General features: G+C 62.9%; 93 protein-coding genes, 3 tRNA genes, 1 pseudogene and 1 riboswitch (1 of these 98 only partly in view). Of the genes and pseudogenes, 57 read left to right on the top strand and 40 right to left on the bottom strand.

The features are described 5' to 3' along the window. From EGJ86_RS00770 to thiC, 3 genes are all read right to left on the bottom strand, one after another. Positions 1-859 carry the 5' portion of a glycosyltransferase family 2 protein gene (locus EGJ86_RS00770; protein WP_256672239.1) on the bottom strand. It extends 110 nt beyond the left edge of the window, so 859 of the gene's 969 nt are visible here — the first part of the coding sequence; the start codon lies at positions 857-859; its stop codon lies beyond the left edge, outside the window. A 312-nt stretch (positions 860-1,171) separates the two neighbouring features. Then, a tRNA-Thr gene (locus EGJ86_RS00765) sits at positions 1,172-1,246 on the bottom strand. 231 nt (positions 1,247-1,477) lie between these two features. Next, complete coding sequence (gene thiC, locus EGJ86_RS00760; RefSeq protein ID WP_125833571.1) at positions 1,478-3,361, bottom strand: phosphomethylpyrimidine synthase ThiC; 1,884 nt, start codon at positions 3,359-3,361, stop codon at positions 1,478-1,480. A gap of 95 nt (positions 3,362-3,456) precedes the next feature. After that, positions 3,457-3,563: riboswitch (TPP riboswitch) on the bottom strand. Positions 3,564-3,786: 223 nt separating this feature from the next. Between thiC and EGJ86_RS00755 the strand changes: the two genes are divergently transcribed. Then, complete coding sequence (locus EGJ86_RS00755; protein ID WP_125833570.1) at positions 3,787-5,229, top strand: TolC family outer membrane protein; 1,443 nt, start codon at positions 3,787-3,789, stop codon at positions 5,227-5,229. A gap of 194 nt (positions 5,230-5,423) precedes the next feature. Here the strand turns inward: EGJ86_RS00755 and waaA are convergent, their stop codons facing one another. Both waaA and EGJ86_RS00745 read right to left on the bottom strand, forming a co-directional pair. Then, a complete protein-coding gene (waaA, locus tag EGJ86_RS00750; RefSeq protein WP_125833569.1) occupies positions 5,424-6,689 on the bottom strand; it encodes a lipid IV(A) 3-deoxy-D-manno-octulosonic acid transferase in 1,266 nt (421 codons plus the stop codon). Between the two features lie 204 nt (positions 6,690-6,893). After that, positions 6,894-7,781, bottom strand: coding sequence for a LysR family transcriptional regulator (locus tag EGJ86_RS00745; RefSeq protein WP_055984262.1), 888 nt, complete (start codon positions 7,779-7,781; stop codon positions 6,894-6,896). Between the two features lie 89 nt (positions 7,782-7,870). Between EGJ86_RS00745 and EGJ86_RS00740 the strand changes: the two genes are divergently transcribed. From EGJ86_RS00740 to EGJ86_RS00725, 4 genes are all read left to right on the top strand, one after another. Beyond that, on the top strand, positions 7,871-8,203 hold the full coding sequence (locus tag EGJ86_RS00740) for a multidrug efflux SMR transporter (RefSeq protein ID WP_013713833.1): 333 nt from the start codon (positions 7,871-7,873) through the stop codon (positions 8,201-8,203). Positions 8,204-8,266: 63 nt separating this feature from the next. After that, positions 8,267-9,442, top strand: a complete 1,176-nt coding sequence (locus EGJ86_RS00735; protein WP_125833568.1) for an FAD-binding oxidoreductase — start codon at positions 8,267-8,269, stop codon at positions 9,440-9,442. After that, positions 9,439-10,248, top strand: a complete 810-nt coding sequence (locus EGJ86_RS00730) for an aldo/keto reductase (RefSeq protein ID WP_125833567.1) — start codon at positions 9,439-9,441, stop codon at positions 10,246-10,248. The genes EGJ86_RS00735 and EGJ86_RS00730 overlap by 4 nt, the downstream gene beginning before the upstream one ends. A gap of 333 nt (positions 10,249-10,581) precedes the next feature. After that, positions 10,582-11,490 (top strand): hypothetical protein, encoded by a 909-nt coding sequence (locus EGJ86_RS00725; RefSeq protein WP_055984254.1) that lies wholly within the window; start codon positions 10,582-10,584, stop codon positions 11,488-11,490. Between the two features lie 65 nt (positions 11,491-11,555). Here the strand turns inward: EGJ86_RS00725 and EGJ86_RS00720 are convergent, their stop codons facing one another. Beyond that, positions 11,556-13,085, bottom strand: coding sequence for an AhpA/YtjB family protein (locus EGJ86_RS00720; RefSeq protein ID WP_055984251.1), 1,530 nt, complete (start codon positions 13,083-13,085; stop codon positions 11,556-11,558). A 174-nt stretch (positions 13,086-13,259) separates the two neighbouring features. Between EGJ86_RS00720 and serB the strand changes: the two genes are divergently transcribed. Next, entirely contained in the window at positions 13,260-14,474 is a 1,215-nt protein-coding gene (serB, locus tag EGJ86_RS00715; RefSeq protein ID WP_013713838.1) for a phosphoserine phosphatase SerB, read from the top strand. A 236-nt stretch (positions 14,475-14,710) separates the two neighbouring features. On the opposite strand, the gene EGJ86_RS00710 is transcribed toward serB, so the two are convergent. The 5 genes from EGJ86_RS00710 to EGJ86_RS00690 form a co-directional block, all read right to left on the bottom strand. Next, complete coding sequence (locus tag EGJ86_RS00710; protein ID WP_125833566.1) at positions 14,711-16,780, bottom strand: EAL domain-containing protein; 2,070 nt, start codon at positions 16,778-16,780, stop codon at positions 14,711-14,713. A gap of 62 nt (positions 16,781-16,842) precedes the next feature. Further along, complete coding sequence (locus EGJ86_RS00705) at positions 16,843-18,645, bottom strand: molecular chaperone (protein WP_125833565.1); 1,803 nt, start codon at positions 18,643-18,645, stop codon at positions 16,843-16,845. Positions 18,646-18,812: 167 nt separating this feature from the next. After that, on the bottom strand, positions 18,813-19,673 hold the full coding sequence (gene asd / locus EGJ86_RS00700; protein WP_125833564.1) for an archaetidylserine decarboxylase: 861 nt from the start codon (positions 19,671-19,673) through the stop codon (positions 18,813-18,815). A 70-nt stretch (positions 19,674-19,743) separates the two neighbouring features. Then, positions 19,744-20,559 carry a rhodanese-like domain-containing protein gene (locus EGJ86_RS00695; RefSeq protein ID WP_125833563.1) on the bottom strand — a complete coding sequence of 272 codons (816 nt, stop codon included), beginning with the start codon at positions 20,557-20,559 and terminating at the stop codon, positions 19,744-19,746. 50 nt (positions 20,560-20,609) lie between these two features. Next, complete coding sequence (locus EGJ86_RS00690; RefSeq protein WP_125833562.1) at positions 20,610-22,133, bottom strand: HDOD domain-containing protein; 1,524 nt, start codon at positions 22,131-22,133, stop codon at positions 20,610-20,612. Positions 22,134-22,253: 120 nt separating this feature from the next. On the opposite strand from EGJ86_RS00690, the gene motA reads away from it, so the two are divergent. Both motA and motB read left to right on the top strand, forming a co-directional pair. Beyond that, positions 22,254-23,105 carry a flagellar motor stator protein MotA gene (motA, locus tag EGJ86_RS00685; RefSeq protein ID WP_099522721.1) on the top strand — a complete coding sequence of 284 codons (852 nt, stop codon included), beginning with the start codon at positions 22,254-22,256 and terminating at the stop codon, positions 23,103-23,105. A gap of 3 nt (positions 23,106-23,108) precedes the next feature. Next, positions 23,109-24,104: a flagellar motor protein MotB gene (gene motB / locus EGJ86_RS00680; protein ID WP_125833561.1), complete on the top strand. Its 996-nt coding sequence runs from the start codon at positions 23,109-23,111 to the stop codon at positions 24,102-24,104. On the opposite strand, the gene rsgA is transcribed toward motB, so the two are convergent. Further along, on the bottom strand, positions 24,098-25,129 hold the full coding sequence (gene rsgA, locus EGJ86_RS00675; RefSeq protein WP_106732507.1) for a small ribosomal subunit biogenesis GTPase RsgA: 1,032 nt from the start codon (positions 25,127-25,129) through the stop codon (positions 24,098-24,100). The two genes, motB and rsgA, sit on opposite strands and share 7 nt — an antisense overlap. Positions 25,130-25,216: 87 nt before the next feature. Here rsgA and EGJ86_RS00670 point away from each other — a divergent pair, with 87 nt between their 5' ends. Continuing rightward, a complete protein-coding gene (locus tag EGJ86_RS00670; RefSeq protein WP_125833560.1) occupies positions 25,217-26,011 on the top strand; it encodes a class I SAM-dependent methyltransferase in 795 nt (264 codons plus the stop codon). Positions 26,012-26,040: 29 nt separating this feature from the next. Next, entirely contained in the window at positions 26,041-26,583 is a 543-nt protein-coding gene (gene orn, locus EGJ86_RS00665) for an oligoribonuclease (protein ID WP_099522717.1), read from the top strand. Between the two features lie 100 nt (positions 26,584-26,683). Here the strand turns inward: orn and queG are convergent, their stop codons facing one another. Beyond that, a complete protein-coding gene (queG, locus tag EGJ86_RS00660) occupies positions 26,684-27,748 on the bottom strand; it encodes a tRNA epoxyqueuosine(34) reductase QueG (protein ID WP_125833559.1) in 1,065 nt (354 codons plus the stop codon). Positions 27,749-27,808: 60 nt separating this feature from the next. Between queG and EGJ86_RS00655 the strand changes: the two genes are divergently transcribed. The 14 genes and pseudogenes from EGJ86_RS00655 (at position 27,809) to EGJ86_RS25515 (ending at position 42,880) form a co-directional block, all read left to right on the top strand. Beyond that, positions 27,809-29,308: an NAD(P)H-hydrate dehydratase gene (locus EGJ86_RS00655; protein ID WP_125833679.1), complete on the top strand. Its 1,500-nt coding sequence runs from the start codon at positions 27,809-27,811 to the stop codon at positions 29,306-29,308. Beyond that, entirely contained in the window at positions 29,296-29,763 is a 468-nt protein-coding gene (gene tsaE, locus EGJ86_RS00650) for a tRNA (adenosine(37)-N6)-threonylcarbamoyltransferase complex ATPase subunit type 1 TsaE (protein WP_125833558.1), read from the top strand. Before EGJ86_RS00655 ends, tsaE begins: the two co-directional genes overlap by 13 nt. Before the next feature lie 10 nt (positions 29,764-29,773). After that, complete coding sequence (locus EGJ86_RS00645; protein WP_021487869.1) at positions 29,774-31,201, top strand: N-acetylmuramoyl-L-alanine amidase; 1,428 nt, start codon at positions 29,774-29,776, stop codon at positions 31,199-31,201. Next, positions 31,201-33,081, top strand: a complete 1,881-nt coding sequence (gene mutL / locus EGJ86_RS00640; RefSeq protein WP_177432723.1) for a DNA mismatch repair endonuclease MutL — start codon at positions 31,201-31,203, stop codon at positions 33,079-33,081. Before EGJ86_RS00645 ends, mutL begins: the two co-directional genes overlap by 1 nt. A 53-nt stretch (positions 33,082-33,134) precedes the next feature. Further along, the gene (miaA, locus tag EGJ86_RS00635) at positions 33,135-34,106 is read left to right on the top strand and encodes a tRNA (adenosine(37)-N6)-dimethylallyltransferase MiaA (protein ID WP_125833556.1); all 972 of its coding nucleotides are present in this window, start codon (positions 33,135-33,137) and stop codon (positions 34,104-34,106) included. A gap of 100 nt (positions 34,107-34,206) precedes the next feature. Then, positions 34,207-34,467 (top strand): RNA chaperone Hfq, encoded by a 261-nt coding sequence (hfq, locus tag EGJ86_RS00630; protein WP_024306757.1) that lies wholly within the window; start codon positions 34,207-34,209, stop codon positions 34,465-34,467. A 12-nt stretch (positions 34,468-34,479) separates the two neighbouring features. Next, positions 34,480-35,781 carry a ribosome rescue GTPase HflX gene (gene hflX, locus EGJ86_RS00625; protein WP_125833555.1) on the top strand — a complete coding sequence of 434 codons (1,302 nt, stop codon included), beginning with the start codon at positions 34,480-34,482 and terminating at the stop codon, positions 35,779-35,781. Between the two features lie 97 nt (positions 35,782-35,878). Beyond that, positions 35,879-37,048 carry an FtsH protease activity modulator HflK gene (gene hflK, locus EGJ86_RS00620; protein WP_106732514.1) on the top strand — a complete coding sequence of 390 codons (1,170 nt, stop codon included), beginning with the start codon at positions 35,879-35,881 and terminating at the stop codon, positions 37,046-37,048. After that, positions 37,048-37,917: a protease modulator HflC gene (gene hflC / locus EGJ86_RS00615; protein ID WP_125833554.1), complete on the top strand. Its 870-nt coding sequence runs from the start codon at positions 37,048-37,050 to the stop codon at positions 37,915-37,917. The genes hflK and hflC overlap by 1 nt, the downstream gene beginning before the upstream one ends. A 105-nt stretch (positions 37,918-38,022) precedes the next feature. After that, entirely contained in the window at positions 38,023-38,208 is a 186-nt protein-coding gene (locus EGJ86_RS00610; RefSeq protein ID WP_075745217.1) for a DUF2065 family protein, read from the top strand. A 37-nt stretch (positions 38,209-38,245) separates the two neighbouring features. Continuing rightward, positions 38,246-39,433: an ATP phosphoribosyltransferase regulatory subunit gene (locus EGJ86_RS00605; RefSeq protein WP_099522708.1), complete on the top strand. Its 1,188-nt coding sequence runs from the start codon at positions 38,246-38,248 to the stop codon at positions 39,431-39,433. A 56-nt stretch (positions 39,434-39,489) separates the two neighbouring features. After that, positions 39,490-40,785, top strand: coding sequence for an adenylosuccinate synthase (locus EGJ86_RS00600; RefSeq protein ID WP_099522707.1), 1,296 nt, complete (start codon positions 39,490-39,492; stop codon positions 40,783-40,785). A 178-nt stretch (positions 40,786-40,963) separates the two neighbouring features. Continuing rightward, positions 40,964-42,022: pseudogene (locus EGJ86_RS25520) on the top strand (HAMP domain-containing protein); the annotation flags it as partial. Further along, entirely contained in the window at positions 41,996-42,880 is an 885-nt protein-coding gene (locus EGJ86_RS25515; protein ID WP_372237951.1) for a methyl-accepting chemotaxis protein, read from the top strand. The pseudogene EGJ86_RS25520 and the gene EGJ86_RS25515, both read left to right, overlap by 27 nt. A gap of 128 nt (positions 42,881-43,008) precedes the next feature. Here the strand turns inward: EGJ86_RS25515 and EGJ86_RS00590 are convergent. Together EGJ86_RS00590 and EGJ86_RS00585 are read right to left on the bottom strand one after the other, a co-directional pair. Beyond that, a tRNA-Leu gene (locus EGJ86_RS00590) sits at positions 43,009-43,095 on the bottom strand. Positions 43,096-43,178: 83 nt separating this feature from the next. Continuing rightward, positions 43,179-43,265: transfer RNA gene (locus EGJ86_RS00585), tRNA-Leu, on the bottom strand. Positions 43,266-43,472: 207 nt separating this feature from the next. On the opposite strand from EGJ86_RS00585, the gene rnr reads away from it, so the two are divergent. The 8 genes from rnr (at position 43,473) to alr (ending at position 51,731) form a co-directional block, all read left to right on the top strand. Further along, entirely contained in the window at positions 43,473-45,980 is a 2,508-nt protein-coding gene (gene rnr, locus EGJ86_RS00580; RefSeq protein ID WP_125833552.1) for a ribonuclease R, read from the top strand. Next, positions 45,977-46,729 carry a 23S rRNA (guanosine(2251)-2'-O)-methyltransferase RlmB gene (rlmB, locus tag EGJ86_RS00575; protein ID WP_125833551.1) on the top strand — a complete coding sequence of 251 codons (753 nt, stop codon included), beginning with the start codon at positions 45,977-45,979 and terminating at the stop codon, positions 46,727-46,729. The genes rnr and rlmB overlap by 4 nt, the downstream gene beginning before the upstream one ends. Positions 46,730-46,903: 174 nt before the next feature. Continuing rightward, the gene (gene rpsF / locus EGJ86_RS00570) at positions 46,904-47,326 is read left to right on the top strand and encodes a 30S ribosomal protein S6 (protein ID WP_003246846.1); all 423 of its coding nucleotides are present in this window, start codon (positions 46,904-46,906) and stop codon (positions 47,324-47,326) included. A gap of 28 nt (positions 47,327-47,354) precedes the next feature. Continuing rightward, on the top strand, positions 47,355-47,585 hold the full coding sequence (gene rpsR, locus EGJ86_RS00565) for a 30S ribosomal protein S18 (RefSeq protein ID WP_003246847.1): 231 nt from the start codon (positions 47,355-47,357) through the stop codon (positions 47,583-47,585). A gap of 36 nt (positions 47,586-47,621) precedes the next feature. Then, a complete protein-coding gene (locus EGJ86_RS00560) occupies positions 47,622-48,515 on the top strand; it encodes a hypothetical protein (protein ID WP_125833550.1) in 894 nt (297 codons plus the stop codon). Between the two features lie 21 nt (positions 48,516-48,536). Continuing rightward, entirely contained in the window at positions 48,537-48,983 is a 447-nt protein-coding gene (gene rplI, locus EGJ86_RS00555; protein ID WP_125833549.1) for a 50S ribosomal protein L9, read from the top strand. A 117-nt stretch (positions 48,984-49,100) separates the two neighbouring features. Beyond that, positions 49,101-50,495 carry a replicative DNA helicase gene (dnaB, locus tag EGJ86_RS00550; protein WP_125833548.1) on the top strand — a complete coding sequence of 465 codons (1,395 nt, stop codon included), beginning with the start codon at positions 49,101-49,103 and terminating at the stop codon, positions 50,493-50,495. Between the two features lie 159 nt (positions 50,496-50,654). Further along, positions 50,655-51,731 (top strand): alanine racemase, encoded by a 1,077-nt coding sequence (gene alr, locus EGJ86_RS00545; protein WP_125833547.1) that lies wholly within the window; start codon positions 50,655-50,657, stop codon positions 51,729-51,731. A 145-nt stretch (positions 51,732-51,876) separates the two neighbouring features. On the opposite strand, the gene EGJ86_RS00540 is transcribed toward alr, so the two are convergent. Beyond that, on the bottom strand, positions 51,877-53,784 hold the full coding sequence (locus tag EGJ86_RS00540) for a diguanylate cyclase (RefSeq protein ID WP_125833546.1): 1,908 nt from the start codon (positions 53,782-53,784) through the stop codon (positions 51,877-51,879). 288 nt (positions 53,785-54,072) lie between these two features. On the opposite strand from EGJ86_RS00540, the gene EGJ86_RS00535 reads away from it, so the two are divergent. Then, complete coding sequence (locus EGJ86_RS00535; protein ID WP_125833545.1) at positions 54,073-56,373, top strand: YgiQ family radical SAM protein; 2,301 nt, start codon at positions 54,073-54,075, stop codon at positions 56,371-56,373. A 119-nt stretch (positions 56,374-56,492) separates the two neighbouring features. On the opposite strand, the gene EGJ86_RS00530 is transcribed toward EGJ86_RS00535, so the two are convergent. Beyond that, on the bottom strand, positions 56,493-57,221 hold the full coding sequence (locus EGJ86_RS00530; protein WP_125833544.1) for a bifunctional 2-polyprenyl-6-hydroxyphenol methylase/3-demethylubiquinol 3-O-methyltransferase UbiG: 729 nt from the start codon (positions 57,219-57,221) through the stop codon (positions 56,493-56,495). Positions 57,222-57,399: 178 nt separating this feature from the next. Here EGJ86_RS00530 and EGJ86_RS00525 point away from each other — a divergent pair, with 178 nt between their 5' ends. Together EGJ86_RS00525 and EGJ86_RS00520 are read left to right on the top strand one after the other, a co-directional pair. Continuing rightward, on the top strand, positions 57,400-58,641 hold the full coding sequence (locus EGJ86_RS00525; protein WP_125833543.1) for a parallel beta-helix domain-containing protein: 1,242 nt from the start codon (positions 57,400-57,402) through the stop codon (positions 58,639-58,641). Positions 58,642-58,643: 2 nt separating this feature from the next. After that, the gene (locus EGJ86_RS00520; protein WP_125833542.1) at positions 58,644-59,750 is read left to right on the top strand and encodes an SO2930 family diheme c-type cytochrome; all 1,107 of its coding nucleotides are present in this window, start codon (positions 58,644-58,646) and stop codon (positions 59,748-59,750) included. A gap of 4 nt (positions 59,751-59,754) precedes the next feature. On the opposite strand, the gene EGJ86_RS00515 is transcribed toward EGJ86_RS00520, so the two are convergent. The 5 genes from EGJ86_RS00515 to EGJ86_RS00495 form a co-directional block, all read right to left on the bottom strand. Next, positions 59,755-61,239, bottom strand: coding sequence for a TolC family protein (locus tag EGJ86_RS00515; RefSeq protein WP_125833541.1), 1,485 nt, complete (start codon positions 61,237-61,239; stop codon positions 59,755-59,757). A 58-nt stretch (positions 61,240-61,297) separates the two neighbouring features. Beyond that, the gene (locus tag EGJ86_RS00510; protein ID WP_256672237.1) at positions 61,298-68,734 is read right to left on the bottom strand and encodes an Ig-like domain-containing protein; all 7,437 of its coding nucleotides are present in this window, start codon (positions 68,732-68,734) and stop codon (positions 61,298-61,300) included. Between the two features lie 203 nt (positions 68,735-68,937). Further along, complete coding sequence (locus tag EGJ86_RS00505) at positions 68,938-71,034, bottom strand: efflux RND transporter periplasmic adaptor subunit (protein ID WP_177432731.1); 2,097 nt, start codon at positions 71,032-71,034, stop codon at positions 68,938-68,940. After that, positions 71,031-72,350, bottom strand: coding sequence for an efflux RND transporter periplasmic adaptor subunit (locus tag EGJ86_RS00500; RefSeq protein ID WP_125833538.1), 1,320 nt, complete (start codon positions 72,348-72,350; stop codon positions 71,031-71,033). The genes EGJ86_RS00505 and EGJ86_RS00500 overlap by 4 nt, the downstream gene beginning before the upstream one ends. Next, positions 72,347-73,129: an efflux RND transporter periplasmic adaptor subunit gene (locus EGJ86_RS00495; protein WP_125833537.1), complete on the bottom strand. Its 783-nt coding sequence runs from the start codon at positions 73,127-73,129 to the stop codon at positions 72,347-72,349. Before EGJ86_RS00495 ends, EGJ86_RS00500 begins: the two co-directional genes overlap by 4 nt. Positions 73,130-73,351: 222 nt before the next feature. Between EGJ86_RS00495 and EGJ86_RS00490 the strand changes: the two genes are divergently transcribed. The 3 genes from EGJ86_RS00490 (at position 73,352) to EGJ86_RS00480 (ending at position 80,132) form a co-directional block, all read left to right on the top strand. Continuing rightward, positions 73,352-76,645: a DUF2126 domain-containing protein gene (locus tag EGJ86_RS00490; protein ID WP_125833536.1), complete on the top strand. Its 3,294-nt coding sequence runs from the start codon at positions 73,352-73,354 to the stop codon at positions 76,643-76,645. 107 nt (positions 76,646-76,752) lie between these two features. Beyond that, on the top strand, positions 76,753-79,239 hold the full coding sequence (locus tag EGJ86_RS00485; RefSeq protein ID WP_125833535.1) for a circularly permuted type 2 ATP-grasp protein: 2,487 nt from the start codon (positions 76,753-76,755) through the stop codon (positions 79,237-79,239). After that, the gene (locus EGJ86_RS00480) at positions 79,236-80,132 is read left to right on the top strand and encodes a transglutaminase family protein (protein WP_125833534.1); all 897 of its coding nucleotides are present in this window, start codon (positions 79,236-79,238) and stop codon (positions 80,130-80,132) included. Before EGJ86_RS00485 ends, EGJ86_RS00480 begins: the two co-directional genes overlap by 4 nt. Before the next feature lie 318 nt (positions 80,133-80,450). Here EGJ86_RS00480 and EGJ86_RS00475 read toward each other — a convergent pair whose 3' ends face one another. The 9 genes from EGJ86_RS00475 to EGJ86_RS00435 all read right to left on the bottom strand — a co-directional run bounded on the left by EGJ86_RS00475 (position 80,451) and on the right by EGJ86_RS00435 (position 87,740). Beyond that, positions 80,451-81,386, bottom strand: a complete 936-nt coding sequence (locus tag EGJ86_RS00475) for a DUF808 domain-containing protein (RefSeq protein WP_125833533.1) — start codon at positions 81,384-81,386, stop codon at positions 80,451-80,453. A 65-nt stretch (positions 81,387-81,451) separates the two neighbouring features. Then, on the bottom strand, positions 81,452-82,039 hold the full coding sequence (locus tag EGJ86_RS00470; protein WP_041976613.1) for a TIGR00730 family Rossman fold protein: 588 nt from the start codon (positions 82,037-82,039) through the stop codon (positions 81,452-81,454). Between the two features lie 236 nt (positions 82,040-82,275). After that, entirely contained in the window at positions 82,276-82,890 is a 615-nt protein-coding gene (locus EGJ86_RS00465; RefSeq protein WP_125833532.1) for a LysE family transporter, read from the bottom strand. Between the two features lie 514 nt (positions 82,891-83,404). Continuing rightward, entirely contained in the window at positions 83,405-84,319 is a 915-nt protein-coding gene (locus tag EGJ86_RS00460) for a glycerophosphodiester phosphodiesterase (RefSeq protein ID WP_106732532.1), read from the bottom strand. 188 nt (positions 84,320-84,507) lie between these two features. Further along, positions 84,508-85,080 (bottom strand): HupE/UreJ family protein, encoded by a 573-nt coding sequence (locus EGJ86_RS00455; protein ID WP_125833531.1) that lies wholly within the window; start codon positions 85,078-85,080, stop codon positions 84,508-84,510. Between the two features lie 20 nt (positions 85,081-85,100). Continuing rightward, positions 85,101-85,715, bottom strand: coding sequence for an urease accessory protein UreG (gene ureG, locus EGJ86_RS00450; RefSeq protein WP_013713893.1), 615 nt, complete (start codon positions 85,713-85,715; stop codon positions 85,101-85,103). 16 nt (positions 85,716-85,731) lie between these two features. Next, positions 85,732-86,406 carry an urease accessory protein UreF gene (locus tag EGJ86_RS00445; RefSeq protein WP_106732534.1) on the bottom strand — a complete coding sequence of 225 codons (675 nt, stop codon included), beginning with the start codon at positions 86,404-86,406 and terminating at the stop codon, positions 85,732-85,734. 34 nt (positions 86,407-86,440) lie between these two features. Next, positions 86,441-86,941 (bottom strand): urease accessory protein UreE, encoded by a 501-nt coding sequence (gene ureE / locus EGJ86_RS00440; RefSeq protein WP_099522681.1) that lies wholly within the window; start codon positions 86,939-86,941, stop codon positions 86,441-86,443. Positions 86,942-87,104: 163 nt separating this feature from the next. After that, entirely contained in the window at positions 87,105-87,740 is a 636-nt protein-coding gene (locus EGJ86_RS00435) for a TetR family transcriptional regulator (RefSeq protein ID WP_106732536.1), read from the bottom strand. Positions 87,741-87,888: 148 nt separating this feature from the next. Here EGJ86_RS00435 and EGJ86_RS00430 point away from each other — a divergent pair, with 148 nt between their 5' ends. Together EGJ86_RS00430 and EGJ86_RS00425 are read left to right on the top strand one after the other, a co-directional pair. After that, the gene (locus tag EGJ86_RS00430; protein WP_125833530.1) at positions 87,889-88,971 is read left to right on the top strand and encodes a ferredoxin reductase; all 1,083 of its coding nucleotides are present in this window, start codon (positions 87,889-87,891) and stop codon (positions 88,969-88,971) included. Then, on the top strand, positions 88,929-90,050 hold the full coding sequence (locus EGJ86_RS00425; RefSeq protein ID WP_177432721.1) for a fatty acid desaturase: 1,122 nt from the start codon (positions 88,929-88,931) through the stop codon (positions 90,048-90,050). Before EGJ86_RS00430 ends, EGJ86_RS00425 begins: the two co-directional genes overlap by 43 nt. Before the next feature lie 87 nt (positions 90,051-90,137). Here EGJ86_RS00425 and EGJ86_RS00420 read toward each other — a convergent pair whose 3' ends face one another. After that, entirely contained in the window at positions 90,138-90,521 is a 384-nt protein-coding gene (locus EGJ86_RS00420; protein WP_125833528.1) for a hypothetical protein, read from the bottom strand. A 273-nt stretch (positions 90,522-90,794) separates the two neighbouring features. Here EGJ86_RS00420 and EGJ86_RS00415 point away from each other — a divergent pair, with 273 nt between their 5' ends. The 5 genes from EGJ86_RS00415 to dctP all read left to right on the top strand — a co-directional run bounded on the left by EGJ86_RS00415 (position 90,795) and on the right by dctP (position 95,902). Then, positions 90,795-91,694 carry an AEC family transporter gene (locus EGJ86_RS00415; protein ID WP_125833527.1) on the top strand — a complete coding sequence of 300 codons (900 nt, stop codon included), beginning with the start codon at positions 90,795-90,797 and terminating at the stop codon, positions 91,692-91,694. Positions 91,695-91,786: 92 nt separating this feature from the next. After that, positions 91,787-92,734: an alpha/beta fold hydrolase gene (locus EGJ86_RS00410; protein ID WP_125833526.1), complete on the top strand. Its 948-nt coding sequence runs from the start codon at positions 91,787-91,789 to the stop codon at positions 92,732-92,734. Between the two features lie 158 nt (positions 92,735-92,892). Continuing rightward, positions 92,893-93,399 (top strand): TRAP transporter small permease subunit, encoded by a 507-nt coding sequence (locus EGJ86_RS00405; RefSeq protein WP_125833525.1) that lies wholly within the window; start codon positions 92,893-92,895, stop codon positions 93,397-93,399. Then, complete coding sequence (locus EGJ86_RS00400; RefSeq protein ID WP_125833524.1) at positions 93,399-94,724, top strand: TRAP transporter large permease subunit; 1,326 nt, start codon at positions 93,399-93,401, stop codon at positions 94,722-94,724. The genes EGJ86_RS00405 and EGJ86_RS00400 overlap by 1 nt, the downstream gene beginning before the upstream one ends. Positions 94,725-94,849: 125 nt before the next feature. After that, positions 94,850-95,902, top strand: a complete 1,053-nt coding sequence (dctP, locus tag EGJ86_RS00395; RefSeq protein WP_106732543.1) for a TRAP transporter substrate-binding protein DctP — start codon at positions 94,850-94,852, stop codon at positions 95,900-95,902. A 29-nt stretch (positions 95,903-95,931) separates the two neighbouring features. Here the strand turns inward: dctP and EGJ86_RS00390 are convergent, their stop codons facing one another. Beyond that, positions 95,932-96,849: a LysR substrate-binding domain-containing protein gene (locus tag EGJ86_RS00390; protein WP_125833523.1), complete on the bottom strand. Its 918-nt coding sequence runs from the start codon at positions 96,847-96,849 to the stop codon at positions 95,932-95,934. Between the two features lie 116 nt (positions 96,850-96,965). Here EGJ86_RS00390 and EGJ86_RS00385 point away from each other — a divergent pair, with 116 nt between their 5' ends. From EGJ86_RS00385 to EGJ86_RS00365, 5 genes are all read left to right on the top strand, one after another. Further along, positions 96,966-97,295, top strand: a complete 330-nt coding sequence (locus EGJ86_RS00385; protein WP_125833522.1) for a nuclear transport factor 2 family protein — start codon at positions 96,966-96,968, stop codon at positions 97,293-97,295. Then, a complete protein-coding gene (locus tag EGJ86_RS00380; RefSeq protein ID WP_125833521.1) occupies positions 97,292-98,068 on the top strand; it encodes an SDR family oxidoreductase in 777 nt (258 codons plus the stop codon). Before EGJ86_RS00385 ends, EGJ86_RS00380 begins: the two co-directional genes overlap by 4 nt. Before the next feature lie 231 nt (positions 98,069-98,299). Next, positions 98,300-99,673: a glutamine synthetase family protein gene (locus EGJ86_RS00375; protein WP_125833520.1), complete on the top strand. Its 1,374-nt coding sequence runs from the start codon at positions 98,300-98,302 to the stop codon at positions 99,671-99,673. A gap of 95 nt (positions 99,674-99,768) precedes the next feature. Further along, entirely contained in the window at positions 99,769-101,157 is a 1,389-nt protein-coding gene (locus EGJ86_RS00370) for an aldehyde dehydrogenase family protein (RefSeq protein WP_125833519.1), read from the top strand. 10 nt (positions 101,158-101,167) lie between these two features. Beyond that, positions 101,168-102,337, top strand: a complete 1,170-nt coding sequence (locus EGJ86_RS00365) for an iron-containing alcohol dehydrogenase (RefSeq protein WP_125833518.1) — start codon at positions 101,168-101,170, stop codon at positions 102,335-102,337. Between the two features lie 72 nt (positions 102,338-102,409). Here EGJ86_RS00365 and EGJ86_RS00360 read toward each other — a convergent pair whose 3' ends face one another. The 6 genes from EGJ86_RS00360 to EGJ86_RS00335 form a co-directional block, all read right to left on the bottom strand. Beyond that, a complete protein-coding gene (locus EGJ86_RS00360; RefSeq protein ID WP_218565863.1) occupies positions 102,410-102,838 on the bottom strand; it encodes a VOC family protein in 429 nt (142 codons plus the stop codon). Beyond that, positions 102,835-103,368 carry a hypothetical protein gene (locus EGJ86_RS00355; RefSeq protein ID WP_125833517.1) on the bottom strand — a complete coding sequence of 178 codons (534 nt, stop codon included), beginning with the start codon at positions 103,366-103,368 and terminating at the stop codon, positions 102,835-102,837. The genes EGJ86_RS00360 and EGJ86_RS00355 overlap by 4 nt, the downstream gene beginning before the upstream one ends. Positions 103,369-103,536: 168 nt before the next feature. Further along, positions 103,537-104,802: an Hsp70 family protein gene (locus tag EGJ86_RS00350; protein WP_125833516.1), complete on the bottom strand. Its 1,266-nt coding sequence runs from the start codon at positions 104,800-104,802 to the stop codon at positions 103,537-103,539. Between the two features lie 62 nt (positions 104,803-104,864). Then, positions 104,865-105,842: a lysylphosphatidylglycerol synthase domain-containing protein gene (locus EGJ86_RS00345; protein WP_106732550.1), complete on the bottom strand. Its 978-nt coding sequence runs from the start codon at positions 105,840-105,842 to the stop codon at positions 104,865-104,867. Between the two features lie 212 nt (positions 105,843-106,054). Further along, the gene (locus EGJ86_RS00340; RefSeq protein ID WP_106732551.1) at positions 106,055-106,492 is read right to left on the bottom strand and encodes a YqaA family protein; all 438 of its coding nucleotides are present in this window, start codon (positions 106,490-106,492) and stop codon (positions 106,055-106,057) included. A gap of 33 nt (positions 106,493-106,525) precedes the next feature. After that, positions 106,526-107,254: a VC0807 family protein gene (locus EGJ86_RS00335; protein ID WP_106732552.1), complete on the bottom strand. Its 729-nt coding sequence runs from the start codon at positions 107,252-107,254 to the stop codon at positions 106,526-106,528. A gap of 166 nt (positions 107,255-107,420) precedes the next feature. On the opposite strand from EGJ86_RS00335, the gene EGJ86_RS00330 reads away from it, so the two are divergent. The 7 genes from EGJ86_RS00330 (at position 107,421) to EGJ86_RS00300 (ending at position 113,111) form a co-directional block, all read left to right on the top strand. After that, the gene (locus tag EGJ86_RS00330) at positions 107,421-108,335 is read left to right on the top strand and encodes a substrate-binding domain-containing protein (RefSeq protein ID WP_125833515.1); all 915 of its coding nucleotides are present in this window, start codon (positions 107,421-107,423) and stop codon (positions 108,333-108,335) included. Positions 108,336-108,423: 88 nt separating this feature from the next. Further along, complete coding sequence (locus EGJ86_RS00325; protein ID WP_125833514.1) at positions 108,424-109,197, top strand: ABC transporter substrate-binding protein; 774 nt, start codon at positions 108,424-108,426, stop codon at positions 109,195-109,197. Positions 109,198-109,434: 237 nt separating this feature from the next. Beyond that, positions 109,435-110,193 carry an ABC transporter substrate-binding protein gene (locus EGJ86_RS00320; RefSeq protein WP_125833513.1) on the top strand — a complete coding sequence of 253 codons (759 nt, stop codon included), beginning with the start codon at positions 109,435-109,437 and terminating at the stop codon, positions 110,191-110,193. A gap of 53 nt (positions 110,194-110,246) precedes the next feature. Then, entirely contained in the window at positions 110,247-111,248 is a 1,002-nt protein-coding gene (locus EGJ86_RS00315; RefSeq protein WP_125833512.1) for a type II secretion system F family protein, read from the top strand. Positions 111,249-111,385: 137 nt separating this feature from the next. After that, positions 111,386-112,249, top strand: a complete 864-nt coding sequence (locus tag EGJ86_RS00310; RefSeq protein WP_125833677.1) for an oxaloacetate decarboxylase — start codon at positions 111,386-111,388, stop codon at positions 112,247-112,249. Between the two features lie 76 nt (positions 112,250-112,325). Next, a complete protein-coding gene (locus tag EGJ86_RS00305) occupies positions 112,326-112,592 on the top strand; it encodes a DksA/TraR family C4-type zinc finger protein (RefSeq protein ID WP_099522658.1) in 267 nt (88 codons plus the stop codon). A 75-nt stretch (positions 112,593-112,667) separates the two neighbouring features. After that, complete coding sequence (locus tag EGJ86_RS00300) at positions 112,668-113,111, top strand: hemerythrin domain-containing protein (RefSeq protein ID WP_125833511.1); 444 nt, start codon at positions 112,668-112,670, stop codon at positions 113,109-113,111. Between the two features lie 39 nt (positions 113,112-113,150). On the opposite strand, the gene ureC is transcribed toward EGJ86_RS00300, so the two are convergent. Continuing rightward, positions 113,151-114,851 carry an urease subunit alpha gene (gene ureC, locus EGJ86_RS00295; protein WP_125833510.1) on the bottom strand — a complete coding sequence of 567 codons (1,701 nt, stop codon included), beginning with the start codon at positions 114,849-114,851 and terminating at the stop codon, positions 113,151-113,153. Positions 114,852-115,037 lie beyond the last annotated feature (186 nt).

Raw genomic sequence — 115,037 nt, 5'->3', positions numbered from 1 at the left:
GGCGCGCTTGTTCATACATTAGGGCGGTCTGACGGTTACGCTCGTTCAGCGCATCCACTCCTTGAAGCAAGACGACGAGATTATCTTGATTCCACTTGCGGAAAGTGCCGCTAAACATGCGCAGACAGCGCTCGATGCGACTGTTGAGCGTGATATTGGAGCCCATCAGGTTGCTACTGTGCTGGCGATAGTCCACGCTGGGGGTCGCATCGTAAATGACCTCTCCGCCATTGCCGCTAACCAGTAGGTAGCAGAGCCAATCATGTGAGACAACTGGCGCGTTCGTCGGGACCCTTGCCAGAAGAGCCCGCGCCGGTTTGTTGAGTACGATGGTGTTGGCTCCGGCTATGCTCTGCACCAGAGCGTTGCGGAAGCTGGGGGAGCGTTTGAAGTGGCGTGAGTAGCCAATGACCCGGCCACGCTCATCGATCAGCCGGGTTCTGGAGCAGTAAAACGCTGGAAGCTGCCCGGTTTTTCGATGATGTAGGCTTGCGATGGCTCTGTCGAGCTTGTGCTCGAACCAGATGTCGTCCTGATCACAAAAGGCGAAATAGTCGGCGCAGATATTGCGGTTGCGTACCAATGAGAGGAAGTTTTGCGCAAAACCGCGGCGTGGCCCCTGTAGCAGATGGACGCGTCCTGCTCCCTGCGTTTGCTGGAAGGCCTGCAGAATACTGAACGTTGAATCTGTCGAGCCGTCGTCGGATGCATACAGCACCCAGTTGCGATGGCTTTGCCGGGCAATCGATTCAAGTTGTGCCTGCAGGTATTTGGAGCCGTTGTAGGTCGCCATCAGTATGGCGACTAACGGTTCTTGCTGGTCAGGCGCGTTATCCTCGATCTCAGGCGTGTGATGCATTAACTGGCGCCTCGCGAATCTTTTCATGTTCATCAATGAATCAGCGCGTCGTACCGGTATTCTGAAATGTCAGCAAAACAGGGTCGGCTGGAGCGCATAAATGATCTAGTGTGTCCTCTCAGCCTTGTTGACCGGCGGGAGCAGTTGCTTTTGGGGTGCGGCATTTTACAGAAGTTCAGTCATTCAGTCCCGTCGAGCACTGCCGCTTGCTGTCCATGGCGTGTTTGAGCAGTTCGGCGGTGCGGGTGAATGCTAATGGCAGTTGCCGAATATTGCGCGCAGAGCTGCCCGCGGGAAGCCTTTGGCGAAGAATGGAGCCCATGGGCGGACTTGAACCGCCGACCTCTCCCTTACCAAGGGAGTGCTCTACCGCTGAGCTACATGGGCTTTAGGGGCGCGAATTCTATTGCGCCGCGATAAAAAAATCGAGCTTGATTCTTTTTTTTGCCGCCTGCCTACAAAATCGTCTCATTTTGCTGCGAAAGCTTGTCTAGGTTTGCGTACAGGCCGCCTGGCGGCGGCTCAGTACTCAATGCTCGGCACATCTGGCAGAGCGGTTCTAACCCGACTCGGATATGCTGCTCTCGACTGGCTTGGTATCCAGGTAAGATTTGCCGTTCACACCTGCCGGTAAATCACCGAACCTTCTTCCTTGAAACGCTCCGCCTGTTCGCTGAAGCCCGCCTCGATGGCCTTCTGCTCGTCGGTCAAGCCGTTTTCCTTGGCGTAGTCACGCACCTCCTGGGTGATCTTCATCGAGCAGAACTTCGGCCCGCACATGGAGCAGAAGTGCGCCACCTTGGCCGAGTCCTTGGGCAAGGTTTCGTCGTGGAAGGCACGCGCGGTGTCCGGGTCCAGACCCAGGTTGAACTGATCTTCCCAGCGGAATTCGAAGCGCGCCTTGGAGAGGGCGTTATCGCGAATCTGCGCGCCCGGATGACCTTTCGCGAGGTCGGCGGCATGGGCGGCGATCTTGTAGGTGATGATGCCGGTCTTCACGTCATCCTTGTTCGGCAGGCCCAGGTGCTCCTTGGGCGTGACGTAGCAGAGCATGGCGCAGCCGAACCAGCCGATCATCGCTGCGCCGATGCCGCTGGTGATGTGGTCGTAGCCGGGAGCGATATCGGTGGTCAGCGGGCCGAGGGTGTAGAACGGCGCCTCGTCGCAGCATTCCAGCTGCTTGTCCATGTTCTCCTTGATCAGCTGCATCGGCACGTGACCGGGGCCTTCGATCATGCACTGCACGTCGTGCTTCCAGGCGATCTTGGTCAGCTCGCCGAGGGTTTCCAGCTCGCCGAACTGCGCGGCGTCGTTGGCGTCGGCGATGGAGCCCGGACGCAGGCCATCACCCAGCGAGAAGGACACGTCGTAGGCCTTCATGATTTCGCAGATGTCGTCGAAATGGGTGTAGAGGAAGTTTTCCTTGTGATGCGCCAGGCACCACTTGGCCATGATCGAGCCGCCGCGGCTGACGATGCCGGTCACACGCTTGGCAGTCAGCGGCACATAACGCAGCAGCACGCCGGCGTGGATGGTGAAGTAATCCACGCCCTGCTCGGCCTGCTCGATCAGGGTGTCGCGGAACAGCTCCCAGGTCAGGTCCTCGGCGATGCCGCCGACCTTCTCCAGCGCCTGGTAGATCGGCACGGTGCCGATTGGTACCGGCGAGTTGCGGATGATCCACTCGCGGGTTTCGTGGATGTGCTTGCCGGTGGACAGGTCCATCACGGTGTCCGAGCCCCAGCGGATGCCCCAGGTCAGCTTGGCCACTTCTTCTTCAATCGAAGAGCCGAGCGCCGAGTTGCCGATATTGCCGTTGATCTTCACCAGGAAGTTGCGGCCGATGATCATCGGCTCCAGCTCCACGTGGTTGATGTTGGCCGGGATGATGGCGCGGCCACGGGCGACTTCGCTGCGCACGAACTCGGGAGTGATTTCTTTCGGAATGCTGGCGCCGAAGCTGTGGCCGGCGTGCTGTTCATTGAGCAGGCCGGCTTCACGCGCTTCGGCCAGCTTCATGTTTTCGCGGATGGCGACGTATTCCATCTCGGGGGTGATGATGCCCTTCTTGGCGTAGTGCATCTGGCTGACGTTATGCCCGGCCTTGGCCCGGCGTGGGTTGCGCACGTGGGCGAAGCGCATCTTGGTCAGCTCGGCATCGTTGAGGCGGCGCTGGCCGAATTCGGAGGACAGGCCCGGCAGTTTCTCGGTGTCACCGCGGTCTTCGATCCAGGCGCTGCGCACGTCGGCCAGGCCTTTGCGCACGTCGATGGTCACGTTCGGGTCGGTGTAGGGGCCGGAGGTGTCGTAGACGGTGACCGGCGCGTTGATCTCACCACCGAAGTCGGTGGGCGTCACGTCCAGGCTGATTTCACGCATCGGCACGCGAATATCCGGGCGCGAGCCCTGGACATAGACTTTCTGCGAACGAGGAAAGGGCTTTACCGACTGTTGATCGACCTGTGCAGACTCGCTCAGGTTCTTTTGTTGTTGTGCGCTCATCAAGGCTCTCCGGGATAGATGTCGGAGTTGGAACCTGAGCGGACGAAGGGCGTGAGATGCACCATGGGCGGTGCCGAGAGGACTCGCCGATCTACTGGCGAGGACATCTTGTTCCCTACGCAGGCCTTAACCTGATCAGGTTCAACGGGATCCGGCAGCTGCCAATCTCAGCCCCGCATTTGGGGCACCCCGACAAGAACTCGGGCAGTCTAAACAAGCTGGTGGAAGAAAACCAACTCGGCGGTCAATAAATATCGACCCGCGCGTCGGAAAACGACTGTTGGCGTGGCGAATGATGGATTGTTCCCGACGAGCAACATAGCTTGCCGCCAGCTAGACTGATGCTGCCCATGGCGCGCTTGACCCCCGCCTGCGGCGCCCCGTAGCCTTGCTGATTACCGCCTATTCAAGGATCGACAACCATCATGTTGCGCAGACTTTCCCTGGCAATCACCGTGGCCGCCGCTTCGGTGGGCCTGGTTCAGGCCGCAGAGGCCCCGCTGTCGAGCAAGACCGACCTGGTCACCGTGTATCAGGAAGCGGCGCAGAACAATGCCGATATCGCCGCCGCGCGCGCCGATTATCAGGCTCGCCGTGAAGTCGTGCCGCAGGCACGCGCTGGCTTGCTGCCCAACCTGTCGGCTGGTGCCAATTACGGCGACACGCGCACTGAAATCGATTCGCCGAGTGCGACGATCTCGCGCAGTGGCCTGGTGTACCAGGCCAACCTCAGTCAGCCGCTTTTTCGCGCTGACCGCTGGTTCCAGCTGCAGGCGGCCGAGGCCACCAGCGAGCAGGCCGCGCTGGAGCTGTCCGCCACCGAGCAGAACCTGATCCTGCAAAGTGCTGAAACCTACTTCGCCGTGCTGCGCGCCCAGGACAACCTGGCCTCGACCAGGGCCGAAGAGGCGGCCTTCAAGCGTCAGCTGGATCAGGCCAACGAGCGCTTCGATGTCGGCCTGTCCGACAAGACCGACGTGCTCGAAGCGCAGGCCGGTTTCGATACCGCCCGTGCCAATCGCCTGCTCGCCGAGCGCGCGGTGGATGATGCCTTCGAAGCCCTGGTGACCCTGACCAACCGTGATTACGTGGCGGTCGAAGGCATCGTCCACTCCCTGCCGGTGCTGGCGCCGACGCCCAATGACGCCAAGTCCTGGGTCGATACCGCCGCCGCACAGAACCTCAACCTGCAAGCCAGCCTGTACGCAGTAAACGCTGCCGAAGAAAACCTGCGTCAGCGCAAGGCCGGCCACGCGCCGACCCTGGATGCGGTGGCCAGCTATCAGCAGGGCGATAACGACAGCTTGGGTTTCACCAACTCCGGTTCTCCTCTGTCTCCGCGTTATAGCGGCGACGTTTCGCAGCGTTCCATTGGTCTGCAATTGAACATCCCGCTGTACAGCGGCGGCCTGACCAGTTCGCAGGTGCGCGAGGCGTATCAGCGTCTCGGCCAGACCGAGCAGCTGCGCGAGAGCCTGCGCCGCCAGGTGGTGCAGAACACCCGTAACCTGTTCCGTGCAGTGAACACCGACGTGGAAACCGTGCAGGCACGTCGCCAGTCGATCATCTCCAACCAGAGCGCGCTGGAGGCCACCGAGATCGGCTACCAGGTCGGTACTCGCAACATCGTCGACGTGCTCGACGCCCAGCGTCAGCTCTACAGCGCCGTGCGCAACTACAACGATGCCCGTTATGACTACATCCTCAACAATCTGCGCCTGAAGCAGGCAGCCGGTACCCTGAGCCCGGCCGACCTGGAGGCACTGGGTAGCTTCCTCAAGCCGGACTACAACCCGGACAAGGATTTCCTGCCGCCGGATCTGGCCTCTGCCGCCGAGGAGCGCCTGAAGAACAATCAGGATTTCTGAGGTGTTCGCAGCAAAGCAAAAGCCCGACGCGAGTCGGGCTTTTTCATTTTGGCGATGTGCCACGTAGGGTGCGCCCGCGCACCGATCTGCCTGGTGGTGCGCTACCCGTGTTTGAACCGAACTAAATCAGTCGTAGCCCGGATGTAATCCGGGGAATGTTGTCGGCGTGATGCTTGCCCCGGATTGCATCTGGGCTAGAGAAGACGCTGCAAACTCTTCAGCAAGCGCTCCAGCGCACCCTGGTTGGCCTTGAGCACACTCAGACCGGCCTGACTCATGCTTTTCATCTCGCTCGGCTCATTGAGCAATGTTGCAACCCTGTCCGCCAACTGCATGGCGTTTTCCACTTCGCTCAGGGCGCCAGCTTCACGCAACTGCGCGGCAATTTCCAGGAAGTTGAACAGGTGCGGGCCGCTCAGTACCGGTTTGCCCAGAGCTGCCGGTTCCAGCAGGTTATGCCCGCCATTGGCTACCAGGCTGCCGCCGACGAAGGCGATATCGGCCAGCGCATAGAGAAACAGCAACTCACCCATGGTGTCGCCCAGCAGCACCTGGTCGCTGGCTTGCACGGCTTCACCCATGGAGCGGCGGCGTGTCTTCAGTCCTTCACTGATGCACAGCTCATGGACCGAGTTGAAGCGTTCGGGGTGGCGTGGCACCAGGATCAGCAGCGCATCCGGCCGCGTCGCCAGTAACTGGCGATGGGCGGCGAGGACGATCTCGTCTTCGCCCGCGTGGGTGCTGGCGGCGATCCATACCGGGCGCTGCTCGGCCTGCCACTGGCGGCGCAGCTCGACGGCGCGTTGCAGCAGCTCGGCGTCGATCTTCAGGTCGAACTTGATCGAACCGGTCACTTCCACGCACTCGGGGCGTGCGCCCAAGGTCAGAAAACGCTGCGCCTCGGCCTGGGTCTGCACGGCGATCAGCGACAGCTCGGCGAGCATCGGCGCGGTGAGCTTGGCGAAACGTGCATAGCCGCGTGCCGAGCGCTCTGACAAACGTGCGTTGGCCAGCGCCACCGGGATCCCGCGCTTGGCGCATTGGTGGATGTGGTTTGGCCACAGCTCGGTTTCCATCACCACGGCCAGAGACGGCTGTACGCGGTCGAGAAAACGCGCGGCAGCCCAGGGCAGATCGTAGGGCAGGTAGCAGTGCTGCACGCTGTTGCCGAACATGGCCTGGATGCGCTCGGAGCCAGTCGGCGTCATGCAGGTGACGGTGATCGGCAACTCGGGATACTGCGCCTGCAGCGCGCGGATCATCGGCGCGGCGGCGATGCTCTCACCAACCGATACCGCGTGCACCCAGATGCCGCCGGGCTGCATCGTTGGCAGGCCAAGGGAGAAACGTTCATTGATACGCCGCGCGTAAGCCGGCGCCTTGCGCGCGCGCAGGGCCAGGCGCAGGGCAATCAGGGGCAGGGCCAGGTGCAGCAGGAGGGTATAGAGGAATCTGTTCATGGGGGCGCAGCTTAGCGTCGCCCGCCATGCGCTGGAAGGGCACCTCTAAAAACTACCTGCTTTGTCATCACTGCGTTAAAAACAATCTGGAACGCCAGCCCGGTCAAATGCTCATTTACAACTCGTAAACTGCGCTTTTTCGCTTGTTTTTGCCTTGTGCTGACTGCCTCGCCTACGTTTTTAGAGAGGTGCCCTGGCGGGCGGTCATGCCTGCGGGCGCAGCAGTTCGCGCGCCAGGCAGTCGGCCAGCCAGTTGGCCGCCGGGCCGAGCGCGCCGTCGCGCCGGGTGACCAGCTCCACCACCAGCGGCAGCGGCGCCCAGTCGCTGCGTAGTTCCTGCAGGTGGCCTTGGTAGGTCGGGTACTGCGCCACATGGCGCGGCAGCCAGGCCCAGCCAACGCCGCGTATCACCAGCTCGGCCATCACATAGAAGCTGTCGGCGCGCCATACCAGCGGACTGATCTGCTCGCCGCCGGGATAGTGGCTGTCCTGCGGGGTCATCAGCAACTGGCGATGTTCGGTCAGGTCACGCCGCTCCACGCTGTCGAGTGCAGCCAGCGGATGGTTCGGGCTGCATACCGTGACCATCTCGATGGTGCCCAAGCGCTGGCTCTCCAGCTCTCGCGGCATTTGTTCATGATGAAACAGCAGGCCCAGGTCGGCCTGGCGCTGCAGCAGCTTGCGCGCCACGTCGCCCTGTGCGCCGCTGGAAAGCTGCACTTCAAGCAGGGGAAAGGCAGCCGCCAGGGCTTCCAGGCTGGCCAGCACCGGTTGGTAGGGCATGGCTTCGTCCTGTGCCAGACGCAGGCGCGCCTCCTCGCCGCGGGCCAGGCCGAGCGCGCGGCCGTCCAGTCGTTCACATTGCTGCAACACGCTGCGGGCCTGCTCCAGCAGCGCGACGCCTGCTTCGGTCAGGCGCGGCTGGCGCCCACTGCTGCGTTCGAAGAGGGTCACGCCGAGGTCGCTCTCGAGCAGGGCGATGGCGGTGCTGACCGCCGATTGCGCGCGGCCGGTGTGCCGAGCTGCGGCGGAGAAGGATCGACTCTCTGCGGTCAGGACGAACAGTTGCAGCTGATCGAGATTCCAGTTCATGGTCAACCTATCTTGATCATAGATAGGTAATGACTTTATCCCATCATGGAAGAACTTAGAATCGTGGCCATCTTTCAGGAGTCGCCACCATGCCCGGATACCTCTATCTCGCTATCGCCATCGCGGCTGAGGTGATCGCCACCACCTCTATGAAGGCCATCGACGGCTTCAACAAACCCTTGCCGCTGTTGCTGGTGATCGGCGGTTACGCAATCGCCTTCTGGATGCTGATTCTGGTGGTGCGAACCATCCCGGTGGGCATCGCCTACGCCATCTGGGCGGGGTTGGGCATCGTCCTGGTCAGCATCGCGGCGATGTTCATCTACCAGCAAAAGCTCGATCTGCCGGCCGTGCTCGGTATGGGGCTGATCGTCAGTGGCGTGGTGGTGATCCAGCTGTTCTCGCAATCGACCGGGCACTGATCGGCCGCGGGCGAGGAAGTTGACGGGTTATACTGCGCGCCTGTTTTTCGCCGAGGCCCGTTCATGTCCCAGTCTTTCAGCACCGATGTCCTGATCGTCGGCGGCGGTATCGCCGGCCTCTGGCTCAATGCGCGCCTGCGTCAGCAGGGCTTCGCCACCGTTCTGGTGGAGCGCGGCAGCCTGGGCGGCGGGCAGAGCCTGAAGTCGCAGGGCATCATTCATGGCGGTGCCAAATATGCCCTGCATGGCGCGCTGACCGGTGCTTCCGAAGCTATCGCCGATATGCCGCGCCGCTGGCGCGAAGCGCTGGCCGGCAGTGGCGAGCTGGACCTCTCCGGTGTGCGCATCCTGTCCGACGCCCATTATCTCTGGTCGCCCGGTACCCTGGCCGGCAACCTCACCAGCTTCTTTGCCAGCAAGGCGGTGCGCGGTCGGGTCGATCAGGTCAAGGGTGAGCAATTACCGCCGGCGCTGCAGCACCCGAAGTTCAAGGGCAAGGTCTATCGACTCGCCGAGCTGGTGCTCGATGTGCCGAGTCTGATCGCACGTCTGGCCGAACTGGCCGGTGATGGCCTGCTTGCCGCCGAGCGTATCGAACCGCTGCAGGAAAACGGTGAGCTGTGCGGGTTGATCGTCGACGGTCGCGAGATTCGCGCGCAGCGCGTGGTGCTCAGCGCCGGGGCCGGTAATGCCGAGCTGCTCGCCGCGCTGGGCATCGAACAGCCCGCGCAGCAGTTGCGCCCGCTGCATATGGTGTTGGCCAAGGGGCCGGCACTGAAGCCGCTGTACGCGCACTGCCTCGGCGGTGGGCCGAAGCCGCGGGTCACCGTCACCACCCATCCGGCCGCCGATGGCCAGTGGGTCTGGTACCTCGGCGGCGATCTGGCCGAGGCTGACGGCGTTGCGCGCGACGAAGGCGCTCAGATTCAGGCGGCGCAAAAGGAAGTGGCCTCGCTGCTGCCCTGGGTCGACCAGAGCCAGACGCGCTGGGCGACATTGCGCGTTGATCGCGCCGAGCCCGCGCAGTCTGGCCTGGTGCGTCCGGACAACGCCTTCCTCGCCGAACAGCAGCGCCTGTTGGTGGGCTGGCCGACCAAGCTGGCGCTGGCGCCGGATTTCGCCGACCGCGTACTGGCCGCCCTGCAACGGGACAAGGTACAGCCGGCTGGCCATGCTCCGTTGCCTGAGCTGCCGCGCCCCGCGCTGGGGCAGCCGGTATGGGAGGCACTGTTGCCATGAGCACCCTGCACGATCTGCATCGCCCGCTGGGTTCCACCGGCTTGCGCGTTTCGCCGCTGGGCCTGGGCACGGTCAAACTCGGTCGAGATCAGGGCGTGAAGTACCCCAACGGTTTCACCATCCCTGACGATACGCAGGCCTTGGCCTTGCTGCGGCAAGCCCGCGAGCTGGGGATCAACCTGATCGATACCGCGCCGGCTTACGGCGTCAGCGAGCAACGCCTTGGCCCGCTGCTGCGTGGCCAGCGCGATGAGTGGGTGATCGTCAGCAAGACCGGTGAGGAGTTCGAGCAGGGCCTGTCGCACTTCGATTTTTCCGCCGCGCACACCCGCCTGTCGGTCGAGCGCAGCCTCAAGCGCCTGGAGACCGACCGTATCGACCTGCTGTTGGTGCACTCCGATGGCAACGATCTGGCGGTACTGCGTGAAACGGGCGTTTACGAGACGCTGGCAGCGCTCAAGCGCGAGGGCAAGATCCTCGGCTACGGGATTTCCGGCAAGACCGTCGAGGGCGGGCTGCTGGCGCTGGAACAAGGCGACTGCGCCATGGTCACTTATAACCTGAGTGAGCAGGGCGAGAAGCCGGTGTTGGACTACGCTGCCAGTCACGCCAAGGGCATTCTGATCAAGAAGGCGTTGGCCAGCGGGCATGTCTGCCTGGCCGAGGGTGTCGATCCTGTACGTGCCAGCTTCGAACTGATATTCGCGCATCCGGGCGTCAGCAGCGCCATCGTTGGCACCATCACGCCCGCGCACCTGGCGGCCAATGTCGCGACGGTCGCGGCGGTTTTGCAGGGTATCCGCTGAGAACCTATTCACGATCTCGCGAGCTAGAGCGATACAACACCGGTGGCGGCCCCGCAAAAACAAGCGAGGAACGGCCGGGGTCGCGGGCGACTGTACTGTTGTACATGAGCATTTCGACCGGGCTGGCGCTCCAGCTTATTTTTAACGCAGTAGCGCCGAAGCGCAGCAGATCGTGAACAGGTTCTGAGGTCCCCGGTCACGTCCTCTTACAGCCTTGGGTTGTGCTGAGTGGTCGGCTTGGGGCAGCCTTGAGCGGTTTTCGCTTCAACCTGATCCTCGCGTGAAGGCCGCTCGTCGAGCTGGATTCACGCCCAGCCGGAACAAGGAGTCGAGATGCCGCGTACGCTGATCCGCAAGGACCCGAGTAACTTCAAGACCCTGCCACTGCTCGTCGAAGCTAGCCCCGATGGTCTGAGATACCAGAGCCTGGGGCAGCCGCTGAATTTCCAGCAGATGCTCGAACGCCGCCGTCCGGTCGAGGTGGCGGACAGTTCGCGCTTTTCCATCGAGCTGGCCAACCTTGGCGTATCGGTACGCATGACCCTGCGCTTGCACGGTCGTGACTACTGGTTGCTGGTGCGCCAGCGCCGCCCGGATCGCGGTGACACAGTCCTCAAGCTGATTTCCGGCTACGTGCCGGCGCATGAGCTGAATCTGCCGTTGCTTACCGCGGTTCAGGAAGTAGCCGAGGAATGCCTGCTGGAGAGTGCCGATGGCTGGCTGGGCGGGCGTTTTGCCGATACCTGGTTGCCCACGCCCTATCAGGGTGCGCTGCGCTATCGCGAGTCGAGTCACTTTCGTCTCAGCCCGCTGTCCGGCGCTGCGCGGCCAGTGCAGTGCGGCAACCTGACCTTGCTCGAGCGCCCGCGCGCCTATGTGCATCTGCCTACGGCATCCTTGCAGCTGGTCTATGACCTTAGCCTGGAGCTGCCACGCGATGCCCGTCAGTTGAGTCTGTTTCACGTCGACGAATGCCTGGAAGACGGTCGCCTGGTGGCGCGTCTGGAGCGTCGGCGGCCGGACATCTATCTACTGGCGTTGCAGCGTGGTGTGCCCAGCGGTGGGCTGTTCACCCTGCGCAAGGGCGAATTGCTGCCCGCCAGCACCCGAGGGGTATGGCTGTCGGAGAGTTTTGCCGAACAGGATGGCTGGCTGGTGCGCGACGAGCGGATTCGCTGGAAGGACTGGCTGCAGCGCTACGGTGTAAAGACGCCGCAGCGGCGCGCATTGGCCAGTGCGTAGGGCGGGTGCAACCCGCCGTTGGCCGTCTGGCGGGTTGTGACTGCCCTACATGGGCTGCGCCGCTTTCACGCCCGGCTGTCGCGCATGCGCGTCAACTGCCGCTCCAGTAGTGCCGGATAAGGATCGAGCAGGCGCTCCACGCAGCTGGCCCCTTCCGGGCTGGCAATCGGGCGGATGCGGGCGCGCTGGCGGGCCAGGGCATCCTGCGCGACGCGTTGCTCGACCAACAGCAGGTTGCGGCTGTGCTGCGACAAGGCCAGGGCGTCCAGGGCGCTGTCGCTGAGCAGCAGGTCAGCCTGGCCCAGCTCTTCCAGATCACGGCCCAGGGTCAGCCCTAGCTGCAGTTGCAAGGTGATGCCGCTGTCGGCGACCTCGATCTGCAGGGCATGGCCCAGGGCGCGCATCAGCTCGCCACAGCAGATCGCGTGGGTCAGGTAGTCTTCGCCGCATTCGCGCTCATGGAACAGCATCAGGCTGCTGCCGTCCTTGAGGGTATGCAGTTGCCCCTGGTAGAGCGCGGCAGCTTGTTCCAGGCAACCCCGATAGCGATCCAGCAGGTCCAGTAGTCGCGTGCGTGGTAGGCGACGAAGCTGCTCCTGAGCACCGAGTTGAATGGCCAGCACGGCGCTGGCTTGCGAGGGGCGCGGAGCCTTGGCGACCGGCGCAGGCGCTTCGGAGTCGTCACGCAAGTCGGCAAAGGGATCATCCGGCTCTATGGCGTCGGGCCAGGGCTTGAGCTGCTCGTCATCGCCATCTTCATCGCTGATGTGCGTTTCATCGAAGGCATGCTCGGCCTCGATCTCCTCCTGCTCGTCGAAGCGCTCGTCGTCTTCTTCTGGCAGATAGTCCTCGCTGTCATCGAGCAGCTGTTCGTCATCCAGTTCCTGTTCGGGCTCCGGTTTTTCCGGTACCAGGCGCGCCTGCAGTTGACGCGCCAGATCACCGATCTCGTCGTTGCGCCCCGCCCCCGGTGCAGGGTCGTCCGGGTCACGCAGCCACAGGCGCATTTGCAGCAAGGGCGTGGAAATGTAACGGCCCAGGCGCATGCTCAGCGACAGGGTCAGTGCCAGCAGGATCAGGCTGAGAATGCCCATGCTCTGCAGGCTGATGGTCATCGGCTGCTGGAACTGGCTCATATCGAGGCTGATGCGCAACTGTCCGGCCATCACCTCCTGGAACGTGATGGGGGTGGTGTACAGACCCTCGGTTTCACCCAGAACGCTGCGCGTCGGGCGCGAGCCAGCTTCGGCGAGGATGCGGTTATCCACGCTGTAGATGGCCGCATGGGCAACCAGCGGGTTCTTCGCCAGGTTGTTCAATAGCACGTTGAGACTGAGGATGTCGTTGGACACCAGCAGCTCGGTGGACGACGCCGCCGTCTGGGTTATCAGCGCCTGACCCAGTGCATCGGCCTGCTGCTGCATGGCCTGCTTGAACTGCATGCCCATGACCCAGGCATAGATGACCATTGCCAGGGCCACCAGCAGCACGCTGTGGCTGGCAATACGCAGAACCAGAGGCACCCGCCGCTGACGCAGCGCGTGGAAGATCAGGATGAAGAAGTTATCGGGTTTGACGGGCGCAGGCCGGTTCACAGAGCACGGCTCTTGTCGACTGAAGTTGCCGCGCAGTATAGCGAGCGGTCTGGGGCGGGCAAAGCGCATGGCTGCCCGGAACGACGGGAAACTGGGTAGAATGTGCGCCTTTTCGTCGGTCGGTGGCCAATTCGCCGCTTGCCTGCCTCAATCGTTTGCCTTGGAGGGTGCGTCTTGCGCGAAATCGTCCTGATCAATATCACCGGCGAAGATCGCCCCGGACTCACCGCTGCCATCACCGGGGTGCTGGCTCAAGGCGGGGTGAACATCCTCGATATCGGTCAGGCGGTGATCCACGACACCCTGTCGTTCGGCATCCTTATCGAAATTCCTGACAACGGCCGCTCCCAGTCGGTGCTCAAGGACTTGCTGTTCACTGCCTACGAACTCGACCAACAGGTGCGTTTCACTCCGGTTTCCGAAGACGACTACCGTCAGTGGGTTGGTGGCCAGGGCAAGGCGCGCCATATCGTGACTCTGCTGACGCGCAAGGTCAGCGCCGAGCAGTTGCAGCGCGTCAGTGCGATCACTGCCAAGTACGGCCTGAACATCGATCATATCGACCGTCTTTCCGGGCGCATGCCGCTGGACATGCCGGCCGAGCAGGGCAAAGGTTGCATCGAGTTTTCCGTGCGTGGCGAGCCGGCTGATCCGGTCGCCCTGCGCGCCGAATTCCTCAGCGTGGCGCAGGAACTCAACGTCGACATCGCCTTCCAGCGCGACTCGGTGTTCCGGCGCAATCGCCGTCTGGCCGTGTTCGACATGGATTCGACGCTGATCGAGGCCGAGGTCATCGACGAGTTGGCCAAGGCTGCCGGCGTGGGTGAGCAGGTGGCCGAAATCACCGAGCGCGCCATGCGCGGCGAGCTGGATTTCCGCGCCAGCTTCAAGGAGCGCCTGGGCTTGCTGCAGGGGCTGTCGGAGGACGTGCTGGAGGAGATCGGCGCGTCCCTGCGCCTGACCGAGGGTGCCGAGGTGTTGTTCGCCGAACTCAAACGCCTGGGCTACAAGACTGCGATTCTCTCCGGCGGCTTCACTTACTTCGCCAAGCAACTGCAGGCCAAGCTGGGCATCGACTACGTGTTCGCCAACGAACTGCAGATCGAGAACGGCAAGGTCACCGGTGTGGCCGTCGAGCCCATTGTCGACGCACAGCGCAAAGCGGATCTGTTGCGTGAGCTGGCGCAGAAGGAAGGTTTGCAGCTGGAGCAGACCATCGCTGTCGGCGATGGTGCCAATGACCTGCCGATGCTCGGTCTGGCCGGTCTCGGCGTGGCTTTCCGCGCCAAGCCGCTGGTCAAACAATCGGCCAAGCAGGCGATCTCCACCCTTGGGCTGGACGGCATTCTTTATCTGCTGGGCTTCCGTGATCGTGAGGGGCAGGAATAAGCGCCGCGTTCTTTCGGAAACGAAAAAGCCGCCTGAATAGGCAAGGCGTTGGCTTAATCCGTTGATGCAGATCGTTAACGTCATGATCTGAAAGCCAAAAAGCAGAAGTCCCCAGCAGAAAATATCTCGGCTGGGGATTTTTGCTTATAGGGCCCGTAACCGCAGGCCATCGGGGAATCTTTCAACAGATTTCCCCAACGGCTAGCTGAATAGGCGGCTTTTTACTGGGGGAGGGTTTATTCGTCGCCAGCCGAGAAGTCGTAGTCCATCGACTGGCTCGGGCCCTGCAGGTAGTAGCCCTGAATGAAGTTGACCCCGGCCTGCCACAGCGTCGCCAGTACGCTGGCACTTTCGACGAAGGGCACGATGGTCAGCTTGGCCTGGGCATGCAAGCTGCTGAGTAGGGTTTTCAGCGCTTCCTGGTTCTCTGCATTGCTCAGGTCCTGGGAGAAGGAACCGTCGACTTTGACGAAGTCCACTTGCAGGTGCTTGAGCGTGTTGAACGGGTTCAGGGCGCAGCCGAACTGGCTCAGAGCGACCTTGCAGTGCAGCTCAGCCAGGCCCTGGGTCAGCACCTTGGCCTGTTTCAGGTAGGTAATGGCATCGGGCTCGCTGAACTGGAATACCAGTGAATCCGATGGCAGGCGAGCGGCCTTGAGGGCCACGCTTAGCCAGGGCAACAAGGTCTGATCCTGCAGGCTGGCGCTGGACAGGTGCACGAACAGGCGGGTGTTGTGGCCTTTGGAGCGGTGGTCGGCCAGCAGCTTGATCGAGTTGAGGATCACCCAGCGGTCGATTTTCTCGCCCAGGCCCGCGTCCTTGGCCGCGGCGAGGAACTGCGCCGGCGGAACCTCTTCGCCCTGTGGGCTGAGCAGGCGCAGCAGCACTTCGTAATGTTCGTGGGCGTCGCCACGCAGGCTGATGATTGGCTGGAACAGTAGGCGGAAGCTGTTGTTCTCCAGTGCCTGCTGCACCATCGCCAGCAGGTTGCCGCGGTTGGCGGCTGCGGCCAGCTCATCGGCCGGGTTGAACAGCTTGATGGCGTTGCCGTCGCTGAGCTCGTCGGCGCAGCGGTGCGCGCGATCGATGACTTCCTGTGCCTTGGCGGTTTTCTCACTGAGCCCCGCCACGCCGATTGAAAGCGTGGTCTGTACGGTGCGGCCGCTGACGTCGAACAGGTGGCCTTCGACCTTCTTCAGCAGGGCCGCCAGGCTGGCCTGGCACTGCTCGGGCGTCTGGAGCGGCAGTAGGGCGGCGAACACGTCGTCACCGAAGCGGGCCAGCTGGGTCTCCATCGGGAAATGCGCGCGCAGCAGGCCGGCCAGGTCGGTCAGCAGCATGTCGATGCCGGCCAGGCCGATTTCGCCCTGCATGCCGGCGTAGCGGTCGACCCGGATATACGCCAGGGTCGAGGGCTGGCCGCTGTTGATGGCGCGTTCGGCGGCGTTGTCCATCAGCTCGAGGAAGTGGTTGCGGTTGAACAGGCCAGTGACTAGGTCCTGGCTGCTGATTTCACGCAGTTTCTCTTCCAGTTCGGCATTGGACGTTTGCGCGCGGATCACCACCTGAATGCACGGCTCGCCATCATAGGTGGCGGGGGAAAAGGTCATTTGCGCGGCGAAGCTGCTGCCATCGGCGCGCACGCCCTGGCAGTTGAGCTCGGCGTGGCCTTCAGCGCTCTGGTAGTTCTTCAGGAAGTCCTTGAACGCCCCGTGATCGGCACTGGCGATCAAGTCGATCATCGGCATGCCTTCGAGCTCATCACCATCCTCGTAGCTGAACAGCTCGAGATAGGCACGGTTGGCATAGATGTGCATGCCGTCGTGGACATAGGTGATGGCGTCGACCGAGCTTTCCAGTAGCAGCTGGCAGCGTTTCTCGGCTTCGCGTAATGCCACTTCGGCGGCACGACGGGCGCGGCGCTCTTCGAGATTGGCCAGCTCGCGCTTGGCGACCAGCACCAGGCGTTCATCCTCGCCTTGCGGCAGGGCGTCTTGTGCGCCGAACAGCAGGGCTTCGGTAATGATCTCGGAGTCATTCTCCTCGACCAGTTGGATGACCGGGATGTCCTTGGCCTGGCGGCGAATGGCGGTTATCGCCTCGCTGGGTTCTAAGTGCTCGCTACTGGGGGCGCAGATCAGCAAGTCCCAAGTCTGTTGCAGGCTTTCAGCAAGGTCGTCGCTGGAGGTCAGGCGATGCACGCGAGTGGCATGTCCTGCATTGCGGAACAGACTGACTAGGCGCTCTGCTTCGTTCTGCGAGTCTTCGAGAATCAGCAGGCGGATGGTTTTTTTTTCGATGGCCATAGAGGGGTCATTACCGCGCCGAACGGACGCGAAAAAGCGACAAATGGTGAGTCCGCCGGAGCCTACAGCGACTTCCAGAGCGAGTCAAAATCTTCCTCCCCGGCAGGCTTCTGGCTTTGCGAGGCTGTGACCGGTGTCCCGGCTGAGGCTTCTTCCACGCCTACTCGGTGATATTCGAACTGGCTGAAGCTGCCGGTGCTGACTTGCTTGCGCGTCAGTACCGCGCGGTGCTCTTCGCCGTGGTCGTTGATCAGTACCTTGCTGCCTTCCTGGAACGGCAGGCGCGGCGTGATCAGGCTGGCAGGGCGGGAAATGGCGCTGATTTCCGGCAGCAGCAGGGCGCGCAGGTACTGGCTGTTCTGCTCGCCTTTGCGCAGCAGTTGCAGGCCGCACGGGCGCGCGTGCGGTGCGATCAGCTCGATCCCCATCTGCGTGCCGCCGCCGCGGACCTGACGAATCCAGCGCACGATGGCCACGCTCCAGCCCTGGCTGGGATTGTCTTGTACGCCTAACAGTTCGCCGGCCTGCAGTTGGCTGGGGACGTCCTTTGGCCAGGAAAGGCAATAGCCACCGGGGCTGTGATTGACGATGGGCAGAGGAAAGGTCGGGTAGCTTTCGCCATTGCTCTCGGGTTGAGCCTGCTCGCCGGGGGTTACCTTGGTGTACTGAATCTCTTCGAAGTGGATTTCGTCAGCCGCATTGCGTTGGGCATCGAAGGCGCTCGACCAGACGTCAGGCTCGCCGGTAACCGGCTTGAACACCGCTGCGCCGATCTCCACGGGACGCTTGAGCACTTCGGCGAACGAGCTGCGTCCGGCGAGGAAGAAGTGCAGCGCGGTCATGCCGATGCACAGGGTCAGGCTGCCGTGGCCCGCAGTGCGCTGGAAGGTGCGTTCGGCGATGTCGCCCCAGGCCGCCGCGACGTGTTGCAGCAGGTCGAGGCTGATGCCCTCCGGAATCATCAGGCGCGATTTGCTGCGCTCTTCTTCCGGCAGATCGAGGTACTCCTTGATGGCGTCGACCAGCGGCTGGGTATCGATACCCAGCAGGTTGTGCAGCTCGCTGCTCTGATAAAGCGACTTGTAGCGCGGCGGGCCGTCGATCTGCGGCGCCAGCACGAACAGGCTGTCTGGATCATCGCCGGCCTGCAGCTTGACCAGCGTGCTCCAGGGCTCCAGAGCTTCTGCCAGGCGTGCGATGCCGTTCTGGCGCATCTGGTTGGTACGCGCGCAGCCCAGCAGCAGTGCGGTCACGTAGGTCTGCTCGGTGCTCATGCCCTGAGTATGGCGTGCCAACGGGTCACGAATGACCTGACGCTGCAGGCGCTGCTCGCAGGCAATTTGATAGAGCTGGTGCAGCTCCAGCCAGAGCCCTTCGGGCACCGGGCAGTAAAGCTGACTGGCACGAATCAGCGGGCTGCACAGGCTGTGGCTGGCACGCTGCAGGGAGACGGCGAGCAGTTGGTCGCGATCCTTGCCGCTACGGGTGATCACGCGGGAAATGATCAGCTTGTAGCCAACGGCCAGGTGGTTCTGTAACGCCTGGCACAGGTTGGCCACCTTGCGCGGGCGTTCGTCGAGCACGATGGCCTGGTTGAGAAAGTGGCGTTCCAGGTGTTGGCAGACGAAGCTGACTTCCGGGCGCAGCAACTCCAGCAACTGCAGGCGGTTTTCCGAGGGAGTGAGGAATTGATTGAGTTCCACCAGGCTCTGATACAGCTGGCGTGCAGTTTCACCGATATTCGCCTTGGGCAGGCCAGCGATCCAACGTTTGAGATCGCGGGGGCTGCCGTCGCAGAAGCTGAGGCTCTGCTTGCTCGGCGTGGGAACGCGCAATAGCTGAAGGTGGGTACTCTGTTTATCCATCAAACTCGGAGGCTCCGGCCACGCACTAGCAAGCGGCTCTAGTAATAGTCTTTCGAACTCTAGCAGTATCTGCCTGGGCTGGCAGCCCGTCTGTGTGGACGGTCTACCTCGCCAGAGTACGGATCTATGACCGAACGGTCGAGATGCGGGTGCTTTTTCTCAGCGGCTCAGTTCTGAGTTGTGCCCATCAGTTGGCCCATGCGCACCGCGCTGCCAGCGTCCAGCTCTTGTGCCCATTGCACCTGATTCGGGCCGAACAGGACAATGGCGGTGGAGCCCAGCTTGAAACGGCCCATTTCGGTGCCTTTGGCGAGCTCGATTGGCCCGCGTGCTTGTGCGTCATAGCGTGTGCTCTTGAGCTCGCGCTTGGGTGGGGTGACCAGGCCGGCCCATACGGTTTCCACGCTGGCCACGATCATCGCGCCTACCAGCACCACCGCCATCGGTCCACGCTCGGTGTCGAACAGGCAGACCACGCGCTCGTTGCGGGCGAACAGTTCCGGCACGTTTTCTGCGGTGGTCTGGTTGACCGAGAACAGGCGGCCCGGCACGTAGACCATCTCTTTCAGCGTGCCGCCCAGCGGCATATGGACGCGGTGGTAATCCTTCGGTGAGAGGTACACGGTGGCGAACTGGCCACCCATGAACGGCGCTGCGCGTTCGGCGTCGCCACCGAGGAGTTCGACAGCGCTGAAACTGTGGCCCTTGGCCTGGAAGATGCGGCCGTGCTCGATGGCGCCGAGTTGGCTGATCGCCCCGTCGGCCGGGCTGAGAATGGCGCCGAGGGTTTCGTCCAGCGGGCGCGCGCCGTCTTTCAGGGCGCGGGTGAAGAACGCGTTGAAATGTTCGTAAGCACGCAGGTCCTCGACTTGCGCTTCGCTCATGTTGACCTGGTACTGCTTGGCGAACCACGAGATCAGCGGATTCTTCAGCCAGCCAATACGGCATTCGGCAATGCAGCCGATCAGGCGCGACAGCAGGTGATGAGGCAGCAGGTACTGGCTGAGGATAAAAAGACGTTGTTTCATCGTGTTTCCTTGAAGGTTCTGAACCGACACTGGCGTGGCCAGGCCGGGTGCAACTGAATGGTCGACGGACTCAGCGTTCGATGGGCGTGTCGGGCAGGTTGCCCCACTCGGACCAGGAGCCGGCGTAGGCCTTCACGCGTGGGTAGCCGAGCGCCTTGGCCACCACATAGCTGAAGCCGGAGCGGCGGTGCGTCTGGCAGTGAGTGATCACTTCCTTGTCGGGCGTGATGCCCAGACCTTGCAGGACTTCGGCGATATCCGTGCGAATGCGCATACCGCGTTGCGGATCCATGCCGGCGGTCCACTCAAAATGGGTGGCGCCGGGGATATGCCCGCCACGCGCTGAACTCAGTTTTTCGCCGCGGTATTCGTCTGCGCCGCGCACGTCCCAGATGGCCAGGTCGGCGGCATCCAGGCGCGACTGCAGGTACTCGCGGGTGGCGGTGGGGGCATCGCTCAGCGTCAGTGATACCTCGGTGCGGGTTACTGCGGGCTCCTCCTGGCTCAGCTCGAGGCCATCGCTGATCCAGGCCTGCAAGCCGCCGTTGAGGAAGTGGTAGCGCGAATGGCCGATCACGTCGAGCAGCCAGATGAAGCGACCGGCCCAGGGGCCGCCCTCATCGTCGTAGACCACATAAACGGCATTCGCGTGATGACCGATATCGGCGAACAGCGCTTCGAGCTGCGCTCGCTCGGGTAGTAGGCCGGGAGCGGGCGGGGCACCCAGTTGCGTGCGCTTGGCATCGACCCAGCGTGCGCCGGGGATGTGGCCGGCGGCGTAGCGCGCTGCGCTGCTCAGATCGAGCAGGATCAGGTCGGCTGCATCCAGGCGTTCGGCCAGTTGGACTGGCTCGATCACCAGTGGAAAGTTGTCGAAGGCGGACATGACGGCCTCCTTGAATGAAAAGAGGTCGATTGTAGCGGAAACAGAGCGCTTCAGCGCCCGCGCCTGGAAAAGCTGCCCAGTGCGCGCTCGATGCACTGCACGGTCTTGCCGAACGCCTGTAGGCAGACGTCATTGAGTGGTTGGCCGCCCTGGTCCGCTATAACCAGCATCACCACGCGACCATTGTTGGCGACAGAGCGCAGCAGCAGATGTTCGCTGGGGAAAAGTGCCTTGAGGTTGCCGGGCAGCAAGGCAGAAAACTGCGCGATGTTGCTCGGTGTCAGGCGCAGTTGTCCGGGTGCGCTGAGAAGGCGCTTCAACATCTGGCTCTGTGCCGGATCGAGGCTGAGGCTCGCTGCGCTTGCGTCGAGGCCGGCATATTGCTGGCTCTGCAGGCGAGTGTGATTACGATCGGCAAGTAGCAGCAGCACGCGTTTCAGGCCGCAGGCCTGCAAGGCGTCACGGGCGCAGGCAGTCAGCTGTGGCACGTTGGCAAAGGTGCTGGGGTCGGAGAGCAGGCGTGCGCAGTGCTGGCGCCAGGCGGCGAGGTCATCGCGCTTGGGGGGCGCAGCTACGCTCACGGCTGGTTTGAGGCGATGAGCGTCCCAAGGCCAGATCAGTGCCTGGGCCGGGTGCCACAGTGCGGGGTCGTGGATCAAGCGCGCGCTGCTCACGGCGTGCTGGTGCACTTCCTGCTGCAGTTCGTTCAGGGGTATCTGCAGGTACAGCCCGGTCAGTCTTTGCCAGCGCAGGCAGTGCGCGGTATCCCAGGCCTGGTGCGCTGATACCGCCAGGCCGTTAGCCAGCAGCACGCAATTGCTCGGGTGAGTGAGCCAGTGGCGCAGGGGGATGTCAGCGTCGAGCATCTGCTGTTGATGCAGGGGATGCTCGTTGTCGCGTGCGATGTGCAGCGCCTTGACCAATTGACGCCGATCTCGCTCCAGCAAGCGGTAGCCGCGAACGATCCACTCGGGCAGGCGCCAGCGCTCGGCCAGTTTGACGCACAGCTGGATCAAGGTGACCCCGAGCAATTCCTTCTCGACGACGGCAGGGCGCTCGCCTTTGAGCAGTACGCGCTGTTCCCAGGCTTCGAAGAGTTGAGGATGGGCGCACAGCAGCGGCCAGATGGGGGAGAGAAACAGCAGGCTGCAGCCGTGCAGTTCATTCCACAGGCGTGCCAGGCGTGCGCCGAACAGGCCGCGCGCCTGTTGGCTGGCGTGCTGACTAATCAGCAATATCTGCTTGAATGGCAGAGGGATGTCGCTTTCTGGCAGGGCAGGTGCCTGGTTGAGAAGGGCTTCGCAGCGGCTCAGTCCCAGGCGTGAAAGTGCCGTTTCGACACTCTCGGCGGGATCGCTGAGGCTGTTGCCCGACTGGTTGGCTTCGCGCAGTACTTGCAGGGCAAAGGATGGGCTGGCTTCTATCGCCTCGGCAATTTCGCGCCAGGTGCGGCGGCTGTCGGCGAGGATGCGACGCAGGCGCAAATGCTGCTGCTGCTCGATTGGCAGTGGCAATTTGCCCAGTTGTTGTAACCAGGCATCCAGCGTGCGTGGCAGGGACTTTGACGTCGACATATTGGCTCGAGTCGAAACTGGCTTTTGACCATAACTGGCTATAGTCTGGCGTATAAGTTCCGATAATTAGAAGGGTTGTTTTCAATAACCCATCCACTAGGCTCTTCAAGCGTTTATTTCATGGTAAGAATCATAGGCATCATTGTTGTCTTTGGCTGTGTGCTCGGTGGGTTCATACTCTCGGGCGGCAAGTTTATGGCCTTGGTCCATCCCTTCGAGGTTCTGATTATTGGCGGCGCGGCGCTGGGGGCATTCCTACAGGCCAACCCCGGCAGCATGTTCATGACGGTGTTCAAGAAGTCGTTGAGCATGTTTGGCAGTCGCTTCACTCACGCCTATTACCTCGAAGTGCTCAAACTGCTGTACGAGATACTCAACAAGAGTCGCCGCGAGGGCATGATGGCCATCGAGGCCGACGTCGAAGACCCCAACGCCAGTCCGATTTTCAGCAAGTATCCCGGTGTGCTCAAGGATGCGCGGATGACGGCATTCATCTGCGATTACCTGCGCATCATGTCTTCCGGCAACATGGCTCCGCACGAACTGGAAGGCCTGTTCGACATGGAGCTGGCCAGCCTCAAAGAGGAAGTGGAGCACCCGGCGCACGCCGTGGCCAAGGTCGCCGATGGCATGCCGGCCATGGGTATCGTGGCGGCGGTGCTGGGCATCGTGATCACCATGTCGATCCTGGCCGAGGCGGACAACGCGCAGATCGGTGAGAAGGTGGGCACGGCGCTGGTCGGTACCTTCCTCGGCATTCTCGCTTCGTACGGTTTCTTCGGCCCGTTGTCGAACGCGCTGGAACATGACGCCAAGGAAGAGCTGAACCTTTACGAAGCGATCAAGGCGACCCTGGTCGCTTCCGCCTCGGGCATGCCGCCGACCCTGGCCGTAGAGTTCGGGCGCAAGGTGTTGTACCCGGCGCATCGCCCGAGCTTCAGCGAGCTCGAACAGGCCATGCGCGGCAGCTAAGCCATGGAAAATAACCAACCCATCATCGTCAAGCGGGTCAAGAAGACCGCTGGCGGACACCATGGCGGTGCCTGGAAGATCGCGTTTGCCGACTTCGCAACCGCCATGATGGCGTTCTTCCTGGTCATGTGGCTGATGACATCGGCCACTCCAGAACAGAAGAAAGCCATTTCCGGCTATTTCCAGGACCCGATCGGTTTCACCGAGAGTGCCAGTCCATACGCCATCGATCTGGGTGGTACGCCCACGCCAGCGCCCGAGCGCACCCTCAATCCGGACATCTCCGAGACGCCGGAGAGTCAGCCGGATGAGACCGGAGTCAGCACCGATCAGATCGAAACCCTGGCCGAAAAGATGGAGCAGGAGCGTCTGGAGCTGCTACTGCAGGAGCTGCAGAACAAGGTCGAGGAGAATCCCGAGCTGCAGCGCTTCAAGGATCAGATACTGTTCGAAATCACTCAGGATGGTCTGCGCATCCAGATCATGGACGCCGAGAACCGACCGATGTTCGCCCTCGGCAGTGCCAACCTTCAGCCCTATTTCGAAGACATCCTGCTGGCCATGGCCGACACCATTCGCGCGGTGCCGAACAAGATCAGCGTCAGCGGGCATACCGATGCCAAGCCGTTCATCGGCCGTGGTGATTTCGGTAACTGGGAGTTGTCATCCAACCGTGCCAATGCTGCGAGGCGCACGCTCGTGGCAGGCGGGTACCCGGACGAGCAGGTGGCGCGTGTCGTCGGGTACGCTTCGTCGGCGTTGTTTGATCGTGAGGATCCGTTCAATCCGGTCAATCGGCGCATCGATATCGTCGTGCTGACCAAGAAGGCGCAGCGCGCCATCGAGGGCGAACAAGGCGTCGAGGAAGGCACTGCGCCCGCGCCAGGCGAGGCTCCGGCGGACGCGGCGAGTGAACCGCTAGCGCCAGAGCAACTGCAGCAGCGCCTGAATATCTTCGAAGAAGGCGCCTTGCAGTTCGATCAACTGAATAATCAGTAATCGTCTTCCGGCAGGCTGGCGATGATGTGTCGGTAGCTGGCCATGCGCTGCGGCTGCACGCGGCCGTCTTCCAGGGCCTGCAAAAGCGCACACCCGGGTTCGCGATCATGCTTGCAGTCACGGAAGCGGCAGCGCCCGAGCAGGTCGTGGAATTCGATGAAGCCCGCTTCCACGTCATCACGGCTGACATGGCCGAGGCCGAATTCGCGAATGCCCGGGGAGTCGATCAATTGGCCGCCACCGGGAAAGTGGAAAAGACGAGCGGTGGTGGTGGTGTGCGTGCCCTTGCCAGTCAGCTCAGACAGCGCGCCGACACGCGTATCGACGCCGGGCAACAGGCTGTTGACCAGCGATGATTTGCCCACGCCAGATTGGCCCACGAATACGCTGACGTTACCGTTCAAGCGCTGTTTCAGCTGCTCCATGCCGTCGCCTTGATGGGCCGAGACCTCCAGCAACGGATACTCAAGCTCACGATAGACCTTGAGCAGAGCGTCCAGCGCGACCTGGTTCTGCTCGTCGATCAGGTCGGCCTTGTTCAGCAGCAGCAATGGGCGAATGCCCGCGTGCTCGGCGGCCACCAGATAACGGTCGATCAGGTTGGCGTGCGGCTCGGGCAGCGGCGCGAAAACGATGACGATCTGGTCGACGTTGGCCGCCACCGGCTTGAGTTGGCCGCGCATGTCGGGGCGGCATAGCTCACTGTTTCGCGGCAATTGCGCGACGATGACGCCATCACCCTGATTGCCCGGGCGCCAGACCACCTGGTCGCCAGTGACCAGAGCCGGCAGATTGGCGCGCAGATGGCAGCGAAACACCTGGCCGGCCATTTCACCCTGCAAGCCCTCGATTTCCACCTGCACGCCGAAGTGGGCGATTACCAGGCCGGTCTGTTCCGGGCCGAGGTCACCGCCTTCCAGTGCTTCCACTGCCTTCGATTCGCGCTTGGCTGCGCGGGCCGCGCGCTCACCTTGAATCTTTTCGATACGCCAGTTCTGGCGGCGGTTGAGTTGGCGTTTGGCCATGGAACTTCCGGGTAGTGGAGTGTTGATCGCGGCGAGTTTAGCATGAGCGCTCGGCGGCCATTCGGCTGTCAGGAATAGAGGTCGGGAATGACGATAGGCGAGGAAAGAACGGTGCTGCGGCTACCGTTGTTGCGCGCTCTTTTAGCGCAGGGCCTGTCCCTGGCGCTGGTGGTGGTGCTGGTCTATCTGCTGGCGTTACTGCCTTGGCGGATGTCGTTGTTTTCAGTGGCGCTGCTACAAGGTGTCGTGGCCGCTGGGATCGGCTGGCGCTTGGGGCTGTCACGCTGGTGGTTGTGGATCAATCTGGCGTTTCTACCTGCACTGCTGGTGATGCAGCGCGCTGCATTACCGGCCTGGCTTTTCCTGCTGGGATTCGTGCTGTTGCTGCTGGTCAACTGGAACAGTTTGCGTGAACAGGTGCCGCTCTACCTGAGTGGGCGCAAGGCGCAGCAACGTCTGCAGCAGTATTTGAGCGAACGTGAGCCGCCGCTGCGCTTCGTCGACCTGGGGTGTGGTACGGCAGGTACGGTACTGCAGCTGGCCAGGCAGTTTCCGCGCGGACAGTTCGTGGGTGTCGAGACGGCGCCGCTGCTCTTCCTTCTCGCCTGGCTGCGCTGCTTGCTGCAGGAAAACTGCAGCATTCGTTATCGGAGCTTGTGGCAGGTCGAGCTTGGCGAGTTCGATGTCGTCTACTGCTTTCTCTCGCCTGTGCCGATGCTGCGCCTGTGGGCCAAGGCGCAAGCCGAGATGCGTACTGGCAGCTGGCTGATCAGCAATACCTTCGAGATTCCGGGTGTGCCAGCTGATCGCGAGCTCGACGTCAGCGAAGGGCGGCAAACCTCTCTGTTTCTCTGGCAGATGAAGGGCGCTGAGATCCGCTAGACTTGGCGCCTGAGCCAAGGAGCCTAACCATGCAAAACCCCAACAACCTGATCTGGATCGACCTGGAAATGACCGGGCTGGAGCCAGAGCGTGATGTGATCATCGAGATGGCCACTATCGTCACCGACAGCGAGCTGAACGTACTGGCTGAGGGACCGGTGATCGCCGTTCACCAGAGCGACGAGGCTCTGGCAGGCATGGACGAATGGAACACCCGCACCCATGGCCAGAGTGGCCTGACCCAGCGCGTGCGAGAGAGCAAGATCGACAGCGCCGCTGCCGAGGCGCAGACCATCGCTTTTCTCGAGCAGTGGGTGCCGAAGGGTAAGTCGCCAATCTGCGGCAACAGCATTGGCCAGGATCGCCGCTTTCTCTACAAGTACATGCCGGCGCTGGAAGCCTACTTCCACTACCGCTACCTGGACGTATCGACGCTGAAGATCCTCGCTGGCATGTGGGCGCCAGAGGTCAAGGACAGCTTCCAGAAAACCGCCACTCACCAGGCGCTGGACGATATTCGTGAGTCCATCGCCGAGCTGCGTCACTACCGCAAGCATTTCCTCAAGGTGTAAATGAGCCCGCTCGTAGGGTGCGCCGCGCGCACCGAGCGGTTGTCGCGGGGCCGGCGTTCACTCGTGTAGCCCGGATGAAATCCGGGAAAATTCATCCGGGCTACAGCGCGTTGTGCCGATCCAGCGCCCATTTCACATGCTCGCGCACAAGTTCCGACGGGTGTTCGCGGCGGGCATTGAGCGCCTGCAGCACCGGGATGGTCGAAGGCGCATTGCCCAGACCGACTGCCAGGTTACGCAGCCAGCGCTCGTAGCCGGCGCGGCGTAGCGGCGAGCCTTCGGTGCGGCTGAGAAACTCCTCTTCCGTCCACATGAACAGCTCGGCCAGGCCGCTGTTGTCCAGGCCATGGCGCGGCTGGAAGTCGCCCTGCTCGGTGGGGCGGGCGAAGCGATTCCAGGGGCAGACGATCTGGCAGTCGTCGCAGCCGAACACCCGGTTGCCGATGGGCGCACGCAGCTCTTCGGGGATCGAGCCTTTCAGCTCGATGGTCAGGTAGGAAATGCAGCGCCGGGCATCCAGCACGTAGGGCCCGGCGAAGGCCGCAGTGGGGCAGATATCCATGCACGCGCTGCAGCGCCCGCAATGCTCGCTGGCGTGTGGGGCATCCACCGGCAGTGGCAGGTCGACGAACAGTTCGCCGAGAAAGAAATAGCTGCCGGCCTTGCGGTTGAGCACCAGGGTGTTCTTGCCGATCCAGCCGAGACCGGCTTTTTCGGCGATGGCTTTTTCCAGCACCGGGGCGCTGTCGACGAAGGCGCGGTAGCCGAACGGACCGATTTGCTGCTGGATGCGTTCGGCCAGCTGTTGCAGGCGCTTGCGGATCAGTTTGTGGTAGTCGCGGCCCAGGGCGTAGCGCGACACGTAGGCCTGTTCCGGCTCTTTGAGGCGCTGGGCCATCTGCGTGTCGCCGGGCAGATAGTCCATGCGCAGCGACACCACGCGCAGGGTGCCAGGTACCAGTTCGTCCGGGTGTGAGCGCTTGCTGCCGTGGGCGGCCATGTACTCCATCTCGCCCTGATAGCCGGCTGCCAGCCAGCGTTGCAGGTGTGCCTCGTGTTCGCCCAGCTCGACATCGGTGATGCCGACCTGCTGAAAGCCCAGCTCACGTCCCCAGTCCTTAATGGACAGGGCCAGAGCATTGAGGTCGAGGGTTTGATCGGACATGGGCGGGCGCAGGTGATGGACGTAGGTATAATTCTGCCAGACATCCGTGGTGAGCGAGCCATGCATCTACTACCAGCCTCTTTGCCGTTGAGCCTGCACAGTGCCGAACAGGTGCGTGCGCTGGATGCGCAGTTGATCGCCGCCGGCACGCCCGGTTTCGAGTTGATGCAACGCGCCGCCCACGCGGCCTGGCGCGCCTTGCGCAGGCGCTGGCCGGATGCCGGCGAAATCACCGTGTTGTCCGGGCGTGGTAATAATGCCGGTGACGGCTACCTGATTGCGGCTCTGGCTCAGCGTGCCGGTTGGCGCGTGCGCGTGCTGGCGGTGGGTGATCCCGCTGCTCTGAGTGGCGATGCTGAGCAGGCCTGCGCCGAGGCGCGAAGGGCGGGCGTGAAGGTGCTGCCCTGGAGCGAATGCGCGCCACTGGCTGGCATCGTGGTCGATGCGATGCTCGGCACGGGTCTGGCTGGTGCGGTGCGTGAGCCTTATGCCCAGGCGATGCGCATGCTCAACCAGAGTGGCTTGCCGGTGCTGGCGGTGGATATTCCTTCTGGTTTGCACGCCGATAGCGGCGCGTGTCTTGGTGTGGCCGTGCGCGCCGATCTGACCGTGACCTTCATCGCCCTCAAGCTCGGCCTGCTGACGGGCATTGGCCCGGAGCTGTGCGGCGAGCTGCAGTTCGACGATCTGCAGGGCGATGCCCGGCTATTGGCCCAGGCGCCCAGCGTGGCGCAGTGTCTCGATCCGGCCAATCTGCAGCGCCTTGCGGCACGGTCGCCGGTGGCGCACAAGGGCCAGTTCGGTCACCTGCTGGTGATCGGTGGCGATCTGGGCATGGGCGGCGCCGCGCTGCTCTGTGCCGACAGTGCCCTGCGTGCCGGCGCTGGCCTGGTGTCACTGGCGACACGAGGCGAGCATGTCGCGGCCGCTTTGGTGCGACGGCCTGAAATCATGTGTGCGGCGGTGGCTTCGGCCAATCAGCTGTTGGCACTCACCGAGCGCGCCGATGTCTGCGTGGTAGGGCCTGGCCTGGGTCAGGGGGCCTGGTCGCGCAGTTTGCTGTCTGGCGTCTGTGGTCTCGATATGCCTCAGGTCTGGGATGCCGATGCGCTCAATCTGCTGGCTGCCGGCCAGGCCGCCGCGCCTGATCAGGGCGTGCTCACGCCGCATCCGGGCGAAGCGGCGCGTTTGCTGGGTATCGATACCGCAAGCGTGCAGGCTGATCGGCCGGCTGCCGTGCGGGCCCTGGCGCAACGCTTTGGCCTGGTGGTGGTGCTCAAGGGCGCAGGCAGCCTGGTCGCAGCACCGGATGGGCGTCTGGCGCTGTGTGATCGCGGCCATCCGGCGATGGCGGGAGCCGGCTTGGGTGATGTTCTGGCAGGATTGATCGGTGCGCTGCTGGCGCAGGGCATGGCAGCGTATGATGCGGCCTGCCTGGCGGTATGGCTGCATGCGCGGGCCGGCGAGGTGCTGGCTGCGCAGGGGCGCGGGCTGGCTGCCGGTGATCTGCCCTGCACCATTCGTCAGTTATTGGAGGAGTTGTGTCCTTGTGTGAAGTGAAACTCGAAGCGGCCGACGAAGCCGCAATGCTGACTCTGGGGGCGCGGATCGCCGAGATCAGTGGGGGGCAGGGCATCATCTATCTGCATGGTGATCTGGGCGCCGGCAAAACCACCCTTTCACGCGGCATTCTGCGCGGCCTGGGCCATGCTGGTGCGGTCAAGAGTCCGACCTTTACCCTGGTCGAACCCTACGAAATTGGCGACCTGCGCGCCTTTCATTTCGATCTTTATCGTCTGGTCGATCCTGAGGAGTTGGAGTTTCTTGGCATCCGCGATTACTTCGAGGGGGATGCCTTGTGCCTGATCGAATGGCCGCAGCGTGGCGCGGGCATTTTGCCAAAGCCCGACCTGGACATTACCATTAGCCCTCAAGCGAACGGCCGTTCGCTGTTGCTGCAGGGGCATGGGGCTCGAGGGGAGGCCTGGTGCAAGGCCCTGAGCAGCAAGGAATGAATAAGAAGCGATGGGGTTGGTTATGCGCATAGGCGCGCTGGTTACAGCTGTGGGGGTGTTGTTGGCGGCCCTGGCTGCCGAGGCCCTGGCTGCCTCCGATATACGGAGCGTGCGTCTGTGGCGTGCCCCGGACAATACCCGTCTGGTCTTCGATCTGTCTGGCCCGGTACAGCACAGCGTGTTCACCCTTGCTGCACCTGATCGCATCGTTATCGACGTCAGTGGCGCCAAGTTGGCTACCAGTCTCGAGCAACTTTCGCTGGCCAACACCCCGATCACCGGTGTGCGCTCGGCCCAGCGCAGCGCTGATGACCTGCGCGTGGTCATCGATTTGTCGGCGCCGGTGTCGCCAAAGAGCTTTACCCTGGCGCCTAATCAGCAATATGGCCATCGCCTGGTGGTCGATTTGTTCGATCAGGGCAGTGCGCCCCCCGCCACGCAGGCGCCCAGCATTGCCGCCAGCGCACCTCCTGTGCCGGTCACGCCGACCCAGCCACCACCGAAGTTGACGCCTGTGCCCAATGGCAAGCGCGATATTGTCGTCGCCATTGATGCCGGCCATGGTGGTGAGGACCCGGGTGCGCTGTCGCCGGTCAAGGGGCAGTACGAAAAGAACGTGACCCTGGCCATCTCCAGAGAGTTGCAGCGGCAGATCAATGCCGAAAAGGGCTTCCGTGCCGAACTGGTGCGCACCGGTGACTATTTCATTCCGCTGCGTAAACGCACCGAGATCGCGCGCAAGAAAGGCGCAGACCTGTTCGTGTCCATTCATGCCGACGCGGCGCCGCGGGCTTCTGCGTTCGGCGCTTCGGTCTATGCCCTGTCCGAGCGGGGTGCTACGTCCGAGACGGCGCGCTGGCTGGCCGATGCCGAGAACCAGTCCGACCTGATCGGTGGCGCCGGCAATGTCAGTCTCGACGACAAGGACAAGATGCTCGCCGGCGTGTTGCTGGATCTGTCGATGACCGCTTCGCTGTCCTCCAGTCTCAATGTCGGGCAGAAGGTGCTGTCGAACATGGGCGGCATCACCCCGCTGCACAAACGGCGCGTCGAGCAGGCAGGCTTCATGGTGCTGAAATCGCCGGATATTCCTTCGATTCTGGTTGAGACCGGTTTCATCTCCAACCCCAACGAAGCCAAGAAACTGCATACCGCCAGCCATCAGCAGGCGCTGGCGCGTTCGATCACCACCGGGGTCAAGCAGTTCTTCCATGAGAACCCGCCGCCTGGCACCTACGTTGCCTGGCTGCGTGATGAAGGCAAGATCGCTGCGGGTCCGCGTGAGCATGTGGTGGCACGCGGCGAGAGCCTGGCGCTGATCGCCCAGCGCTACCAGATCAGCTTGGCGTCCCTGCGTAGTGCCAACAAGCTCAATGGTGACGTGATCAAGGTCGGCCAGACATTGCAGATACCCGCCACAGCGCTGGCAGCCCAGTAGTGAGTGTCATGTCCCGTATTCATTTGCTCAGCCCGCGCCTGGCCAACCAGATCGCTGCGGGCGAGGTGGTCGAGCGCCCGGCGTCGGTCGCCAAGGAATTGCTGGAAAACAGCCTGGATTCCGGTGCGCGGCGTATCGATGTCGAAGTCGAACAAGGTGGCGTAAAGCTGCTCAAGGTGCGCGACGACGGTGGTGGCATCGCCCCGGACGACCTGCCGCTGGCCTTGGCGCGCCACGCCACCAGCAAGATCCGTGAGTTGGAAGACCTCGAAGCCGTGCTCAGCATGGGCTTTCGTGGCGAGGCGCTGGCGTCGATCAGTTCGGTGTCGCGCCTGACCCTGACTTCGCGTACCGCTGATGCCGAGCAGGCCTGGCAGGTGGAAACCGAAGGCCGTGACATGGAGCCGCGGGTGCAGCCTGCCGCGCATCCAGTCGGCACCTCGGTGGAAGTGCGTGACCTGTTCTTCAATACCCCGGCGCGGCGCAAGTTCCTGCGTGCCGAGAAGACCGAATTCGATCATCTGCAGGAAGTGATCAAGCGTCTGGCGCTGGCCCGCTTCGATGTCGGCTTCCACCTGCGTCACAACGGCAAGACCGTGTTTGCTCTGCACGAGGCAAGCGACGAGATCAGTCGTGCGCGCCGCGTCGCTTCAGTCTGTGGGCCGGCTTTTCTCGAACAGGCGTTGCCAATCGAGATCGAGCGCAGCGGTCTGCGTTTGTGGGGGTGGGTCGGATTGCCGACCTTCTCCCGTAGTCAGGCGGATCTGCAGTATTTCTACGTCAACGGCCGCATGGTGCGCGACAAGCTGGTTGCGCATGCGGTGCGCCAGGCGTATCGCGACGTACTGTTCAATGGCAGGCACCCGACTTTCGTGCTGTTTCTGGAAATCGATCCGTCGACGGTGGACGTCAACGTTCACCCGACCAAGCATGAAGTGCGTTTCCGCGATAGTCGCATGGTTCATGACTTCCTTTACGGCACATTGCATCGTGCCCTGGCCGATGTGCGCCCGGAGGATCAGGTGGCGGCCCCGGCGGCCATATCGCCCGTGGTGCGCCCGACCGGCCTGGCCGCCGGGGAGTTCGGCCCGCAAGGCGAGATGGGCCTGGCCGCCAGCATTCTTGAAACCTCGCCGGCCACTGTGCAGCCGGCCTGGCGCGGCAGTGGTGCTGGTTACCAGCAGCCTGCCGGTAACCCCGGCGTATCCGCTGGTGAAGCCCAGGCTGCATATCGCGAGTATTTTTCGCCACTGCCGAGTGCCCAGGTTCAGCCCATGCCGCAGGAGCAGGGCGACATTCCACCACTCGGCTACGCTGTGGCACAGCTCAAAGGTGTCTACATTCTTGCCGAAAACGCGCAGGGCCTGGTGGTGGTGGACATGCATGCGGCGCACGAGCGCATCACCTACGAGCGCCTGAAGCAGGCCATGGCTAGCGAAGGTCTGCGTGGCCAGCCGTTGCTGGTGCCTGAATCAATCGCCCTCAGTCAGCGCGAAGCCGATTGCGCCGAGGAGCATGGCGAATGGTTCCAGCGTCTGGGCTTCGAGCTGCAGCGTCTCGGTGAAGAAACCGTGGCGATTCGCCAGATTCCGGCCCTGCTCAAGCAGGCCGAAGCCACCCAGTTGGTGCGTGATGTGCTGGCCGATCTGCTGGAATACGGCACCAGCGACCGCATCCAGGCGCATCTCAACGAACTGCTGGCGACCATGGCCTGTCATGGCGCGGTGCGTGCCAACCGGCGCCTGACCCTTCCCGAGATGAATGGCTTGCTGCGTGATATGGAGCAGACCGAGCGCAGCGGCCAGTGCAACCACGGGCGCCCGACCTGGACGCAACTCAGCATGGATCAGCTCGACAAGCTGTTCATGCGCGGTCAGTAATTGAATGAAGCCCTGAGTCAGGGGCGCCCGTCTTCGTGTTTCGAGTCATATCGATGTCTTCGCTTCCTCCTGCAATCTTCCTGATGGGGCCGACCGCTGCCGGCAAGACCGACCTGGCCCTGGAGCTCGCTCGCGTGTTGCCGTGCGACCTGATCAGCGTCGATTCGGCGCTGGTCTATCGCGGCATGGACATCGGCACGGCCAAGCCGGAGCGCGACGTTCTGGACGCATTTCCCCATGCATTGATTGATATTCGTGACCCGGCCGAGAGCTATTCGGCGGCGGAATTTCGCACCGATGCGCTGGCCGCGATGGCTGAGAGTGCGGCGCGCGGGCGTATCCCGCTGTTGGTCGGCGGCACCATGCTCTACTACAAGGCCTTGCTGGAAGGGCTGGCTGATATGCCCAGTGCTGACCCGGCGATCCGTGCCGAGCTGGAAGCGCGTGCGGCGGTCGAAGGCTGGGAGGTGCTGCATCGGGAGCTGGCAGAGGTCGATCCGGAGTCCGCTGCGCGTATCCATCCCAATGATCCGCAGCGTCTGACTCGGGCGCTCGAGGTCTATCGCCTGAGCGGCATGAGCATGACCGAACATCGCCTGCGCCAGGCTGCAGGAAATTCCGATGCGGGCACATCAGGCGCCGGGCAATTACCCTATACTGTTGCTCAGCTTGCTATCGCACCAGCGCAGCGTCAGGTTTTGCATGACCGCATCGCTCAACGATTTCGGGCGATGGTGGAACAGGGCTTTGTGCAAGAGGTCGAAGCCCTGCGTAGCCGAAGTGACTTGCACGCGGGATTGCCGTCTATACGGGCGGTGGGTTATCGCCAGGTATGGGAATACCTCGATGGCGATCTGTCCCAGGACGATATGGTCGAGCGGGGCATCATCGCCACTCGGCAATTGGCCAAGCGTCAGTTCACCTGGTTACGCGGTTGGGAGAACCTGCATTGGCTCGATAGCCTGGCCTGCGACAATCTGTCTCGCGTCTTGAAATACCTGGGAAGCGTCTCCATATTGAAATGAGACCTTGCCGCTGGTCGTCTATCCTTGGGGGTGGGACGGCCTGAAGCCATTGTTTACCTACTAAAATTATTGAAATTGATCCTCGAAAGGAGTGCGGCACATGTCAAAAGGGCATTCGCTACAAGACCCTTACCTGAATACCCTGCGTAAGGAACGCGTCCCTGTTTCCATCTATCTGGTCAACGGCATCAAGCTGCAGGGCCAGATCGAGTCCTTCGACCAGTTCGTCATCCTGCTGAAGAACACTGTCAGCCAGATGGTCTACAAGCATGCCATCTCCACCGTCGTGCCAAGCCGTCCGGTACGCCTGCCAAGCGCTGGCGACTCCGAGCAGGGCGATAGCGAGCCGGGTAACGCCTGATAGGGGGCTGCATTGTTCTTCGAGCGTCATGAGGGCGGTGAGCGGGCCATCCTGGTTCATCTGGAAGGCCAAGACTCCGAGGCGAGCGAAGATCCCCAGGAGTTCCAAGAATTGGCCATGTCGGCGGGTGCTGACATGGTCGCTTTCTTTAGCGTGCCCAGCAGTCGCCTGACTGCCAAGTTTCTCATCGGCAGCGGCAAGGTCGAGGAGTTGCGCGACCAGGTCAAGGCTGTTGAGGCCGATCTGGTCATCTTCAATCACACCCTGACACCGAGCCAGGAGCGCAACCTCGAGCGCGCTTTCGAATGTCGTGTGCTTGATCGTACGGGGTTGATCCTCGATATCTTCGCGCAGCGTGCGCGCACCCACGAAGGCAAGCTGCAGGTCGAACTGGCTCAGCTCGACCACATGAGCACGCGCCTGGTGCGCGGCTGGACTCACCTCGAGCGGCAGAAGGGTGGTATCGGTCTACGTGGCCCGGGTGAAACCCAGCTGGAAACCGACCGCCGATTGCTGCGCGTGCGCATTCGCCAGATCAAGCAGAAGCTCGAGAAGGTGCGCAGTCAGCGCGAGCAGGCGCGCCGTGGGCGCAGGCGCGCGGACATTCCTTCGGTTTCCCTGGTGGGTTACACCAACGCTGGCAAGTCCACGCTGTTCAATGCCCTGACGACCTCCGAGGTTTATGCGGCTGATCAGTTGTTCGCCACGCTCGACCCGACCTTGCGGCGTCTCGAACTCGACGACCTGGGGCCGATCGTGCTGGCCGATACCGTGGGTTTCATTCGTCACCTGCCGCACAAACTGGTCGAAGCCTTCCGTGCTACGTTGGAAGAGTCGAGCAACTCCGATCTGCTGCTGCACGTTATCGATGCCCATGAGCCCGAGCGTATGGCGCAGATCGAGCAGGTGCAGAACGTGCTCAAGGAGATCGGCGCACACGAATTGCCGATGCTCGAGGTATACAACAAGCTGGATTTGTTGGATGGTGTCGAGCCGCAGATCCAGCGCGATGCTGATGGCAAGCCGCTGCGTGTCTGGTTGTCGGCCCGTGAGGGGCGCGGCCTTGAACTGTTGCGTCAAGCAGTGGCGGAGCTGCTGGGTGAAGATTTGTTCGTCGCTACGCTGCAATTGCCGCAACGCTTGGGGCGACTGCGTGCGCAGTTCTTCGCGCTGGGGGCAGTGCAGAGCGAGAAGCATGACGAGTTGGGGCATAGCTTGCTGGCGGTACGTTTGCCGCGAGTCGAGCTCAATCGCCTGGTGAGTCGCGAAGGTTTGGAGCCTCAGGCCTTCATCGAGCAACATACTTTGCAATAAAGCCTGGGACAGTGGCTTTGCTGTCACCATAGGGCTTTGGGTAGCATTGGCCGGCGCGCCGTGGGCGCGCCTTCGCTTTATCAGTACGGAGAACGCTATGGCTTGGAATGAGCCGGGTGGCAACTCGAACAATCAAGACCCTTGGGGCGGCCGCAAAGGCGGTGGTCGGCAGGGGCCGCCGGATCTCGACGAAGCGTTCCGCAAACTGCAAGAAAGCCTCAATGGGCTGTTTGGCGGTGGCAAGAAACGTGGTGACGACGAATCTGGTCGCAGTGGCGGCGGCGGTGGCTTCGGGCTGCTGTTCGTCGGCCTTGGCCTGTTGGCGGTGGTATGGCTGTACAGCGCGATCTATGTGGTGGATGAGCAGGAGCAGGCTGTGGTGCTGCGCTTCGGCAAGTACCACGAGACCGTTGGTCCGGGCCTGAATATCTATTTCCCGCCAATCGACCGCAAGTTCCAGGAAAACGTCACGCGTGAGCGCGCCTACAGTAAGCAGGGCGCCATGCTGACCGAAGACGAGAACATCATCGAAGTACCGCTGACCGTGCAGTACCGGGTGAGCAACCTGCAGGACTTCGTGCTCAACGTCGACCAGCCGGAAGTCAGTCTGCAGCACGCCACCGACAGTGCCGTGCGCCATGTGGTGGGTTCCACCGAGATGGACCAGGTACTGACCGAAGGCCGTGAACTGATGGCCAGCGAGGTGCGTGAGCGCCTGCAGCGTTTCCTCGACAACTACCGGACCGGTATCACCATCACTCAGGTGAACATCCAGAGCGCTGCGGCGCCGCGTGAAGTTCAGGAAGCCTTCGATGACGTGATCCGTGCCCGTGAAGACGAGCAGCGCGAGAAGAACCAGGCCGAGTCGTACGCCAACGGCGTCATTCCGGAAGCGCGTGGTCAGGCCCAGCGTCTGCTGGAAGAGGCCAACGGTTACCGTGATGAAATCATCGCCCGCGCTCAAGGTGAGGCGGATCGTTTCACCAAATTGGTCACCGAGTACCGCAAGGCGCCTGAGATCACTCGTGAGCGTCTGTACATCGACACCATGCAGGAGGTGATGAGCAACACCAGCAAGGTTCTGGTCACCGGTGACAAGGGGCAGAACAACCTGCTCTATCTGCCGCTGGACAAGATGATCGATAGCCGTGGTGGCGCTTCTTCCTCCAGCTCCAGCAACAGCAGCAATACGACAACGCGTGATCCGGCTGTGCCGCTGAGCGGCGATCTGTCGCAGCGTAATCTGCGTACCCGGGAGGGCCGTTGATGAACAACAAGTCCCTGATCGGCCTGATCGTGGCCGTGGTTGTGGCCCTGGTGGCATGGAACAGCTTCTATATCGTGGCTCAGACCGAGCGTGCGGTATTGCTGCAGTTCGGTCGCGTGGTTCAGCCTGATGTGCAGCCTGGTCTGCATGTGAAGATTCCTTACGTCAACCAGGTGCGCATCTTCGATGGTCGTCTGCTGACGCTGGATTCAACTTCCTCGCGCTTCCTGACTCTGGAGAAGAAAGCGCTGATGGTCGATGCCTACGCCAAATGGCGGGTGAAGGATGCCGAGCGTTTCTATCAGGCGACGTCTGGTATGAAGCAAGTGGCAGACGAACGTCTGGCGCGTCGTCTGGAGGCATCGCTGCGTGACCAGTTTGGTAAGCGCACTCTGCACGAATCGGTATCTGGTGAGCGTGATGCGCTGATGGCCGATGTGACCGCGACCCTCAACCGCGCTGCCGAGCGTGAGCTGGGTATCGAAGTGGTCGACGTGCGAGTCAAGGCTATCGACCTGCCGCGCGAAGTGAACCGCAGCGTGTTCGAGCGGATGAGCACCGAACGTGAGCGTGAGGCTCGCGAGCATCGCGCCAAGGGTCGCGAGCTGGCCGAAGGTATTCGCGCCGACGCCGATCGTCAGCGCCGTGTACTGCTGGCTGAAGCCTATCGTGAAGCTGAAGAGCTGCGCGGTGACGGTGATGCTCAGGCTGCTTCCATTTACGCCCGCGCCTACGGTCAGGATCAGGAGTTCTACTCCTTCTACCGTAGTCTGCAGGCTTACCGCGAAAGCTTCGCTGACAAGCGTGATGTGCTGGTGCTTGACCCGAGTAGCGATTTCTTCCGCTACCTGGAAAAGTCCAAGCGTTGATCGGCAACCCTGGCGGCGCGATGCGTCGCCAGGGTGACCTCGAAGTAAAACGTGGTATCATGCGGCAGCCGGGAAAATCCCGGCTTTTTTGCGTCTGTGGGAATCATGTGGCAGGAACTCGGCATCGCGTTGTGTCTGGTATTGGTGCTGGAAGGCATCCTGCCCTTCCTCTATCCGCGCCATTGGCGCGGAGCGGTCATGCAGGCAGCTCGTCTGCCCGACCGTCGACTGCGCCTTATGGGGCTGACCAGCATGCTGCTGGGTACTGCCCTTCTATATCTGCTTCACTGAAGGCTTGTGCCGCCCGGATCGAGAGGGGAATGGCGAAATGGCAACGGTAGACCGCTGGCTGCTGCCAGATGGCATCGAAGAAGTACTGCCGCCGGAAGCGGCACGCATCGAGGCGGCACGCCGTCAGGTGCTGGACCTGTTCCAACGTTGGGGTTACGAGTTCGTCGTCACCCCCCATATCGAGTACCTGGAATCTCTGTTGACTGGCGCCGGTCAGGATCTCGACCTGCGCACCTTCAAGGTCACCGATCCGCTGTCCGGTCGGCAGATGGGCTTTCGTGCTGACATCACGCCGCAGGTGGCGCGTATCGACGCGCACACCTTGCGCCGCGAAGGGCCTAGCCGCCTGTGCTATGCCGGCAGCGTGCTGCATGCGCAGCCGCGTGCGCTGACTACATCGCGCAGCCCGATCCAGTTGGGTGCCGAGCTCTATGGCGACGCCAGTCCGGCCAGTGATATCGAGGTGATCAGCCTGCTGGTCGAGACCCTCGAACTGGCCGCAGTGCCGGACGTGCACATGGACCTCGGTCATGTCGGCATCTACCGTGGCCTGGCGCACGCCGCTGGTCTGTCTGGTGAGGCCGAGCAGCAGTTGTTCGATGCGCTGCAGCGCAAGGCGATGGATGAAATCGAAAGCCTGACCGCGGCATTACCGGCTGGGCTGGGCAGCATGCTGCGCTCGCTTGCCGAACTATGCGGTGGCCGCGAGGTGCTGGATCTGGCCCAGGCCGTGTTGGTCGAGGCGCCGGATGCGGTGCATGCTGCGCTCGATGAGCTGGTGGCCATTGCTGATGCGCTGGAGCTGCGTTATCCAGAATTGCCGCTGTACTTCGACCTCGGCGAGCTGCGCGGCTACAACTACCACACCGGTGTGGTGTTCGCGGCGTTCGTACCGGGCGAGGGCGGAGCCATCGCTCAGGGTGGTCGTTACGACGATACCGGCGCGGTATTCGGTCGTGCACGCCCGGCTACTGGCTTCTCTACCGACCTCAAGACCCTGGTCACCCTGGGTGACATGCGTGTGGATGAGACGGTCAGCGGCGTCTGGGCGCCGGATAATCATGATCTCTATCTGTGGCAGGCTGTTCGTCGTCTGCGTGGTGAGGGTGAGCGCGTGGTACAGGCGCTGCCTGGGCAGAGCGAGGCCGATGCGCGCGAGGCGGGCTGTGATCGCCTGCTGGCGCTGCGTGATGGACGTTGGCAGGTGGCGCCCCTGGCGTCCTGAATTCATTTTCGCCGGCCCGCGGCCGGCATCGAAGCTTGCGCGAAGAGGACAAGTTTATGGGTAAGAATGTCGTCGTCCTGGGCACCCAATGGGGTGATGAGGGCAAGGGCAAGATCGTCGACCTGCTCACCGAGCAGGCCGCTGCAGTCGTGCGTTATCAGGGTGGTCACAACGCGGGTCACACCCTGGTGATCAACGGTGAGAAGACCGTCCTGCACCTGATTCCGTCCGGCATCCTGCGTGAAGGCGTTGAGTGCCTGATCGGCAACGGTGTGGTCGTCGCGCCCGACGCCCTGATGCGCGAAATCACCAAGCTGGAAGAGAAGGGTGTGCCGGTGCGTGAGCGCCTGCGTATCAGCCCGGCCTGTCCGCTGATCCTGTCTTACCACGTAGCGCTGGATCAGGCGCGCGAAAAGGCCCGTGGTGACGCCAAGATCGGTACTACCGGTCGTGGTATCGGTCCGGCCTACGAAGACAAGGTCGCGCGTCGCGGTCTGCGTGTCGGTGACCTGTTCCACCGCGAGCGTTTCGCCGCCAAACTGGGCGAGCTGCTGGACTACCACAACTTCCAGCTGGTCAATTTCTACAAAGAGCCGGCCATCGACTTCCAGAAGACCCTGGATGAGTGCATGGAATACGCCGAGCTGCTCAAGCCGATGATGGCTGATGTCACTGCGGTGCTGCATGACCTGCGTCGTGGCGGCAAGGACATCATGTTCGAGGGCGCCCAGGGCTCCCTGCTGGATATCGACCACGGTACCTACCCCTACGTCACCAGCTCCAACACCACTGCTGGTGGCATTGCAACTGGCTCCGGTTTCGGCCCGCTGTACCTGGATTACATCCTCGGCATCACCAAGGCCTACACCACCCGTGTCGGCTCCGGTCCGTTCCCGACCGAGCTGTTCGATGACGTCGGCGCCTTCCTGGCCAAGCGTGGTCATGAGTTCGGTGCCACCACTGGCCGCGCCCGCCGTTGCGGCTGGTTCGATGCGGTGATCCTGCGTCGCGCCATCGAGATCAACAGCATCTCCGGCCTGTGCCTGACCAAGCTGGACGTGCTCGACGGCCTGGAAACCATCCGCATCTGCACCGGTTACAAGGATGCCAATGGCCAGGTGCTGGTCGATGCGCCGACCGACGCCGACAGCTACATCGGCCTGCAGCCGGTGTACGAGGAAATGCCGGGCTGGAGCGAATCCACCCTGGGCGCAAAGACCCTGGAAGACTTGCCGGCAGCTGCGCGTGCCTACATCAAGCGCGTTGAAGAGCTGGTCGGTGCGCCGATCGATATCATCTCCACCGGCCCGGACCGCAACGAGACCATCGTGCTGCGTCATCCGTTCGCCTGATCGAGAGATTCTCGAGTCGCACAGGAGCCGCCTTCGGGCGGCTTTTTTGTGCTCGCCCGTACGGGGCCCTGGCTGGTGCGCTGGGCATGCGCTTTGCTTGTATTCAATAAATCCCGGAAGTCGCCGTTATAGCTATTACGGTTGTTGAGGAGTGTTCCCAGTGTTCGCCATCGTTTCCATGTTGCGTAGCCGTTTGTTGCGCCCGGTGTTCGTCGCGCTTGGCCTGGCCATGTTGGTGCAGGTCGGTTTGGCTGTTTGGCTGATGCGCGCCTCGGTCGACGGCATGGTCGAGGATCTGGCGCAGCGCCTTGGTGGTGAGAGCCGCCGTCTTGGCGAAGAGCTGAAACTGGCTGAGCGCGAGATGAGTCAGGGCCTTGCGGCGTTGGCGAGCAGTACCCGCACTCGCCTGGGCGAAGGGCTTTCTGGCCAGTTGAAGAGTGAGCAGGCGCAACTGCGTGTGGTGCTCGAGGGCAATCTCAAGCAGTCCGGCCAGGCGCTGGCGCAATTGCTGGCCGGGGTGGCGCCAAAGTCGATCTGGGATCTGGATATTCCTGCGCTCACTGCACTTACCCGAATCGCCCAGCAGGATCCGGCGGTGCTGTTCGCCATCATCTATGACGCCGAAGGCAAGCGCCTGACGCGCAACTTCAATCGCAGTAATGCACAGGTGCGTGAGCTGGTCGCTGCCGGGCAGGGTGACTCGCCGCTGGATAAGTTGGTGGAGGCGGCCTCGCGTGATCCGCGTGTATACGTGGTCGAGGCGCAAATCAGTCCGATGGGGGCGTCGATCGGCAAGGTGCAGATGGGCCTGTCGCTGGATCTGGTGGAAAAGGAGCTGACGGCGCTGGACGGTCGTTTCGCGTCGTTGGTCAGTGGTGCCGGTGAGTTGGTCGACAGCAGCTTGGCAGGTGCTTCCGAGGAGGCGACCGGTGCGCTGCGCGAGCGTCTGCAGTCGGCTGAGCGCTACACCCAGGAAATGGCGCGCAACGGTGGTGAGTCGGTGCGCGTGGCGGCGGATTCGCTGCGCTGGAACATCGCCCTCGGCCTATTGATCGTCGGGGCGCTGGCAATGCTAGTGGTCGCCCTTGTGTTGGGCTGGCGAGTGCTGAGTCGCTTGCGCCTGCTTAGTGCGGCGCTCAATGACCTGGCGGCGGGCGAGGGCGATCTGACGCGGCGCGTGAGCATCGACAGTCAGGACGAGGTCGGCGAGATGGCCGATGCAGTCAATCGCTTCATCGCCAAGCTGCAGCCCATCGTGCGTGAGTCCGGCGAGGTGGCGCTGCGCACCGGTGAGCAGATCCGCAGCCTGACGCAGCGTGGCGTTGCGGCCGAGGCCGCTGCCGGTCGTCAGCGCGATGAAGTGGCGGGCAGTCTGCAGGCGTTGGAGCAGATGGCCGATGAGGCGCAGGCAGAAAGCCAGGCCATGCAGGAGGCGCTGCAGCGTGTCGATACCATCCGTCAGGCCGCGCACGAAAATGCGGCGATTGCTCAGCGTCTGTCCGCGCTGATCGAAGGTCTGGTGGCGCGGGTGGCAGATGGTTCGGCGGTGATCGAGCGGCTGGCCAAGCAGAGCGAGCAGATCGAAGTGGTGCTGACGGTGATTCAGTCCATCGCCGAGCAGACCAACCTGCTCGCGCTCAATGCGGCCATCGAGGCGGCGCGCGCGGGCGAGAGTGGGCGTGGTTTCGCTGTGGTGGCCGACGAGGTGCGGGCGCTGGCAAGCAAGACCCAGCAGTCCACGGGCGATATCCAGACGCATATCGCGGCATTGCAGCGTGGCGCGCAGGAGGCGGTTGCTGCCATCGCTCAGGCAGGTGCGCAGGGCAGCGAGGGGTTGGAGGTGCTGCGTGACAGTGCGCGTCTGCAGCAGTCGGTGCAGCAGTCGGTGGATGAAGTGCATGGCGCCATCAATGCAGCGACCCAGGCGGCGGCACATCAGGCGGACGGAGCTGGAGCGGTACGCGGGCGTGTCGAAACCATCCATGCCGAAGCGCAGCGTGCGGCCGAGGCGGTGGCGGCGATTGCCGGCAACGCAAGAGCGCTGGACGAGCTGGCAGCGCAGCTCAAGGCCAGTCTGGGGCAGTTCAGGGTCTAGAGAGGATTGCTGTAGGAGCGAACTCTGTTCGCGAAGCTTTTGCCTGGCAGGGTTTCGCGAGCAAAGCTCGTTCCTGCGGTTTTACCAGGCAATAAAAAACCGAGCTATTGGCTCGGTTTTTTGAAATTTGGTGCCCAGGAGAAGACTCGAACTTCCACGACCGTTAAGTCACTGATACCTGAAACCAGCGCGTCTACCAATTCCGCCACCTGGGCACTACAGCAATGTTCGTCGTTGCCGACACGGAGCGTTGCATCCGTTTATTTGCAAAGTGGGTTATCAAACCACTTCACGAATTTGGTGCCCAGGAGAAGACTCGAACTTCCACGACCGTTAAGTCACTGATACCTGAAACCAGCGCGTCTACCAATTCCGCCACCTGGGCACAGAAACCGATGAATCATCATCTGCTTCGTGTTACAACGTCTGCTCGACGCTGTGGGCGCGAACTATACGGGCGGGCATTTACCTTGTAAACCCCTGACCCCAAAAAAATTATTGTCACCGGAAAAGCTGCCCCGGATGCCTTTTTCGCGCTTCAATAGGCATATGGCATACACCTTTATACATAAGCACAGGTAATCCTCCTTACATGGCCGATTGGCAATCCCTCGATCCCGAGGCCGCCCGCGAGGCGGAAAAATACGACAACCCCATCCCCAGCCGTGAGCTGATCCTTTCGCACCTGGCCGAGCGCGGCGCGCCTGCCAGTCGTGAACAACTGGTCGAAGAGTTCGGTTTGCATACCGACGATCAGCTCGAAGCCCTGCGCCGCCGTCTGCGCGCCATGGAGCGTGATGGTCAGCTCATCTACACCCGCCGTGGCACCTATGCTCCGGTGGACAAGCTCGACCTGATCTGTGGTCGCATCAGCGGTCACCGTGACGGCTTCGGCTTCCTCGTGCCGGATGATGGCAGTGACGACCTGTTCCTCAGCCCAGCGCAGATGCGCCTGGTGTTCGATCGTGATCGGGCGTTGGTGCGGGTGGCAGGTTTCGATCGCCGTGGCCGTCGTGAAGGCGGCATCGTCGAGGTGATCGAGCGCGCGCACGAGAGCATCGTCGGCCGCTACTACGAAGAGAACGGCATCGGCTTCGTCGTCGCCGACAATCCCAAGATCCAGCAGGAAGTGCTGGTCACCCCAGGCCGTACTGCCGGTGCGCGCATCGGCCAGTTCGTCGAGATCAAGATCACCCACTGGCCTACGCAGCGCTTCCAGCCGCAGGGCGACATCGTCGAGGTGATCGGCAACTACATGGCGCCGGGCATGGAGATCGACGTGGCGCTGCGCAGCTACGACATCCCGCACGTCTGGCCCGAGGCGGTAGTCAAGGAAGCGCGCAAGCTCAAGCCTGAGGTGGAGGAGAAGGACAAGGAGAAGCGCATCGACCTGCGCCATCTGCCTTTCGTCACCATCGATGGTGAAGACGCCCGCGACTTCGACGATGCGGTCTACTGCGAGAAGAACAGCAGCCGCTGGAAGTTGTTCTCCGGTGGCTGGAAACTCTACGTGGCCATCGCCGACGTTTCGCACTACGTCAAGGTCGGCTCGGCGCTGGATGCCGAGGCGGTCGAGCGCGGCAACTCGGTGTATTTCCCCGAGCGCGTCGTACCGATGCTGCCGGAGGAACTGTCCAACGGCCTGTGCTCGCTTAACCCGCATGTCGATCGCCTGGCCATGGTCTGCGAAATGACCATGTCCAAGAGCGGCCAGATGGTCGACTACAAGTTCTACGAGGCGGTGATCCACTCCCATGCGCGCCTGACCTACAACAAGGTCAGCCTGATGCTGGAAGATCCCAAGAGCAGCGAGGGCAAGTCCCTGCGCAGCGAGTACAAGGAAGTCCTGCCGCACCTCAACCAGCTCTATGCGCTGTACCAGGTGTTGGTCGCTGCTCGTCACGAGCGCGGCGCCATCGATTTCGAGACGCAGGAGACGCGCATCGTCTTCGGTACTGATCGCAAGATCGACGAAATCCGCCCGACCCAGCGTAACGACGCGCACAAGCTGATCGAAGAGTGCATGCTGGCCGCCAACGTGGCCACTGCGCGCTTCATGCAGGATCACGAGATTCCGTCGCTGTACCGCGTGCATGATGGCCCGCCGCTGGAGCGTCTGGAAAAACTCAAGGCCTTCCTCGGCGAACTGGGGCTTTCGCTGCAGCGCGGCAAGTCCAAGGACGGCCCGTCGCCCAAGGACTACCAGCGCCTGCTGGAAAGCATTCGCGAGCGCCCGGACTATCACCTGATCCAGACCGTGATGCTGCGCTCGCTGAGCCAGGCGGTATACAGCGCGCAGAACGAAGGGCACTTTGGCCTCAATTACGAGGCTTATACCCATTTCACCTCGCCGATCCGTCGCTATCCCGACCTGCTGGTGCACCGCGCCATTCGCAGCGTGGTCCGCTCCAAGCGCGACACCAAGCACGTCGAGCGTGCCGGCGCGGCGATCATGCCCAAGGCACGCATCTATCCGTACGACGAGGCGACTCTGGAGAAACTCGGCGAGCAGTGCTCGATGACCGAGCGCCGTGCCGATGAGGCGACGCGTGACGTGGTCAACTGGCTCAAGTGCGAGTTCATGCAGGATCGCGTCGGTGAGACCTTCGCCGGTGTGATCACTGCCGTGACCGGCTTCGGCATCTTTGTCGAGCTGCGCGACATCTACGTCGAGGGTCTGGTGCACGTGACCGCGTTGCCAGCCGACTACTACCACTTCGATCCGGTTCACCATCGCCTGTCCGGCGAGCGTAGCGGCCGCAGCTTCCGCCTTGGCGACAGTGTCGAGGTGAAGGTAATGCGCGTCGATCTGGACGAGCGCAAGATCGACTTCGAGCTGAGTCAGGACAAGGCCGGCAAGGGTGATGATGCGCGTCGCGGTGGCAAGCCGAATGGCATGGGCAATACCGACGTGCAGAAAAGTCGGGACGTGAAAAAGGCGTTGTTGGCTGGCGCCAAGGCTGGCAAGGGTGCGAGTGGCAAAGGTGCTACCGGCAGGTCGGCGAGCAAGCCGGCCGGTGGTTCGCGCAAAGGCTCCGGACGTGGCGACAGTGCCCCACCGCCTGCCGGTAAGCCGCGCAAGCGTAAGGCTAAGTCATGAGTGATCTGGAAAAGATCTACGGCGTACATGCCGTAGAAGCCTTGTTGCGTCATCACCCCAAGCGGGTGAAGCAGGTCTGGCTGGCCGATGGTCGCAGTGATCCTCGAGTGCAACCCTTGCTGGAGCTGGCTGCGCAGTCTCGCGTAAAAGTCGGGCAGTGCGAGCGCCGTGAGATGGATGCCTGGGTCGAGGGCGTGCATCAGGGTGTGGTTGCCGACGTCAGCCCCAGCCAGGTCTGGGGCGAGGCGATGCTCGAGGAATTGCTCGATCGCTGCGAAGGCCCGCCTTTGCTGTTGGTGCTCGATAGCGTGACCGATCCGCACAACCTGGGGGCCTGCCTGCGTACGGCGGATGCCGCCGGCGCGTTGGCGGTGATCGTGCCCAAGGACAAATCGGCAACCCTCAACGCCACGGTGCGCAAGGTCGCTTGTGGCGCTGCCGAGGTGATTCCGCTGGTGGCGGTGACCAACCTGGCGCGCAGTCTGGAGAAATTGCAGCAGCGCGGCCTGTGGGTGGTGGGTACGGCCGGCGAGGCCGAGCAGGAGGTCTATGAGCAGGACATGACCGGGCCGACGGTGCTGATCATGGGCGCCGAGGGCAAGGGCATGCGCCGCTTGACCCGAGAGCACTGCGATTATCTGGTCAAACTGCCCATGGCCGGCAGTGTCAGCAGCCTCAACGTCTCGGTGGCCACCGGTGTCTGTCTGTTCGAAGCGGTGCGTCAGCGTCAGGCCAAGCGCAAGGGCTGACTGCTCAAATAATCGCCAATTCGTCTTGCGTGCGGCAGGGGGCTTCTCTAGAATGGCGCCCCTTGCCGTGACGGCAGGCCTTTTCGCGCCTACCGCCCGGCAAGCTCATCACGAGAAAACCCACTCCTTGCCTGACCACCTTAGATGGCAGGCTACAACCCGTAAGGAGCATTTATGCGTCATTACGAAATCATCTTTCTGGTTCACCCGGACCAGAGCGAGCAAGTCGGCGGCATGGTCGAGCGTTACACCAAGCTGATCGAAGAAGACGGTGGCAAGATTCACCGCCTGGAAGACTGGGGCCGTCGTCAGCTGGCTTACGCCATCAACAACGTCCACAAAGCCCACTACGTGATGCTCAACGTAGAGTGCACCGGCAAGGCTCTGGCCGAGCTGGAAGACAACTTCCGCTACAACGACGCCGTGATCCGTAACCTGGTCATCCGTCGCGACGAGGCCGTCACTGGCCAGTCCGAGATGCTGAAGGCCGAAGAAAACCGCAGTGAGCGCCGCGAGCGTCGTGAACGTCCTGAAAACGCCGAGTCCAACGACGGCGATGACAGCGACAGCAACGACAGCGACAACGCTGACGAGTAATCCACGGATCTATTGAGGAGCCAATCACATGGCACGTTTCTTCCGTCGTCGTAAATTCTGCCGCTTCACCGCTGAAGACGTGAAAGAGATCGATTTCAAAGATCTCAACACCCTGAAAGCCTACATCTCGGAAACCGGCAAAATCGTTCCTAGCCGTATCACCGGTACCAAGGCTCGTTATCAGCGTCAGCTGGCCACCGCTATCAAGCGCGCCCGCTTCCTGGCCCTGCTGCCCTACACCGACAGCCACGGCCGCTGAGACCGGACAGTCGACAAGAGTTAAGGAATAGATCGCATGCGCGCCCTGGCTGAATACATCATGCGCGGCCGTATGCAGGCCACCCTCGTGGTGGTGGGATCGGCAGCGATGCCGCTGTTGTTCTGGTTGAGTGCAGCCGCTGGCAGCCTGGTGCTGCTGCGGCGTGGAGCCAGTGATGCCATCGGCATCCTGGCCTGGGCCCTGCTACCGGCGATTGCCTGGTGGTATTTCGGCGAACCGCGCACCTTGCTGGTGCTGGTCGGTGCGCTGGGGTTGGCGTTGTTGTTGCGCGCCAACTGGACTTGGAACCGCATACTGCTGAGCAGTGTGGCACTGGGCCTGGTGTATGGATTTGTCCTTGGGGCAGTGTTCCGCGAACCCATCGCGGCCATGGCCGGTGAGCTGCAGAAGCTACTGCCGACCATGTTCGATGGGGCTCACCAGCAATTGTCGGTGAGTGAACGCGAGCGTCTCGAGGCTTTGATCGCACCGGTGCTGACCGGATTGCTGGCGGCCTTGCTGCAGATTCTGAGCTTGCTGAGCCTGATCCTTGGGCGTTACTGGCAGGCCGTGTTGTACAACCCTGGCGGTTTTGGTCGCGAGTTCCGCGTCCTGAGACTGCCGCTGCCGCAGGCGCTGTTGCTGCTGGCGGGCATGATCCTAGGTCCCAATCTGGGGCCGCAGTTGGCCATGCTAACGCCGCTGTGCAGTGTGCCACTGCTGTTCGCCGGGATCGCCCTGGTGCATGGCTTGGTAGAAAAGGGGGGGCTCGCTCGCTTCTGGCTGGTGGGCATGTACATCACGCTCCTGCTGTTCATGCAGCTGATCTATCCGTTACTGGTGGTCTTGGCCATCGTCGACAGTCTGTTTGATTTTCGCGGTCGCCTGGCGCGCAAGAATGGCCCGGGCTCTGCGAACGGTGAAGGTTAAAAGTTAAGAGGTAAGACCCAAATGGAAGTCATCCTGCTGGAAAAAATCGCCAATCTGGGCAACCTGGGCGACAAAGTGAACGTTAAAGCCGGTTACGGCCGTAACTTCCTGCTGCCGCAAGGCAAAGCCACCGCTGCCACCGAAGCCAACGTTGCTGCTTTCGAAGCACGTCGCGCTGAGCTGGAAAAAGCGGCTGCCGAGAAGAAAGCTTCTGCTGAAACTCGCGCTGCTCAGCTGGCAGAGCTGGAAGTCACCATCACCGCCACCGCTGGCGATGAAGGCAAGCTGTTCGGTTCCATCGGCACCCACGACATCGCTGACGCCCTGACCGCCTCCGGCGTTGAAGTGGCCAAAGCTGAAGTTCGTCTGCCGAACGGCACCATTCGCCAGGTTGGCGAATACGACGTAGCTGTGCACTTGCACACCGACGTCGAAGCCACCGTCAAGGTGATCGTGGTCGCTGCTTAATCAAGTAGCCGCCAAGCGGACTTGCGCTGTAGCGTAGGTCTGCTGACAATCGGGCACGGTATCGCTCTGCGATCCGTGCCCTTTGTTTTTCTATCGCAGCATTTTCTTCCCGAGCCTATGAACGACATCAGCATTCCCGAGCAATACGACCTGCAGACTGCCGCCCTGAAAGTGCCTCCGCACTCCATCGAGGCGGAACAGTCGGTGCTCGGCGGTCTGATGCTCGACAACAACGCCTGGGAGCGTGTGCTCGATGGTGTGTCGGATGTCGATTTCTATCGCCACGACCACCGGCTGATCTTCCGCGCCATCTTCAAACTGGCCGAGCGTAACGAGCCCTTCGACGTGGTGACCCTGTCTGAGCAGTTGGACAAGGAAGGGCAGCTGTCGCAAGTCGGTGGCCTGGCTTACCTCGCCGAACTGGCGAAGAACACGCCGTCTGTGGCCAACATCAAGGCCTATGCGCAGATCATTCGTGAGCGCGCCACCTTGCGCAAACTGATCAGCATCAGCAACGAGATTGCCGACAGTGCCTACGCCCCGGAAGGCCGCACCGGCGAGGAGATTCTCGACGAGGCGGAGCGGCTGATCTTCCAGATTGCCGAGGATCGCCCCAAGACCGGTGGGCCGGTGGGCATCAACGATATTCTGGTCAAGGCCATCGACCGCATCGACACGCTGTTCAACAACGGTGACGCGATTACCGGTCTGTCCACCGGCTTCGATGACCTGGATAACCTGACCAGCGGCCTGCAGCCGGCCGACATGATCATCGTCGCCGGCCGTCCGTCGATGGGTAAGACCACCTTCGCCATGAACCTGGTGGAAAACGCTTTGATGCGTAGCGACAAGGCGATTCTGGTCTACTCGCTGGAAATGCCGTCGGAGTCCATCGTCATTCGTATGCTCGCCTCGCTGGGGCGCATTGACCAGACCAAGGTGCGTGCCGGTCAGCTCGACGACGATGACTGGCCGCGCCTGACCAGTGCGGTCAACCTGCTCAACGACCGCAAGCTGTTCATCGACGATACCGCCGGTATTTCCCCGAGCGAGATGCGGGCGCGCACGCGGCGTCTGGCACGCGAGCACGGTGAGATCGGCCTGATCATGGTCGACTACCTGCAGCTGATGCAGATTCCCGGTTCCAGCGGCGATAGCCGGGTCAACGAGATTTCCGAGATCTCGCGCTCGCTCAAGGGTCTGGCCAAGGAGTTCAACTGCCCGGTCATTGCCCTGTCGCAGCTCAACCGTGGCCTGGAGCAGCGCCCCAACAAGCGCCCGATCAACTCCGACCTGCGCGAATCCGGTGCGATCGAGCAGGACGCCGACATCATCCTGTTCGTCTACCGCGATGAGGTGTACCACCCGGAGACCGAGTACAAGGGCGTGGCCGAGATCATCATCGGTAAGCAGCGTAACGGCCCACTGGGTACGGCGCGCCTGGCCTTCCTCGGTAAGTATTCGCGCTTCGAGAACCTGGCACCGGGTAGCTACCAGTTCGACGACGAATAACCGCGCGAGCAGTGTAGGAGCGAGCTCTGCTCGCGAATCAAGCAAGGTGAACGTTTCGCCAGCAGAGTCCGTGGCTACGGCAACAGTCTGATCTCGCTCAATGAAAACGGGCGCCCAGCGGTTAAGATGGGCGCCCGTTTTTTGTTCAGGCCTTCCGTCATGCGTCCGCTTGCCGCCATCGTCGACCTCTCTGCCATCGCTCATAACTACGCCGTGGCCAAGCGCTGCGCGCCCGGGCGCCAGGCCTTCGCCGTGGTCAAGGCCAACGCCTATGGTCATGGTGTGCGCGAGGTGGTCACGGCGTTGCACGAGATTGCCGATGGCTTCGCCGTGGCCTGTCTGGAGGAGGCGGCCGAGGTGCGCGCCATGCACGGTGAGGCGCGCATCCTGCTGCTTGAGGGCTGTTTCGAGGCCAGTGAATATGCCATCGCCGCGCAACTGGGGCTGGATCTGGTGCTGCAGAGCACGGCGCAGGCCGAGGCGCTGATTGCCAGTGAACTGGTGCGTCCGCTCAACGTCTGGCTCAAGCTGGATTCGGGCATGCACCGCCTCGGTTTCGATGCCGCCAGCCTGCGCCAGTGGCATGCACGGCTCGAAGACGCCGAGCAGGTTGCCGAGCTCAACCTGCTCAGCCATTTCGCCTGCGCCGACGAGCGCGGCCATCCGCTGACGGAGCTGCAGGTCGAGCGCTTTCTCGATCTGCTGGATCTGGATTTCAATCATCGTTCGCTGGCCAACTCGGCGGCCGTGCTGACCATTCCAGCGGCGCATATGGATTGGCTGCGCCCCGGCATCATGCTCTACGGCGCCACGCCGTTCGCCGAACTGAGTGCGCGCGAGCTGGGGCTGAAACCGGCCATGACCCTGGCTGCGCGGGTGATCGCCGTACGTGAGGTGGCAGTCGGTGAAAGCGTTGGTTATGGCGCGACCTGGGTGGCCGAGCGGCCCTCGCGTATTGCCACGGTCAGCTGCGGTTATGCCGATGGCTATCCGCGCCATGCGCCCAGTGGTACACCGGTGTTGATCGAGGGGCAGCGTGCCAAGCTGGCGGGCAGGGTGTCGATGGACATGTTGGCGGTGGATATCACGGGCCTACCGGAAGCAGATGTAGATTCGCCGGTGGAGCTGTGGGGCGGCCAGTTGCCGGTGGATGAAGTGGCCATGGCGTGCGGCACTATCGGCTATGAGTTGCTGAGCAAGGTCACTGCGCGGGTGCCACGGCGCTATATCGGTTAGCAGGCTGTTGAAAAACTACCTGCGTTGCCATTGCTGCGTTAAAAACAGGCTCAAAATGCTCATTTACAGCTCGTAAACTCCGCTTTTTCGCCTGTTTTTGCCTTGCACTGGCTGCCTCGCCTACGTTTTTCAACGGCCTGCTAGCCTAGGCCAGCCCGCTCGGGACTTTCAGTACATCCAGCTCCAGGCAGGCCTGTTCGCTGAGCTCGCCATCGTCGCCATGCACGCGCGAACCGGAGCGGCCCCGCTCCTTCACCCGGTAAAGGGCCATGTCTGCCGCCTTGTACAGCCCGGTGAAGTTCTTCGCATGGCGCGGATAGAGCGCTACGCCGATGCTGATGGTTACGCGCAGGCGCTCCGCGCCGTAGTGCACGGGTTCGGATAGCTCGGCCAGCAAGCGCTCGGCGATTTCCCGGGCCTGGCTTTCGGCATCGTTGCCGCAGATCAGCGCGGCGAACTCATCGCCGCCCAGGCGTGCAACCGCATCACCGGCGCGAACGTGCTCGCGCAGGCGCATGGCGATTACCTGCAGCATCAGGTCGCCGGCCGCGTGACCGAAGCGGTCATTGATCGGCTTGAAATGGTCCAGATCGATCAACAGCAATGCCACGCTTTCATTGTGCCGTTCTGCATGAGCCAGGGCCGACTCGCAGCGCTCGACCAGGTAGCGCCGGTTGGGCAGTTCGGTCAGCGAGTCATGGAAGGCGGCGTGCTGCAGTTCACGCTCGCGTTCACGTAGTTGCTCGTTGGTAGCGGCCAGCTCGGCGGTGCGTGCGGTCACTGCAGCTTGCAGTTCATCGGCACTGGCCTGCAGTTGCGCCAAACGTGCGGTTTTCTCGCGATCTGCCTGTTGCAAGGCAACGGCGCGCTCCTGTTTGAGGATCTGGATGCGATAGGCCAGGGCGAAGGAGAACAGGATGGATTCGGCAGCTACTGCCAGAGGGAACACGTAGGCATTCCACTCGGCCGGCTGCAGCACGCCGGTGGTACGCAGCAGCAGAATGGCGACACTGCCCAGGACCAACCCGTAGCCGTACAGATACAGCTGCGCTGGGAAGAAACCCTGGCGCCAGCGGATCACGGCGCTGCCCAGAGCTGCTGGGATGCTGGTCAGCGACAGCAGGGCGATGGCCCAGGCGGCGAGATAGCGCTGATCGAACACGGTCAGAACGATGGCGATCAGGTAGATCACGCAGGCCATGTTCAGCAGGTGATGCGCCCAGCGCACGTAGATACGCGTCTGCAACAGTGTCTGGGTGAAGCGGCTGGCGAACAGGCCCCATAGCGAGGGTAGGGTGATGCGATCAAGCCACGCCGGCACCGCATGGTTTGGCCACAGGTACTGTGCGCCATGGCCGGTCATGCTCATGATGAACAGCAGGGCGAAGGCAGTGGTCAGCACATACCAGAAATAGGCTTTGTCGCGCAGCGAGATGAGGATGAACAGGTTGTACAACAGCAGCGCGAAAACCACGCCATAGATAGCTCCGAGCGCCAGGTTCTCGCGGGTGGCCAGTTGCGTGAGGTCTTCGAGTTGCCAGACTCGCAGCGGGAAGGAGTTGCACGCCGGGTCGAAGGCACGCAAGTAGAAGGTTTTTGGCTGCTCACCCAGGGTTGGCAGGTCGAACACCATGCGCCGGTACGGATGGTCGCGGTTTTCGCTGAAGGGGACTCGCTCGCCGGACTGACGCAACTGCCAGCCACCCTGGCCGTCAGGGAGATAGAGCTGCAAGTCCAGCTGAGTCACTGAGCCCACCTCCAGTACCCAGTAGGCGGGAGCGTGCATGTCGCGTTGCAGAGTGAGTTTGATCCACCAGGGATTGAGGCTCTGGCCGACACTGGCTCGGCCGTTAGCGGGTTGAAAGCGCGACTGCTGCTCAGGGCTGGCAAGGTCGTCGATGGTCAGGGTGCCTTGGGCGTCTTCCAGTAACTCGATATGCGCATTGAGCGGCATGCCGCTGCTGGCGTCGGTGAGTACCACTGACGCCGCTGCCGGGCCCGTGATCGACAGTCCCAGCAGAAGAGCGAGCAGAAAGGCGAAGCGCTGCGGCATAGATGTCCTGGAGTCGGCTGACCGAGTACTTGAGTATATGCACGGGATTGTTATCGGACGAAAACAAATATGGCGTAAGGCTACCGCAGGAAAATAACTGATTTCTCTATCCTTTCTTTCCTGAGTCGGCGCTGGGCAAGAGTCAGTAGCCAGGTGAGTGATCTGTGCGCCCGTTTGAGCGTTTGTCGTGGTGTACGCAGGTGCTATTAAACCCAGTGTACTAGTCTGGTTTGGTCAATTTTTGTGCTATTATCCGCGCCCCTCGTGATAGCCCGCTGATCAAAAAATATGCAAGCCGCCAAGCCGTTGTTCGACTATCCCAAGTACTGGGCCGAGTGTTTCGGGCCTGCACCGTTCCTGCCGATGAGCAGGGAGGAGATGGATCAGCTCGGCTGGGATTCGTGCGACATCATCATCGTCACCGGTGATGCCTACGTCGATCATCCTTCGTTCGGCATGGCGATCATCGGCCGTCTGCTGGAAGCCCAAGGCTTTCGTGTGGGCATCATTGCCCAGCCGAACTGGCAGTCCAAAGACGACTTCATGAAGCTCGGCGAGCCGAACCTGTTCTTCGGTGTCGCAGCCGGCAACATGGACTCGATGATCAACCGCTACACCGCCGACAAGAAAATTCGCTCCGACGACGCCTACACGCCCGGCGGCCTGGCCGGCAAGCGCCCGGATCGCGCCAGCCTGGTCTATAGCCAACGCTGCAAGGAGGCCTACAGCCACGTTCCGGTGGTGCTGGGCGGCATCGAGGCATCCTTGCGCCGTATCGCCCATTACGACTACTGGCAGGACAAGGTCCGCCGTTCGATCCTGATGGACGCCACCGCTGATATCCTGCTCTACGGCAATGCCGAGCGCGCGGTGGTGGAGATCGCTCAGCGTCTGTCGCGTGGCGAGCAGGTCGAAACCATCAGCGATGTACGCGGTACTGCTTTCATTCGGCGTGACACGCCCGAAGGCTGGTATGAGGTCGACTCCACTCGCATCGACCGTCCAGGCCGCGTCGACAAGATCATCAATCCCTACGTCAATACGCAGGACACCGAGGCCTGTGCCATCGAGCAGGCAAAAGGGGAGGTCGAAGACCTCAACGAAGCCAAGGTGGTGCAGATTCTCGACAGCCCGCGCATGACCCGCGACAAGACGGTGATCCGTCTGCCGTCGTTCGAGAAGGTGCGCAACGACCCCGTGCTCTATGCCCACGCCAACCGCGTGCTGCACCTGGAAACCAACCCGGGCAACGCCCGCGCGCTGGTGCAGAAGCATGGCGAGGTGGACGTGTGGTTCAACCCGCCACCCATCCCCATGACCACCGAGGAAATGGACTACGTGTTCGGCATGCCCTACGCGCGCGTGCCGCATCCGGCGTATGGCAAGGAGAAGATCCCGGCCTACGACATGATCCGCTTCTCGGTGAACATCATGCGTGGCTGCTTCGGCGGCTGCACCTTCTGCTCGATCACCGAGCACGAAGGCCGCATCATCCAGAACCGCTCCCACGAGTCGATCATTCGCGAAATCGAGGAGATGCGTGACAAAGTGCCGGGCTTCACTGGCGTGGTCTCCGACCTCGGTGGGCCGACCGCCAACATGTATCGCATCGCCTGCAAGGACCCGGAGATCGAGAAACACTGCCGCAAGCCGTCGTGCGTGTTCCCGGGCATCTGCGAGAACCTCAATACCGATCACAGCTCCCTGATCGAGTTGTACCGCAAGGCGCGTGCGCTGCCGGGCGTTAAAAAGATCCTGATCGCCTCGGGCCTGCGTTACGACCTCGCCGTCGAGTCGCCGGAGTACGTCAAGGAACTGGTCACCCACCACGTTGGCGGCTACCTGAAAATCGCCCCGGAGCACACCGAGCGTGGCCCGCTGGACAAGATGATGAAGCCGGGTATCGGCAGCTACGACCGCTTCAAGCAGATGTTCGAGAAGTACTCGAAAGAGGCGGGCAAGGAGCAGTACCTGATCCCGTACTTCATCGCTGCGCACCCGGGCACCACCGACGAGGACATGATGAACCTCGCTCTGTGGCTCAAGCGCAACGGTTTCCGCGCCGACCAGGTGCAGGCCTTCTACCCGTCGCCGATGGCCACCGCCACGGCCATGTATCACTCGGGCAAGAACCCGCTGCGCAAGGTCACCTACAAGAGCGATGGCGTCGAGATCGTCAAGAGCGAGCAACAGCGTCGCCTGCACAAGGCGTTCCTGCGCTATCACGATCCGAAAGGCTGGCCGCTGCTGCGTGAGGCGCTGACGCGTATGGGCCGCAGTGATCTGATCGGCCCGGCCAAGCATCAACTGATTCCGGCTCACCAGCCGGCTGCTGATGATGGCTACCAGAGTGCGCGGCGCAAGAACTCCACGCCGGTTGGCAGCAAGAAAGTGGGCAACGCAGGCAAGATACTCACTCAGCACACGGGGCTACCGCCTCGTGCCAGCGACGGCAGCAAGCCCTGGGACAAGCGTGAGCAGGCCAAGGCGGCGGCTGAGGCGCGTAACCAGCAAGCCGCGCGTGAACGTGCTGGCGCTGGTAAAGGCAAGGGCAAGAAGCCCGGGAAGAAGCCAGCGGTACCGCGCTGAATCATCGTAGCGCTCACGAAAACGCCAGCATTACGCTGGCGTTTTCGTTGCAGAAGCCCTAGCCAGCGCCTCGTAGGGTGGGCTTCAGCCCGCCATTGTCGTGTGAGGTGCGGCTTGCCTCAGTCCCTGCTGAAACGGCAGGTCAGGTAGCGGTTGCTCGGGCCGTAGCGCAGGATCGACCACAAGCGCCTGAACAGATAAAACGGATGGCTGCGGTAATACGCCAGTACGGCATTGCCGACGCCTTCCGAGCGATGCTGGCGCGCCTCCTTTTTCTCCGACTTCTTGAATAGCCCGGAAAACTCCCAGCGCTGGATCTGCTCGAAATGCTCATGCGGACGCAGCCCATGGCGGCTGAACAGGCGCGTGAAGCTGGTCGGGCTGAAGTCATGCAGGTGATGCGGGTTGCCGTCGAGCGTTGGCGTGGTCGGCACCGAGGCAATGATGCGACCACCTTGGGCCAGCAGTCGTGAGAGGTTTTCTACCAGGCGCACCGGGTCCGGCAGGTGCTCGATGGTCTCCAGGCTGACAATACTGTCGAAGCCTGCGCTGTCGGCGAAGGTTTCGGCGTTGGCGCATTGGTAGCGCAGGTTGGGGCGTTGATAATTCGCCTGCGCGTAGGCAATGGCTTCGGGATCGATGTCGATACCGGTGATCTGCTTGTCCGGATGCCGTTCGGCCAGCAATGCACTGCCGTAACCACAGCCACACGCCATGTCGAGCACGCGCGAGCCTGCCAGCGAGTCGCTGGCGAATTCATAGCGCTGCATGTGCAGGTAGAGAGTGGCCTGGTCGGCGGCCAGGCGCTCATCCATCTTCAACGGATAGATGCGTTCGAGGGTGTGCATGGCGGCCTGTCCTTGGGCTGTGGGGGTAGAGATGGCCGACGTAGTCTGTTGTTTCCCGGTGAGGGCTGCAAGCGTCTCGCCAGGTTTCATGGCTCGGCTTGTGATGCATGGCGGGCTTGGTTTGTTTTTATATTGGCACTATAGTTCCAGAATATAAAAACAACATCGGAGTCCTACCATGCGCCTTGCTGCTCCCTCTGTTATCGCTCTGTCCCTGTTGTTGGCAGCATGTGGGGAGAGCGAAGCGCCGCCCGCGGCCAGTCTCGACTTTCAGAAGCAACTGCAGACGCAGCTGATCAAGGCCAAGCCGGATGAGGTGATCGAGATCCCTGCGGGCACCTGGCAGCTTGACCGTAGCCTGAGTCTCAAGGTCAGTGGTGTGACGTTGCGCGGCGCCGGCATGGATCAGACCATCCTCAACTTCAAAGGGCAGAAGTCGGGGGCCGAAGGGCTGCTGGTGGACGCCTCCGACTTCACCATCGAGGATCTGGCGCTGGAGGACACCAAGGGTGATGCGCTCAAGGTCGTGGGCGGTCAGAACATCATCATCCGCCGCGTACGCACCGAATGGACGAATGGCCCGGCTACCGAGAATGGTGCCTATGGCATCTACCCGGTGCAGACCGAGAACGTGCTGATCGACGGCGTGGTGGCCATCGCAGCCTCGGATGCTGGCATCTATGTGGGCCAGTCGCGCAACGTGGTGGTGCGTAACAGCCGTGCCGAGCGCAACGTCGCCGGTATCGAAATCGAGAACACCATCGGTGCCGACGTTTACGACAACGTCGCCACCGGCAACACCGGCGGCATTCTGGTGTTCAACATGCCCAATCTGCCGCAGCCAGGTCATACCACACGGGTCTACCGCAACAAGGTCGAGGGCAACAACCACAAGAACTTCGGCCACAAGGGCACGCCGGTCGCCAGTGTGCCGGCGGGCTCTGGCGTACTGGTCAACTCCAACGACAAAGTAGAGATCTTCGATAACGATATTGGCGACCACCGCACCGCCAACGTCATCGTCAGCAGCTACTTCAGCACCGGCTACACCGACCTCTCCACCGAGGCGGACTTCGATCCCTACCCGGAGGCCATTCATATCCATGGCAACCGCTTCGGACCTGGTGGCGACAGCCCCGATAACCTCGAGCTGAAAGCGCTGAGGCTGGCCAAGTTCGGTCTCAATGGCCGCCTGCCGGACATCCTCTGGGATGGTTACGTGAACCCCGAAAAATTGGTCGATGGCAAGCTGCCGGCTGAGTTGGCCATCTGCATCGACAATGGCGATGCCGGTATCGTCAACGTCGACGGCCCCGGCGGCTACAAGAACATCAGTACTGACATAACGCCGCACCGCTGCGAGCTGCCTCGTCTTCCTGCCGTCGAGCTGCGCGCAGCCCTGGCCGAGGCAGGTAAGTAAGCATGAAGTGCGCCTGGCTGTTGATTGCCGCCTTGCTGCTCGGCGCCTGTGAGCAAGCGCGTACACCCCTGTATCTGCCCAGCAGTGAAGACTATCCGCACAAGCTCAGCGCCTGGGGTGTGCTGCAACAGCGTGACGGCCAGTTGCAGCCAGTCGAAGGTGTACAGCCCTACGATCTGAATACGCCACTGTTCACCGATTATGCGCACAAGCTGCGTACGATCTGGCTGCCCGAAGGGAGCCATGCTCGCTATGCCGAAGCACGTTTCGATTACCCCGTTGGCACCGTGCTGAGCAAAACCTTCTACTACCCGATCGATACCCAGGGCCGGTTGCAGCGCAGCGAGCAGCACGATGCCGAGGCGGTGGAACTGAAGCGGGTACAGCTGATCGAGACGCGCATCCTGCTACGTCAGGAACAGGGCTGGGTCGCCCTTCCTTACATCTGGGACGAGGCGCAACGCGAGGCCACGCTGGACTGGGCAGGCGCCAGCTTCGATCTGCAACTGCATGATGAAACTGGCAAGGTGCTGGCGGTCGACTATCAGGTGCCCGATGCCAACCAGTGTGCGGGCTGTCACGAGGAGCAGGCGGACAAGGGCGTACAACCTCTGGGGCCGAAGGCGCGTCATCTGAACAAGGATTTCGCCTACGCCGAGGGCGTGGCCAACCAGTTGTTGCACTGGCAGAACATCGGCTTCCTGCAAGGTATGCCGGCCGACATGGCCAGCGTTCCACGTAATGCCCTGTGGAACGCGCCGCGCGAAGGGGAGAGCCTGGAGCATCAGGCACGCAGTTATCTGGATGCCAACTGCTCGCACTGCCATAACCCTGAAGGGCCGGGGCGTACCTCAGGTTTGTATCTCGATCCGGCTACGCCGCTGAGCATCGCCTATGGCCTTTGCAAGCAGCCAGTGGCTGCGGGCAAGGGCTCCGGTGATCGCCTGGTGGACATCCATCCCGGTGCGCCGGAAAAGTCAGTGCTGAGCTTCCGCCTGCACAGCACCGATCCCAGCATCATGATGCCCGAGCTGGGCCGCTCCACCTCCCACCGCGAAGGGCTGGAGGTGATCGACCGGTGGATCGCCAGTCTCGATGGCGAGTGCTGACAGACTAGAGCTGACCTGCCTGCCACTGCGCTTCGCGACTGGAGAGCGCGGCGGCGATGTCCGCAACGCTGTCGGAGGCGACGCTCTCCGGCAGCGGGTCGAGACCGACGCTGGCGAATAGCTGGCCATAGCTGTTACGCAGCTCGGCGTAGGCCAGGTCGCGGCGCAGATCCGCCTGCAGCGTGTTCAGCTCGCCCTGGATCAGTTCCAGTTCGCCAATGCCCTGTGCCTGGTAGCGATTACGCAGTTGCTCGACGATCTGCCCGTCCAGGCCGGCCAGTTGCTGGCTGGTCTGGAACTGGCGCTGAGCCTCGCGGAAGTTGGCGTTGGCGACGTGCAGTTGGGCGAGGATAGCCATCGACATGGCCTGGCGCCGCGCATCGACGACCTCCTGGCCGGCCTTGGCAACATCGATGGCAGTTGGTGCGGAGAGCACGTTGAACAGGTTCCAGGTGACTTTCACGCCGTAGTCGGCCCAGCTCTGGTTCACCAGGAACGAGTTGCTGTCGTAGTGGCCACCGGCGGAAAACTCCAGGCCTGGCAGCAGACGGAGCATGGCTTTGCGTGTTTCTGCGGCGCTGATGCGCGCCTGGTAATCCTGCTCGCGCAGTTCGGGACGGCTGGCCAAGGCTTCTTGCTCCAGCGTGTCCAGCGCCACCTTGAGTTCCGGCATCTGATAACCGGCGTCAGGCGCCAGTTCGACCTGAGTTCCCAGTGGCAGGTTGATCAGGGTAGCCAGCTCGGTCTTGGCCAGCGACAGGGCGCGGCGTTGCTCTTCCAGCTGACGAGTGGCTTCGATCAGCGCGCGCTGGTAGCTCAGGGCCTGAATGGGATCGCCGATACGCTGTTCGCTCAGGCGCTGGCTGTTGTCGCGGGCCTGGGCGACGCGCGCCATCAGGCTGTCGATCTGGGTCAGCAGACGATCCGCCGCCACGGCACGCCAGTAGGCAGAACGCACGTCCTGGATGATGGTATGCACCACCTTGCGCCGGCGCTCCTGCACGATCAGACGCTGGTCGCCCTGTTGCTTGGCGCTGACGTAGCTGACGCCGAAGTCGAGCACGTTCCACACCATGGTCAGGTCGGCCACGCCACGGTCGCGATCCTGCGAAGTGGAAGGTTCCAGCGACTGGGTGCCGGTATTGACGCTCTGGCTGCTGGAAGCGCTGACGTTGTTGCGCCCGGCATAGCCAGCGGACAGCGCCATACGCGGCAGCATGTCGAAGGTGGCCAGGTCGACCTGGCGCTGGGCCATGGCTTCTTCCATGACCTTCAGGCGCGCCTCGAGGTTGTACTTCACTGCGCGGGCCATAGCCTCGTGCAGGGTCAGCGGAGCGCTGAGCGGCTCCTGGTCCTTGAACATGACCGCCAGATCCTGCTGAGCGCGTTGCTCACTGACGCTGCGGTCGATGGGTTGACTGGTCACGGCACAACCGGTAACTGCCAGCGCCAACAAGCTGATGCTGAAAAACTTCGTTGCTCTGCTCATCCTTGGGCCGCCCCCTGGTACGGCACTTTTTCTATTTTTTGTCTGTTGTGTGTGTCGATTACGCATTTGGAGCCTGCAAGGAAATCTGTCCGAATGCCCAAGCCAGATCTCTTATCTGGCGCTGTTCGCTTTCCCCTATCTCGTGCAGTTGCTGACCCAGCGTCGGGGCCCCGAGAGTTTCTCCCCCGCCCACGGCATTGCTGGGCGAGCCTCCCCAGCGCAACTGGATCTCACCCGATTCCAGTGGGACCTCCTTGCTGAACATGCTTGAGAAACTGCTGGTGCCGAACACTCCGCCATCACCGCCGCCAAAGCCGAGGAAGCCAATGCCGTTGCCATTGCCGGAACCGCTGTCGCTGCTGGCGAAGACTTGGGCGATGTAGCTGGGGGCGAGGGCGTTGCGGTTGATGAAGATATTGCCCAGCGGCGGCAGGCCGCCACCCGGCGTCAGCGCCTCGAACAGTGGCGGCGGCAGCAGGGGCGAGGTGAAGGAGGGCGTCTGCGCGCTGGGCACTGCGAGCTGGGACAGCGGGGTGGACAGGTCCGGGAGGGAGACCGGCGGATCGACGCGGAACTCGGGATCGCCTTCGGGTTGCGGACGTGGCTCGGGTTCCGGCTTGGCCTGCTGGATCTCGTAGCCGCTGCTGACCACGCTGCCGCCGAGGTGGTTACCGACTGCGTCGACGATGCCGCTGCCGGGGGCGTTCAGGGCCAGCTGCAGCGAGCCGTTGCCGGACACGCCGGTAACCACCACTTGGTAGGTACGGGCATCGAGCTGTACCACGGACTGCAGCGTGCCCTTGACCGTGCCGCCAGTGAGCAGGCCGAAGTCGCCGATGTCCACGCCGCTGACGTTCTCGTCGAAGGTCACCCGGAACTCCAGGGTGTTGGTCGAGGTTGGCGAGGTGCCGGTCAGGGCGATGGCGGCAGTCGGGTCCTGGGCATCGACCCTCACCCCGGCGGTACCGCCGACGCCAGCGAGGGTAGTGGCTACATCGTTGCCCGAGCTGCCCCTGAGGGTGGCGCCGTTCAGCTGGATGCTGCCGCCTATGTCGATGCCGTTGCCGTCGAACTGGCCCGCGGCGATGGTGAGGCGGAAGGTCAGGGCGCTGCTGCCGGAGCCGGCGACGTAATTGGCGTAGGCGATGCCGCCGGTATCCAGGGTGACGGCGATGCGCGGCGTGCCGCCGCTGACGTCGACGATCACGCTCTCGCTGAAGTTGACGGTGAAATCGAGGTTCTGTCCGGCGATATAGGTGCCGTTGGCCGGCACCGATACCGAGCTGACGGCCGGCAGGGTGCGGTCGATGGCATAGGCCGGGCCGGTCAGACCACCGCCGAGGGTGTTGCCGGCATTGTCGGCGATGCCGGTGCCGCCATTCCGGAGGTTGAGTCCGAGGGTGCCGTTGCCGGTGATGCCGTTGACTACCACCACGTAGATCTGGCCGTTCAGGGTAGTGACCGAGGCGATGCTGCCACTTGCCGAGCCAGTGAAGAGCAGGCTGAAGTCGCTGGCATCGACGCCGCTGACGCTCTCGCTGAAGGTCACGGTGTAGCTGACCGAGCTGGCGCCGGTGGGCGAGGCGTCGATGCGGGTGATGCCGGTGGCGACAGGAGCCGTCGTGTCGATCAGCACGCCGCCTGTGTTACCGATGCCGACCAGGTTGAGGTCCATCGCGTTGCCGGCTGCATCCTGCAGCGTACTGCCGTTGCTGGTGAGGGCGCTGACGGTGATGCCGTCGCTGTCTGTATCGCCCGCCTGCACGGTGTAGCTGAACACCAGGATACTGCTGCCGCTGCCGGAGACGTAGTCGGCATGAACGCTGTGGCCACCGAGGTCGAGCAGCAGCCGTGGCGTACCGCCGGAGGTGTCCACCGTGACGCCTTCGCTGAGGTTGACGGTGAAGGTCAGCACGCTGCCCGCGGCGTAGGCGCCGGCGGGCGGGACGGTGACACTGACGACCGTAGGGGCGGCGGAATCGACCAGCACGCCTGTGGTGGCGTCGACGTTGTTGAGGGTGGCGGTGGCATTGTTGCCGGATGCGTCGCGGAGGCTGCCGCCGTTGGCCTGGAGGGTACCGATGGCAATGCCGTTGCTGTCCTCCTGGCCGCTGGTGACCGTGAGACGGAACACCAGTGCGTTGGTACCGGAACCTGAGAGGTAGTTGGCGTAGACGGTGCCGGTGTCGAGGGTGATGGCAAGGCGCGGCGTACCGCCAGTGGTATCGACGGTGACGGTGTCATCGAAGTTGACGGTGAAGTCCAGGTCCTGGCCGGCGACGTAGGTGCCGTTGGTGGGGACCGAAACCGAGGTGACCGTCGGTGCCAGGGTATCGAGTGCATAGTTGTTGGAGTCGGTGGTGCCGGTGCCGGTATTGCCGGCGGCATCGGTGTAACCGGTGTTGTCCAGAGTGATCAGGTTGGTAGCGTCGGTGACGTCGGCGTCAGGCGTTAGGGTCGCCGTCCAGGTCAGGCCGCCATCGCTGCTGCTGAGGTTGCTAAGCGTACCGTTGGCTACGCTGAAGTCTCCTGTGTCCAGCCCGGTCACCGTCTCACTGAAGGTGATGGTGACGGTGGTGCTTTGGCCGGCTTTCAGCGTCGTATCGGTAACCAGCACGGATATGGCCGTTGGGCGCTGGGTATCGATGGCGTAGTTGTTGGAGTCGGTGGGGGCGCCTCCGGGGTTGCCGGCAATGTCGGTGTAGCCGAAGTTGTCCAGGGTTATCAGGTTGGTCGCATCGGTGACGTTGGCGCCTGGTGTCAGGGTCGCCGTCCAGGTGATGTTGTCCGAAGTAGTCAGGTTGCTCAGCGTAGCGTTGGCGACGATGAAGTCCGCCGTGGTCAGCCCTACTACCGCTTCGCTGAAGGTGATGGTGACGGTGGTGCTCTGCCCAGCCCTGAGCGCGGTATCGGTGACCACGATGCTGGCTGTCGGGCGCTGGGTGTCAATGGCGTAGTTGACCGAGTCGGTGGAGCCACTGCCGATGTTACCCGCCAGATCCATGACGCCGGTGTTGTCCAGGGTGATGACGTTGGTGGCGTCGGAGAGGTTGCTATCCGGAGTAAAGGTGGCGGTCCAGGTGAGACCGCCGTCGGCACTGCTCAGGCCTGTGAGCATACCGCCAGCGACCGTGAAGTCCGCCGTATCGAGCCCAACCACTCTCTCTGCGAAGGTGATGGTGACGGTGGCGGTTTCGCCGATGCGCAGAGCCGTGTCACTCAGGGTGATGCTGGTGGCTGTCGGACGCACACCGTCGACCACCAGGGCCTTGTTGGCGCCTAGGGAGCCCGCCGCGCCGGGGGCTGCCAGGGTGAGAATGGCATCGTTGGCCGTCGCGCCACGGATAGTTGATCCATTGAGGTTCAAGGCTGCCGTGGACTGGTAATCCAGGTCCACGCTGAGATCTCCGGCCTGTACCACATAACTGAAGGTCAACGTATTGCCGCCGGAGCCGGAAATATAGGTAGCGAGGCGGTCGACACTGCCGGTCTCCAACAGCAGCGTGGGGATGCCCCCTGTCGTGTCGACTGTAACGGCCTCACTGAAGGTGGCGGTGATGGTGATGGTATCACCCACTTTGTAGATGCCGTCTGCCGTGCCGGCGCTGACATCGGTAATACGTGGGTTGAGACTGTTGACCGTGATGCTGACGGTGTCGGTGTCGGTCTGCGCGCCGCCGCTGCCACTCCAACCCTGATCGTTGGTCACAATGGTGATGCTGGCCGGGCCGTTGTATCCGCCTGTCGGTGTGAATACCAGGCCATCCAGGGCGTTGTTGATCGCGGAGAGGCTGCCGGTAAAGGTCATGCTGGCATCGCCTGTGCCGTCGCCTGTACTGAATGACAGGCCGGTGATATCGCTCAGGCTGAGCAGACCATTGGTGGCGCTCAGGGTGACTTCGACCATATTGGAGCCGGCGTCCACGTCGCTGATGCTGATCAGGTTGCCATTGCCGCTGTTGAAGACCAGGTTGGCGTCCTGATCGACGCTCTGTGCCGTGGGTACCGAGTTGACTGGCGCGTCGTTCACGGCAGTGACCGTGAGCGTCACGTTGGTGGTATCGGTCTGTGCGCCGCCGCTGCCGGTGTTGCCGCCGTCGTCGATACTGACTGTCAGGGTAACGTTGGCAGTAGCGTTGCTGGCGGTGGTGAAGCTGACCCCGGATGCCGCGATGAAGGCATTGATGTCGGCAAGGCTGCCGTTCAGGGTCAGGGCGCTGGCGGTTCCGCTAACGGTGACACTGCCAGCGCTGGTGGCACTCAGAGTGCCGCTGGGTACCGAGAAGGTCACCGTCACATTGCTGCTGCCCGCATCGACATCGGCGAACGAGATACCGGTCAACGCACCGGGAACATCCTCGGTGACGACGATGGTGCCTGGCGCCACGATCGTCGGTGCGTCGTTGACCGCAGTGACCTGCAGCGTGATGGTTTCGTTGGCGCTCTGCGCGCCGCCATCGCCGCTATTGCCGCCGTCGTTGATGTTCACCATCAGGGTTACATCGGCGGTGGCATTGGCTGCGGTGGTGAAGCGGAGGTTGCCGGCGGCGATATAGCTGTTGATGTTGGTAATGCTGCCGGTCAGGGTCAGCGCCGAGGCAGTGCCTCCAACAGTGACGCTGCCGGTGCCGATTGCGGAAAGGCTCCCGGAGCCGATCGTCAGGGTGACGGTGACGTCGGAGCTACCCGCGTCGACATCGCTGAAGCTGATCCCGGTAATGGCGCTGGGCACGTCTTCGGTGACGGCAATGCTCGCAGGGGCATCGATCTCCGGAGCATCATTGACGGCTGTCACGCTGACGATCCTGGTGGCGGTCGCGCTGATGTTCTGGCCATCGCTGGCGACGAAGCCGATCGTGCGATTGGCGGTGCTGGGCGTATCGCTGCCATTGCTGTACGTCACCGAACGCAGGGCCGCCTGCCACTGGGCCAGCGTGGCGGTAGCACCTGACGAGGTCAGCATCAGCACGCCGGTACCGCTGTCGTACTCGGCGGTAATGTTGCCCATGCTGCTGCCATCGTTGCTGAAACTCAGCACGTCACCAGGCTGGAAGTTGCCGTTGATGGACACCGTGGCCCTCAGCAGGGTGGCGTTGTCCGGGTCGCTCAGGGTCAGCCCGGGATCGATCACCGTGCCGCTGCCGCCCTCGGTGAACGTGCTGGCACCACCGCTGGAGGTAACGATTGGCGCATCGTTGACGGCAACCACGGATACCGAGGTGGAGATTGAGGTTGCAGTCGTGTCGACGCCGCCGTTGGCCGTGCCGCCGTTGTCGGTGATGCTGGTGAGGGTGATGACACGCGTTGCGGTGCTCGGGGCGTCGCTGCTATTGCGGTAGGCCATGCCATCGACCACGGTTTGCGCTGTTGTCGCGCTGATGCCTCCGGCACTGCTCAGGGTGATGGTTGCCGTACCGCTGAAGACGCTGACCGAGTAGCTGATGCCATTGCTTGCCGTCGTGCCGCTGTTGCCGTTGAGCAAGGCGATGCTGGTGCCATCGACGAGCAGGAGCTCATCACTGCCATCGGCCAGGTTGGTGACGCTCAGGGTCATGCCGGTGATGCTCTGGCCGGTTTCGATGGTGTTTATGCTGACACTGTTGAACAGATCAACCGCACTGCCATTTTCGGTGTAGGTGGGGTTGTTGCCTGTGGCGGTGATGGTCGGGGCGTCGTTGACGCCAATCACGTTCACGGTGACCTGTGCCGCCGTGCTGGTGCCGCCATCTCCATCGTTGACGGTGATGCTGACGGTGCGTGCAGCGGTGCTCGGGGCGGCGTCATTGCCGTTGGCGTAGGTCAGGTTGCGAATCAATGCCTGGACGGCAGCGGCGTTGGCACTGGCGTTGAGAGTGACGACCAGGTTGGCGCCGCCCATGCCGGCGGAAGTGATGGTGCCGATGGCGGTGCCGCCGTAGCTTACGGTACTGCCCGATACACTGATCTGGCCTGCCCCTGTACCCTCATTGCGGATCGCCAGTACATCCTCGCCAGCTGTGCCGTTTGCGGTGATGGCTACGGTCACGTTGCCGCCATCGAAGTTGGCGGAGTCGGCATCGGTGACGGTGGCGTTGCTGCCAGCGTCGAGCCATACGGCACTACCACCCTCGGTGAAGGTCGTGGAATCGCCGTTGAGGTTGCCGATGACCGGGGCGCTATTGGGCGGGGCGATATTGACCTCGCTACCACTGCTGGTGCCGACGCTGGTGACCGTGGTTCCGGTCGAGTCACCGCTCCAGTTGGCCAGGTTGGTTATCCGCGCCAGCCAGGTCGCACGATCGGCCGCAGAGGTTGGGCCAATGTACTGCACGTTGTCCTGCTGGCTGGCGCCGCCGGGTAGGCCGATGGCGTTGGCGCCGTTGGTCAGTGCATTTTGGCTGCCGGCGCCGTTAGGTAACATGGAGTCGCGCAGGGTTACGCCAACAGATGTATTCCAGTTGCTTGCATCCACCGTCCCCGAGCTGTTGTTCATCCCGAAAATGAAATATGGATTGTTATCTGCATCCTGGTAGATAAATATCCCATCCCCCGCGATCCCCCAAGGGTCTGTCGTGGTGAAGCCAGTTACGGAGATGTCGGCGCTTAGATCGACGTTGTTAGTGACATTGGTCAGGGTTTCCGCTCCATCAGATCCGCCGATGAAGAGAGTGAACAGAGCTCCTGCATCAATATTGCTGCTGGTCGTCCAAGTAATCACGCCATCGGCTGTGCTGGCCGTGGTGAAGGCATTGGTGGATTGATCCCACCCTTTGTCGGTGATTTTGATGACTGTGCCGGCGGGGATATCGACCAGTGTTGCAAAGGTGAGAGTGTCGTTGAATGAGTTCCAACCCAATACGACCATATCGCCCGCATTGAGCGTATTCAGCACGCCGTTGTAGCTGGCGTCGGCAAATAAGGTCTCGGCTTCAATCGCGCCCGTGCTGGATTCCAGCACCCAGTCTCCGCCTTTACTGCTATTGCCAGTCCAGTCATCAGAGGCGGCGATATCGGCACCCGTGAAGTTGGCGAGTTGCGTTACGAAGGCGGCACCTTGTTCGCCTTTGCTGGTATCACAACCATAAATGAGGAAGTCGCCGCTTTCCGTCAGGCTGCTGCCGATAGCTGCAAGTTTGCTCTGCGCATTGGCGATGTTGTCCAGACCAAGGCGCGTTGATCCGATCTGGAGGCTGGCCTCGCCACCGTGAGAGATGAAATGTATGGCATCGATGCCGGAGCGACCATCAAGGTATTCGGCCATTTGCGCCAAGCCGTCCCGATCCGCATCGAGGATTACGAATTCCGTACCGGCGACCAGGCTATCGAGTAATTGCTGCTTGTCTTTGACGCTGGCGTCGATGAACACGACCTCTTGACGCTGATCCGAAGTTGCCGAGGACGGGGCTGCGGCCAGATTATCGGGGGTGACATTGGCATCATGTCCAGACGGTGAATCTGCACTAGGGGCGGCCGTTGTTTCGGCTACGGTGGCAGCCACGGCTCCGTCGAACAGCATGCGTGGCTCAAGGGAAATGGCTAGCGGTGTTTTGGATGCTGCGATTGGGGAGCTACGCGATGATTCTTTCTTAGTAGTCCAAAACATGGAATAGCTCCCTTTGATTTCATCATGCCATTATTTAGTCTGGCGGATTAGGATCGCTTCGAGTCTAGCTGTCAATGGTCTCCAGATAGGCGCCTACGGAGCGCTCCGACCAATAACTAAAAACCACTTTCGCGCACACCAAGCGCCGCGATCCGCCGCCAGGCAGCGCCGAGTAGCGACTGCCGCTCTCCGTCCAGTATCACTACGCCGCGCAGGGGATGATCGGGGTGGATGTCGCTATCCAGCAGCGTCAGGCGTACACCGTACTGTGCTTGCACCGGTTCCGCGCGGCGTTGTGCGTCACGGCGTACGGCGATGGGGCCACCGTGATCCGAACTGAGCGCTTCCAGTTCCAGGTAGGCGACGCCGGTGGCGTCCACTTCGTCCAGGCGCACTTTCACTGCCGGACGCGCCGGGTCGTCAGTGATGAAGCGCCCTTCGCTGCCCGTTTCGATCCGCCAGAGGTTTTCTTCGGCCAGATAGCCGCGCAGGCGTAGCCCTGGCTCGACGATGCGGGCAAGTGATTCGGCCGGGTGCAGCCAGCGATCCGCAGTCAGGTCGCGTTGCAGGTCGCGTACCACGCCGGCCTGCGGTGCGCGCAGCTGTAGGCGCTCACGCTGGGCGGCCAGGCCGCGATACTCGGCTACGGCTTCGGCCAGGCGTTGTTCGAGGATGCCTGCATCGGCCGCCGTTTCGCTGCGTGCCGACAGGCGGCGCAGTTGTAGCTGAAGAATTTCGGTCTCGCGCCGGACGATGGCCTGGCGCGAATCCAGGTCGGGCGAATCCAGTTCCAGCAACAGGTCACCGGCCGCCACGTTCTGCCCGTCTTGCACATGTACGGCTTTCAAACGTGCGGCCACCGGGGCGTGCAGGGCGCTGGTGCGTGAGGCTTCGAGCAGCGCAGGGATTTCCACCGAGCTGCGCCAGGGCACGATCAGCACCAGCAGCAGCGCGCCAAGGCTCAGGCCGGTGATCAGCACCTTGCGTGAGTCGGCCTGTTCACGGCGTTGCCACCATTCGCCCAGCTCGCGCCAGATGGGCAGGCCAATGAACCACAGCAGTTCAACCACCATCAGGAAGATGCCGAGCACCTTGAAGAACAGGTGATAGACGGCCAGGGCAATGCCGAGGAACAGGATTGCGCGCCATATCCAGGAGCCGTAGCCCCAGATCAGCAGACGTCGGGTCATGCTTGGCGACCAGGGTTCAGGTGCCGGTTCGCCATAGCCGAACAGGGCTTCGCGCAGGCGCCAGCGACACAGGGCGAAGGCGCGGCTCTGCAGGTTATCGACACCCCAGAGATCGCTGATCAGAAAATAACCATCGAAGCGCATGAAGGGGTTGAGGTTGATCACCAGTGTGGTGATCCAGGTGGCGCTGGCCAGCATGAAGGCAGCGGTGCGCGCCGGGCCGTCCGGCAGCAGCGACCAGGCCAGCAGCGCCAGCACCGCCAACAGCAGTTCGGCGAACACACCGCCTGAACCGATCAGCAGGCGGGAGCGGGGATCTTGTACGCGCCAGGCATCGCTGACATCGGTGTAGAACATCGGCAGCAACACCATGAACGCCAATCCCATGCTCTGTACCCGGCAGCCGGCGCGCTTGGCCATGAAGGCGTGGCCGAACTCGTGACAGAGCTTGGCGAAGGTCAGCGCGATGCCGAACGCCAATGCGCCTCCGAGGCTGAACAGATGGGGGAAGGTGGCGAGGAAGCGCTGCCAATCGCGCATCACCAGGAACAAGCCCAGTACAAAGACCAGTGGCAGGCCCCAGCGCAGCAGCCAGGGGCCGTGGCGTTCGAGCACGGGCCAGGCGCGATTGAGGAAGGGGTCAGGCCGCCACAGCGGAATGCGGAAGAACAGGTATTGATGCAGTACCCGCTTCCACGGGCTTTGGCGCTGGGCGGCAGCCTTCATCGCGTAGCTGGCGCGCTGCTTGTCGTCCAGCGCCGCGATCAGGTCATGGCTGCCGAGAAAGCGCAGCATGTCCTCAAGTTCAGCCTCGCCTAGGGGCAGGCCAGGCTCGGCGTTGGCTGCGGCCAGCACACGTTGCGGCTCGCCCAGAGTCCAGTGGCGAAGCAGGCGCACGGCGGCGGCTCCGAGCTTGAAGTAGCGGCCACGTAGCGGATCGGCCAGCGTCCATTGCGGTGCGCCGTCGAGTCCAGGCGCCGCTGGCGATAGCTGTAGATCGGGGCGAAGGGCAGGCAGCATCAGAAGCCCAGGCTCTGGCGGGCTGCGGCCAGAGGCCGGCGCAGCAGGTAATAGGCCAGTGGCGCACGGTCACCAAACAGCTTGGCGGTGCCACGTAGGCCCACGCGTGGTGGCGCCTCGACGAAGCGCGCATCCAGGCGGTAGGCCAATTGTCCGGCTGCGGTGGTCTGTGCTTCGTAGGCGGAGCGCTCCAACTGGGCTTCATGACGATTGAGTGGGTCGCTGTCGAGAAACAGCGCGACTTCGGCGCCCGGCTGCAGGGCGATGGCGTCACCCACTGGCAACTCGATGCGCAGTTCGGCCTGGCTCGGGTCGGCGATCTGCATCAGCCTCTCACCGGTTTGCACAGGCTTGCCGGTCAGGCGCTCGGCGTCGGCGAAAACGGCGATGCCCGCACGTTCGGCGCGTACCTCGCTGCGCGCCAGCAGTTGCCTGGCATAGTCGCGTTCGGCGCGCTTCTGCTCGACGCGCGCGGCCAGCAGGTCGAGACGGGCGCTGGACTCTGCATCGGCGAAGGCGCGCTGGCTGTTGGCCTTGAGTTCGGCCTCGGCCACGCCCAGGGCGCGTTCGGCCACATCGGCCTGAGCCTTGAGGCTGGTGGCCTCGAAGCGCACCAGCAGGTCACCGGCGGCGACGCTTTGATTGGGCTTGACCAGAAATTCGGCGATCACGCCATCCAGTGGGGCGGCGACCACCCGGCCGCCCAACGGGACGACTTCGGCAGGTGCCAGTACCGACTGGCGTACCGGGATCAGCAGCAGGAGCGAGAGCGCCGCCGCGACGGCCAGCAGCTTCTTGCGCGGCCAGCGCATGCGCCAGGGCTTGTGCGGTTGCAGCGCCAGCCAGGCGTGAGCATAGGTGTCGGCCAGTTGCCTGAGCAGTGATTGCTCGGCCTCGTTGAAGGGCAGGTCGCGGGCCAGCCATAGACCGCCGAAGGTTTCGCCGCTGCGATTCTTCAGGGGAAGCCAGTAGGCATGTGCCGCGGACAGGTCGTTCATATCGGCGCGCGCCTGTTCGTCCAGATGCGTGGGGTCGACGTTATGACCCTCGTCCAGACGTTCTTGCTTGAGCAAGGTCGCGGTAGCGCGCTCGACGAAGGCAACGAATGGCGCATGCGCTTCCACCACGCTGATGCCGGTCAGCGCCTGCACCTTGCCGGCGATCAATAGGGCAGCGTGGCGGAAGCCGAACAGTGCCTGGCCATCATTGACCATGGCGAAGGCCAATTGCTCGGTATTGCTAGCCTTGCGGGCTTGCTGCTCAAGCCCGAGAAAAAGGGCGAAGACTCGCTCGGCTGTTCCGGGCAGTGGTGCGTTCATTCAGTCACCTGGAGTTGCGCAGTACCGCTCATGCCGGCGAGCAGCCCCTTGGTCTCGTCCGGCAGGCTGCCGATCAGCAGCAGGGTCTGGCTGCCCTCGTCGATACGCGCGCCCAGGCGTTTAACCGTGGCCTTGAGCGGTTTGCCGGTTTCATCGGGAGTGAAATCGAAGGTCTGGCCCGCCTGCAGGCGGCTAAGCCAGTTGGATGGCACCAGTAGGTAGATCTCCAGCGTGCCGTTATCCACGACATCCAGCAGCGGAGTGCCGCTGGCCACGCTTTCGTGCGGTTGGGCGCGGCGCAAAACCACACGGCCATTGAAGGGTGCGGTGACGCTGCAGCGTTTCACGTGCACCTGGTATACCTGGGTTTCCGCCTGGGCCTGGGCCTGCCGGGCCTCGGCCAAAGCTACTTCGAAGCGACCAACCGAGTTGAGGGCCGCCAGCTGTTTCTTGTGGTTCAGTTCTTCGCGGGTGGCGCGGGTAGCTGCTTGCGCTGCATTGAGTTGCGCTTGATAGGCGCTGCAGTCGAAACGTACCAGAACGTCGCCTTTGTTGAAGTCCTGGCCGTCGCTGAAGGGCATTTCGATGATGCGGCCAGGCAGTTCACTGGACAGTACGGCCTGATTGCGGGCCCGCAGTACGCCGCGTACCTGGCGCTCGCCGGTTTGCGTGGCGACTGGCGCCAGTGACTCGAGTAACGGGTCGTCGGCCCGTACGAGTGAGCTGAGTGCAAAGATCAGCAGGCCAAAGAGGGAGGGGAGAGGGCTGTGGCGCGGCATGGCATACGTCCTTGCATGGAGTCAGCGCAGTCTACGGTAGAAGTCGATCATGGCAAATTGGCCGTAACGATGCATTGCTATGGTGCATGATGTCGACTCTGGTGCGCGCAAGGCCTGCTTCTGGTGCGTGGGGGTTCATGCCCGCCTAGACGGTGCGTGGTTTGGCCCCTGGCATAAGTCTTGCGCTGCACTGAGTATCGTCCAGGCTAGCAGGAGGCCGCCGTGTCGATTCATGTCGCGCTGCATCATGTCACCCACTACCGCTACGACCGCGCGGTCAATCTCGGGCCACAGGTCGTGCGCCTGCGCCCGGCACCGCACAGCCGCACGCGCATTCTCTCCTACGCATTGAAAATCGAGCCGGCCGAATACTTCATCAACTGGCAGCAGGACCCGCAGGGTAATTACCTGGCGCGTCTGGTGTTCCCGGAGAAGACTCGCGAGTTCAAGGTCGAGGTGGACCTGGTCGCCGAGATGGCGGTGTTCAACCCGTTCGACTTCTTCCTTGAGCCCTACGCCGAGCGCATTCCTTTCGCCTACACCGAGGGCGAGCAGCGCGAGCTGGCGCCTTATCTGGTCAAGCTGCCGGCCACGCCGCTGTTCACCAAGTACCTGGCCGGTATTTCTCGCAAGCCGCGTCCCAGCATCGATTTTCTGGTCGAGCTGAACCAACGTCTGTCGGCCGACATTCGCTACCTGATTCGCATGGAGCCGGGCGTGCAGACGCCGGAGCAGTCGCTCGAGCTGGCTGCCGGTTCGTGCCGTGATTCGGCCTGGCTGCTGGTGCAACTGCTGCGTCACCTGGGGCTGGCGGCGCGCTTCGTCTCCGGTTACCTGATCCAGCTCACGGCCGACGTGAAAGCTCTCGACGGTCCCTCCGGTACCGACAAGGACTTCACCGATCTGCATGCCTGGTGCGAGGTGTATTTGCCCGGGGCCGGCTGGGTCGGTCTCGATCCCACTTCAGGCCTGTTCGCCGGTGAAGGCCATATCCCGCTGGCCTGCAGCCCGGAGCCATCCTCGGCGGCGCCGATCACCGGTGGTCTGGACGAGTGCGAGGTGGAATTCGAGCACCTGATGAGCGTCGAGCGTGTGTGGGAAGCACCACGCGTCACCAAGCCCTACAGCGAGGCGCAGTGGCAGGCGATCCAGGCGCTGGGCCAGCAGATCGACGATGACCTGCACAAGCACGACGTGCGCCTGACCATGGGCGGCGAGCCGACCTTCGTCGCTCTCGATTATCCCGATGATGACGAGTGGAACACCGCCGCGCTCGGGCCGAACAAGCGCCGCCTGGCGGCTGACCTGTTCTATCGCCTGCGCAACCATTACGCGCCCAAGGCGCTGGTGCATTTCGGTCAGGGCAAGTGGTACCCCGGCGAGCAGTTGCCGCGTTGGTCGCTGAACTGCTTCTGGCGCCGCGATGGTGAACCGCTGTGGCACGACCCCAAGCTGCTGGCTGACGAGAAACGTGGCTATGGCGCGACGGCAGAAACTGCCGAGCGTTTCCTGGGGGCGCTGGCCGCGCATCTGGGGGTGGATGCTGGCAACGTCTTTCCGGCCTATGAGGATTGGTTCTATTACCTGTGGCGCGAGCGAAAGCTGCCGGACAATGTCACTCCGGATGACCCGCGCTTGAGTGATCCGCTGGAGCGCGAGCGCCTGCGCAAGGTGTTCGATCAAGGGCTCGACTCGGTGGTTGGTCACGTGCTGCCGTTGGCGCGCCAGGTGGTGGGCGAGGGCTGGCAGAGTGGGCGCTGGTTCCTGCGTGACGAGCATTGCCGTCTGTTGCCGGGCGACTCGGCGCTGGGCTACCGCCTGCCGCTGGACTCCATGCCCTGGGTCAGTCAGGCCGACTACCCCTACGTCAATCCGGTCGACCCTAGCCAGGCGTTGCCGCCGTTGCCCAGCTCGGCGCAGATCCAGCGTCAGCTGCGCGGTGTCTGGCGCGGTGCCAGTGCCGGCCCGCAGAGCGCGCGCCCGGCCAACGGACAATCGGCTGCCGGCATCGTCCGTACCGCGCTGTGCGCCGAGCCCCGCGACGGCCGCCTGTATCTGTTCATGCCGCCGCTGAGCCATCTCGAAGACTATCTGGAGTTGGTCGCGGCCATCGAGACCGTGGCTGCCGAGCTTAAATGCCCGGTGCTGCTGGAGGGCTACGAGCCGCCGCTGGACCCGCGTCTGCAGTATTTCCGCGTCACCCCCGACCCGGGCGTGATCGAGGTCAACATCCACCCGGCCGCCAGTTGGGATGAGCTGGTCGAGCGCTGCGAATTTCTCTACGAGGCGGCGCGGCAGTCGCGTCTGTCCAGCGAGAAATTCATGATCGACGGACGCCACACCGGCACCGGCGGCGGCAACCACATCGTCCTCGGCGGGGCGACGCCGGGGGATTCGCCCTTCCTGCGCCGTCCCGATCTGCTGCGTAGCCTGATCAGCTATTGGCACAACCACCCGTCGCTGTCCTACCTGTTCAGCGGGCTGTTCATCGGCCCGACATCGCAGGCGCCGCGTGTCGACGAGGCGCGCAATGACGCGCTGTACGAGCTGGAGATTGCCTTCGCGCAGATGCCCGAACCGGGCCGCGACTGCCCGCCGTGGCTGGTCGATCGGCTGTTGCGCAACCTGCTGGTGGACGTCACCGGCAACACTCACCGCGCCGAGTTCTGCATCGACAAGTTGTACTCGCCGGACTCGGCCACTGGCCGCCTGGGCCTGCTCGAACTGCGCGCCTTCGAGATGCCGCCGCATGCGCAGATGAGTCTGGCTCAGCAACTGCTGCTGCGTGCGCTGATCGCGCGCTTCTGGCAGGAGCCCTATCGCCCGGCGAAGCTGGTGCGTTGGGGCACCGAGCTGCACGACCGTTACCTGCTACCGCATTTCATCGAGCAGGACTTCGCCGATGTGTTGCAGGAGCTGGGTGCCTTTGGCTATCGCCTGCGCAGCGAATGGTTCGCCCCGCATCTGGAGTTCCGCTTTCCCAAGGCCGGCGACTTCATGGTCAAGGGAATCGACCTGGAAGTGCGCCAGGCACTGGAGCCCTGGCATGTACTGGGTGAGGAGGGGGCGGTCGGTGGCACCGTACGCTACGTCGACTCGTCCCTGGAGCGGCTACAGGTGAAGGTGAACGGCATGGCCCCGGATCGCTATGTGTTGACCTGCAACGGCGTGCCGGTGCCGCGGCGGCCGACCGGCAAGGTTGGCGAGTTCGTCGGCGGTGGGCGTTTCCGTGCCTGGCAGCCGGCCAGCTGTCTGCAACCGACCAGCGGTGTGCACGCGCCGCTGGTGTTCGACCTGATCGACACCTGGATGCAGCGCTCGCTGGGTGGTTGCCAGTACCATGTCGCGCATCCGGGCGGTCGTAACTACGACAGCCTGCCGGTCAACGCCTACGAGGCCGAGAGCCGGCGCCTGGCGCGCTTCTTCCGTCTGGGCCACAGCCCAGGCAAGCGCCCAGTCTTGCAGCCGATAGATAATAATGAACTGCCGATGACCCTGGATCTGCGTCGCGTCTGACGCAATCCAGCAATGTGTGGGAGGCGCTTTAGCGGCGACGTTCGCGGCTAAAGCCCCTCCCACGGTGCTTCAAGGATTTGCACCGCCTTGCCACTGCCGAGCTTGCCATGCACGACCTGTTAGCCGATTACCCGCCCCCTGCCGGGGCCTACCACGAACTGCTCGACGCCAAGGGCAACGTGCGCCCGCACTGGCGCCGCCTTTACGAGCAACTGGCACGCAGCCGCCCGGAACACCTGGCGCAGCGCGAAGCGATGCTGGCGCGGCAGATTCAGGAAAACGGCGTTACCTACAACGTTTACGCCGACCCGGAAGGCGCCGACCGCCCGTGGGAACTCGACCTGCTGCCCAATCTGATCCCCGCTGACGAGTGGCAGCAGATCGCCGCTGGCGTGGCGCAGCGCGCGACCTTGCTCAACCGCGTGCTGGCCGATCTGTATGGCCCGCAGAAGCTGATCGCTGAAGGCCTGCTGCCGACCGAACTGGTGTTCGGCCACAACAATTTCCTCTGGCCCTGCCAGGGCATGCAGGCGCCGGGCGGCACCTGGCTGCACCTGTACGCAGTGGATCTGGCCCGAGCGCCGGACGGGCGCTGGTGGGTCACCGCCGACCGCACCCAGGCACCCTCTGGTGCCGGTTATGCGCTGGAGAACCGACAGATCGTCTCGCGCGCCTTCCCCGAGCTGTACCGCGACCTGCGCGTGCAGTATCTGGCCGGCTTCTTCCGTACCTTGCAGGACACCCTGGCACGTCAGGCGCCGAGTGGCGGCGAGACGCCGCTGGTGGTATTGCTGACGCCGGGGCGCTTCAACGAGAGCTACTTCGAACACCTGTACCTGGCGCGCCAGCTCGGTTATCCACTGGTCGAAGGCAGCGACCTGACCGTGCGCGACGCCCCCCTCTACCTCAAGACTCTGGCCGGCCTGCGCCGCGTACACGCGGTGCTGCGTCGTCTCGACGACGACTACTGCGACCCGCTGGAGCTGCGTACCGATTCTGCCCTTGGCGTACCTGGCCTGCTCGAGGCCGTGCGCCGTGGCCGCGTGCTGGTGGCCAATGCCCTGGGCAGCGGCGTGCTGGAGTCCCCCGGCCTGCCCGGCTTTTTGCCGGCGATCAGCGAGCACCTGTTGGGCGAGGAACTGCTGCTGCCATCCATCGCCAGCTGGTGGTGCGGCGAGCCGCCGGTGCTGGAGGAGGCCCTTGAGAAACTCGACCAGTTGCTGGTGCGCCCGGCCTTCCCCTCGCAGAGCTTCAATCCGGTGTTCGGCCGTGACCTGGACGAGGCGCAGCGCGCCAAGCTGGCCGAGCGCTTGCAGGCACGTCCCTACGCCTATGTCGCGCAAGCGCGGGCCAAGCTGTCGCAGGCACCAGTGTGGGACGGCAGCGGTTTGCAGCCGCGGGCCATCGGCATGCGCGTGTTCGCCGTGGCCAGCGCCGATGGCTATCGGGTGATGCCGGGTGGCCTGACTCGCGTGGCCGCCGAGGCCGATGCCGAGGTCGTGTCGATGCAGCGCGGCGGGGCAAGCAAGGATACCTGGGTGCTCGGCACGCGGCAGAGTGGCGGCGAGCCCTGGCAGACGCAGCGTACGCTCGGCACCGCCGACCTGGTCCGCAGCGACCCCTTCCTGCCTTCACGCGTGGTGGAGAACCTGTACTGGTTCGGTCGTTACGCCGAGCGCTGCGAGGGCAATGCACGCCTGCTGCGCATCATGCTGGCGCGCTACGTCGATGACGATGACGACCCGCAGGCGCTGCAGAGCGCGCTGGCGCTGGCGCAGGAATTGGGCCTGCTGGCAGATCCCGACGAGGGTGAACTGGCGGAGCGTCTGCTGCAAGCGCTGCTCGGCAGCGACTGGCCGGCCAGTCTGCGTTCCAATCTGCAGCGCTTGCAGTGGGCCGCTGGCAGTGTGCGCGGCAAGCTGTCCCAGGCCAATTGGCAGGCGCTGGTGGAGCTGCAGCGCGAGGCGCAGCTGCTCGAAGGCCAGCCGGCCGACTTCGGCGAGCTGCTGGATTTTCTCAACCGCTTGCTGATGTCGCTGGCGGCGCTGTCGGGCTTTGCTCTCGATGACATGACGCGCGACGACGGCTGGCGCTTCCTCATGCTCGGTCGTTACATCGAGCGCTTGCAGTTTCTTTGCGACAGCTTCGCCGGCTTCCTGCGCAGCGGCTCGGCCACCGACCAGTCGGCGCTGGAATGGCTACTGGAACTGGGCAACAGCAGCATCACCTACCGCACCCGTTACCTGGCCTCGGCGCAGTTGATTCCGGTGCTCGACCTGCTGTTGCTCGATGAGCAGAACCCGCACGCCGTGATCTTCCAGATGCGCACCTTGCTGCGCTCGCTGGAAGGGCTCAACGAGCGTTTCGAGCTGCCGGCCGAGCGCTATCTGGTCTATCTGGAGCAGCAGCTCACCGCCTTCAGCCTGGCCAGCCTGGAAAACCCATTGTTCGGCCCAGGCAGCACCCGGGCGGTGCTCGAAGGTCTGGCCGATTTGCTGGTGGCCATCAGCGAGGCCGCTGGCGCGGTCTCCGATCACCTCGGGCTGCGTTTCTTCGCCCATGTCGATGTCAGTCAGCGGACGCAATCCTCATGAGCAGCGCGTTGTATCAGGTTCTCCACGACACCCATTATCGTTACTCGGCGCCGGTTTCTCTGGCCCAGCAACTGGCGCACCTGTGGCCGCGCGAATGCCCCTGGCAGCGCTGTCATGAACAGGAATTGCGTATCGACCCACAGCCCTGCCAACGTCGTGACGGTCTGGACGTGTTCGGCAACCCCCTGACCCGCCTGGTGTTCGAGCGCCCACATGAGGCGTTGGTCGTCAGCGCTCGGCTGCGCGTCGAAGTGCTGGCGCGGCCAGCGCTGGAGCTGGATGACTCACCAAGCTGGGAGGCTACCAGCGCGGCGCTCAGCTACAGCGGCAAACGGATGGCACCAGCGTTGCTGGAGGCGGCGCGCTACCGCTTCGAATCGCCCTATGTGCGTCTCAAGCAGGTGTTCGCCGACTACGGCGACGATTGCTTCACGCCGGAGCGCCCGCTGCTACAGGCGTGCCAGGCGCTGATGCAGAAGATCTTCGACGAATTCAGCTTCGATGCCGAAGCCACCCAGGTGGCCACGCCGCTGCTGCAAGTGCTGGAAGAGAAACGCGGGGTGTGCCAGGACTTCGCTCACCTGATGCTTGCCTGTCTGCGTTCGCGTGGGCTGGCGGCGCGTTACGTCAGCGGCTACCTGCTAACTCAGCCACCGCCCGGCCAGCCTCGGCTGATCGGTGCGGATGCCTCGCATGCCTGGGTCTCGCTGTATTGCCCGCGTCAGGGCTGGGTGGACTTCGATCCGACCAACAACGTGCGCCCGGCACTGGAGCACATCACCCTGGCTTGGGGGCGGGATTTCTCCGATGTGTCGCCGCTGCGTGGGGTGATCCTGGGGGGCGGCAGCCACGACCCGGAAGTGCAAGTGACCGTGTTGCCGTTGGCGGGATAATGGTGGCAGCAGTTGTGCACGGAATCTGTGGGTAACTCTGTACACAAATTCTGGAACAACCGCTGCAATCCCGCCGTTTCGGGGCTTTCAGGGCATTGTTCAGCTTTTCGCCAACGCGCTGAAATACACCTATGAACGGTGAAAAACTTCAAGTAAACCAGTGGCTTGCCTTGCGTTGTCACGCATCAATAGTGCGCCTGGAGTGGATTCGTTGTTTATCCCCGAAAAACGTGGAGCAAGCTGTGGATAAGCTTGGGGAGAATCCCTCCAGGCAGCGCGGGCCAAGGGCCGCAGAGGTTTGCACACGCTTTGATCTTTTCACTCGGCCTTGGCGGGCCGAAGCGACTGCCAGAGGCGACCGCACAGGCTGACCAGCGGCAGTGCCAGCAAGCCAGCGAGGATGCCGAACAGCGCATTGAGCAGGGTGGGGACGAGCAGCGACACCAGGTGCCCGGCATCGCGCGCCACCCACTCGGCTGCATGGTGTACCGCTGCCTCCACCGGCGGCAGGCCGTGGCTGAGAATGCCACCACCGACCATGAACATCGCGGCTGTGCCAACCACTGACAGCGTCTTCATCAACCAGGGCGCCAGGCGCAGGATGCCGCGACCACAGGCCTGAGCGAAGGCACTGGTGCGCTGGCTTAGATAGAGCCCGGCGTCGTCCAGTTTGACGATGCCGGCGACCAGCCCATAAACCCCGGCGGTCATCACCAGCGCGATGCCGCTGAGCACCAGCACCTGATTGAGAAAACTGGCAGCGGCAACGGTGCCGAGGGTGATGGCGATGATTTCCGCCGAGAGAATGAAGTCGGTGCGCACGGCGCCACGAATCTTCTCGCGCTCGAATGCCACCAGGTCGACCTCGGGGTCGGCGATGGCATCCAGGCGTGCCTGCTTGTCGTCTTCCTCATAGCGGTGCAGCAGCTTGTGCAACAGTTTTTCGGCGCCCTCGTAGCAGAGGAACAGGCCGCCGAGCATCAGCAGCGGCACAACCAGCCAGGGCGCCACGGCGCTGATCAGCAGGGCGGCCGGCACTAGAATCGCTTTGTTCAGCAGCGAACCCTTGGCGACCGCCCAGACCACCGGCAGCTCGCGGTCTGCACGTACGCCTGTGACCTGCTGGGCATTGAGCGCGAGGTCGTCACCGAGCACGCCGGCGGTCTTGCGCGCGGCGATCTTGGTCATGGTGGCGACGTCGTCGAGTACGGTACTGATGTCGTCGATCAGGGCGAGCAGGCTGCTTCCGGCCATGTTGCGGCTTCCGTGGGGAGAGAAGCCGCAGAGCGTAGCATTGTGTTACATGTCTGCGTATAGGCTCAGACGGGCGCGCGATCCACCCACTTCGGTGCTGCGCTGGGGCGCCATTCGCTCAGGGCGTCGAGCAGGTTTTGCGGGCTATCGGCAATTTGCAGCATCTCGCGGTGCTGCGCACGGACGAAACGCTCGGCAACCAGGTGATCGAGGAAGTCGCCGAGCTTGCTGTAGAAGCCATTCACTTCCAGCAGGCCCAGCGGTTTGGCGTGATAGCCCAATTGGCCCCAGGTCCATACCTCGAACAGTTCTTCCAGGGTGCCGAGGCCGCCGGGCAGGGCGATGAAGGCGTCGGCCAGCTCAGCCATGCGCGCCTTGCGTGCGTGCATGCCATCCACCACTTCCAGGCAGGTCAGGCCGCGGTGGCCGATTTCGGCGCGCTCCAGGCTTTGCGGGATGATGCCGATCACTTCGCCACCGGCATTGAGCGCCGCGTCGGCGACCACACCCATCAGGCCGACGGCGCCGCCGCCGTAGATCAGGCGAATGCCACGCTCGGCCAGGTGCTGACCCAGCGCTTCGGCGGCTTCGCGGTAGATAGGGCTGGCGCCGGGGCTGGCTCCACAGAAGACGCAGACGCTACGCAGGGACATGGACGAACTCCTTGGCTGAATGCGCCAAGGGTAACCAGTCGCTACGCAGCCACCAAGTGTCAGTGCCGCGTATCAATGCCGCAGGTAGCGCAGGCGTAGCTGGCGAGCAGTTGCTTGAGCAGGTCGTTGAGGTACATGGCGCGGCTTCCTGACGCAGGGACATGCTGTTCAGGCTAGTCCCGATGCCGGCGCCGCGCCGTTAGATTGTTTCGATGATGGAGATAGCCGCCGTGCGATCAGACCAGTTCCAGCGCACTCATCCCGGCCAGGCCCAGCAGCACCGCGCCGCAGGCTGCATAGGTCAGGCGGTGCCAGAGTAGCGAGGCGGCGCGGCGGAACCAGTCCACCAGGCCGGCGCAGATGAAGCACCAGAGGATCGACGACACCATGAACCCGGCGAAGAACACCGCCAAATGCATGGGTGTCGGCTGGGCGACACCGATGGCAGCCATCGCACCACCCATCGCCGCCCAGTAGACGATGTTCTGCGGGTTGGTCAGCGATAACGCCGCGCCCGCGGCAAAAGCGCCACCGGCAGCGACCTGGCCATCGTCACTGGGTTGTGGTGGGCGATGGGCGTCGCGTAGCGACTGATAGCCAAGCCAGGCCAGATAGAGCGCGCTGGCCAGCGTCAGCGGGTAGCGAATCTGTGCGCTGTCGAGCAGCAGTGCCAGGCCGGTGAGGCCGAGTGCGGCCCAGGTGGCGTCGCCCACCAGCGAGCCGATCTGCACCAGCAGCGCAGGTCTGTAGCCGTCACGCAGGCCGCGGCGCAGGGTTTCGCTGAACACGGCACCCGGAGCGGCGTTGAACACGAAACCAAGCAGCATGGCGGCGAGGAAGAAACTGAACATAAAGCGTCCTTACTAGGCAGGGAAACGAAGGCTACTCGCCTAAGCAGGCAGCATGCCAGGTGGGGAAAATAAAGTTTTCCACGAAGCCTGTGGGAATAACTGTGGATAAGCTGGTGGTGCCTGTCTGTGGGGCTTAAATGGCGCCGTTTTCAGGGTGCTGATGAAGATTTGATCAGTGGCATTTTCCCTTTGTACACAGAGACTTGACATGTTTTCGGGAAGCTGTAGTCGAGCTTTGCGTTTGTCCACGAGAGCTGTGGGTGATGTTGTTGATAACTTCTGTAAGCCTTGTCGTAGCCCTTTGCTGGCGAGCGCTTCAGCGCTTTGGCGTTTTTTTGATCAGGCCGTTGTGGGCGCAGCGAAGGGGGTGGATTACGTGCGTTTGTCCAGTTTTTTTTCTGATGGTCACTCGCAGGGTGAAGAGTATCCCCTGAATCTGTTGATGAGTCTGTGGATAAGCTGGTGATGGCGCACGCTGGCACACGTCGAGTCAGTGTTTGCCCGCGCTGTGCGCTTAGTCTTCGGTCAGCGCACCGAGCTGGGTGGAGCGCCCCAACAACTGCAAGGCGCGATCCGGATAGTCGGTGATCAGGCCATTGACGCCCATCTCCAGCAGCGCGCGCATGCTGGGTTGCTCGTTGATCGTCCACAGATGTACCTGTAGGCCGCGTGCCTGTGCGTTGCGAACCAGCCGCGGTGTGGCCAGGGTCAGGCCGCTGTGCTCGGGGGGTATCTGCAGCACCGGGTAGGAAGGCGACAGCAGGTCGCTCAGTCCCAGCCAGTTGAGCGCCAGTAGCAGGCGCACCGAAACCGGCCCGGCTGCGGTGGCGACCTCCGGGCAGAGCTCCCTGAAGCGCTTGAGGCTGCGCTCATGAAAACTGCCGACAATGACCCGATCGAGTTGGTCGTAAGCCGCCAGCATTTCGCAGAGCACAGCTTCCATACCGACATCGGGAACCTTGATTTCGAGCGCCTTGGGGATCAATGGGAAGCGCTCGAACACCTCTTCCAGTGCGGCAATGCGCGTACCCTGACCACGGTAGGGATAGCTCTGACCGCCATCGGCCGTCCATTTGTAGCCGGCATCGAGCGCTTGCAGTTCGGCGAGGCTGAAGTGCACGACCGGGCCTTGGCCATTGGTGGTGCGTTCCAGGGTGTCATCGTGGATCACCACCAGTTTGGCGTCCTGGCTCAGGTGCAGATCCATCTCCAGCATATCGACGCCGAGAGCGGTGGCGCGTTCGAAGGCGAACAGGGTGTTCTCCGGCCACAGCCCCTTGCCACCGCGATGGGCGATCACCAGAGGGCGCTCGCCGAGGTCTTCGAGCACTGCAGGCGTGCTCGACGGGCGGCTGGTCAGTGTGAGCACCAGCACGACGACGCCGATCAGCAGCAGCGGTACGAGCAGAAATCGGGTGATGCGCAGCATGGGCCGGGTCTCGAAAGCGGTTCGGGACTTTGTGCCCCACTACAGAGGCATTGGCAAGCATTGCGGCTGAAGGGGGAGCGCCCAGAGCAGCATTGGCGGTGGGCGCGTCGGAGTCGGTGCGCATGGCGCACCCTACGGGGGTAGGGTGCGCTGCGCGCACTACGGCAGCCGCTATTGGCTGCGGCTCTTCAGCTAGCCAGCAACCAGACACCGGTCGCTGCCGAGGCTGCACCGGCGATACGCACCAGCGGTGCCGCCGCTTGCGGCAGGAAGCGCACCAGGGCAAAGCCGATGGCGTGCAGCGCCGCGGTGGCGACGATGAAGCCGATGGCGTAACCGAAGGGGCTTGCCAGATCAGGCAGTTCCAGGCCGTGGGCGACGCCGTGGGTCAGGGCGAAGAGCGCGGTCAGGGCAACGGATACCGCCATGGGGAGGCGTGCAGCCACAGCCACCAGCAGGCCGAAGGCCAGACCCGACCCGGCGATGCCGGTCTCCATCAGCGGGATTTCCACACCGGCGAAGCCGAGAAGGCCGCCGACCAGCATGGTGCTAACGAAGGTCACCGGCAGTGCCCAGCGCGCCGCACCACTCTGTTGCGCGGCCCACAGGCCGACGGCGAACATCGCCAGCAGGTGATCCAGGCCGAACACCGGGTGGGCCAGGCCGGCCATGAGCCCGGAATCGCCGTGCCCGGGGTGAGCAAAGGCCAGCGCCGGGGTGCAGAACAGGGCGATGGCGTAGAGGGTTTTGCGCAGATTCATGAGGTTCTCCTTGAGTGGAATCAGGCCGCGGTGAGCATGCCCTGGCGTTCGATGAAGGCGATGATCTCGTCGAGACCCTGGCCGACTTTCTGGTTGCTGAAGACAAAGGGCTTGTCGCCGCGCATCTTCAGCGTGTCGCGCTCCATGACCTCCAGCGAGGCGCCGACCATGGGCGCGAGGTCGACCTTGTTGATCACCAGCAGGTCGGATTTGCAGATACCCGGGCCGCCCTTGCGAGGCAGCTTGTCGCCGGCCGATACGTCGATCACGTACAGAGTCAGGTCGGACAGTTCCGGGCTGAAGGTGGCGGAAAGGTTGTCGCCACCGGATTCGACGATGATCAGGTCCAGGCCGGGGAAGCGGCGGTTGAGTTGTTCGACGGCCTCCAGGTTGATCGAGGCGTCTTCGCGAATGGCGGTATGCGGGCAGCCGCCGGTTTCCACGCCGATGATGCGCTCGGGCTCCAGGGCCTCGTTGCGCACCAGGAACTGGGCGTCTTCCTGGGTATAGATGTCGTTGGTGACCACGGCGATGTTGTAGCGCTCGCGCAGGGCGCGGCACAAGGCCAGGGTCAGAGCGGTCTTGCCGGAACCGACCGGGCCGCCGATGCCGACACGCAGGGGTTGGCTGTTCATGTGCTGTTGTTCCTCGTCAGGAGCGGAAGAGACGTGAGTACTGGCGCTCGTGCGCCATGCTCGCCAGGGCCAGGCCGAAGGCGGCGCTGCCCCAGTGTTCAGGGGAAAGGTTGGCGGCTTGCTGCTGGGCGGCATCGAGCTGCGGTAGCAGGCGGCTGGTCAGGCGTTGGGCGGCCTGCTGACCCAGCGGCAACACCTTCATCAGCACGGCGAGCTGGTTTTCCAGCCAGCCCCACAGCCAGGCAGCGAGGGCGTCGTCCGGGCTGATCTGCCAGGCGCGTGCGGCCAGGGCCCAGGCCAGTGCCAGGCCGGGTTCGTCCTGGGCAGCAAGTGCTTCACGCGCCGCCTCGTCCAGTTCGGGTAGACCTTCGAGCAACTGCCGCAGCGAGTAACCCATCTGCCGGCTCTCCAGAGCCAGCTCGCGTGTCTCGCGGCTGGCGCGGTGCTGCTCGGCCAGTTGCTGCAGGCGCGGCCAGTCGCCCTCGTCTGCGGCGCGGCAGTGAGCCAGTAGCAGCGGCGCTTCGAAGCGGGCGAGGTTGAGCGTCAGTTGATCGGCCAGCCAGCACTCGGCGCTTGCGGCATCGGTGATCAGGCCGCTGTCGATGGCCCATTCCAGGCCTTGCGAGTAGCTGTAGCCGCCAATGGGCAGCTGCGGGCTGGCCAGGCGCAACAATGCCCAGGCTGGTTTCATGGCGTTGCCTTTGCCAGGCTCGATGGGGGCAGCGTCACTTGCGTACCCCGAATTGGTGCAGGCGCGGACCGTAGTTGAATTCTTCATCGCCGTGATGGGAATGGTGATGGCCGCCGCCGTAGGCGCCTTGCTCTGGCTGATAGGGCGCTTCGACGGCTTCGACCGTAGCACCGAGCTGTTCGAGCATGGCCTTGAGCACGTAGTCGTCAGGCAGGCGCAGCCAGCCGTCACCCAGTTGCAGGGCGACATGCCGGTTGCCCAGGTGGTAGGCGGCGCGCATCAGCTCGAAGGGGCTGGCGCAGGTCACGTGCAGCAGCGGCTCGGCCTTGGCCCGTACCTTGACGATGCGCCCGTCCTTGGCCAGCAGGCACTCACCATCGGCCAGCGCCGGTTGGCCGCGCTCAAGGAACAGGCCTACCTCTTCACCGTCAGTGGTGAAACAGCGCAGGCGGCTCTTGCTGCGGGCTTCGAAGGTCAGTTCCAGTTCAGCGTGGCAGGCGCTCTGTGGCGCGATTCGGGAGTGGATCACCAACATGCGTATCTATTCCGGGGCAATGTGCCCGGAAATAGTGCAAGTGGCTTGCCAAGGCTGAAGAGTGGCGCAAGGCGGGGCGTTCAAGCCTGTTGTGGATAACTTGGCGAGGCGGTCAGTTTTGATTTGGTGCGTTTTTGTTAGGGGTGAGCGATTTTGGTGCGCTCTAGTCGGAGGGCTTGCCCAGCCCCAGCCAATGCTTGCCACCGACCATGATGAAGCGCAGCTGCTGAATGACCTTGGCTTCTGCGGTGAGGTGCGCCGGCAGGGTTTCAGCGGGTGGGTCGATCAGTTCGGGCAGGGTGGCGAATACGGTCTTCACCACCAAGTCTGACACCACGTCGCGCGCTGCATCGTCGAGGTGCGGCATACGGTTCATCAGCTTGAGGTCGGCGGCCAGGTCGCTGGTGATGCGTTCGCGCAGGGCCGCAACGGCCTGGCGCACCGGTTGCGAGCCGCCGTACTGCTCGCGGGCGAGGAACAGAAACTGGGCGCGATTGGCGGCCACTTCGGCGAGGAAGATGCGCACCGAGGCGTCGATCATGCCGCGCATCTCGAACTCGTGACGGCGCACCTGACGGATCGCCGCGCGGAAGGTTTCACCGACTTCCGCCACCAGTGCCAGGCCGAGTTCGTCCATGTCGGCGAAATGGCGGTAGAAGCCAGTGGGCACGATGCCGGCGACACGCGTCACCTCACGCAGGCTCAGGCTGCCAAAACCGCGGCCGCTTTCCATCAGCGTGAGGGCGGCAGCCATCAGGGCTTGGCGGGTCTGCTGCTTTTGTTCGGCGCGTGGCGTCATGCGAGATCAGGGTCGTTGAGCGATGCCGCACTCTAACAAATGCGCAGCGCCAGCGTCGAACCGAGCCGGCATCGTTCGGTGAACAACTGTTGACTGAAAATCGTGCTTTCTGTCAGTCTTGTGCACAAGTGTTCACTGGATTTATTGAATGGCTTTATTTTCCCTTTCTGGGGCGCGCTGGGTTGCGGGTTATCTGCGGCCGCTACGTAGGCTTTGTGACGGTGGTTGGCTGCGTGAGGCGGATGTCGATCTATGCCTGCGCCAGTTGCACCCGACGCTGCGCCTCAATCGTGTGTTCGCGCAGGTCGAGTCGCGCCGCTGGGTCGCCGACGACATGCTGGCACTGCAACTGCGCTGCAATGGCAATGCGCGCGACTGGCGAGCCGGGCAGCATGTCCAGCTGTATCTGGAGCAGGACGGCGTGCGTCACGGACGCAGTTACAGCCTGACGTCGGTGGCAGACGACGGGCGCATCGAGATCGCGATCAAACGCCAGCCGGGTGGGCGCCTGTCCAATCTGCTGCTCGATCTGGAGGTGGGTGAGGTGATCGAGCTGGGCCAGGCATTCGGTGAGTTCGCCTGGCCTCAGGAGCAAGGGGCTGTGCTGCTCATGGCAGCAGGCAGCGGCATCACGCCATTGTTCGGCCTGCTGCGTGACGCTCTGGCGCGTGGCTTCACTGCACCGGTGACACTGCTGCATCAGGTGCGCCGTCAGGGGCAACAGGCCTTTGCCGAAGAGCTGCAGGCATTGGCGGCACGTCATGCCAACTTCCAGGTGCACTGGCTTTTCAGTGGCGAGGGTGATCGCCTGTCCGCCGAACGGCTGGCTGCGTTGCCGGGCGATCATCTGCGGGTCTGTGGTCCGCGTGGTTTCGTCGAGCAGGCATGTGGCTGGTGGCATGACGCCGGACGCGGGAGCAGCCTGCAATCGGAAAGCTTCAGTCCGCTTCCGATGCTGGCCGAAACGGCGGCTGGCGAAGTCCGCTTGAGCTTCGCCCGGAGTCGGCAGCGGGTTTCCGGCAGCAGCAATGCAAGTCTGCTGGAGCAGGCCGAAGCTGCCGGGCTGCGTCCAGCTCATGGCTGCCGTCAGGGTATCTGTACCAGTTGTACCTGTTTGCTGCTGGCCGGCACGGTGCGTGATCTGCGCAGCGGTGAACTGTTCGCCGAGCCGGGGCAGCCCGTCCGTCTATGTGTCAGCGCCCCGCATGGGGATGTGGAGATCGACCTGTGAGCAATCGTCCTGATCGTGAGTTGACCCCCGCCGAGCTCGAAGCCTTCGGCCAGGAGCTGGACGCATTGCGCCAGCGCACCCTGGCCGACCTGGGCGAGGCCGATGCGTGCTACATCCGCCGTGTGCGTGGCGTGGTGCGCCTGTGCTGCTGGGCTGGCCGTGCGCTGCTGATGTTTGGCTGGTTTCCACCGACCTGGCTGCTCGGCACGTTCTTGCTGGGGCTGGGCAAGATCCTCGAGAACATGGAACTGGGCCACAACGTGATGCACGGCCAGTACGACTGGATGAACGACCCGGAATTCGCCGGACGTCAGTATGAGTGGGACATCGTCGGCCCCGCGGACTTCTGGCGACATACGCATAACCACGTGCATCACACCTACACCAACGTGCTGGGCATGGATGATGACGTTGGCTACGGCGTGGTGCGGCTGTTCCCGGAGCAGCGTTGGAAGCCTTTCTACCGCTGGCAGCCGCTGTGGGTGACGATCCAGGCGCTGCTGTTCCAGTACGCGGTGGCGATCCAGCACCTGCGGCTGGACAAACTGGTGAAAGGCCGCATCAGCAAGGAGGAGGTGCGTCCGCTGGCACGTCAGTTCAGTGCCAAGCTGGCGCGGCAGTGGGGCAAGGACTATCTGGCGTTTCCGCTGCTGGCCTTGCTGCTCGGTGCCAATGCCATGGCTGTGCTGACGGGCAATCTGGTGGCCAATCTGCTGCGCAATCTATGGACCTTTCTGGTGATCTTCTGCGGCCATTTCACCGAGAAGGCGGCGGTCTTTGCGCCAGAAATATTGCAAGGGGAGACGCGCGGGCACTGGTATCTGCGGCAACTGCGCGGCTCGAGCAACCTGTCCGGTGGGCCGCTGCTGCATATTTTGACCGGCAACCTCAGCCATCAGATCGAGCATCACCTATTCCCGGATCTGCCTGCGCGGCGCTATGCCGAACTGGCGCGTGAGGTGCGCCTGATCGCCGAACGTTATGGCCAGCATTACAACTGCGGCACCTTGTGGGGGCAGTTTGCGACTGTGCTGCGACGTATCTGGATCTACCGCTTGCCCTCTGCAGGGATGGCGTGACTCGCTGCGTGCCGGTGCGCGCTCGCCTATAAATCGCGGGCATGAAAAAGCCCGGCCTGTGCCGGGCTTGGGGTGTTGCGATAGCACTTAGGCAGTGCGTCCACGTTGCTCGATCAGGCGATCAGATCCGCCTTCGGCCAGCTGTACACGCTGTGCGCCAGGAGTACGTTCGTAACCACCTTCGGCCAACTGAACGCGCTGGGCACCAGGGGTACGCTCATATCCGCCTTCTACCAGCTGGATACGCTGGCTGCCGGGAGTACGGTCGTAACCATCTTCGGCCAGTTGAATGCGTTGAGCGCCCGGAGTGCGTTCGGAGCCGTTCTCGGCCAGCGGTGCGACGGGTTGTTGTTGGACCTGGCTGTCCTTGGCTTCACCCACCAGAGGGAAGGGCGCGCTGCTCGGAGCGGCGAATACGCTGGTGGTGATCAGACTAAGGGCCAGAGTGGCGAGGGTCAGTTGAGCTTTCATGTCGATGTCTCCTTAGGGAGTAATAAGTGGCTTCGGAATCAATTCTTAAGGACATGAGCGCAGATAAGAACTTGACTGGCCTGATAGTGAACATCGACCCCCTCAATACTTGATCGAGAGGCTCTATCTCGTGGCTTGTGGCCGGGTGACAAGCGTGGCAGCGAATATTTGGTGAAGCATCGCACTGGATGCCGGGCACGCGTATGCTTGGCGCCCTTTGCGGGTCGTGCTCGATCCGTACTCTTTTGCAGTTCCCTGGAGGCAGGCTCAGTAATGCTCGCGGCACAGGCAATTTTGCCGATCTTCGCTTTGATCGTTCTCGGCTACGTATTGGGTTGGCGTCAGTGGCTCACCAGCGAGTCGGCGGCTGGCCTGGCCAACATCACCTTCAAGCTGTTCATGCCGACGCTGCTATTCGCGGGTATCGCCAAGGCATCGCTGGCCGAAGGGCTGTCGCCGATGTTGCTGTTGGCCTATTACCTGCCGGTACTGCTGGTGTTCGTCGTGGTCAACGTGCTGGCGCACTGGCGGCGTGGTACGGCGACGCCGCTGGGATTGGTGGCGGCGTTCTCCAACAACGTGCTGGTCGGCATTCCGCTGATCGCCAGCCTGATGGGTAACAACGGCCTGCTCTACGTTTTCGCCATCCTGGTGTTTCACAGCCTCACGCTGTTTTCCCTGCACAGTTTCTACACCGCCTTTGGCAGCCAGGAACGCGTCGACGGTCGTGCGCTGCTGAAGAACCTGGCCAACCCGATGATCATCGGCCTGGGACTGGGGGCGCTGCTCAACGTCTCCGCGCTGCCGGTACCGGAGAGCCTGTGGCGGGCGATCACCTGGCTTGGCCAGGCTGCGCTGCCCTGCGCGCTGATCGTGCTCGGCGCCAGCCTGTCACGCTATCGCCTGCGCCCGACCGGCGAGGCCTGGGGCGTGGCATTGGCCAAGCTGGTGCTTTTCCCTGCGCTGGTGTGGTGGCTCAGCGGCCAGCTACCTGGCCTCAACGAGACTGCGCGCAGCGTGTTGGTGCTGCTTGCTGCTTGTCCCAGCGGGGTCAACGTGATGGCTTTTGCCCGCAGTGCGGAGGACAGTCGCAGTGTCAGCGCGGCAATCTCGCTGTCGACGTTGCTGGCTGCGGTTTCACTGCCGTTGTGGATGCTGGTGGTCGGGTTCTGATTGTTCTGTCTGGCGATTCCCTCTTCCGGGCGATAGGCGTGTTCGCAGTGGCCGACTAGCATCGTGCTTCCGCTGCGTTCAGGACTGCCCAGATGAAACGTCTCGCCCGTGTGTTGCTCGGCCTGTTGCTGGTATTCGGGCTGACTCTCGCCGCTTTCGTCGCCCTCAACTGGGCGCCGGACCGTCCTCTGGACGAGCTCAAGGCCCGCTGGGCGCCACCGCCGTCACAGTTCGTAGACATCGATGGGATGTCGGTGCACCTTCGTGATCAGGGGCGACGCGATGACCCCGAGCCTATCCTGCTGCTGCACGGCACGTCGGCCAGCCTGCACACCTGGGAAGGCTGGGTGAAGGAACTGGCCCCACGGCGTCGGGTGATCAGCGTGGATCTGCCCGGCTTCGGCCTCACCGGGCCATTCGTCGATGGCGATTACCACGTCGAGCACTACACGGCGTTTCTCCTCGCCCTGCTCGATCATCTACGGGTGAAGCGTGTCGTGCTGGTCGGCAACAGTTTCGGTGGCCAGTTGGCCTGGCGCTTTGCCCTGGCCCATCCCGAACGTAGTGCACGTCTGGTGCTGGTGGACGCGGCCGGCTATCCGCGCAACGCCGAGTCTGTACCGATAGGCTTTCGCCTGGCAGGCATCCCGGCCTTGGCGCCGCTGATGAGCCGCTTGTTGCCGCGGAGCATGATCGAGTCGAGCGTGCGCAACGTTTATGGCGATCCGGACAAAGTCGACGATGAACTGGTCGAACGCTACTACCAACTGACGTTGCGCGAGGGGAACCGCCAGGCCTTGCGCCAGCGCTTCGCTCAGGCCCCCAGCGGCGAGCTGCACGAGCGTATCGGCGAACTGCAATTGCCTACGCTGATCATCTGGGGCGCGCGTGACCGGCTGATTCCTCCGGACAATGCCGAGCGCTTCGCCGCCGACATCGAGGGCAGCCAGCTGGTGCTGTTCGATGACCTTGGCCATGTGCCCCAAGAAGAGGACGCACAGCGCACCGTTGCAGTGCTGGTTGCCTTTCTGCTGCGCTGAGGCTCTAGCACGGTACTTTCCAAGTGCTTGATTTTGTTCGACGAAAGGCTTGCCGCTAATGGCTGGCGCGTTTCCTGCTTTGGCTCGGCGGGGCGGTTGGCTTTGGCGAATCTTCGTCTAGGCTGACGGGATAACGAACAAAAACAGCAGGAAACTGCATGCGCAAGGGCATTAGAGCTTTCGTCCGGGTCGTGGACGCATTCAACCTGAGGGTCGGGCGCTTCGCCATGTACCTGATCTTCGCCATGCTGGCGGTGCTCCTGTACTCCTCCATCAGCAAGACTTTCTTCACGCCATCGATCTGGACCCTGGAAAGCGCCCAGTTCCTGATGGTCGCCTACTTTCTGCTCGGCGGCGCCTACTCCATGCAGCTTGACGCCCATGTGCGCATGGACCTGGCCTACAGCAACTGGTCGCCACGCACCCGAGCGGTGGTCGATGCGATCACCGTGTTCATGCTGATCTTCTACCTGGTGATGCTGCTGATCGGTGGCATTTCCTCCACCGAGTACGCCATTGAATACAAGGAGACCAGCTACTCGGCGTGGTCGCCCTACATGGCTCCCATCAAGATCGTCATGTGTTTGGGCATCGTCATGATGCTGCTGCAGGCGATCGCCACCTTCTTCAAGGATCTGTACGCGGCCCGTGGGGAGACGCTTTGATGAGCTACGAGCTGATCGCAATGCTGATGTTCTCCTCGATGATGCTGTTGCTGCTGACCGGTAAGCGAGTCTTCGGCGCCATCGGCTTCGTCGCTGCGGCTGCTGCATTGCTGTTGTGGGGTGATGGCGGCTCGGAGATGGCCTTCAGTGCAGCCATGAAACTGATGAAGTGGTACCCGCTGCTAACCCTGCCGATGTTCGTGTTCATGGGTTACATGCTCTCCGAGTCGGGCATCGCCGAAGACCTCTACAAGATGTTCCATGTGTGGATGGGCCCGCTGCCGGGCGGCCTGGCCATCGGCACCATCTTCCTTATGGTGGCGATCTCGGCGATGAACGGCCTGAGCGTGGCCGGCATGGCCATTGGCGCCAGCATCGCCTTGCCCGAGCTGCTCAGGCGTGGCTATGACAAGATCATGATCACCGGGGTGATCCAGGCGGGCAGTTCGCTGGGGATTCTGATTCCGCCCAGCGTGGTGCTGGTGCTCTACGGCATGATCGCGCGTCAGCCGGTGGGGCAGTTGTGGCTGGCCGGGGCGATTCCCGGACTGATGATGGCCGGCATGTTCATGCTCTACATCGCCATTCGCTGCCGCTTGCAGCCGCAGCTCGGCCCAGCGCTGTCACAGGCCGAGCGCGAGCAGATCAGCATGCAGGAGAAGCTGCGCCTGCTCAGTGCCGGGCTGGTACCGGTGTTCATTTTCCTGTCGATGACCGGGCTGTTCCTGATGGGCTACACCAGCCTGGTGGAAAGCTCGGCGGTCGGTGCAGCGGCAGCGACCTTGGCAGCGCTGTTCAAGGGGCGGCTGAGTGGCAAGGTGATGGAGGAAACGCTGCGCAAGACCCTGGCCATCAGTTGCATGTTCATGTGGATCATTCTCGCCGCGTTGTGCTTCGGCGCGGTGTTCGATGGCCTTGGTGCGGTCAGGGCCATCGAAGGTTTCTTCGTCGACAGCCTGCACCTGGGGCCATGGCAGATTCTCATCCTGATGCAGATCTCCTTCATCGTGATGGGCATGTTCCTCGACGACACCGCCATGCTGGTGATCGTCGCGCCGCTCTACATCCCGCTGGTCGGTGCCCTGGGCTTCGATCTGATCTGGTACGGCGTGCTCTACACCATCACCTGCCAGATCGCCTACATGACCCCGCCATTCGGCTACAACCTGTTCCTCATGCGAGCCATGGCTCCGCCTGAAGTGTCCCTGCGCGACATCTACGTCTCGGTCATACCCTTCGTCTTCATCATGGTCCTGGCGCTGACTCTGGTCATGGTCTTCCCGCAGCTGGCGCTGTGGTTGCCGCAACTGCATTACGGCGGCTGATCAACGGAAACCGGCGCGTGCGCGCCAGCAGTCGAGTCGGTTCGCCCGGCCACTGGTAAGGCCGTCAGCTCTGGCGGCATTGAGCGGTTGTATTGCATCTGCATCGACACTATGGAGAGACCAGCATGAGTACGAGACGCGATTTCCTCAAGACCGCCGCGGTCACCACCGGAGCCGTAGGCACCGCTGCCCTCGGTTCGTCGCACATCTATGCCGCCGAGCCGAAGAAAATCACCTGGCGATTGCAAACCTATGCTGGTGCGGCGCTGGCCGAGCATGTGATCAAACCTTCGATTGACGCCTTCAACAAAGCTGCCAATGGCCAGATGGAGATCCAGTTATATTTTGCCGACCAGCTTGTGCCGACCGGCGAGCTATTTCGCGCCATGCAGCGCGGCACCATCGATGCGGTGCAGAGTGATGACGACTCGATTGCCGCGCCTGTGGACGTCTCGGTGTTCGGTGGTTACTTCCCCTTCGCCACCCGCTACAGCCTCGACGTGCCGGTGTTGTTCGAGCAGTACGGGCTCAACGAGATCTGGGCCGAGGCCTATGGTGAGGTCAAGGGCGTCACCTGGCTCGGTGCCGGCGCCTGGGACCCTTGCCACTTCGCCACCGTGCAGCCGGTTCGGAAACTCGATGATCTCAAGGGCAAGCGCATCTTCACCTTCCCTACCGCCGGCAAATTCCTTTCGCGCTTCGGCGTGATTCCGGTAACCCTGCCTTGGGAGGACGTCGAGGTGGCGATGCAGACCGGCGAGCTGGACGGCATCGCCTGGTCCGGCATCACCGAGGACTACACCGTCGGCTGGGCCAATGTCACCAAGTACTTCCTGACCAACAACATCTCCGGCGCCTGGTGCGGCTCCTACTTCGCCAACTCGGACAAATGGGCCGAGGTGCCGGAGCATCTCAAGACCCTGTTCAAGCTGTGCATGGACAGCTCCAACTACTACCGCCAGCACTGGTACTGGGGTGGTGAGGCGCAACTGCGGGTCGAGGGTGGCAAGCTGGAGCTGACCTCAATACCCGCCGAAGAATGGGCCACGGTTGAAGCCGAGGCGCAGAAATTCTGGGACGAAATCGCCAAGACCAGCCCGCGCTGCGCCAAGGTGGTGGACATCTTCAAGAAGTACAACGCATTGATGGCCAAGGCTGGAGCACCTTATCGCGGTTGAGGTCTCCCTCACGACTGCCCGCCCAACGCTCAGCAATGGGGCGGGCAGCGCTGGAGATTCTCTCGGGCCAGGTCTGTGAATGCCTTGAGCGAGGCAGACGGATTGCTCCGATTGGGGTAGTACAGGCACAGGTCATCTCTGGGTGGCGTCCAGTTCTGTAGCACTCGCAGCAGGTTTCCAGCATCGATCTCCGCTTGAACCTCCTGTTCCAGAAATAGCCCGAGCGCCACGTTCGCCTGCACGATGGCCTTGGCTACGCTCGGCTCATCCACTGTGAACTGACCCTCGACATCAACCCTGAGCACTTCGCCCGCATGTTCGAAGTACCAGGGATAGATGGCGCCGTTGGGCAGCCGGATGCGTAGGCATTCATGCTGTTTCAGATCGGCAGGTGTTTGCGGCATGCCGTGTTCGGCGAAGTACTTGGCTGTGCCCACCACGGCATAACGCTGTGTCTGGCCGAGTGAGATGGCGATCATGTCACCTGGTATCAGGCTGGATGCGCGCACGCCCAGATCGAAGCCTTCCGCGACGATGTCCATCAGTCGTTCCTCCGTCACCAGATCGATCTGGACGCGCGGGTAACGGTCGGCAAACTCCAGGACCAGCGGCATGAGTGCTGTGCGTGCCGCGCTGGCAAATGCGTTGATTCTGATCACGCCAGCAGGTTCGGCGTTGTGCGAGCGAACCGTCTCCAGTGCGCCGCGTAGAGCCTGCAGCGTAGGCCCCACTTGCTCCAGATAACGTCGACCTGACTCTGTCAGCGACACGCTGCGTGTGGTGCGATTGAACAGACGCGTCTGCAGCGTCATCTCCAGCTTGGCGATAGTGCTGCTCAGCGCGGTAGTGGAAACATTCAGGTCGATAGCTGCCCGCCGAACCGAGGCACGGCGGGCCACGGCCAGGACGGCCTCCAGCTCATGAAGGGTAAGGCGTGAATCGGACATCGAATAGTCCTGCTATGCGGGATAGGCCATCAGCATTTGTCCCAATTGAGCAGATTGTCTCGCGAGAGGCAAGATCGCAGCTCTGCAAGACCGAAAACTGTGAGAGGACCTAGCGTATGAACCTGCAATTGCCGAGTGTCGTTCAAGCCTACTTCGAGATCAGCAACGGCGATGACATCTCACGTATGACGGCGTGTTTCCATGCGGACGCCAGCGTGATCGATGAAAACCGCTGCCATAAGGGGATCGAGGCCATCGAGTCCTGGCAGCAGGCTGCGCGGAAGGCATTCACTTACCGGGTGGAGCCCATCGAGTCGTTTACCAAGGAGGATCAACTCAGCGTCACGGCAATGGTGAGTGGTGACTTTCCCGGTAGTCCGATACCACTCAAGCATGTATTTCGTTTGCGTGACGGGCGGATCAGCTCACTGGAGATTGCGCCATGATGAACCTTGAGTTTGCTGGCAAGCGTGTCCTGGTGACCGGTGGGACCAAAGGTGTGGGACTCGCAGTGGTTCGTCTTTTCCAGGCGGAGGGCGCGCAGGTACTGACCGCTGCGCGACAGGCCGACAGCGCCGTACCGCCAGATCTGTTCGTTCAGGCGGATCTTTGTACCCCAGACGGTTGCGCGGCGCTGGTGGCGGCGGCCGAGCAGCGCCTGGGTGGCGTCGACATTCTGGTGCACGTCCTGGGTGGCTCGTCCGCTCCTGGCGGAGGGTTTGCCGCGCTGGATGACGAGCAGTGGCAGCGCGAGCTCGACCTGAACCTGTTCCCTGCGGTTCGCCTCGACCGTGCACTGCTTCCGGGCATGCTGCAGCGTGCAGCGGGCGTGATCATCCATGTGACGTCCATTCAAAGCCGCTTGCCGCTGCCCGAGGCGACCACTGCGTACGCTGCAGCCAAAGCGGCGCTTTCGATTTACAGCAAGAGCCTGTCGAAAGAGGTTTCGCCCAAAGGCGTGCGCGTCGTGAGGGTCGCCCCTGGCTGGATCGAAACCGAGGCATCGGTCGCCTTGGCCAAGCGATTGGCAGAGGAGGCGGGCACCGATTATGACGGAGGCAAGCGCATCATCATGGATGCGCTGGGAGGTATTCCGCTCGGTCGCCCTTCGACGCCGTCAGAAGTCGCTGAGCTGATAGCGTTTCTGGCGTCACCTCGGGCGGCCTCCATCACCGGTAGTGAATTCCTGATCGACGGCGGTACGGTGCCGACAGCTTAGTGCGTCGCAGTGGATAGCCTTCGGTTGTCCACCGCCTTGATCGTCATCGCCTATTTTTCTGCCCCGCTCCCTGCCATCCCGGCAATCCTGTACCACACTCTATGAGCCTGAAACGGACGCTGTCACAAGCGTCGCGCTGCGTTCGTGCGTCGTCGGCCTTGCCTGGCCGGTCATGAATGCCCAGCTCTTCGCTTAACCCGCCCGCGATAACAACAAGACACAGGGGGTAGCATGTTCAAACCACGGGATGTAAAGACCCTGGGCGATGCCCGGCGCATCGTCGAGGAGCGTGGCCTGAGCCACGTCAAGGTTGGCCTGTTCGATAACGATGGGGTGATGCGCGGCAAATACATGAGCCGCAGCAAGTTCTTCTCCGCTCTCGAGCACGGCTTTGCCTTCTGCGATGTGGTGCTCGGCTGGGACGTCAAGGATCAGCTCTACGACAATGCCCAGTACACCGGCTGGCACAGTGGCTACCCGGACGCGCCGGTGCGCATCCTGCCGCACACCTGCCGCGAGATTCCCTTCGAGAACGGCATGCTGCTGTTTCTCGCCGAGTTCGACCAGCAAGCCGAGGCGGTGTGCCCGCGCGGCACGCTGCGTCGGGTCATCCAGCGCTGCCAGGACATGGGCTTCGAGCCCTTCGCTGCGCTGGAATACGAGTTCTTCATGTTCGATGAAACCCCGGAGTCGGCGCGGGCCAAAGGCTTTCGCGATCTCAAACCGTTCACCCCGGACTGGTTCGGCTACTCGATGATCCGTAACTCGGTGCATGCCGAGCTCTATCACCAGATTCTCGAAATGGGTGAGGCGATGGATTTCCCCATCGAAGGACTGCACACCGAAACCGGCCCGGGCGTGCTCGAGGCAGCCATCGCCTACGACCATGCCGAAGCCGCAGCGGACAAGGGCGCGCTGTTCAAGACCTTCATGAAGGTACTGGCCCAGCGCAACGGGCTGATGGCCACCTTCATGGCCAAGTGGTCGGGCAAGTACCCAGGGCAGAGCGGCCACATCCATGTGTCGTTGCGTGACCGCAAGACGGACAAGTCGGCGTTCTACGACCCCAGCCAGGCGCACAACATGAGCAAGCTGCAGCGGCATTTTCTCGCCGGGCAGCAGCGTTTGATGCCGGAATTTCTGTGCATGGTGGCGCCGACCCTGAACAGCTATCGCCGTCTTATTCCTGGATTCTGGGCGCCCACCGACGCCACCTGGGGTGTGGAGAACCGCACCGCAGCACTGCGAGTGATCCCCGGTAGCGACAAGTCGCAGCGCCAGGAATACCGCCTTGGCGCTGCCGACGGCAATCCGTTCCTGGCGTTGTCGGTGGCCATCGGCTCGGGCCTTTACGGCGTCATGCAGGAGTGGGAACCAACCGATCCTGTCAGCGGCAATGCCTATGCGGTCAAGCACCCCGAGGAGCTGGCGCTGCCGCGCACCCTGTGGGACGCCGCGCAACGCCTGAAGGGATCGCAGGCCGCCCGTGAGATGTTCGGCGATGCCTTCGTCGAGCATTTCGCCGCCAGCCGTGAATGGGAAGAGCGCGAGTACCGTCGCCATGTCAGCGATTGGGAGCTGGATCGCTACTTCGAAATCATCTGATTCCACCGTCCGCAGCCCGGATGCAATCCGGGCCGGTTTGGTCGAGTGTCCCGGATTGCATCCGGGCTACGCGGGCAAGATTTCTGGAGCACCTTATGAGCAAGCTGCAATGCATTTCCCCCATCGACGGCTCGGTCTACGTCGAGCGTCATCTGGCGTCCAATCCTGAAGTGCTGGTGGCGTTGGCCAAGGCCGAGCTGGCGCAGCAGGCCTGGAAGCAGACGCCACTGCGCGAGCGTATCGCCATCGGTCGGCGTGCCATCGAAGCCTTCGCTGCCCGTGAGGCACAGTTGGCCAAAGAGCTGTGCTGGATGATGGGCCGGCCGATCCGTTACGCCGCTGGCGAGATCCGTGGTTTCGTCGAGCGTGCCAGCCATATGGCGGATATCGCCGAGGGCTCGCTGGCCGATATACGCCTGCCGGAAAAAGCCGGCTTCACCCGCTTCATTCGCCGTGAGCCATTGGGCCTGGCGTTGATCATCGCGCCCTGGAACTACCCCTACCTGACCGCCGTCAACGCGGTGATGCCGGCCCTGTTGGCGGGCAATGTGGTGTTGCTCAAGCACTCGGCGCAGACGCCGCTGTGCGCCGAACGCATGGTCGAGGCCTTCGCCGAAGCGGGTCTGCCCGAAGGCGTATTCCAGTACCTGCACCTGAGCCATGGCGAGACCGAAGCCTTGATTCGCTCACCAAGTATCGACCACGTTGCCTTCACCGGTTCGGTGCCCGGCGGAGCCATGGTCGAGCGCGCTGCTGCTGGGCGTTTCATTAGTGTCGGGCTGGAGCTGGGGGGTAAGGACCCGGCCTACGTCCGCGCCGACGCCGATCTGCAGCACGCGGTGGAAACTGCCATCGACGGCGCCTTTTTCAACTCCGGACAATCGTGCTGCGGTATCGAGCGCATCTACGTGCACGAGTCATTGTTCGATGAGTTCGTCGAGCGCGCGGTGGCGCTGGTGCGCCAGTACAAGCTGGGGCGTTCGGATGATCCAGAGACTACCCTGGGGCCGCTGGTGCGCAGCGACGCCGCCGACTTCGTCCGCGCTCAGATCGCCGAGGCGGTCGAGCAGGGTGCCAAGGCACATATCGACCCAGCCGAGTTTCCCCAGGATGCGCCAGGTACGCCTTATCTGGCGCCGCAGGTGCTGACCAACGTCAACCATGAAATGCGCGTGATGACCGAGGAATCCTTCGGTCCGGTGGTGGGCATTCAGAAGGTCGCCAGCGACGAGGAAGCGCTGGCGCTGATGAACGACAGCGAGTTCGGCCTGACCGCTGCCATCTTCAGTCGCGACGTCGATGCCGCCATGGCCCTGGCTGATCGGGTCGAGGCCGGCACGGTGTTTCTCAACCGCTGCGACTACCTCGACCCCGGCCTGGCCTGGACCGGGGTTAAGCACTCGGGGCGCGGCTGCAGCCTGTCGCGGGTCGGCTATGAACAACTAACCCGACCAAAATCCTTCCACTTCAAGACTCAGCTGTGAGGCGCGCGCCATGGACCTGAATCAGTACCGCATGAACTGGAACTACCCGACCTCGATGCGCGTAGGTGTTGGCCGCATTGCTGAGCTGGCCGAGGCCTGCCGCCTGCTCGGCATGCGCGCGCCGCTGCTGTGCACCGACCCAGGCTTGGCGGCGTTGCCGATGATCGACGCGGCACTGCGCCAATGTCGTGATGCCGGGCTGAAGGCCGGGCTGTTCTCGGCGATCAAGGGCAACCCCACTGGCAGCAACGTGATGGACGGTGTCGCCGCATTCAAGGCCGGCGGACACGACGGCGTGATCGCCTTCGGCGGCGGCTCGGCGCTGGATGCCGGCAAGGCCATTGCCCTGATGGTCGGTCAGGATCGGCCGCTGTGGGATTTCGAGGACGTCGGCGACAACGCCAGCCGGGTCAAGGTATCCGGCATGGCGCCGGTGGTGGCGGTGCCGACCACTGCCGGCACCGGCTCGGAAGTCGGCCGCGCGTCGGTGATCACCGACGACGCCGCGCATATCAAACGCATCATCTTCCACGCGCGGATGCTGCCTGCTCTGGTGATTCTCGACCCCGAGCTGACCGTCGGCCTGCCTGCGAAAATCACCGCCGCCACTGGCATGGATGCGCTGTCGCACAGCCTGGAGGCGTTCTGCTCGCCACTGTTCCACCCCATGGCCGAGGGCATCGCCCTGGAGGGCATGCGCCTGGTGCAGCAGTATCTGCCGCGTGCTGTGGCGCAGGGCGGTGATGTCGAGGCGCGGCTGCAGATGCTGGTGGCCTCGAGCATGGGCGCCACCGCCTTCCAGCGTGGTCTTGGCGCGATGCATGCGCTGGCCCATCCGCTGGGTGCGCTGTACGACGCTCACCATGGCCTGCTCAACGCGGTTTTGATGCCTTACGTGTTGGTTGCGAACCGCGCCGTGATCGAGCCGCAGATGGAGAAGATGGCGCGCTACCTAGCGCTGCCGGGCGGCGGTTTCGATGCGGTGCTGGAGTGGGTGCTGACGCTGCGCAGTGAAGTGGGTATCGCCCACAGCCTGAGCGATATCGGCATCGACGATGCGCGTATCGAGCAGGTCGGGCGTATGGCCGAAGTGGACCCTTCGGCAGGCACCAACCCCATCGCCTACACGGCTGCGCAATACAGCGCATTGTTCGAGAAAGCGTTGCGCGGGACTTTGTAGCCCGGATGTAATCCGGGGGTGGCCGGACTTGCCGCGGATTTCATCCGGGCTACGGGCTGAGCAGCGAGTGCGTCAGCGGTCAAGAACCTGGCTGAAACGCAGCAGGTAACCGTCCGGGTCCTGGACCATCAGCTGGCGCACTCTGATCCAGCTGTCGCCAGTGCGGTACTCCACCGTCTCCGCCGGTAGGCGAAGCGGTACGTCATTGGCGAGCAGTGCCTGATGCAGCGGCTGCAAATCGACCACGTCGATTTGCAGATTGATGCCCCGCCCCAGCGGATGATCGAGTGGCAGAACTGTCCAGGGATCGCCTGCTTGCTGATGCGGCTCCATCTGCTCCAGCATCAACGCGGCTTCACCCAGAGCGATGGCTGCAAAACCATCTTCGGGGCGCAGGTACAGCAGCCTGAAACCCAGCAGCTCTTGGTAGAACCATAGGCTGGCCCGCAGATCACTGACCTGCAGCTCTGGCGTCAGGACCGGCAGGCGCGTGTGGTTCACGCCTGGTCCTGCTCCGCCTGCAAGGCCTCCAGCGCCGGCGCGGCATAGATGCCGACTTCCACGGCCAGCTCCATCACTCGTGGCAAGTCGCTGGCGTACACCAGCACGGCCTGCAGTTCGTCATCCAGCGGCTCGCTGAAATCTACCAGCACGTAGCCGCCGGTTTCCGGCGACAGCGCCGAGAGCTGAACCTGGATACGGTTGAGTGCTTTCAGTGGCTCGGTCTTGGCCAACTGCTTGGCCTTGAGCACGAATTGCACCTGCGGGCCGAAGGATTCGGTGATGCGCTGGAACAGCTCCTCGTAGCTGTCGGCCTGGAACAGCACCGTTTCCGGCAGGCTGCCGACCACTACCCATTCGCCCAGCGGGATGGGGAATTCGTCGTCGTAGTTAACGTCCGGGTTGTCGGCGAGAAAGGCCGCCGGATCGGCATAGGCCTGCGTGGCCTCGTCAGCGATACGGGCGATCTCGTCCTCGGGCAAGCAGCCGGAGCTTATCTTGGCGATCAGTTCTTCCAGCTGGGCTTTCATCTCGCTATTCCTCGGTCATTCAGATGGGCGGCAAGCATAACCCAGAGCCTGTTGTTCGATGCACGGGAGAACAGGTTTGGCTTCTGGCGTAGGAGCGGCTTTAGCCGCGAGCGGCATGTGCGAGAGGCCAGAATCGCGGCTGAAGCCGCTCCTACAAAAGCGCTGCGCCTAGCCGTAGCGCTTTTTCGCTTCGATGGCCAGGCCGCTGCCAATGCTGCCGAAGGTATTGCCTTCGACGCTACGCGCATTGGGCAGCATCGCCGCCACGCTCTGGCGCAGCGCCGGTACGCCGCTGGAGCCGCCGGTGAAGAACAGTGTGTCGACCTGATCGGCCGCCACGCCGGCATCGGCGAGTAGTTGCGTGAGGCTGGCACGAATGCGTTCAAGCAGCGGCTCGATGGCGTTCTCGAACAGCGGGCGCGTCAGCTCGGCGACCAGGCCCGGCTCGACGCGTGACAGGTCGATGGGACGTGCGTCCTGTTCGCTCAGGGCGATCTTGCTCTCTTCCACCTGCATCGCCAGCCAGTGCCCGGCGCGCTGTTCGATCAGGCCGAACAGACGGTCGATACCGGTAGCGTCGACGATGTCGTAGCGCATGTTCTGCAGGGCCAACTGGGTCTTCTGCGCGTACAGCGCATTGATGGTGTGCCAGGTGGCCAGGTTGAGGTGGTAGCTGGTGGGCATGAAGGCGTCGCTCTTCATCCGACTGCCATAGCCGAACAACGGCATCACCCCGGCCAGGGACAACTGCTTGTCGAAGTCGGTACCGCCGATATGCACGCCGCCGGTGGCGAGGATGTCGCCTTGGCGTTCGGCCAGGTGGTGGCGTTCGGGCGCCAGGCGCACCAGGGAGAAGTCCGAGGTACCGCCGCCGATGTCGACGATCAGTACCAGCTCCTCGCGATCCAGGTTCGACTCGTAGTCGAAGGCCGCGGCGATGGGCTCGTACTGGAACGACACGTCCTTGAAACCGAGCTTGTGCGCCACGGCCACCAGGGTGTTCTGCGCTTCCTGGTCGGCGGCGGGGTCGTCATCGACGAAGAACACCGGGCGGCCCAGTACCACTTCTTCGAAGGGGCGCTCGGCTTGGGCTTCGGCGCGTTTTTTCAGCTCACCGATGAAAAAGCCGAGCAGGTCCTTGAAGGGCAGAGCGCTGCCCAGCACGGTGGTTTCGCTCTTCAGCAGCTTGGAGCCCAGCAGGCTCTTGAGCGAGCGCATCAGGCGGCCTTCGTAGCCTTCCAGGTATTCGTGCAGGGCCAGGCGACCGTAGACCGGGCGGCGTTCCTCTGTGTTGAAGAAGATCACCGAGGGTAGGGTGATCTTGCCGTCTTCCAGCGGTAGCAGGCTGTCCTGGCCAGGGCGCAGCCAGCCGACGGTGGAGTTGGAGGTGCCGAAGTCGATGCCGCAGGCGCGGGCGGGAGTGGAGAAAGACATGAAACGCAGGCCATGAAAAACGGCCGCGCATTCTATGTCAGTCGCGCGGCGACGGCGAGCCGTCAGGACGGCAGGTCAAGGCTCTCTTCGCGCTTGCGCTTCCACTGCGTCCATTCGAAGCCCAGCACCACCAGCAGTGACAGTGCGAACGGCAGCAGCAGATAGAACACGCGGAACACGATAAGCGCCGCCAGCACATCGGCAGCGGGAATCTCCGGCAGTGCGGCGAGGAAGGTCACTTCCAGTACACCCAGGCCGCCAGGTGCATGGGACAGCAGCGCCAGAGAGAAGGAAGCGAGGAACACGCCGAGCACCACCAGATAGCCGGGATGATTGTCGGCCGGCAGGGCGAAGTAGATGATCGCCGCGGCGCAGAGCAGTTCCAGTGGTCCGGCCAGCAACTGGCGGCTGACGATGGGCAGGCGTGGATATTCCACATGCAGCTTGCCCAGCGTCCAGGGTTTGAACTGGCGCCAGGAGCCCAGCACGTAAAGGCCGACCAGGCACAGCAGGACGCTGCCGATGACTACCGAGACCAGAGGCGTGACATTGGCGACGCGGTGGATCAGGTCGGGCTGAGCGATCAGCACGCAGCCGCTGGCGAGCAGGGTGCCGAGGGCGAAGGTAAAGGAGCAGAAAACGATAAGGATGCCGATTTCCTGCGGCGTCAGGCCCTTGCTGCGGTAGGCTCGGTAGCGCACCACTGCGCCTGAGAACACCGAGGCACCGATGTTGTGGGCCAGAGCATAGGTGGTGAAGGAGCACAGGGTGATGAAGCGCCAGGGAATCTTCTTGCCAAGGTGAGCGACAGCGATGCGGTCGTACCAGGCCAGTGCCCAGTAGGCACCGAGGGTGGCCGCTGCGGCAAGCAGCCAGTTCATGTGGGAGATCGCTTCGATGCTGCCCTTGATCTCATCGAGGGAGATATTGCGCAACTCGCGATACAGCAGAAAGCCAGACAGCACCACGGCACTGAGTCCGATCAGCGTCCAGATCAGGTCGCTGCGCTTCAGTTTTGGTTTGGCTTCTACGACAGACACCGCAATTCCTCGCTCGCTAGGCCCCGAGGTAGTGGGGCCGCATGCCTCTGTGGGAGGCAGCTGTTCATCGGCCATCCGGCCATTGTGCAACGGCCGGTGGCGGATCGTGCCCGCGCGGCGCGCTGCGCAGTATCAGGGAGGCGCAGCCTGTACTCAACTGCCAAGCACATTCGCACCCTCTTGTAGTTGTGTCAGCGGTTGTCCTGATACGTTCATATCCATGCCAGCGTCAGCGCCGCCAGCACCGCGTAGCGGCTCGCTTTGGCCAGGGTGACGATGGCCAGAAATACCCACAGGCGCTCGCGCATTACACCGGCAACCAGCGTCAGTGGGTCGCCAATCACGGGCATCCAGCTCAGCAGCAGCGACCAGCGTCCATAGCGCGCGTACCAGTCCTGTGCCTGCTGTAACCGAGCAGGGCTGACCGGGAACCAGCGGCGCTCGCGATAGTGTTCGATGGAGCGGCCCAGCAGCCAGTTGACCCAGGAGCCCAGCACATTGCCCAGAGTAGCCACCAGTAACAGGGCCCAAAGGGGATGTTGGCCGGCCAGCAGCAAGGCGACCAGCACCGCTTCGGACTGCAGCGGCAACAGCGTCGCCGCGCCGAAGGCGGAGAGAAACAGAGCCGGATAGGCGGAAAGCCCAAGCATGTTCAGCACGGCCGACCCGAAGGTCGGCGCTGATCAGGGCTGCGATTCCTGGCCGGTGTTGGCCATGATCTCTTCCAGGCTCAGGCCGGTCAGGCCGTGAATGGTCTTCCACAGGTAGTAGAAGATGGCCATCAGCATGATCATCGAGGGAATGGCGATCATCGGGTAGCTGAGCAGGGTCATGCGTCCCAGCTCGTCGTTGAACGCCTCGGTACCGGCCGGGCTGACCACTATCCACTTGGCCAGCACATAGTTCATGAACGAGGAGAAGAAGAAGGTGCCGCTGAGCCAGTAGGTGGCGCGCATCAGGCGCGTCTCGAAGTGCTCGACATGGCCGCCTTGCTCCAGACGGTCGTGGATCTTGTCGATATTGAGCACGGTCTTGTTGAACAGCAGAGTGCGGATCAGTGGGTAGCGGGTGCGGGTCGAAACCAGCACGGCGATGCCGATCAGGCCGGGGATCAGCGCTTCCTTGACCGCCAACCACTGAGTGTCGAGCTTAAGCAGGCCGATACCGCCGGTCAACGCGACGCTGATCAGGCCGAGCAGGGCGATGAAGTTGAATTTGCGGTATTTGATCAGCTCGAACGCGCCCCAGGCCAGCGGGAACGCCAGGGCCAGGATCAACGCGCCATCGGCGCCGAGACGGTGCTCGCCACTTAGCTTCATCAGGATGAACGAGGGAATCAGGATGCTGATGGCCAGATCGATCAGCGGGCGGGGCTTGTGCGTCGGGGTACGGCTGTCAGTAGTGGCGGTCATGGTAGCTGGAGTCTGCGTAGGAAGCCCGATGATCGCCTGCCCGGCGCGTCAGGGCTAGCCCGACCGTCGGTTTTGAATGTGAAAAAGTATGAGTCGACAGCTTGCCGACAGGCGTCGCAGTGCCGCATGGCGATGCTAAAGTGATGGCAGGGTCCGGGAGTTGAACATGCCAAGAATAATTCCTTCCATTTGCCTGTTGCTGACGGCTCTTTCCCTGACGTCCGCGCCTGCCTGGGCGCGTGACTGCATCGGTATGGTGCCGGCCGGCACGTCAGCGTTCTGGAGCGAACTGGAGGCCGGCGCGAGACGCACCGCTGGTGAGCTGCAATTGGAGCTCTATACGCGCGCCCCGGCCCAGGAGGGCAGCGTCGAGGTGCAGTTGCAGCTGATAGATCGCGTGCTTGCACAGGGCTGCAAGGCGCTGATCATCGCCCCGGCTGGCGATGCTGTCGATACTCGGGTCACGGCCTTGCGTGCCGAAGGCATCCCCACTGTCTATGTCGATCGCGACGTTGCGGGGGACGGCGCTTATGCGTTGGTGGCGACTGACAACTTCCTCGCCGGTCAGTTGGCCGGGCAACAACTGGCCGAGCGTCTCGGGCGGGGTGGCAGAGTTGGGATGTTGCGTTTGCGGTCAGGGCTGCAATCGACCAAGGAGCGTGAGCGCGGCTTTCTGCTGGCGGCGCAGGCGACTGGGTTGCAGGTGGTGTTCGATACCTACCTGGGGGATGACCGCCAGCGCATCGCCGAGGCCTTGAGCCAGCAGTTACCCAAGCTCGACGGCCTGTTCAGCCCCAATGGCACCAGCAGTCGGGCAACCCTCGCGGCGCTGCGCCAACTGGGCAAGGCCGGTACGTTGGACTTCGTCGGTTTCGACGGTGGCGACCTGCTGTTCGATGCCGTGCGTAAGGGAGAGATTCATGCCCTGTTGCTCCAGCAGCCGCAGGCCATGGGGGATCATGCGGTGCGCCTGGTGCACCGGGCCCTGAGTGGCGAGCGCGCCATTTCGCGCCTGCAACTGCTGCTTGAACCGCGTGTAGTGACCGCCAGGGATTTGGCTGAAATGACAGCCCCGCAATAGCCTTGGTGATGGGCCAGGTGCGGGTTTATGATCCTTGTTCTGGCCGTCCTGAATTCGCTGTAGGGCGCGCTCTAGACGGTGGCGTGTGATGAATCTGAAGTGCCCGGTAGCCGTTCTGTTGTTGTTTTGCGGCCTCTGCGCCCATGTGGCGGTTGCCGATTTGCGGCTGTATACCGAAGACTATCGACCCTTCAGCTATCTCGAGAATGGCAAGCCGAGTGGCATGGCTGTGGCCGTGGTCGAGGAGCTGATCCGCCGCACTGGCGAGACGGCGCATATCGAACTGGTGCCCTGGACACGCGGCTATCACCAGGTTCGCCATCAGGCCGACACGGCATTGTTCTCCACCGTACGTACGGCGCAGCGCGAAGCAGAGTTTCAGTGGGTCGGACCGATCGCGCGCGGCTATACGCGCTTCTACACGCACAAGGATGCTGGGCTTCGAGTCGCCAGCCTCGAAGACGTCCGGCGCCTCGGCACCCTGGCGATTCCCAAACAGTGGTACAGCTACGAACTGTTGCGCGAACAGAACCTAGATAACCTGTATGGCGTGTCGACGCCTCAGGACATGCTGCGCATGTTTCGCCATCGCCGGGTCAAGCTGCTGCTGGCCAACAACCTGACCCTCGACGGCATGCTTGCCGAGCAGGGCATGAATGCCGGGCAGCTGCAGGAGCAGTTCGACCTGATGCCCAACGACTCCTATATCGCCTTTTCCCTGAAGACGGATCCGGCGCTGGTGGCACGTTGGCAACAGGCGCTGCAGCAGATGCGCCACGACGGCAGCCTGGAGCGGATCTACCGCCACTGGTTCCCTGCGGCCGATGAGCGCACCCTAGACGACTTGCTGCGCAGCGAGTGAAGCGGCTGCACGGGGCGCCCCGGCTTGCTAGGGTTTGTACGAAAAGTCGTCGAGCGAAGGTCAGGCGATACCGATGGCGGCCCCACTAAAACGGGTGAGGAACGGTCGGAGTCGCGTTCGACTTTACGAGCTGTAAATGAGCATTCGACCGGGCTGGCGTTCCAGCCCGTTTTTAACGAAGCATCACCGAGCGCAGGCACTTTTCGTACAGAGCCTAGGCTGCAAGCGAGAGGGGCGATGATGGCCAAGTGTATTGATCGATGGCTATGTGTTCTGCTGCTGGCGCTGTGCGCTCCGGTTCAGGCACAGCTGCGTCTGCTCACCGAGGATGCGCCGCCGATGAGCTTCATGCGCGAGGGCGAACCGAGCGGTCTTGCCATCGAGGTGGTCAGGGCATTGCTGGCGCGCACCGGCGACACTGGACAGATCGAGCTGATGCCCTGGACGCGAGCGCTGTACCTAGCCCAGCAACAGGAAGATATCGCGCTGTTTTCCACTGTGCGTACGGCCGAGCGTGAGGACCGGTTCCAGTGGGTCGGCCCCATTGTGGTCGGCACTACCAGTTTCTACTCGCTCAAGTCCCGCAACCTCGTCATCGACACGTTGGAGCAAGCCGCTGCCAGCGGACCTCTGGCGTTGCCCAAGCAGTGGTACACCTTCGAAACCCTCAGCGCGAAGGGCTTCACCAACCTCTATGGCGTACCCAGCTCGAAGCAGATGATGACCATGCTCAAGCATGGCCGGGTCAATCTGATCGCCACTGAGGATTTGACCCTGGCTGGCGAGTTGGCCGCTGTCGACCTCAAACCACAGGACGTTACCGCGCACGTGCCGTTCATGCGCTCGGCCTACTACATTGCCTTTTCCCCGCAGACATCGGTGGTGCGCGTGGTGCGCTGGCAGCGCGCGTTACAGCAGATGCATGAGGACGGCAGCCTGGAGGCGATCCTGAAGCGCTGGTTGCCGCATGCGCCGATGCCGCCCATCGCTCCGTAGCGCCTCGCGCGGCGACTGGTTAACCTGAGCGCTGCAATCCACCGAGTCCGATCATGTCGCGTCGTCATCTCACCCTCGATCTGCGCAGTCGCGCCGGCTTGTTCGCTCACCTTGGCGCGATGGAGCGGGCGGGCGTGCCTATCGATCGAGCGCTGGTCAGTCTGGATCTCGGTGCGCGCCACGAGGCCGCCGTCAAGCGCCTGCGGCAGATGGTCGGCGGCGGACGCGACCTGGCGACTTCCGGCCAGTTGAGTGGCGTGTTCACGCCGTTGGAAAGTGGCCTGGTCCGAGCCGCGCAGGAGGCCGGGGCATTGGCGCATATCTACGAGCAATTGGCGCAGCGCTACGACGAACAGGCGCGTTATGCCGCAGAGTTGAAGTCACGTCTGCTGTTGCCGGCCGGGGTTTTGCTGCTGGCGCTGGCGGTCAAACCCTTGCCTGCTTTAGTTGGGGGAAGTCTGAGTGGCGCGGGCTACCTGGCGGCTGTGCTGATGCCGATCTTGTGGCTGTCGGCATTGCTGTTCGGCGTGCGGGCGTTGTGGCGGCGCTGGCAACAGCGGCGAACCGATCAACCGGGCCCGTTGGACGATCTGCTGCTGGCTCTGCCGGTGTTGGGCAGCCTGCAGCGCCGGGCGGATGTCCGTAATTTCTGCGACAGCCTCGGGCTGCTGCTGGAGGCCGGGATGCCCGTGCTCGACGCCCTGCCGCGCGCCTGCAGTGCAGTGAGCGGCGCGCGGCTGCGGCGGGATTTCGCCAATCTGGCACCACGGGTCGCGGCTGGGCAGTCGTTGGTGCGCGCTTTCGATGGGCTGAGCTTTCATGGCAAAGCCATGCTGATCGGCGTGCTCAATACCGGTGAAGCGACCGGTCGGCCCGGTGAGGCGCTGCTACGTTTTGCCCGCCTGCAGGCGCAACAGCTGGCTGCGAGCCAGCAGATGCTGGCGAGCTGGGCGCCACGGCTGTTCTATTTGGCGGTCGCCATGTGGATGGCATACGGCCTGCTGACCGGTGGTGGTTTCTTCCCGGCGCTGCCCGCGGAGCTGGCTGGCCGATAATTTGCTGGTTATCGACCACGGCGCTTCGTTTGAAAGCTGGCAGCAAGTGCCTTGCGCTAGCATTCGTCACGTCTACGCCATTACTAAAAAGAGAAAAAAGCGATTCAACCGACTTTGGAATACGCCCCATGCCCATCCTGCAACGTGCATCCCACCATGAGCTACGCAGCGCTTTTCGTGCCCTGCTGGCTTCCGACCGCTGCTATCACACGGCTTCGGTCTTCGATCCCATGTCCGCCCGCATCGCCGCTGATCTCGACTTCGAGGTCGGTATCCTTGGCGGCTCCGTCGCCTCCCTGCAGGTACTCGGTGCGCCGGACTTCGCCCTGATCACTTTGAGCGAGTTCGTCGAGCAGGCGGCGCGTATCGGCCGCGTCTCGCGCTTGCCGGTAATCGCCGATGCCGACCACGGCTACGGCAACGCGCTCAATGTGATGCGCACCGTGGTCGAGTTGGAACGCGCCGGTGTTGCCGCGCTGACCATCGAAGATACCCTGCTGCCGGCTCAGTTCGGCCGCAAGTCCACTGATCTGATTTCCATCGAGGAGGGCGTCGGCAAGATCCTCGCCGCGCTGGAAGCCCGCGTCGATCCGGATCTGGCGATCATCGCCCGCACCCATGCCGGCGTTCTGGAGGTGGACGAAGTGATCCGCCGCACACGCGCCTACGAGGCCGCCGGTGCCGACGGCATCTGCCTGGTTGGGGTCAAGGATTTCGCCCACCTGGAAAAGATCGCCGCAGGCCTCAAGGTGCCGCTGATGCTGGTCACCTACGGCAACCCCGAACTGCGCGACAACCAGCGTCTGGCACGCCTGGGCGTGCGTATCGTGGTCAACGGCCACGCTGCCTACTTCGCCGCGATCAAGGCCACCTACGATTGCCTGCGCGAGCAGCGCGGTGCGCAGCCGTGCGACCTCAATGCCACCGAGCTGACCCACAAGTACACCATGCCCGAGGACTACATCCTTTGGGCCAAGGAGTTCATGGAGGTCCGCGAGTAGCCTGTCGCGACCGGCTGCACTTGCACTTCGCATTCTCCGGGCGCATATCTGTTCGGAGAGTGCGAGGAGGTCGAACATGGCAGGTGGTTGGGCAAGCGACGACGCAGTGCAGGAACAGATCGACAGCAGCATCGAGGACGCCGTTGCGCGTGCTCGCAGCCAACTGCCGAAAGGCGAGAGCCTGCATCATTGCGAAGAGTGCGACGCGGTGATACCCGAGGCCCGTCGCCAGGCAATTGCTGGTGTGCGCTTGTGCGTGAACTGCCAGGCCGAGCACGACCGCGAAAGCGCCGCGTTCAGCGCCTATAACCGTCGTGGCAGCAAGGACAGTCAGTTGCGCTGAGCAAGCGGTACGGCACCTATTCGCCTCCTGCTGGTCTAGTGCTACTACGACCGTGACTCAGGAAGAGGTGCTTGCATGACGATTTTCGAAGCCTTACGCATCAGCCACGACATCCAGCGCGAACTGGCGCAGAAACTGATCGCTACCCAAGGCGACAGCGCCGAGCGCCACGCCTTGTTCTCTCAGCTCAAGCAGGAACTGGCTGTGCATTCGGTGGCCGAAGAACGCCATTTCTACATTCCCCTGATGCAGCAGGACGCAGGCGTCGACCTGTCGCGCCACGCGATTGCCGAGCATCACCAGATGGACGAAATGATCGAGGACCTGGAAGAAACCGACCCCAGCAGCCCCAACTGGCTGGCGCAAGCCAAGGCCCTTGCGGAAAAGGTCGAACATCACCTCAAGGAGGAAGAGCACACCTTCTTCCAGATGGCCGGCAAGCTGCTGCGCGACAAGGAGAAGCAGCAACTGGCTGGTGATTACCTGAACGCCTACGACGAGATGAAGCAGGCGTCCTGATAGACCCACGAAAGCCGGGCATGACGCCCGGCTTTTTCGTCAGAACAGGAAATACCGCTGTGCCATCGGTAGCACTTCGGCCGGCTCGCACCAGAGCAACTGGCCGTCAGCCTTGACCTGATAGTTCTGCGGATCGACCTCGATGTTCGGCAGGTAGCCGTTGTGGATCAGGTCGGTCTTCTGCACCTCGCGGCAGCCTTTGACCACGCCGATTTTCTTCTGCAGGCCGAGCTGTTCGGGCACGCCCGCTTCGAACGCCGCCTGACTGATGAAGGTGATGCTGGTGGCATGGCGGCTTCCGGCATAGCTGGCGAACATCGGTCGGTAGTGCACCGGTTGCGGCGTCGGGATCGAGGCGTTGGCATCGCCCATCAGGCTGGCGGCGATGGCGCCACCCTTGAGGATCAGCGTCGGTTTGACGCCGAAGAAAGCCGGGCGCCACAGCACCAGATCGGCCCACTTGCCCACTTCGATGGAGCCCACCTCGTGGCTGATACCGTGGGTGATCGCCGGGTTGATGGTGTACTTGGCGATGTAGCGCTTGGCGCGGAAGTTGTCGTTGCCGGGAGCGTCCTCGGGCAGCGGGCCGCGCTGCTGTTTCATCTTGTCGGCGGTCTGCCAGGTACGGGTGATCACCTCGCCGACGCGGCCCATGGCCTGGCTGTCGGAACTGATCATGGAGAACGCGCCGAGGTCGTGGAGGATGTCTTCGGCGGCGATGGTCTCACGGCGGATACGCGATTCTGCGAAGGCCACGTCCTCGGCGATGCTTGGGTCGAGGTGGTGGCAGACCATGAGCATGTCCAGATGCTCGTCGATGGTGTTGCGGGTGAACGGGCGCGTCGGGTTGGTCGAGGACGGCAGCACGTTGGGGAAGCCGCAGGCCTTGATGATGTCCGGCGCGTGGCCACCGCCGGCGCCTTCGGTGTGATAGGTGTGGATGGTGCGGCCCTTGAACGCGCCGAGGGTGGTTTCGACGAAGCCGGACTCGTTCAGGGTGTCGGTGTGGATCGCCACCTGCACGTCGTATTCGTCGGCCACACTCAGGCAGTTGTCGATGGCCGCCGGGGTGGTGCCCCAGTCCTCGTGCAGCTTTAGGCCGATGGCGCCGGCTTTCACCTGCTCGATCAGCGGCTCGGGCAGCGAGGCGTTGCCCTTGCCGGTAAAGCCCAGGTTCATCGGGAAGGCATCGGCGGCCTGGAGCATGCGCGCCATGTGCCAGGGACCGGAGGTACAGGTGGTGGCGTTGGTGCCGGTGGCCGGCCCGGTGCCGCCACCGATCATGGTTGTCACCCCGCTCATCAGCGCCTCTTCGATCTGCTGCGGGCAGATGAAGTGGATATGGGTGTCGATACCGCCGGCGGTGAGGATCATGCCTTCGCCGGCGATCACCTCGGTGCCGGCGCCGATGGCGATGGTCACGTCCGGCTGGATATCCGGGTTGCCGGCCTTGCCTATGGCGGCGATACGGCCGTCCTTTAGACCGACGTCGGCCTTGACGATGCCCCAGTGGTCGATGATCAGCGCGTTGGTGATCAGAGTGTCGACCACGTCGGCCGCGCACAGCTGGCCCTGGCCCATGCCGTCGCGGATCACCTTGCCGCCGCCGAATTTCACTTCTTCGCCGTAGGTGGTGAAGTCCTTCTCCACTTCGATCCACAGGTCGGTGTCGGCCAGGCGCACCCTGTCGCCGACGGTGGGGCCGAACATGTCGGCGTAGGCTTGTCTGCTGATTTTCATATTCGCTTCCCTTGTGGCGCGAAGGCTGGCGCGTGTTTGTCTGTCAGGGGATGAGGCGCTGCGGCTCTTCTGTAGGAGCGGGGGGGGGGGGGGGGGGCGGGGGGCGGGGGGGGGGGCGGGGGGCCAGGCGGCCCGCCACCGCCGGGCGCCCCGCCCCCCCCGCCGGCGGCCGCCCCCCCCGGGGCC

The sequence above is a fragment of the Pseudomonas sp. o96-267 genome (genome assembly GCF_003935465.1).
In the GTDB taxonomy this organism is placed as follows: domain Bacteria; phylum Pseudomonadota; class Gammaproteobacteria; order Pseudomonadales; family Pseudomonadaceae; genus Aquipseudomonas; species Aquipseudomonas sediminis.
The sequence above is the reverse complement of the archived record's forward strand: the minus strand, read 5'-3'. Positions and strand labels throughout refer to the sequence as shown.

Excerpts from the sequence above, each read along its gene's own strand:
- thiC (WP_125833571.1), bottom strand. The coding sequence starts at position 3,361 with ATGAGCGCACAACAACAAAAGAACCTGAGCGAGTCTGCACAGGTCGAT.
- EGJ86_RS00755 (WP_125833570.1), top strand. The coding sequence starts at position 3,787 with ATGTTGCGCAGACTTTCCCTGGCAATCACCGTGGCCGCCGCTTCGGTG.
- waaA (WP_125833569.1), bottom strand. The coding sequence starts at position 6,689 with ATGAACAGATTCCTCTATACCCTCCTGCTGCACCTGGCCCTGCCCCTG.
- EGJ86_RS00745 (WP_055984262.1), bottom strand. The coding sequence starts at position 7,781 with ATGAACTGGAATCTCGATCAGCTGCAACTGTTCGTCCTGACCGCAGAG.
- EGJ86_RS00740 (WP_013713833.1), top strand. The coding sequence starts at position 7,871 with ATGCCCGGATACCTCTATCTCGCTATCGCCATCGCGGCTGAGGTGATC.
- EGJ86_RS00735 (WP_125833568.1), top strand. The coding sequence starts at position 8,267 with ATGTCCCAGTCTTTCAGCACCGATGTCCTGATCGTCGGCGGCGGTATC.
- EGJ86_RS00730 (WP_125833567.1), top strand. The coding sequence starts at position 9,439 with ATGAGCACCCTGCACGATCTGCATCGCCCGCTGGGTTCCACCGGCTTG.
- EGJ86_RS00725 (WP_055984254.1), top strand. The coding sequence starts at position 10,582 with ATGCCGCGTACGCTGATCCGCAAGGACCCGAGTAACTTCAAGACCCTG.
- EGJ86_RS00710 (WP_125833566.1), bottom strand. The coding sequence starts at position 16,780 with ATGGCCATCGAAAAAAAAACCATCCGCCTGCTGATTCTCGAAGACTCG.
- EGJ86_RS00705 (WP_125833565.1), bottom strand. The coding sequence starts at position 18,645 with ATGGATAAACAGAGTACCCACCTTCAGCTATTGCGCGTTCCCACGCCG.
- asd (WP_125833564.1), bottom strand. The coding sequence starts at position 19,673 with ATGAAACAACGTCTTTTTATCCTCAGCCAGTACCTGCTGCCTCATCAC.
- EGJ86_RS00695 (WP_125833563.1), bottom strand. The coding sequence starts at position 20,559 with ATGTCCGCCTTCGACAACTTTCCACTGGTGATCGAGCCAGTCCAACTG.
- EGJ86_RS00690 (WP_125833562.1), bottom strand. The coding sequence starts at position 22,133 with ATGTCGACGTCAAAGTCCCTGCCACGCACGCTGGATGCCTGGTTACAA.
- motA (WP_099522721.1), top strand. The coding sequence starts at position 22,254 with ATGGTAAGAATCATAGGCATCATTGTTGTCTTTGGCTGTGTGCTCGGT.
- motB (WP_125833561.1), top strand. The coding sequence starts at position 23,109 with ATGGAAAATAACCAACCCATCATCGTCAAGCGGGTCAAGAAGACCGCT.
- rsgA (WP_106732507.1), bottom strand. The coding sequence starts at position 25,129 with ATGGCCAAACGCCAACTCAACCGCCGCCAGAACTGGCGTATCGAAAAG.
- EGJ86_RS00670 (WP_125833560.1), top strand. The coding sequence starts at position 25,217 with ATGACGATAGGCGAGGAAAGAACGGTGCTGCGGCTACCGTTGTTGCGC.
- orn (WP_099522717.1), top strand. The coding sequence starts at position 26,041 with ATGCAAAACCCCAACAACCTGATCTGGATCGACCTGGAAATGACCGGG.
- queG (WP_125833559.1), bottom strand. The coding sequence starts at position 27,748 with ATGTCCGATCAAACCCTCGACCTCAATGCTCTGGCCCTGTCCATTAAG.
- EGJ86_RS00655 (WP_125833679.1), top strand. The coding sequence starts at position 27,809 with ATGCATCTACTACCAGCCTCTTTGCCGTTGAGCCTGCACAGTGCCGAA.
- EGJ86_RS00645 (WP_021487869.1), top strand. The coding sequence starts at position 29,774 with ATGGGGTTGGTTATGCGCATAGGCGCGCTGGTTACAGCTGTGGGGGTG.
- miaA (WP_125833556.1), top strand. The coding sequence starts at position 33,135 with ATGTCTTCGCTTCCTCCTGCAATCTTCCTGATGGGGCCGACCGCTGCC.
- hfq (WP_024306757.1), top strand. The coding sequence starts at position 34,207 with ATGTCAAAAGGGCATTCGCTACAAGACCCTTACCTGAATACCCTGCGT.
- hflK (WP_106732514.1), top strand. The coding sequence starts at position 35,879 with ATGGCTTGGAATGAGCCGGGTGGCAACTCGAACAATCAAGACCCTTGG.
- hflC (WP_125833554.1), top strand. The coding sequence starts at position 37,048 with ATGAACAACAAGTCCCTGATCGGCCTGATCGTGGCCGTGGTTGTGGCC.
- EGJ86_RS00610 (WP_075745217.1), top strand. The coding sequence starts at position 38,023 with ATGTGGCAGGAACTCGGCATCGCGTTGTGTCTGGTATTGGTGCTGGAA.
- EGJ86_RS00605 (WP_099522708.1), top strand. The coding sequence starts at position 38,246 with ATGGCAACGGTAGACCGCTGGCTGCTGCCAGATGGCATCGAAGAAGTA.
- EGJ86_RS00600 (WP_099522707.1), top strand. The coding sequence starts at position 39,490 with ATGGGTAAGAATGTCGTCGTCCTGGGCACCCAATGGGGTGATGAGGGC.
- EGJ86_RS25515 (WP_372237951.1), top strand. The coding sequence starts at position 41,996 with ATGGCCGATGCAGTCAATCGCTTCATCGCCAAGCTGCAGCCCATCGTG.
- rnr (WP_125833552.1), top strand. The coding sequence starts at position 43,473 with ATGGCCGATTGGCAATCCCTCGATCCCGAGGCCGCCCGCGAGGCGGAA.
- rlmB (WP_125833551.1), top strand. The coding sequence starts at position 45,977 with ATGAGTGATCTGGAAAAGATCTACGGCGTACATGCCGTAGAAGCCTTG.
- rpsF (WP_003246846.1), top strand. The coding sequence starts at position 46,904 with ATGCGTCATTACGAAATCATCTTTCTGGTTCACCCGGACCAGAGCGAG.
- rpsR (WP_003246847.1), top strand. The coding sequence starts at position 47,355 with ATGGCACGTTTCTTCCGTCGTCGTAAATTCTGCCGCTTCACCGCTGAA.
- EGJ86_RS00560 (WP_125833550.1), top strand. The coding sequence starts at position 47,622 with ATGCGCGCCCTGGCTGAATACATCATGCGCGGCCGTATGCAGGCCACC.
- rplI (WP_125833549.1), top strand. The coding sequence starts at position 48,537 with ATGGAAGTCATCCTGCTGGAAAAAATCGCCAATCTGGGCAACCTGGGC.
- dnaB (WP_125833548.1), top strand. The coding sequence starts at position 49,101 with ATGAACGACATCAGCATTCCCGAGCAATACGACCTGCAGACTGCCGCC.
- alr (WP_125833547.1), top strand. The coding sequence starts at position 50,655 with ATGCGTCCGCTTGCCGCCATCGTCGACCTCTCTGCCATCGCTCATAAC.
- EGJ86_RS00540 (WP_125833546.1), bottom strand. The coding sequence starts at position 53,784 with ATGCCGCAGCGCTTCGCCTTTCTGCTCGCTCTTCTGCTGGGACTGTCG.
- EGJ86_RS00535 (WP_125833545.1), top strand. The coding sequence starts at position 54,073 with ATGCAAGCCGCCAAGCCGTTGTTCGACTATCCCAAGTACTGGGCCGAG.
- EGJ86_RS00530 (WP_125833544.1), bottom strand. The coding sequence starts at position 57,221 with ATGCACACCCTCGAACGCATCTATCCGTTGAAGATGGATGAGCGCCTG.
- EGJ86_RS00525 (WP_125833543.1), top strand. The coding sequence starts at position 57,400 with ATGCGCCTTGCTGCTCCCTCTGTTATCGCTCTGTCCCTGTTGTTGGCA.
- EGJ86_RS00520 (WP_125833542.1), top strand. The coding sequence starts at position 58,644 with ATGAAGTGCGCCTGGCTGTTGATTGCCGCCTTGCTGCTCGGCGCCTGT.
- EGJ86_RS00515 (WP_125833541.1), bottom strand. The coding sequence starts at position 61,239 with ATGAGCAGAGCAACGAAGTTTTTCAGCATCAGCTTGTTGGCGCTGGCA.
- EGJ86_RS00510 (WP_256672237.1), bottom strand. The coding sequence starts at position 68,734 with ATGCTGTTCGACGGAGCCGTGGCTGCCACCGTAGCCGAAACAACGGCC.
- EGJ86_RS00500 (WP_125833538.1), bottom strand. The coding sequence starts at position 72,350 with ATGAACGCACCACTGCCCGGAACAGCCGAGCGAGTCTTCGCCCTTTTT.
- EGJ86_RS00495 (WP_125833537.1), bottom strand. The coding sequence starts at position 73,129 with ATGCCGCGCCACAGCCCTCTCCCCTCCCTCTTTGGCCTGCTGATCTTT.
- EGJ86_RS00485 (WP_125833535.1), top strand. The coding sequence starts at position 76,753 with ATGCACGACCTGTTAGCCGATTACCCGCCCCCTGCCGGGGCCTACCAC.
- EGJ86_RS00480 (WP_125833534.1), top strand. The coding sequence starts at position 79,236 with ATGAGCAGCGCGTTGTATCAGGTTCTCCACGACACCCATTATCGTTAC.
- EGJ86_RS00475 (WP_125833533.1), bottom strand. The coding sequence starts at position 81,386 with ATGGCCGGAAGCAGCCTGCTCGCCCTGATCGACGACATCAGTACCGTA.
- EGJ86_RS00470 (WP_041976613.1), bottom strand. The coding sequence starts at position 82,039 with ATGTCCCTGCGTAGCGTCTGCGTCTTCTGTGGAGCCAGCCCCGGCGCC.
- EGJ86_RS00465 (WP_125833532.1), bottom strand. The coding sequence starts at position 82,890 with ATGTTCAGTTTCTTCCTCGCCGCCATGCTGCTTGGTTTCGTGTTCAAC.
- EGJ86_RS00460 (WP_106732532.1), bottom strand. The coding sequence starts at position 84,319 with ATGCTGCGCATCACCCGATTTCTGCTCGTACCGCTGCTGCTGATCGGC.
- EGJ86_RS00455 (WP_125833531.1), bottom strand. The coding sequence starts at position 85,080 with ATGAATCTGCGCAAAACCCTCTACGCCATCGCCCTGTTCTGCACCCCG.
- ureG (WP_013713893.1), bottom strand. The coding sequence starts at position 85,715 with ATGAACAGCCAACCCCTGCGTGTCGGCATCGGCGGCCCGGTCGGTTCC.
- EGJ86_RS00445 (WP_106732534.1), bottom strand. The coding sequence starts at position 86,406 with ATGAAACCAGCCTGGGCATTGTTGCGCCTGGCCAGCCCGCAGCTGCCC.
- ureE (WP_099522681.1), bottom strand. The coding sequence starts at position 86,941 with ATGTTGGTGATCCACTCCCGAATCGCGCCACAGAGCGCCTGCCACGCT.
- EGJ86_RS00435 (WP_106732536.1), bottom strand. The coding sequence starts at position 87,740 with ATGACGCCACGCGCCGAACAAAAGCAGCAGACCCGCCAAGCCCTGATG.
- EGJ86_RS00430 (WP_125833530.1), top strand. The coding sequence starts at position 87,889 with ATGGCTTTATTTTCCCTTTCTGGGGCGCGCTGGGTTGCGGGTTATCTG.
- EGJ86_RS00425 (WP_177432721.1), top strand. The coding sequence starts at position 88,929 with ATGTGTCAGCGCCCCGCATGGGGATGTGGAGATCGACCTGTGAGCAAT.
- EGJ86_RS00420 (WP_125833528.1), bottom strand. The coding sequence starts at position 90,521 with ATGAAAGCTCAACTGACCCTCGCCACTCTGGCCCTTAGTCTGATCACC.
- EGJ86_RS00415 (WP_125833527.1), top strand. The coding sequence starts at position 90,795 with ATGCTCGCGGCACAGGCAATTTTGCCGATCTTCGCTTTGATCGTTCTC.
- EGJ86_RS00410 (WP_125833526.1), top strand. The coding sequence starts at position 91,787 with ATGAAACGTCTCGCCCGTGTGTTGCTCGGCCTGTTGCTGGTATTCGGG.
- EGJ86_RS00405 (WP_125833525.1), top strand. The coding sequence starts at position 92,893 with ATGCGCAAGGGCATTAGAGCTTTCGTCCGGGTCGTGGACGCATTCAAC.
- EGJ86_RS00400 (WP_125833524.1), top strand. The coding sequence starts at position 93,399 with ATGAGCTACGAGCTGATCGCAATGCTGATGTTCTCCTCGATGATGCTG.
- dctP (WP_106732543.1), top strand. The coding sequence starts at position 94,850 with ATGAGTACGAGACGCGATTTCCTCAAGACCGCCGCGGTCACCACCGGA.
- EGJ86_RS00390 (WP_125833523.1), bottom strand. The coding sequence starts at position 96,849 with ATGTCCGATTCACGCCTTACCCTTCATGAGCTGGAGGCCGTCCTGGCC.
- EGJ86_RS00385 (WP_125833522.1), top strand. The coding sequence starts at position 96,966 with ATGAACCTGCAATTGCCGAGTGTCGTTCAAGCCTACTTCGAGATCAGC.
- EGJ86_RS00380 (WP_125833521.1), top strand. The coding sequence starts at position 97,292 with ATGATGAACCTTGAGTTTGCTGGCAAGCGTGTCCTGGTGACCGGTGGG.
- EGJ86_RS00375 (WP_125833520.1), top strand. The coding sequence starts at position 98,300 with ATGTTCAAACCACGGGATGTAAAGACCCTGGGCGATGCCCGGCGCATC.
- EGJ86_RS00370 (WP_125833519.1), top strand. The coding sequence starts at position 99,769 with ATGAGCAAGCTGCAATGCATTTCCCCCATCGACGGCTCGGTCTACGTC.
- EGJ86_RS00365 (WP_125833518.1), top strand. The coding sequence starts at position 101,168 with ATGGACCTGAATCAGTACCGCATGAACTGGAACTACCCGACCTCGATG.
- EGJ86_RS00355 (WP_125833517.1), bottom strand. The coding sequence starts at position 103,368 with ATGAAAGCCCAGCTGGAAGAACTGATCGCCAAGATAAGCTCCGGCTGC.
- EGJ86_RS00350 (WP_125833516.1), bottom strand. The coding sequence starts at position 104,802 with ATGTCTTTCTCCACTCCCGCCCGCGCCTGCGGCATCGACTTCGGCACC.
- EGJ86_RS00340 (WP_106732551.1), bottom strand. The coding sequence starts at position 106,492 with ATGCTTGGGCTTTCCGCCTATCCGGCTCTGTTTCTCTCCGCCTTCGGC.
- EGJ86_RS00335 (WP_106732552.1), bottom strand. The coding sequence starts at position 107,254 with ATGACCGCCACTACTGACAGCCGTACCCCGACGCACAAGCCCCGCCCG.
- EGJ86_RS00330 (WP_125833515.1), top strand. The coding sequence starts at position 107,421 with ATGCCAAGAATAATTCCTTCCATTTGCCTGTTGCTGACGGCTCTTTCC.
- EGJ86_RS00325 (WP_125833514.1), top strand. The coding sequence starts at position 108,424 with ATGAATCTGAAGTGCCCGGTAGCCGTTCTGTTGTTGTTTTGCGGCCTC.
- EGJ86_RS00320 (WP_125833513.1), top strand. The coding sequence starts at position 109,435 with ATGATGGCCAAGTGTATTGATCGATGGCTATGTGTTCTGCTGCTGGCG.
- EGJ86_RS00315 (WP_125833512.1), top strand. The coding sequence starts at position 110,247 with ATGTCGCGTCGTCATCTCACCCTCGATCTGCGCAGTCGCGCCGGCTTG.
- EGJ86_RS00305 (WP_099522658.1), top strand. The coding sequence starts at position 112,326 with ATGGCAGGTGGTTGGGCAAGCGACGACGCAGTGCAGGAACAGATCGAC.
- EGJ86_RS00300 (WP_125833511.1), top strand. The coding sequence starts at position 112,668 with ATGACGATTTTCGAAGCCTTACGCATCAGCCACGACATCCAGCGCGAA.
- ureC (WP_125833510.1), bottom strand. The coding sequence starts at position 114,851 with ATGAAAATCAGCAGACAAGCCTACGCCGACATGTTCGGCCCCACCGTC.